The sequence below is a fragment of the Kitasatospora sp. NPDC004614 genome (assembly GCF_042873675.1).
In the GTDB taxonomy this organism is placed as follows: domain Bacteria; phylum Actinomycetota; class Actinomycetes; order Streptomycetales; family Streptomycetaceae; genus Kitasatospora.
Window position 1 is genome coordinate 298,003 of the sequence record NZ_JBIALR010000001.1, and the last position, 115,343, is coordinate 413,345.

Consider the following 115,343-nt stretch of genomic DNA (forward strand, 5'->3'; position numbering starts at 1 on the left):
CTTCGAGCGCCGGGGCGGGCCGGCAGGCGAGCAGTTCGAAGCGGTGGGTGGTGGTCATCGGGCGTCCGCCTGCGGCTGGTCGGTGAGGGCGAGGAAAGCGGCTTCGAGCGCCGGGGCGGGCCGGCAGGCGAGCAGTTCGAAGCGGTGGGTGGTGGTCATCGGGCGTCCGCCTGCGGCTGGTCGGTGAGGGCGAGGAAGGCGGCTTCCAGCGGCGACACCACCGGCGCGAGCTCGCGCACGGCGATGCCGGCCTGGACGAGTCGTGTCACCAGGGCGTCCAGCGCGGGTACGGCCGCGCGGATCACGAGGCGGTCGGTGGTGTCGTCGGTGAGGCGGACGCCCGCCGTTTCGGCGGCGACGCGGCGGGCTGCTGTCGGGTCGGAGGTGAGCAGCCGGTGGTCGAGTTCGCGGTTCCGGGCGGCCAGTTCGGTCAGCGGGCCGGAGAACACCACCCGTCCGGTGGCGAGGACGGTGACCTCGGAGCACAGGGCCTCCAGGTCGTCCATGCGGTGGCTGGAGAGCACGACGGCGCAGCCGTCCGCCGCGAGCCGCCGCAGTACGCCGTGCACCTGCCGCTTGCCGGCCGGGTCGAGACCGTTGGACGGCTCGTCCAGGACCAGCAGCCGGGGCCGGGTGAGCAGGGCGGCGGCGAGGCCGAGGCGCTGGCGCATGCCGAGCGAGAAGCCGTTCACCCGGTCGTCGGCGACATCGGTGAGGCCGACCTGGTCGAGTTCCTCCTCGACGCTCGCGGCGCGGCCCTGGAGTGCGGCCAGTGCGGTGAGGTTCTGCCGGGCGGTCAGGGCGGGGTAGAGGCCGGGCCCGTCCACGAACCCGGCCACCCCGTCCGGCGCGGCGAGCGCCCGCCCGACCGGCGTCCGCAGGATCTCCAGCCGGCCCCCGTCGGCGACGGCCAGCCCCAGCAGCAGCCCGAGCAGCGTCGTCTTCCCGGCGCCGTTCGGCCCCACCAGGCCGTGGATCTGCCCCTGCGTCACATCGAGGTCGACGCCGTCGAGGGCGATCACCTCGCCGAAGCGTTTGGTGATTCCCCGGGCCCGGACCGCGAGCAGTGTGTCCATGAGTGCCTTCCTCCGAAACCGTTGGAGACCCTAGGCACTTGACGCGACGCGATCAGGGCCCGGCCTCTGAACGTTCGTAGAACGGAAGGCGGAGATTGTGCAGCGCAGTTGACGTCCCGTCACCGGATTGGCTGACGAGTGCGGTAATCCTCCTATTTTTCGGCCGGGTGGCTGAGGAGTCGTACGGAACGCGGCTGCCCGGCCCGCTCGGGTGAGCGGGCCGGGCAGCGGTGGTGCGGGGGTCAGTGCTGGTTGTCGTCGTCGCCCTGGTTGTCGTCGTCGCTCAGCGAGCGCGGGTCGATCGACCAGATGCCGCGCCCGAAGGTGGCGGCGTACAGGCGCCCGTCCGGGCCGGTCTTGAGCTGCTGGACCGAGGTGGTGGGCAGGCCCTTGCCGAGCACCTTCCAGTTCTTCTCGCCGGGCGCGTGGTAGAACGCGGCGAGGTCGGTGCCGAGCACCAGCGCGCCGTCCGGCAGGATCTTCACCGAGGTGGCCGGGACGTCGGGCAGGTTGGCCGAGACGTCGGTCCAGGTGGCGCCGCCGTCACGGGTCTCGAAGAGGTGGCCGATGCCCGCGCCGGGGCCCTCGGTCCAGGTCCGGGAGAAGCCGTTGAAGGCGACGAAGACGTGCTGGGCGTCCTTCTGGTCCACCCCGAAGGAGCTGATGTAACGGTTCGGCAGGGTGCCGTCGACCGGCAGGTTCAGCTGGTGCCAGCCGGTGCCGTCGGTCTTGCCGACCGCTATGCCGCGGCTGAAGCCCTGGTTGTTGCAGGGGCCGCACCAGCCCGCGTACACGGTGCCGTCGACGGTGGCCACGGCGGTGGCGAGGTGCCCGGCGCCCAGGTCGTAGGCGTTGCTCCACTCGCTGCCGCTGCGGATCGCGTAGCCCTTGTTCTGCACCCAGACGTGCCGGCCGCCGGCGATCCAGGTGTTGACGTCCTTCGGGTCGCTGGTGATCGGCGCGATGAAGCGGGCGCCGGCGCCGCCGAGCTTCTTGTCGGGCGGGGCGACCTCGTAGGAGGTGGCCTTGCTCGGGTCGTCCAGGGCGGCGCCGTTGTTGACGGCGCAGTTCTGGGTGACCCACATGTCGAGGTAGACGTACTCCTCGGCGATGTTGCAGCCGTTGTTCGGATCGACCAGGGTGTCGGCGCCGTCGCCGCCGAAGTTGGAGCCCATCACCTTGTCGCCCGCGCGCAGGATGGACTCGCCGTTGTCCTGGAGGCCGCCGGAGACGATGACGCCCTTGCCGGAGCGGTCCGCCGGGTCCTTGCCGATGCCGACCGAGTAGTACTGGAGGGTGTCGATGGTGCCGTCCGCCAGCGACTTCCAGTCCGTGGCGTGCCCGGAGGCGTCGGCCGCGCCGGCGACCGGGCGGCTGTAGATGCCGCCGTCGTTGCCGACGTACACGCTGGGCTTGCCGTGGTACGAGCCGATGGCGACGGCGTGCTGGTCGGAGTGGGTGGTCGGCGAGCAGTCACCGGTCTGCTTGCTCGGGTCGATGCTCCAGCAGGAGAACGGGAAGTTCCAGTACGGGCCGGGGACGGTCCAGCTGGCGCCGCCGTTCTTGGTCTCCAGCACCTCCTCCAGACCCGCGTACACGTGGTCGGGGTCGACCGGGTCGACCTGGAGGAACTGGTTGTACCAGGACTGGATGCCCGGCTGGTAGCCCTCGTCCTGCAGCGCCGAACCGGAGTCCTTGAGCTTGTCCTTGTCCGCGATCTGCGTCCACGGGCCGTACGGGGAACCGGACTTGGAGACGTAGATGCCCTTGAGGCCGGAGTCCGGGTCGGTGCTGGTGAGCAGCGGCGACTGGTCGATCGCGTAGTAGCGCGAGCCGTCCGCCGAACGCGCGAAGGTCACGTTGCCGACGTTCGCCGCGTCCGTCGGCAGCTCGCCGAGCGAACCGACGCGCTGCCAACTGCCGTCCGCGGCCTTGCCGTAGAAGCCGTTGTAGGTGTCGCCGCCGCGCCAGCCGATCGCCAGGACGACCTTGGACGGGTCCTTGGGGTCGATCGCGATGTCGTTGGCGATGTTCTTGTACGGCGCGGCCGGGTCCTTGGCCTTCGAACCGCCCGGCAGGTAGTCCGGGTTGGGCGCGAACTCCAGAGTCCACGGGCCGGACAGGTCGGTGCTGGAGTGGCTCCACACACCGCGGCTGGTGGCCGCCCACACCTTGCCGCCGCCGAAGCGCAGCGCGTGGATGACGGTCGACTCCAGCTCGGAGCCACCGACCCGGTTGCCGGGCTCGAACCGGCCGTGCTGCGGGTCGGCGAGCAGGTACACGCCGGTGCCGACGTACGAGGTGGCGCCGGTGTTGGACTCGCCGGTGGCGTACCAGAGCCGCCCGCGCTCGTCGAGGTCCAGCGTGCCGGTCGACAGCGTGGGCAGCTTGTCGGCGATCGGCTCCCAGTTGCCGCCGCCCGTGCGGGAGCGGAACACGCCGCCGTTGGCGCCGCCCGCGTACACGTAGCCGTCGCTGTCGGCGGCGATGCCGGTGATCCGGCCCGTCACGTACCCAGAACCGCCACTGGAGTTGGAGTTGATGTCGCGGTAGCGCGGGTCGTCCGAGTTGTACGGCTTGTTGGTGACGTGGTTCCAGGAACCGCCGGTGTGCGGCAGCGACTGGAGCTGCGCCCAGGCCGCGCCGTACGCACCCGGGGCGATGACGCCCGGGGCGGTGCGGGCCTCGGTGTACTGGGCGACGCCCTCGGCGGAGTTCTCCGCCTCGTCCGCGCCGTCGTCCCCACCGGCCTCGGCCGCCGCGAACGCGGACCGGCCGGTGACCTTGCCCTGCACCTTCGCGGCATGCTGCTTGCCGGCCTTGGCCTGTTGCTGCGCCTGACGCGGGAGCTCCTTGGTCGGAGCCGGTGCCGCGAGCGCCTGCGAGGTGGTCAGGCCGAGCGCGGTCAGGGCGACGGCGGGCAGCAGCAGCCGTCGGCGTTGCCTCATGGGCACGATGGTGTCCTTCCCGGACGGGTGGGGGTGCGTGTACGCAGAGCGAAGCTTCGCGGTTCGGCGGGTCGCTGGGAAGGGACTGGAGGCAATGAATGGTTAAAACCCGAACCGCGTCCGGGAGTTGAGCGGGCGGCGGTCGGTTCGGGGCGCGGCGGTCCGCACTCCGCCCGGCCCGCGACCGGACGGCGCCGGATTCGGCCACGGAGCCCGAACCCCTGCGCCGGCGGGCGGCCGGGAGGGGCGGGTCGGGGGTGGTCCGGCGCTGCGAGCAGGGGGCTTGCCGCCGCCGGGAGCCGGGTGGCCGCGGATCCGAGGTCCTCGCGGGCTGTGACTGGTGGGACTGGTGTGACTTGCGAGGTGAATCGGAATCAAAACGTCCGATTGTGAGGGATCTTCACAACGGCTTGTTCTCGCGCTGTGGCGGTCCGGCACCGGCCACTAGCGTCGCTGCTCGAACACACCGGGGGAGAGGACAGACGGCATGACGACACCGACCACCAACGAGCAGGACCCGCTGGCCGGGGCGACGGACCTCTACGTCTTCGGCTACGCGCTGATCATGATGGAGCTGACCCGCCGGCTCCAGACCAACACCGAGCAGGTGAACGCGACCCAGGCGCCGGTCAACCAGTTCTGCCAGTACACCTCGCCGCCCACCCCGGAGATGAAGGACGTGGTCCGGCCCAACGTCGACACCCTCTACACCCAGGCGTGGATCGACCTGGCGGACGGGCCGATGGTGCTGACGGTGCCGCAGATGGACGACCGCTACTGGCTGATGCAGCTGATGGACGCCTGGTCCAACACCAGCGAGGACTCGCCCAGCAGCATCACGCCGCTCATCGGCACCAGCACCGACCCCGCGCAGGACATCCCGGTCTACGCCTACGCGCTGACCGGCCCCGGCTGGGAGGGCGAGATCCCCGCCGGCATCAAGCAGGTGACGTTCCCGACCGACACCCTCTGGCTGATCGGCCGCATCGAGCTGAACAACCTCAGCCCGGACGAGGTGCAGACCGTCGTCGGCTACCAGAACCAGATGCGACTGATGCCGCTGAGCGCCTGGACCGACGACGGCACCTGGGTGGCCCCGGACGGCCACTACGACCCGAACGTGCCCACCACCCCGCCGTCCGAGCTGATCACCCAGTTCAGCGGCACCGAGTTCTTCGCCGAGCTGTCCGCCCTGCTCGAGCACACCCCCCTGGACCCGCCGGACGACAAGACCTCCGCGCTGCTCGCCGACCTCGGCGTCCACCCGCGCGACGAGAGCCGGCTGCCCGACGCCGCCACCCTCGACGCCGCCAAGGACGCGGCGCTGCCGGCCATCACCAACCACCAGGGGGCCCCGTTCATCAACGGGTGGAAGTTCGCCAAGACCAACATCGGCACCTACGGCACCGACTACCTGCAGCGCGCCAACATCGCCATGTTCGGCCTCGGCGCCAACCTGCCGCAGGACGCCCTCTACCCCAGCACCTTCAACACCTCCACCGATGCCGACGGCGCGCCGATCGCCTACACCCTCACCTTCCCCGAGGGCCAGCTGCCGCCGGTGGACGCCTTCTGGTCGCTGACCGCCTACGACGCGTCGAGCTTCCTGGTCGACAACAACGAAAACATCTACGCGATCGGCCACTTCGCGCCCCCGCTGGCCAACGCCGACGGCTCGACCACCCTCTACGTGCAGGCCGAAGAGCCCGCCGACCCCGAGATGGCGACGGCCAACTGGCTGCCCATCCCGACCGCCGGCAACTTCTCCGTCACCCTGCGCCTGTACGCCCCCGTGACCGACGAGGTCCTCCCGGACTGGCCGCCGGCGCTCACCCCGGTGCAGTCGCAGGACTGACCCAGCCCTCCCCCAGCCGGTTCCCGCTTCCCCGAACCGGCACCCCCCGCCCGCCGTGCCCCCGCGCGGCGGGCACTCCCATGTCCTGATGGCTCGTCAATTCCCATGCCCTGTACCGGTTTTTAAGCGTCACTTAGGCGCATGCTCTTTACCCGGACGGTGTGAGCCGGAAAGCTGCGACTGGTTCCGCCGGGTGGCGCGATCGCGCGGCCCGGACCACTTCTGGGGAGGACACCGCATCGTGCCGAACGGGAAGAGACGACGGCTGCTGATGTGCGCCGTCACCATCACGGCGCTCGGACTGACCACCTCGCAGGCGATCGCAGCGCCCGCGGGGCCCAAGCCGCAGCCCTGGCCGGTCCGCCAGATGGCCGAACTCGGCCAGCAGCACGCGCAGCAGGTCAAGGCCCGGACGTCCGCCGCCCTCGCGGGCGGCGAGGACCCGGGCGACGAGGCGGAGAACTCCGCCGAGGCCACCGAGCAGTTCACCGAGGCCCGCACCGCGCCCGGCCTGGTCGCGCCGGGCGCGTACAGCGCGGCCTGGGCGCAGCTCCAGTCGCTGCCGCACACCGGCGGGTCCTGGGGCCACGTCACCGACAAGCCGTACAACTCCGACGACCCGCGCTACCGCGACATCGACTCCAACTCCGGTGCCGGGTCCGGTTTTGTCACCGGCCGGGTCACCGGCATCGCCGCCGACGACGACGGCTACGTGTACGCGGGCGGCGCCAACGGCGGCGTGTACCGTTCCCGGACGGGTGGCGGCCACTGGCAGGCGATCTCGGACAAGCTGCCGTCGCTGTCCACCGGCGCGCTGAGCCTCGACGGTTCCGGCCGGCTCTGGTACGCCACCGGTGAGGCGAACACCGGTGGCACCGCGTACGTGGGCACCGGCGTGTACGTCCTCGCGGACCCGAAGCGCGGCGAGTTCCAGCCCCGGGGCCGCATCGGCGGCACCGAGCTGGAGTCGACCGTCATCCACGCCCTGCGCTTCAACGGCGACAAGGTGTGGGCGGCCACCAGCCGGGGCGTGTGGACGCACTCCACCACCGACCTGTCCGGCCCGTGGAAGCTGGAGTTCGCGCCCAACCCGACGTTCCTGCCGGGCGGCGCCGACTCCAAGGTGCCCAACGCCCCGTACAAGAACATCGCCAACGACATCGCCTTCGACCCGAAGGACCCGTCGAAGGTGGTGCTGGCGTTCGGCTGGCGCAGCGGTGACGCCTACAACGGCTTCTACGGCAAGGCCGCGGACGGCAGTTGGCAGCGGCTGAGCTCGCTCGGCGATCTGCCGACCGATGCCGCGGACGTCGGCAACGTCACCTTCGAACGGTCCGAGGACGGCTCGCGCTACTACGCGATCGACGAGTCGCCGACCAAGCTGGCCGGCGACCCGGACACCAACCTGCAGGGCGTGTACGTCTCCAAGTCCGGTTCGCCGCTGGGCCCGTGGACCCTCGTCGCGGACTCGGACAAGCTCAAGGGCTCAGGCTCCGCGCAGCAGGACGACAACTACCACCCGGGCATCCAGTCCTGGTACAACCAGTTCCTCCAGGTCGACCCGAACGACGCCGACCACGTCTACCTGGGCCTCGAAGAGGTCTACGAGAGCCGCAACGGCGGCACCGACTGGACAACCCCCGGCCCGTACTGGAACTTCTACTTCCCGTGCTGGAACATGGACCCGGCCAAGCGGACCTGCTCGACGACCCCGCACTCCGACCAGCACGCCATCGCCCTCGGCAGCTACCGGGGCAGGACCACCGTGTATGTCGGCAACGACGGCGGCATCTACGGCCGCCCGCTGAACGGCAAGGCGGATTCGCTCGGCCACGCCACCGACTGGACGTCCCTCAACGACGGCTCCATGGACACCCTCCAGTACTACTCGGTGGGCATCGGCAAGGACCCGGCGGACCGCTCCGGCAAGGGCGTCGTCGTCTCCGGCGGCCTCCAGGACAACGGCCAGTCGATCCTGCGGGCCCGCGACAAGGCGATGGGCTCGAACTTCGGCGGCGACGGCGGCGACACCATCGTCGACCCGAACAACGGCTGCAACATCGTCGCGGAGTACGCGTACGCCGAGCTGCGGTCCACCCAGAACTGCGCCGTCAACGACGGCTCCTGGCAGGACGACCCGTCCAAGGCCACCACCTACGAGATCGCCCCGCCGGACCACGACACCCACGCCGCCCGGTTCATCGCGCCGATGACCACCGACGCGAAGAACCCCGACACCTGGGTGACCGGCGGTCGGCACGTCTGGGTGCAGAACAAGGGCTTCGCGATCCGCGGCGGCGAGGAGTGGAACAACGCCTACGACCTCGGCGCCGGGCACTACGCCACCGCCGTCGCCGCCTCCGGCGGCACCGTGTACGCCGGCTGGTGCGGCCCCTGCAACAACCAGGGCTTCACCCGCGGCATCGCGGTCGGCAACATCGACGGCACCGGCTGGCACCAGCTGAACCTGCCCGTGGACGGCACCCTGCCCAACCGGTACGTCTCCTCGTTCGCCGTCGACCCGGCGAACGCGAAGCACGTGCTGGTCGCGTTCAGCGGCTTCTCCCGGGCGTGGAGCGAGGGCCCCGGCGCGGGCTACGGCCACGTCTTCGACAGCCGTGACGGCGGCGCCACCTGGACGGACGTCTCGGCGAACCTGCCCGACGTCCCGACCAACTCGCTGCGCCTGCTGCCGAACGGCGGCCTCGCGCTCGGCACCGACCTGGCCGCGTTCTACCGCGCGCCCGGCGAGAAGAACTGGAAGGTGATCGGCGACGGCCTGCCCACCACCACGGTGATGCAGCTCAAGACCGGCCCCGACGGCCGGCTCTACGCCGCCACCCACGGCCGCGGCATCTGGTCCATCGACCCCGACCGCTTCGGCCGCGTCCACCGCGAGGACGACGACCGGCAGTGACCTCGGCACGCCGGTGCCCGGCCCCGCTCACCCGGGCGGACGCCGGGCACCGGCGTCTTGCGGTCCCCGGTCCGCTTCGGCGCTCCGGCGGCATGCGATCTAGCATGAACTGGAAGGTTCGGCTCGATGCCCCGCACCATTTCAGGTGAGGAGGCCGCATGGGACGGCCAGGCAGTACTGGCGGATTCGGAGACCTCGGCGGTTACCGGTACCTGCCGATCTCCGAACACGGACTGATCGGCGACCTGCGCACCGCCGCGCTGGTGGCGACGGACGGCACCATCGACTGGTACTGCTGTCCGCGCTTCGACGCCCCGAGCATGTTCGCGTCCGTGCTGGACGCGGACCGCGGCGGCCGCTTCGAACTGGCCGCGGACACGCCGGCCCGCACCCGGCAGTTCTACTTCCCCGACACCAACGTCCTGATCACGCGGTTCTTCGCGGCCGACGGGGTGGCGGAGATCCAGGACTTCATGCCCGTGGTGGACGAGTCCCGCGAGGCGGACCGGCACCGGCTGATCCGGCGGGTGATCTCCGTCCGCGGCACGCTGCCGTTCCGGGCGAAGGTCGCGCCGCGGTTCGGCTACGGGACGCAGGAGCACACCGTCGAGCTCGAGGCCGGCCACGCGGTGTTCCGCTCGCCCGATCTGGACATCGCGCTGACCGCCACCGTGCCGGTCGAGACCGACGGGCGGGACGTGTGGGCGCACTTCAAGCTGCTGGAGGGCGAGTCCGCGGTGTTCGCCCTCGACCGGGTCAGCGAGGAGATCGGCCCGCGCGCCTGCCCCAACCGGGAGGCCGAGCAGCAGTTCGAGGCCACCGTCCGGTTCTGGCGCAACTGGCTGTCCCGCTCGCGCTACCACGGCCGGTGGCGGGAGATGGTGCACCGCTCGGCGCTGCTGCTGAAACTGCTCACCTACGCGCCCACCGGCGCGATCATCGCCGCCCCGACCACCAGCCTGCCCGAGCAGATCGGCGGCGAACGCAACTGGGACTACCGCTACGTCTGGGTCCGCGACGCCGCGTTCTGCATCTACGCCATGCTCCGGCTGGGCTTCAGCTCGGAGGCCGAGGCGTTCATGGGCTTCATCTCCGAGTACGGCATCATGCGCGGCACCCGGGAGAGCGGCCCGCTCCAGATCATGTACGGCATCGACGGCCGCAGCGACCTGCCCGAGCAGGAACTGTCGCACCTGGAAGGCTACTTGGGCTCCGCGCCGGTCCGGGTCGGGAACGCGGCCACCGGGCAGCTCCAGCTGGACATCTACGGCGCGCTGATCGACTCCGTCTACCTGTACGACAAGTGGGGTCAGCCGATCAGCAGCGCGCACTGGGACGAAGTCGGCGCCGTGGTGGACTGGCTCTGCGACCACTGGGACCAGCCCGACGAGGGCGTCTGGGAGACCCGGGGCGGCCGGCGTGAATTCGTGTACTCGCGGCTGATGTGCTGGGTCGCCCTCGAACGGGCGATCCGGATGGCCAACCGGCGCGGCCTGCCCGCCGACCTGGCGCGCTGGCAACGGTCCCGCGACGCGATCTACCGGCAGATCATGACCCGCGGCTGGTCCGCCGAGCGCGGCGCGTTCGTCCAGGGCCTGGACGACAAGGTCCTCGACGCGTCGCTGCTGATGATGCCGATGGCCAAGTTCATCTCACCCACCGACCCCAAGTGGCTGTCCACCCTGGACGCGCTCACCGCCGACCTGGTCTCCGACTCCCTGGTGTACCGCTACGACCCGGAGTCCAGCCCCGACGGCCTGCGCGGCGCCGAAGGCACCTTCTCGATCTGCTCGTTCTGGTACGTCGAGGCACTGGCCCGGGCCGGCCGGCTGGAAGAGGCCCGGCTGGCGTTCGAGAAGATGCTCACCTACGCCAACCACGTCGGCCTGTTCGCCGAGGAGATCGGCCGCACCGGCGAGCAACTCGGCAACTTCCCACAGGCGTTCACCCACCTCTCGCTGATCAGCGCCGCCTTCAACCTGGACCGCGCGCTCGGCTGACCGCTCGTACCTCTTTCAGGAGTGCTGACATGGGCACCTACCGCGTCATGCAGGCCACCGCCCCCAACGGCCCGCTGGAGCCGGCCGAACGCGCGGTGCCACCGCCGGGCCCGGGCCACGTTCGCATCGCCGTCGAAGCGTGCGGGGTCTGCCACAGCGACGCGCTCTTCCTGAGCGGGGTGCTGCCGGGCGTGTCCTTCCCCGAAGTCCCCGGCCACGAAATCGCGGGCCGGATCGAGGAGTTGGGAGCGGGTGCCGACATCGCCGGCTGGCAGGTCGGCGAGCGAGTGGCGGTCGGCTGGTTCGGCGGCAGCTGCGGGCACTGCCGGCAGTGCCGCCAGGGCGACTTCATCGTCTGCCCCAACCTCAAGGTCCCCGGCTGGGCGTACGACGGCGGGTTCGCCGAGAAGGTGATCGCCCCCGTCGACGCCCTGGCCCGGATCCCCTCGAAGCTGGACGCGGCCGACGCGGCGCCCATGTCCTGCGCGGGCGTGACGGTCTTCAACGGCATGCGACGCAGCTCCGCCCGGGCCGGCGACCTGGTCGCCGTACTCGGCCTCGGCGGCCTCGGACACCTCGGCGTGCAGTACGCCGCCGCGATGGGCTTCGAGACCGTGGCGATCGCCCGCGGCCACGAGAAAGCCGCCTTCGCCGAACAGCTCGGCGCCCACCACTACCTCGACAGCACCTCCGACACCCCCGTCGCCACCGCCCTCCAAGCCCTCGGCGGCGCCAGAGTCGTCCTCGCCACCGCCGCCAACGCCGAAGCCATGACCGCCACCGCCGACGGCCTCGCCCCCCGCGGCGAACTCGTCGTCATCGGCGGCGACACCGCCCCCCTCGGCATCACCCCCGCCCAACTCCTGATGGCCGGCCGCGTCATCCGCGGCCACCCCTCCGGCACCGCCCAGGACGTGCAGGACACCATGGAGTTCAGCCTCCTGCACAACATCCGCCCCATGACCGAGACCGTCCCCCTCGACCAGGCCGAACAGGCCTACCAGAAGATGCTCGACGGCCGCGCCCGCTTCCGGATGGTCCTCACCACCGCCTGACAGTGCCGAGGGGCTCAAGTGCGGTGCGGGGCCTGCCGGATGGCGTCGATGACGCGGTGGGCCCAGTCCACCGGGCGGTCGTGGCCGAGGAGGCCGGAGAGGGCCGTCATGCGGGTGCGGCGGTCGGTGGGGGTGGTGGTGAGGGCGTGGGCCAGTTGGGTGACCAGGTCCTCGGGGGAGTGCGGGTCGGTGAGGAGGGCGGCGGGGGCGAACTCCTCGGCGGCGCCCGCGTGGTGGGAGAGGACCAGGACGCCCGGGCGGGGGAGGGCGGCCTGGGCGGCGATGAACTCCTTGGCCGTCAGGTTCATTCCGTCCTGGAGCGACGTCACCCAGAAGACGTCCGCCGCCAGGTATTCGTCGACCACCTCGGCGAACGGGAGGCTGTGCGGGTGGTAGTCGATGGGCTGCCAACTACCGTGCTGCCAGCGGGCGTTCACCTCGGCGATGCGGTGTTCGAGCTGGGTGCGGGTGGTGTCGTGGGCGGTGATGCCCGGTTCGGGCGGTGGGCAGATCAGGCGGAAGGTCAGTTGGCCGCGGAGCTGGGGGTGGGCGGTGAGCAGGCGGTCGAGGGCGTCGACCTTCTGGACGGGGGCCTTGGCGTAGTCGAGTCGTTCGACGGAGAGGACCAGTTGGCCGGTCGGTGGGCGGGGTGCGGGGGTGCGGGTGCGGGCGAGTGCCTCGATGGCGGGGCGGTCGACGCCGAGGGGGTGGACGCCGGTGCGCGGTGGGGAAGGAAGGGTGCGGCGGAAGCGGGACGCGAAGGTGGCGGTGTGGAAGCCGGCCCAGTCGAGGTGGGTGAGTGAGGCGCGCAGTTCGGCGGCGACGGGGAGGGTGGCGAAGACCTCGGGCGGCGGGAACGGCGTGTGGTGGAACAGTCCGATGCGCAGGTCGGGGCGGGCGGCGCGGAGGAGTCCGGGGACCAGCCAGAGGTTGTAGTCGTGCAGCCAGACCGTCGCACCGGGTGCGGCCAGAGCAGTGATGTGCTCGGCGAAGCGGGCGTTGACGGCGCGGTAGACGGCCCAGGCGTGAGGGTCGAAGACGGAGCGTTCCGGTTCGGACATCAGGACCGGCCAGAGGATCTCCTTGCACGCCCGGTGGACGAAGCCGCTCCACTGTTCGGGGCTCAGCGAGACCAGGAAAGGCTGATCGGGGGGTGGTGACGGAGCCGACGCGGCAGCAACCCAGATGCCCGGTAAGCCGTCGGCGAAGGCGCTGCTCAGGGTGGGCAGGATGCCGTTGGGGCTGGCCGGCGGCCGGTCCTGCGGGGGCGGACGGTGGTAGCCGACGACGAGCGCTTGGCGGCGCGGCGGCGAGGAGGGAGTCACCCAGCCGAGGGTCCGGAGGGCCGCCAGAATGCCCGCCGCGCCCGGCCGGTCGGGCCGGTGCACCAGCGGATCGTCTCCGACTGCCGCGTCGAGCGCGGCTTCGGCGCCGCCCACGATCACCCCGTGGGTGCCGAGCCGGAACAGCGACAGGTCGTTGAGCGAGTCCCCGGCCACCAGGATCGACTCGGCGGGCCAGTTCAGCTTCTCGGCCAGGGCCCGGACCGCGCCGCCCTTGGACGCCTCCGGTGGCAGGACGTCGAAGTAGCGGTCCCCGGAGTAGACCCAGGCCAGTCCCAACTCCTCGACAGCTGACAGGAGTTCGCCGGTGAGCCCGTCCGGCGTCAGGTAGTACGAGCAGCGGCCGTCCTGCGGTACCTCGCTCTGGTAATGGAGTGCGGGGAAGGCACTCAGCGCGGCGCGTACCCGGTGCGATCCCGGCCAGCCGGTGCGCAGTTGCTCCTGCAAGGGTTCGACGGGGGAGAAGTCGGTGCCGTCGAGGACGGTGGCGCCGACGTCGGCGACGATCCACCGCGGGCGGGGAACGAGCGGGTCGTGCAGGACGTCCCGGACCGATTCCGGCCCGCGGCCGGTGGCGAAGACCACCGTCACTTCGGGGTGGCGGGCGAGTGCCTCGCGCAGCCGGAGCCGGTCGTCGGCGTCGCCGCCGAGCAGGGTGCCGTCCAGATCCGTGACCAGAATCCTCGACATCTGACGGACGCTAACACGACGACCGGATGTGGTGAAGAGGTCACTTCGGGACACCGGGGCGACAACGGTGCGGTGATTGTCGGGGTGTCAGAGCTTCGGCAGCGGATTCTCGGCGCGGGAAAGCCAGGCCTCGGCCCGCTCCGTGTCCTCGCCGTTCTGCTGCCACTCGTCGATCAGGTGACGGGTCCAGGTTTGGAACGGCTCTGCCAGGTAGGGCCGGGGGACAGCCAGAACGCTGCTCTCCGTCGCGTAGGTGCTGCCCTCGATGATCACCTCGCCGTCCAGGGACATGGTGATCAGCCCGTCGCCCAGCGCGCCCACGATTCCGCCCTGGACCGGCCCCGCGAGGCTCCAGCTGTCGCCGAGGGAGACCCGCAGCCATCGCAGGTCGGAGTCCTCCCACTTGTCCGGCTCCAGGTTGGCCAGCAGGAGGAACTGCCCGTCGTCCGTGAGGAGCTGGAAGTCGGTGGCCTGGCGCAGCCACGCCTCGTCGACCTTCCTGGTGAAGTCGGGGTCGTCGCGCCGGATCCCGATGTCCACGCGGCCGTGCTCCGGCCCGCAGGCGGTGGCGGTCGATGCCGCGTCCGGCGGGCACGAGGTGCTCGGCTCGATCCCGTGGAACACGAGGCCGGCCCGTGCCAGCCCGTAGGCGACGTCACGCATCGCCGCTCCTCTCCGATGCAAGGGGGGTCGAAAACTCGATGATCCGCATCGTAGTTGTGCACCCTATTGGGCTCGGGGGAGCCGTTCCGGCCGGTTTTCGAGGTCGGCCGCGTGCAGGGCCGCGCTGGAGCCCGGGGCGGTGACGGCGGCGGTGCCGCAGGTGGTGGCGATGGTCAGGCAGGTGGGGAGGTCGTGGCCGGAGAGCAGGCCGTGGACGAGGCCCGCGTTGAAGCAGTCGCCGGCTGCGGTGGTGTCGACGGCGCGCACCGGTAGGGCGGGGGCGTCGTAGCGCTTGCCGGACCGGAGCGCGATGGCGCCGTCCGCGCCGCGCTTGACCACCAAGGTCGGTACCAGGGCGGCGAGTTCGGTGATCGCGTCGTCGAGGTCGGTGGCGCCGGTGAGGTGGAGGGCCTCGGTGGCGTTCGAGGTGAAGACGTCGACCTCGGCGAGGATGCGGCGCACCGCCGGGTCCGTCAGGGAGGCCGGGACGTCGTGGCAGTCCTGTACCACCAGTGTGCCGAGCTGTCGGGCGACCTCCAGGGCGGCCAATGTCGTTGAGTCCCAGTGGAGTTGGGGGAGCATCAGGACGCGGGGACGGTGCCGGCGCAGCAGCGGGACGAGCGGCGCCGGGGTCACAGGGTCCTGGTAGCTGACCATGGCCCGGTCGTCCGGGCCGGAGAGGGCGACGGTCAAGCTCCGTACGGGGGACGGGTGGTGGCGGAAGGCGCGTTCGTCCAGGCCCTCCGCGCGGGCCGCCGACAGGACCTCGGCGCTGAAGACGTCCGTCCCGAAGTCGACGCTCCACACCGCCGTGCGGCCGAGCCGGTGGACCGCCATGGCGAGGGTGTACGCGCCGCCGGGGACCAGGGCGAAGCCGTCGGCGAACACCTCGCCGCCCGGTTGGACCGGGCGTGGCAGACCGTGGAACACCAGATCGGCGAAGTAGGGCCCTGCGACCAGGACTTCACAGCTGCTGTCGCTCTCCATCGGGGGAGCATACGGGTGGCCGGGGAGCGGGCGGGTGGGTTTCGGCCGCCGATCGGGGCGTCTTCGTCGGCGCGTGGGCGGGTCCCCGTACAGGCGGCACGCCGCGCGGCAGCATCGCCATGTAGCCGAAAGCAGAGGGAGTGGACATGGCGGAGTGCATGGCGCTGGTGCTCGGGTCGTCCCGGGGGATCGGTGCGTCGACCGCGCGGGCGTTGAGCGCGCAGGGGCATCGGGTGGTGCTGCACGGCCGGGCGCCGAGTGCGGCGTTGGCGGGGCTGGGGAGTGAGCTGGGGGCGCCGACGGCGGCGTTCGATCTGGCGGACGGGGCGGCGGTGCGCCGGGGCGTGGCGGATCTGGTGGCGGAGCACGGGCTGCCGCAGGTGGTGGTGTACAGCGCGGGCGTGAACCGGGTGGTGCCGTTCGAGGACGCGTCGCGCGCGGATCTCGCGGAGGCGTTCGCCGTGAACGTGTGGGGCGCGGTGGGGGTGCTGCAGGAGGTGCTGCCGAAGATGGCCGCGCAGGGCGGCGGGGCGGTGGTGCTGGTGTCCTCGATCCGGGGTGTCGACGGCCTGGCCAGCGACCGCACGGTCTTCTACTCGATGGCGAAGGCCGCCCTGGGCAACCTGACGGTTTCGCTGGCCAAGCGTTTCGCTCCGGCGGTGCGGGTCAACGCGGTGGCGCCGGGGTTCACCGTCACCGACATGGTCGCGACCTGGGACGAGGGCACCTGGCGGCAGGCCCGGGGCAATCTGCTCGGCCGTCCCGCGGAGCCGGACGAGGTGGCGTCGGCGGTGGCGTTCCTGGCCTCGGACGCCGCGCGGCACATCACCGGCCAGACCCTGGTGGTCGACGGCGGGTATGGCCTGGCCGGTAAGTAGCGCGCAAGCGGTGTCACTCGAACGAGTGGCGGCGGGCCCAGCGGCGGGGGCGCCGTCGGGCCCGCGGAAGCACCGCGAAGGCCGGTCCGACGGCCGGGCACCGCCCCCTTGGGCCACCTGGCCCAAGCGCCGGACCGGCCCGCCCCGGCCGAACCTAGGCTCCTCGTAGCTCGGCGAACAGCCTTGCGACAGCTGCCAGGGAGGCAGGTGGGAGACATGGACACCGGCCCGACGATCACCGTGTACCTGGGTGCCCGCCCCAACACGCCCAAGGTCTGGACGCTTCAGCAGGCGGTCGGCAAGACGCACACGCCAGGCGCCGCCTGGACGTACGTGCACACCGGCCAGCACTTCGACCCACGCCTCGGGCAGGGACTCTGCGACGAGCTCGACCTGCACGTGGACCGGTGGCTGCGCTGCGGCGACGCCGCCAGTGACGCCGAGCAGATCGGCCGGCTGTGCGCCCTGGTCGAGCGCGACCTCGACGAGCACCCGGCGGAGGCCGTGGTGGTGGTCGGCGACGTGAACTCCACCGTCGCCGCCGCGCTGGTCGCCGCCCGCCGGGGCACTCCGGTGATCCACCTGGAGGCGGGCCTGCGCTCGCCCGACCGCACCCCCGAGGAGGCCAACCGCCGCATCGTCACCGCCTGCACCGACCACCACCTGGCCACCACCGCCGAGGCCGTGGACGCGCTGCACGGCGAGGGCATACCGGGCGGGTCCGTGCACTTCGTCGGCAACCCCATGGCGGAGTGCCACCTCGCCCACCACGACCCCGACCAGGACGCGGCGACCCTGAACCGGCTCGGCCTCACCCCGGGCACGTACGTGCTGGCCACGCTGCACAAGCCGGCCGCGCTCAGCCACCCCAAGCCGGTGCTGGACGTGCTGCGCGACCTGGCCGCGCACGGCCTGACGCCCGTCCTTCCGCTGCACCCCCGGGCCGCCGGGCACCTGGCCGAGAACGGCCTGCTCGACCGCAGCCTGAGCGAACGGGTGCTGCCGCCGCAGCCGTACCTGGCCTTCGGGGCGCTGCTGCGCAACTGCGCGTTCGTGGTGACGGACTCCGACGGCGTCCAGGAGGAGGCCGCCGCCGCGCAGGTCGCCTGCCTGGCCACGGTGCCCGGCAGTGCCCGCGAAGTCACCCGGGCCGTCGGCAGCACGCACTTCGCGGACAGCTGGCTGCACCTGCCCACCCGGGACATCCTCGCGCTGGCCGCCGGCCGGCCCACCCGGCGGCCGGAACGCTGGGACTCCCGGGTCAGCGACCGCATCGCCACCGCCCTCGACGGCATCCTGCCCGCGCTGCCGCACCGCGGCGTTCACCCGCGCGCGGAGCGCCTGGGCAGCCGGACGCCGCGCGAGCCGCGGCAGTCGCGGGAGTTGCGGGAGTCGCGGCAGTCGCGGGCCCGCACCCGGGCGCGTTCCGGGCGCTGAGCCGGACACACCGAAAGTCCCAGGAGGGCTGACCCATGAGCAGAGTCCTGCATGTGCCGTTCACCGGAGCCGATCGCGAATTCGACGACATCGGCCAGGAGATGATGGCGGCGATCGAGAAGGTGTTCCGCTCCGGGCAGGTGATGAACGGAGAGTCCGTGCCGCGCCTGGAGCAGTCGCTGGCCGAGCTCTCCGGCCGCCGCCACGCGCGCGTGGTCAACTCGGGCACCGACGCCGTGTACTTCGCCCTGGTGGCGGCCGGAATCGGGCCCGGCGACGAGGTGCTGCTCGGTGATGTCTCGTTCGTCGCGACCCTGCACGCGATCGTCCGGACCGGCGCCACACCGGTGTTCGTCGACGTGACCGACGAGGGCACCATCGACCTCGACCTGGCAGAGGAGGCTGTCGGGCCGCGCAGCAAGGCCCTGGTGATCGTGCAGCTGTACGGGCGGATGGCCGCGCCCGACCCGGTGGAGAAGTTCGCGCGGGCGCACGGCCTGGCGCTGGTCGAGGACGCGGCGCAGTCGCTGGGCGCCGAGGTGAACGGGCGGCGCAGCGGCACGCTGGGGCTGGCCAGTTGCCACAGTTTCGACGCGATGAAGGTCATTCCCGCACCGGGCACCGGCGGGGTGGTGCTGACGGACGATCCGGCGGTGGCCGAGAGCGTCGAGCAGCTCAGGCACTGGGGGTTCGCGGACGCCGAGAAGCGGCATGTGGTGCGGCTGGGGCACAACTCGCAGATGTCCTCGCTGACCGCCGCCGTCCTCGCGGTGAAACTCGCCCAGGAGGAACGGTGGTTGAAGCAACGCCGTGCTACCGCCTCGACCTACTCGGCGGGGTTCGGCGACCTCGGGTGCGGCCTGCCGGAGCACGGCTCGCTGCGCGAGAACATCTTCCACAAGTACGTGCTGCGCACCCCGAAGCGGGACGGACTGGCCGCAGCCCTGCGGGCCTCCGGCGTCGAGACGCTGGTGCACTACCCGTACGCGCTGCACACGCTGCCGTTCCTGGAGCGGCACCCGCACCGGGTGGTCGGCGACGGCCGGGCGAAGAAGCACGCCGCCGAGGTGATCTCGCTGCCGATCCACCCCTACCTCACCGACGAGGAGATCGCCCACGTCGTGACCAGCACCCGCGAAGCGCTGCTCGCGGGCTGAGCTACAGGCGGAGGAGACCATGACCACAACGGACTTCGACGGGCACGTCCGCTACCAGTTCGAGTACGAGAACCCGATCCGCTGCGCCTTCATCGGCGCGGGCGGGCACTCGTACCGGAACGTCTACCCGTCGTTCCAGTACGCGCCGGTCGACCTGCGGGCGATCTGCGATCTCGACGGCGACCGGGCGGCGAAGTACGCGCGGATCTTCGGCGCCGCCCACAGCTACACCGACCACCGGGAGATGCTGGAGCGGGAGCGGCCGGACGCGGTGTTCATCGTGACGGCGTACGACAAGGACGGGCGGCTCCAGGCGGTCGATCTGGCGCTCGACTGCCTGGCGGCGGGCGCGCACGTGTGGATGGAGAAGCCCACCGCGACGTCGAGCGCGGAGGTGGGGCTGCTCCAGGAGGCGGCGCGGCAGGCCGGCCGGGTGGTGGTGACCGGAATGAAGACGGTGTTCTCGCCGGCCATGACCCGGGTGAAGGAGATCGTCTCCGGGGCCGAGTTCGGCGGGCCGTCGTCGATCTCCGTCCGCTACCCGCTGTCGATGCCGGCGTTCGAACGGCGCGACAGCCTGGTGGAGATGAACTGGTTCCTCGACTGCATCTTTCATCCGGCCGCCGTGCTGCTGCACCTGATGGGCCCGCTGGACCGGATCAGCCACGAGTGGGAGGAGCGCACCGGCGCCAGCGTCACCGTGATGCGGTTCGAGTCGGGCGCGATCGGCACGCTGCACCTGACGGCGGGGGAGTCGCCCAGCAGCCCGTCCAGCCGGGTGGAGGTGATCGGCCACAACGCCAACGTGGTGGTGGAGAACGGCAATTCGGTCACCTACTACCGGCCGACGCCGCCCCGTGCGTACGGCCGCACCGGGTCGTACCTGGTGCCGACGGAGGACGCGCCGCTGCACTGGGAGCCCGAGTACTCGTACGGGCAGCTGTACAACAAGAACCTGTTCTTCCTGGGTTACGTGGACGAGATCAGGTACTTCTGCGACTGCGTGCTGAACGGCACGTCCCCCGAACTCGGTTCGCTGGAGCAGGCGTTCCACATCCTGCAGCTCTTCGAGGCCTACCGCCGGGCCGAGCCGGGGACGTGGACGACCGTCAAGGTGTAGCGCCCGCTGTTGCGTTCAGGCCCGCCCTGGCCGTTCGGGACGAGGAGAAGTCCCGGACGGCCGGAGCGGCCTTGGTGCGGCCGGCGGAAGGTCAGGCGAGGGTCACCGAGACCGGGAGCTTCTTGATGCCGTTGACGAAGTTGGAGCGGACCCGGGGAACGTCGCCGGCCAGCTTGATGGAGGCCAGGCGCGGGATCAGCTCCTCGAACATGATGCGGATCTCGGTGCGGGCGAGCAGGTTGCCCAGGCAGAGGTGGGGGCTGCCCTTGCCGAAGGTGATGTGGTCGTTGTCCTGGCGGGTGACGTCGAAGTCGTAGGGGTTGCCGAAGACTTCCTCGTCGCGGTTGCCGGAGGCGAACCACATGACGACCTTGTCGCCCTCCTTGATGTTCTTGCCGCCGAGCTCGACGTCGCGCGTCGCGGTGCGGCGGAAGTGGTAGACGGGGGAGGCCCAGCGCAGGAACTCCTCGACGGCGGCGGGGATCAGCGAGGGGTCTTCCTGGAGGCGGGCGAGCTGCTCGGGGTGCTGGAGCAGCGCCAGCATGGAGTGGCTGATGGTGTGCCGGGTGGTCTCGTTGCCGGCGACGACCAGTAGCAGGAAGTAGTTGTCGAAGTCCTGCGCGGTCAGCGGGACGCCGTCCTTCGGGGTCTCGTTGACCAGGCGGGAGATCAGGTCGGTGCCGTTGCCGCCGCGGCGCTGCGCGGCGAGTTCGCGGCCGTAGGCGAACACCTCGAGCGAGGCGGGGGAGCGGAACGGCAGGTCGCGGTACTTCTCGCTCTCCGCGCTGTGCAGCAGGACGTCGGCGTAGTCGGGGTCGGTGTTGCCGATGATCCGGTTGCCCCAGTCGATGAGCTGCTGGTTGTCCTCCGGCGGGACGTCCAGCAGCCGGGCCAGCACGTTGATCGGGAAGTCGGCGGAGACCTCCTTGACGAAGTCGAAGGTGCCCTTGGCGAGCGCGGCGTCCAGCGTGGTGGCGGTCAGGCCGCGCAGGAAGTCGGCGTAGCTGTTGATGACGCTCGCGCCGAACTGCCGCTGGAGCAGGCTGCGCAGGGCGCGGTGGCGGACGCCGTCGAGCTCCAGGATGGAGGCGCGCTTCTTGATCTGGTCGTCGTCGACCTCCTCCAGGTTGACGAACCGGGCGGAGGTGAAGGTCTCGGCGTCGCGGTCGACGCGGGCGATGTCGGCGTGCTTGGTGAGCGCCCAGAAGCCGGAGTTGGGCGCTTCCTCCTCCTGCCAGTGCACCGGGTCCTGGTGGCGCAGGGTGTGGAACATCCGGTACGGGGTCACACCGTCGGTGAAGTTGTCGAGATCGGCCAGGTTCACCTGGTCCAGCGGCATCGGCTCGGCGGCGGCGGACTGGGCGGGCGCGGTGGTCATGGGTTCGCTCCTCGGCTTACAGGTGGTAGGCGTACTCGGTGAACTCCCAGTCGGTGACGTGCCGATGGAAGCGGGCGACCTCGTCGCGCTTGTACGAGAGGTAGGCGGTGGTGAAGTCCTTGCCGAGCACCTCGGTCAGCGCGGTGTCGGCCTCCAGCGCGTCGAGCGCGTCGGGCAGGGACTGCGGCAGGACCGGGGACTTGGCGGGGTCGTAGCCGTAGCCCTCCAGCGGGGCGGGCGGCTCGTCGCCGGCGATCACGCCGAGCAGCGCGGCCGCGAGGGTGCCGGCGATCAGCAGGTAGGGGTTGGCGCTGGCGTCGCCGAGGCGCAGTTCGAAGCGGGAGCCGCCGCCGCGCTCCGGGGGGATGCGGACCATGGCGCTGCGGTTGTCGAGGCCCCAGTCGATCAGCCACGGGGCGAGGGTGTCGGGGCCGAAGCGCTTGTAGGAGTTGATCGTCGGGTTGGACAGCGCGGCGAGCGCGGGGGCGTGCGCGAGGATGCCCGCGACCGCGTGGCGGGCGGTGGTGCTCAGCCCGTACGGGGCGGACGGGTCGTCGAACAGGTTGCCGCCCTCGTCGTCCGTGCAGGACAGGTGCAGGTGGAAGCCGGAGCCGCCGGCGCCCATGAACGGCTTGGCCATGAAGGTGGCCAACCGGCCTTCGGTGCGGGCCAGTTCCTTGATGGCGGACTTGAAGCGGAAGGCCCGGTCGGCGGCCGACATGGCGTCCGAGTGGGTCAGGTTGATCTCGAACTGCGAGCCGTCGAACTCGTGGTTCCCGCTGGTGACGCCGATGTTCAGCTCGCGCAGCTGGCGCAGGGTGCGCAGCAGGTGGTTGTCGCCGTCGGCGCGCAGGCCCGCGGTGTAGACGACGCCGGAGGCGTCGCTGTAGCGGCGCCAGCCGCGGGCGGTGTCGGGGGCCGGGTCGCACAGGAAGTACTCGAGCTCCGGGCCGACGATCGGGTGCAGGCCGTATTCGCGGGCCCGTTCGACAACGGCGCGCAGCAGGTCGCGGGGCGACTCGGGGGCGGGGCGTCCGGTGGCGGGGTCGGTGACGTCGCCGAGGCAGGTGGCGACGCCGGGCTCCCACGGCAGCGGGGTGAGGGTGTCGAGGTCGGGGCGCACGCAGATGTCGGGGAGGCCCGCGTCCAGGCCGCCGGGGACGGCGACGACGTCGCCCTGCGGGCTGGTGTGGTAGACGGCGCGGCAGAACGCGAGGCCGTGGTCGCAGGCCGAGGGCAGGTGGTCCAGCAGCACGTCCCGGGCCCGTTCGGTGCCGATCAGGTCGGGATAGGTCACCCGGACCACGTCGATGCCCTGGGCGGCCAGCCGCTCCTGGTGGTGGCGGACGGGCGGGGTGTCGGATGCGCTCACCGGTGTCTCCTGTGGGGAAGTGTGGGGCGCCGCCCAGGACGCGCGGGGTGCGGGCACTCGCGGTGCTGGGGGGAGGGGAGCGGCAGGTTCGGACTGCGGTTGGGCGCAGGAACCGCTCGCTGTTGGTGGCCAACCGTAGAGACGCAGGTCACCGGCCCGCAAGGGGTCCGGCACATAAATTTATCCATCCGTATAGCTATTGACCCGGGGCTGGCTGCTTCCTATGTTGTTTGACGCCAAATGACTTTCCGGCGCCCCCTCAGCCCCACCCATCCCCAGGAGGACCGGCCATGCAGGTCGTCGTCGACATGAACAAGTGCCAGGACCACGGCCAGTGCGTCTTCGCCGCCCCCGACGTCTTCTCCTTCGACGAAGCCGGCCGTCTCGCGTACGTCGCCGACCCCGACGAGGCGCTGCGCGCCGACGTCGAGGAAGCCGCCGACGTCTGCCCGCTGCAGGCCATCCGGATCGAAGGCTGAGCCGGTGAACGCCGCACCCATCGTGGTGGCCGGCGCCTCCATGGCCGGCCTGCGCACCGCCGAACAGCTGCGCGCCGCCGGCTGGACCGGCCCGATCACCCTCGTCGGGGACGAACCCCACGCGCCGTACAACCGGCCCCCGCTGTCCAAGGAAGTGCTGGCCGGCAAGGCCACCTTCGAGTCGCTCGCCTTCCGCCCCCGGGCCGCCGTCGCCGACGTCGAGTGGCGCCTCGGGACCTCGGTGGTCCGCGCCGACCTCGCCCGGCAGATCGTCGAACTCTCCGACGGCGAGAGCCTGTCGTACGCCGCGCTGGTCGCCGCCACCGGCATGCGCTCGCGCCGCCTGCGCTGCCCCGGCCCCACCGCCGGGCGGCACACCGTCCGCACCCTGGACGACGCCCAGGAGCTGCGCGCCGCACTGACCGCGCCCGGCGCGCGGGTGGTGGTGGTCGGCGCGGGCTTCATCGGCTGCGAGGTCGCCGCCACCGCCGTGGCCCTCGGCGCCGCCGAGGTCACCGTGGTCGACCCGCTGCCGCTGCCGATGGCCGGACCGCTCGGCGAACTGCTCGGCGGTGCGCTGAAGCGCCGTCACGAACAGCGCGGCGTCCGCTTCGCACTCGGCTGCGGCGTGACCGGCTTCGAGGGCGAGGAGCACGTCACCGGCGTGGCGCTCGCCGACGGCCGGGTGCTGCCCGCCGACGTGGTGGTGGAGTCGGTCGGCTCGGTGGCCAACACCGAGTGGCTCGACGGCAACGGACTCGACCTCACCGACGGCGTGCTCACCGACCAGCACCTGCGGGTCGGCGGCCGGCCGGAGGTGGTCGCCGTCGGCGACGTCGCCCGCTTCCCCAACGCCCGCTACGACGGAGTGCCGCGCCGCGTCGAGCACTGGTCGATCCCCACCGACACCGCCAAGCACGCCGCCAAGGTGCTCCTCGCGCACCTCACCGGCACCGGGCACGGCCTCGACCCGTTCGCGCCGCTGCCGACCTTCTGGAGCGACCAGCACGACTTCCGCCTCCAGTCCTTCGGCGCCCCCGCCCTCGGCCGCGAGGACGTGCGCGTCCTGGACGGCGACCCGGACGGGGACGTCCTGGTCGGCTACCACCACGGCGAACGCCTGGTCGGCGTCGTCGCCCTCGGCGGCCAGCAGGCCGCGGCCGCCGCCGCCCGCTACCGCGCCGAGCTGCTCAAGCAGCCCGCCCCCACCGCGTAAGGAACCCAAGTGGCCGATGTCCGTGGATACTTCCACCCCAAGACCGCGACGGGCTCCTCGTCGCTGATCCCCTCGCCGCCGTGGCGCTACTCCGGCGACCTGCTCACCATCGAGTACCGCACCGACCCGGAGCGGGTGCGCGAACTGCTGCCCGAGCCGCTGGAACTCGCCGACGAGGACCCCGGCGCGGTCGCGCTGATCTGGGCCGACTGGCAGTCCTGCTCCGCCTCCGGCCGGGAACTGCTCGACCCGGTGCTCGCCCAGTACAAGGAAGCCTTCGCGGTCGTCCGCTGCAAGTTCCAGGGGCAGACGTACTCGCGCTGCGTGTACATCTGGGTCGACAAGGACTTCGCGATCGCCCGCGGCCTGCACCAGGGCTACCCGAAGAAGCTCGGCTCGATCCACCAGACCCGCCCGCACCCCTACGGCCCCGCGCCGCGGATCGAGGCCGGCGCCCGGTTCGGCGCCACCCTCGCCGCCGCCGACCGCCGCCTGGCCCAGGCCGTCGTCACGCTGCGCGAGCCGTCCGAGACCAACGGGTTCGTCAACGGCCACCCGATGGCCCACCACCGCTGGCTGCCCTCGATCGAGAAGGGCCAGGGCCTCGCCCTGGACGAGCTGGTCGCCTCCGGCGCCGCCTCCTTCGAAGCCGGACCGGCCTGGGTCGGCGACTTCGACCTGGACCTGTTCGAGTCGCCCACCGAGGAGCTCGCCCGGCTGGAGATCCGCGAGCCGATCGCCGCCTACTACCGCCAGGTCGGCGTGGTCTGGGACGGCGGCCGGCTGCTGGCCTCCAACACCACCACCGTCGCCGCCGAGTAACTCCCGTGCCCAGCAAGGAAATTGACGCAATGAGCGGACACCTCACCACCGTCGCCGGGGTCACCGTCGACACCCGGCACTGGATCGGCGGCGAACGCGTCGCCTCCGCCGCGACCTTCACCGACCACTCGCCGATCGACGGCACCGTCCTCGGCGAGATCGCCCGCGGCACCGCCACCGAGGCCGAGGCGGCCGTCGCCGCCGCCAAGGCCGCCTTCCCCGCCTGGGCCGCCACCTCCCGCGAGGAGCGCGCCCGCCTGCTGCACGCCATCGCGGACGGCGTCGAGCGGCGGCTGGAGGACCTGGCCGTCGTCGAGACCGCCGACAACGGCGCCCTGCTGCGCTCGCACCGGCGCGGCGTGATGCCCCGGGTCGCGCACAACTTCCGGTTCTTCGCCGACTGGCTGCTGACCCTCGGCCACGAGGACTTCGACACCCGCGGCCACACCAACCACGTCAGCTGGGACCCGGCCGGCCCCTGCGTGCTGATCACGCCGTGGAACGCGCCGCTGATGCTCGCGACCTGGAAGATCGCCCCCGCGCTGGCGGCCGGCAACACGGTCGTCCTCAAGCCCGCCGAGTGGACGCCGATGACGGCCTCGCTGCTCGCCGACATCGCCGCCGAGGCCGGGCTGCCGGCCGGCGTGTTCAACGTGGTGCAGGGCCTCGGTTCGGAGATCGGCGACGCGCTGACCTCGCACCCCGACGTGCGCCGGATCAGCTTCACCGGCTCGGTGCCGACCGCCAAGCACATCGCCGCCTCCGCCGCCGCCAACCTCACCCCGCTCAGCCTCGAACTCGGCGGCAAGTCACCGCTGTTGGTGTTCGCCGACGCCGACCTCGACCTCGCCGTCGACCTCGCCGTCGAGCAGTACGACAACGCCGGACAGGTCTGCCTGGCCGCCACCCGGCTGCTGGTCGAGGAGTCCGTCGCCGAGGAGTTCACCCGCCGCTTCGCCGAGAAGGCCGCCGAGCTGCGCCAGGGCGACCCGCGCGAGCTGCCGACCGACATCGGCCCGAACATCCACGTCCGCCAGCTGGAGAAGATCGACGGCTTCGTGCGGCGCGCCATCGAGGCCGGCGCCCGCGCCGTCATCGGCGGCGAGCGCCTGGCCGGCCAGTTCTACGCGCCGACCCTGCTCACCGACGTCGCGCAGGACTCGGAGATCGTCCAGGAGGAGGTGTTCGGCCCCGTCCTGACGCTCCAGACCTTCCGCGACGAGGAGGAGGCCGTCCGCCTCGCCAACGACACCCGGTTCGGCCTGGCCGCCACCCTCGCCACCGGCGACCAGGAGCGCGCCGCGCGGGTCACCGAGCAGCTGGTCGCGGGCACCGTCTGGGTCAACTGCTTCTTCGTCCGCGACCTCCAGGCCCCGTTCGGCGGCTCCCGGCACTCGGGCGTCGGCCGGGAGGGCGGCACCTGGAGCTTCGACTTCTACTGCGACGTCAAGAACACCGTCACCGCGCCGAAGGGTTGGAAGGACCATGGGTGAGATCGTCGGGGCCGGCCTGCTGGCCCACGTCCCCACCGTCGTGCTCCCCGAGGAGATCCGGCGGGAGCTGAACGAGGGCAAGGAGATCACCCTCGTCACCGGCCTCCAGCAACTGCGCGAGGAGGTGTTCGGGCGCGACGACTACGACACCGTGGTGGTGCTCGACTCGCACTGGGCGACCACCGTCGAATTCGTGGTCACCGCGCAGCAGCGCCGGGCCGGGCTGTTCACCTCCGAGGAACTGCCGCGCGGCATGTGCCGGATGCCCTACGACTACCTCGGCGACCCCGAACTCGCCCACAACATCGGGAAGTTCGCCGACAAGCACGGCACCTGGATCACCCCGATCGACGACCCGTACCTGCCGATCTTCTACGCCACCGTCAACCTGTGGAAGTACCTCGGCGAGGGCCTGCCCGACAAGCGCTGGGTGACCATCGGCGTCTGCCAGACCGGCGACGCGGAGGACCACCTGCGCCTCGGCCGCGCGCTGGCCGACGGCATCGCCGCCACCCCCGGCCGCCGGGTGATCGTGATCGCCTCCGGCGCGCTGTCGCACACCTTCTGGCCGCTGCGCGAGCTCCGGGCGCACGAGTCCAGCGACCCCTCGCACATCTTCACCCCCGAGGCGCGGGCCGCCGACGAGCAGCGGATCGAATGGTTCAAGGAAGGGCGGCACGACCAAGTGCTCGACACCATGGACGAGTTCGCCACCTACAAGCCCGAGGCCAGGTTCGCCCACTACCTGATGATGGCCGGCGCCCTCGGCGAGCGGGCGTGCACCGCGAAGGCCCGCCAGTACGGCGAGTACGAGAACTCCATCGGCACCGGCCAGGTCCACCTCTGGTTCGACCGCCCCGAGGACGGCTGGACCGGCACCGGCCTGCCCGCCCCGCGCAATCCCCACAGCCTCGTCTGAGAAAGGCCCCACCGTGCCCGAGTACCGCCGCATCCTCCTCGACGGCGCCGTCGTCGAGACCGTCCGCGACGGCGACGAGCTGGTCGCCGGTGACGGCCGCCGGGTCGCCATCGCCGACGCCCACCACCTGCCGCCCGTGGTGCCGTCCAAGGTGATCGCCGTCCACCTCAACCACCGCAGCCGGGTGGACGAGTTCCAGATCAACCTGACCGACACCCCCACCTACTTCCACAAGCCCACCTCCTCGCTGAACTCGCACGGCGGCGCCATCGTCCGCCCCGAGGGCTGCAAGTGGCTCAACTACGAGGGCGAGGTGGCCATCGTCATCGGGAAGACCGCGCGCAACATCTCCCCCGAGGAGGCGGGTGACTACATCGCGGGCTACACCGTCGCCAACGACTACGGTCTGCACGACTTCCGGGACACCGACGCCGGCTCGATGCTGCGCGTCAAGGGCGCCGACACGCTGTGCCCGCTCGGCCCCGGCCTGGTCACCGACTGGGACTTCCGCGGGAAGAAGCTGCGCACCTACGTCAACGGCGAGGTGGTGCAGGACGGCTCCACCGACGAGATGACCTGGGACATGCACTACCTGGTCGCCGACATCGCCCGCACCATCACCCTGTACCCCGGCGACGTGCTGCTCTCCGGCACCCCCGCCAATTCCCGCCCCGTCCAGCCGGGTGACGTCGTCGAGGTGGAGGTCGAGGGCCTCGGCAAGCTGACCAATCACATCGTCACCGGCCCGACGGCGATCCGCACCGACGTGGGCGCGCAGCCCACCGAGTCGGAGGAGGTGCTGTCCACCGCGCTGGGCGGGGACTGGGAGTTCCGCGGCATCCGGCCTCCGAAGCGCTGAACCGGTGCCTCCCGGTAGGGTCACGGCCATGAACGACCCCGACCAGCTGCCTTCCGCGAAGCCCGCCACCCGCAAGCGCGTGAAGAACTACGGGACGGGCCGCACCGCGCTGCTGGAGGCGGCGGTGCGGGTGGTGGCCCGGGGGGGCTTGCGCAACCTCACCTACCGGGCCGTCGCGGAGGAGGCCGGGGTCACCCATGGCCTGGTCGTGCACCACTTCGGCTCGCGCGACGCGCTGATCGAGGAGGCGGTGGCGCACGCCGTCCGCTCCTCGATCAGCAGCAGCGCCCTGGAGGCCGGCGCGGAGAGCCCCGCGGAGTTCGCCACCGGCCTGGCCGACATGGTCGAGGCCGGGCCCGAACTCCAGGTGTTCCAGTACGAGTTGCTGCTGGAGGCGCGCCGCCGTCCGGAGCTGCTGGCGCACCTGCGCGGGCTGTACGAGGAGTACTTCGAGGCCAGCCGGCGCGAGCTGGGCCGCCTGCTGCCCGAGCCGGTGAGCCCCGGCCTGTCCCGGCTGGTGTTCGCCGCGCTGGAGGGCCTGGTGCTGCATCAGCTGGTGTTCGGCGAGCGGGCGGCCACCGAGGACGCGCTGTCCGAACTCCGCGCCCTGCTGGAGGGCTTGGCGGACCGCTGACCTGCGCGGCCTGCTTCAAACCGTTACCGCGGGAGCGGTGCGAAACCCTTGCCAAACGGATCGCCTGCCTCCACGATGAGGCAACTCGTTTGACCTGAAACGATTCCCCCCACTTCGATCTGGCAGGTGATCCGTGTGGACAGTCAGACGGCTTCCCGTGAACGGACCGTGCGGCACGCCCCCACCAGTGCCACCCTCAAGCCCAACGCCCTCGGCGTCCTGGGCATCCTCTTCTTCGTCCTGTCCGGCCAGGCGCCGCTGACCGGCATCGCCGGCGCCGCCCCGATCTCCGTCGCCATCGGCAACGGCTCCGGCACCCCCGCCGCCTACGTGGTGGCCGGCGCCGTGGTCCTGCTGTTCTCCGTCGGCTTCATCGCGATGGGGCGGCACGTCGTGGACGCCGGCGCCTTCTACACCTATATCGGCACCGGCCTCGGCCGGACCGCCGGCGCGGGCGGCGCGAGTGTCGCGCTGTTCTCCTACTGCGTCATCCAGGCCGGCATGTACGGCCTGTACGGCTCCATCGTCAGCTCGCTGGTCGCCGACAACACCTCGGTCGACCTGCCCTGGTGGGTCTACACCCTGGTCACCATGGCGGTGGTGCAGGCACTCGGCGCCGCGGGCATCGAGATGGGCGCCAAGGTGCTCGCCGCGTTCGTGCTCGCCGAGTTCAGCATCCTGCTGGTGTTCAGCCTGGTCACGCTGTTCAAGGGCGGCGGCCCCGAAGGGCTCGGGCTGGCCGAGAGCTTCTCCCCGTCGGCTGCTCTCCAGGGCGCGCCCGGCATCGCCGTGATGTTCGCCCTGGCGTCCATGTTCGGCTTCGAGGCCACCGCCATCTACGGCGAGGAGGCCCGCGAGCCCAAGAAGACCGTGCCGCGCGCCACCTACCTCTCGGTGCTGGTGGTCACCGGATTCTTCGCTCTCACCTCCTGGTCGCTGATCTCCGCGCACGGCGCCTCCAAGGCCCCCGAGGCCGCCAACCAGGCCCTCGCCGGCGGCGACTCCGCCGGGTTCGTGTTCGCGCCCATCGCCGACCTGTTCGGCGGCTGGGTGAACGGCGTGCTGCCGGTGCTGCTCGCCACCTCGCTGTTCGCCGGCGTCCTCACCTTCCACAACTCCGCCAGCCGCTACCTGTTCTGCCTCGGTCGCGACGGCCAACTCCCCGCCGCGCTCTGCCGGTTGAACGGCAAGCACGCCCCCGCCGTCGCCGGCCGGGTGCAGACCGCCATCGCCGCGCTGCTGGTGGTGCCGTTCGCGATCGCCGGGCAGGACCCGGTGCTCACCCTGTTCTCCTGGTTCAGCGGCCTCGCCGTCCTCGCCATGATGCTGCTCTACCTGCTGACCTCGGTCTCCGTGGTGGTGTTCTTCCGCCGCAAGCAGGTCGACACCCGGCTGTGGAACACCCTGATCGCCCCGGTGCTGGGCGCACTCGGCATCGCCGGCGCCATCTGGCTGATCCTGGCCAACTTCACCACCCTGATCGGCGGCCAACTGAGCACCGCCCTCTGGCTGGTGCTGTCGGTGCCCGTGGTGCTCGCGGCCGGGGTGGTCAACCAGCGGATCCGGCAACGGCGTTCACTCACCTGATTCAACCTGCGGCGCGCACCCGGCAGTTGTCGGGTGCGCGCCCCCGCTCCTGGAGGACCGCATGACCCACGAGGACTGGCTGCGCCGGGCCGAGGCACTGCGCCCCGTCACCACGCACCTGATCGACGGCGCCGACGAGGCCGGCGGCGGCGGGACGTTCGCCGTGGTGTCGCCCCGCGACGGCCGGGTGCTCGCCCAGGTCGCCGACGCCGGTGAGGCCGAGGTGGACGCGGCCGTCGCCGCCGCCCGCCGGGCCTTCGACCGCGGCCCCTGGCCCCGGCTCTCCCCGACCGAGCGCGGACGGGTGCTGCTGCGCTTCGCCGACCTGCTGGAACAGCACCGGGTCGAACTCGCGCTCACCGTCAGCCTGGAGATGGGCAAGCCCGTCACCGACGCGCACGACATCGAACTGCGCGCCGCCATCAACACCTTCCGCTGGTACGGCGGACTCGCCGACAAGCTCACCGACGAGGCCCCGCACACCGCGTCCGACGCCCTGGCGCTCGTCACCCGCGAGCCCGCCGGTGTGGTCGGCGCCGTCGTCCCCTGGAACTTCCCGCTCACGCTGGCCGGTTGGAAGATCGCCCCCGCCCTGGCCGCCGGCTGCACCGTGGTGCTCAAGCCCTCCGAGAACTCGCCGCTGTCCGCGCTGCTGCTCGGCCGGATCGGCCTGGAGGCCGGACTGCCGCCGGGCGTGCTCAACATCGTCGCCGGAAACGGCCCGGTGGCCGGCCGGGCCCTCGGCCTGCACGCGGACGTCGACGTGCTCGCCTTCACCGGCTCCACCGCCGTCGGACGCCAATTCCTGCACTACTCCGCCGACTCCAACCTCAAGCGGGTCTGGCTGGAGCTCGGCGGCAAGTCGCCCAACATCATCCTCCCCGACGCCCCCGACCTCGACCGGGCCGCCGCCACCGCCGCCTGGGGCATCTTCTTCAACCAGGGCGAGATGTGCACCGCGCCTTCCCGGCTGCTGGTGCACCGCTCCATCGCCGAACAGGTCACCGAGGCCGTGGTGGCCCGCGCCCGCGCGCTGCGGGTCGGCGACCCGCTCGACCCCGCCACCGAGATGGGCGCCCTGGTCGGCGAGAGCCACCTCGGCCGGGTGCTCGACCACGTCGGCACCGCGCTCGCCGACGGCGCCCGGCTCCGTGCGGGCGGCGCCCGCACCCTGGCCTCCTCCGGCGGCTCGTACCTGGAGCCGACCGTCTTCGACCAGGTCGCCCCCGGCAGCCGCCTCGCCCGCGAGGAGGTCTTCGGCCCCGTCCTCTCCGTCCTCGCCTTCGACGACCTCGACGAGGCCGTCGCCCTCGCCAACGCCACCGAGTACGGCCTCGCGGCCGGCCTGTGGACCTCCGACCTGTCCACCGCCCACCTGGTCTCCCGCAGCCTCAAGGCCGGCACCGTCTGGGTCAACTGCTACGAGGAGGGCGACCTCACCGTGCCCTTCGGTGGCATGAAGCAGTCCGGCAACGGGCGCGACAAGTCCGCGCACGCGCTGGAGAAGTACACCGAACTCAAGACCACCTGGATCCAGCTTTGAGCCACCGCCCGCTGATCGCGATACCCGCCCGCTTCGCCGCCAGCACCTCCGCGCTGCGGTACGCCGCGGAGGTCAACGCCCGCGCCCTGATCGAGGCCGTCTGGCGGGCCGGCGGCGAACCCGCCACCCTGCACCCGCACGCGCCCGGCGGGGTCGCCGACCCGGCCGAGGTGCGGGAGCGGCTCGAGCGCTTCGACGGGCTGCTGCTGCCCGGCGGCGGGGACCTCGCGCCGCACCGCTACGGCTGCGCCGACGTGCACGAGGCCGTGTACGACGTGGACGACGAACAGGACGCCTTCGACCTGGAACTCGCCCGGGCCGCCATCGACTTGAGGCTGCCGGTGCTGGCGATCTGCCGCGGACTCCAGGTGGTCAACACCGCGCTCGGCGGCACCCTGCACCAGGACATGGGCGGCCCCGACCACGAACACCGCCACCTGCGCCACCCGGTCTCGCTCGCCCCCGGCTCCGCGCTCGCGAAGACCACCGGAGGCGCGGCCGTGATGGAGGCCTCCTGCTACCACCACCAGCACGTGGACAAGCCGGGGGAGGGCCTGACCGTCACCGCCCGGGCCGCCGACGGGACCATTGAGGCGCTCGAACTCGCCGGTCACGAAGGGTGGTTGGTGGCCGTGCAGTGGCACCCGGAGGACACCGCGCACCAAGACGCGGCGCAGCAGTCGATCTTCGACGCGCTGGTCCGGGAGGCCTGCTGAGTCGTCAGCCGCGAGGACGCCGGCCGCTGCGGCGCGGGGCCGGCTCCTCGCCGTTCAGCAGTGACCGGCGCCGGTCCTCGCCGTGCTCCTCGACCTGGAGCACCACCCGGCGCAGCCCGTCGGCCAGGCTGTGGCACTCCTCGTCGCTCAACTGCGCGGTGACGAACGACTCTTCCTCGTTGAACGCCGGGAACACCTCGCGCATGAACTCCTCACCCTCCGCCGTGAGCGCGAGCAGCACCAGCCTGCCGTCGGTGGGATGGTCGACCCGCCGCAGCAGGCCGCGCGACTCCAGCGTCCGCGACACCCCGGTCAGCGTGCCCTTGGAGATGCCCGCCTCCTCGGCGACCCGCCGCGTCTCGGACTCGCCCCACACCCACACCACCCAGAGCACCACGAACGCGGTCCAGGTCAGGTCCGAGCCGCGCAGCACCGAGTTCTCCAGGTGCTGCCGCACCGCGGACGCGGCCCGGTAGATGTTGGCCACCGCCGCCATCCGCTCCGCGCGGACGGGGATGCCGCCGAGTTTCGCCCCGACGAGCCGCTCCGCCTCGTTGATGGACCGTTGGCTGGGCACGGGTGCTCCCTCCGTCCGTTTCGTCATCGGAAGCCGCGGGCCGACCCGCGGCAGTTCGGTGTCGCATTGTACGGGCGCGCGGAACGCGGCCTCCGTCGGACGGCGGGATCAGGGGCCTGCCGACCTCCAACAACGGCGACCAGGTCTTCCTGGAGCGCCGCGCGCCGTTGCTGGAACGCTTCGTCCGCAAGAGTCGCGGGCGCATCGGGCCAAGGCAGCTCCGGTACCGGCCGCTGGATGTCCGAGTGTGATGCGGCGAACGGCGACGATGCCCGGTGCTGGGCTTCCGCTGGCTCTTCTGTCCAAGAGAGTGGTGATGACGGAATTGCTCGACCACCTCAGGGGGCTTTCGATGTCGGAGACGAATGGCGGAGCCGCTGGACTGTCGCCCGCTTCGGTGGAAGCGATACTCAGCATCCGGTCTGCAGCGGCATTGGTCGACCTGCAGCGCGCCGATGGGAAGGCTGCCACGCTCTGCGCGCTTGCCAGCGGCACCTTGGCTGCTGTGATGGCGGCCGCCCCGGCCTGGTCCGGCTGGTCGAAGCTGTTAAGTGCGGCGGTCTTGGTCGGTTGTGCGCTCCTGTTCGCTTCTGCGGCGGCCGCGCTTATCGCGATTCGGCCCGTGTTGCCACAGGGCAGGTTGTTGGCCGAGTTGGAGCCCTTCCGCTCCGGCGCGGCGACGGTGAGTGCGCATGCCGGTCCGATGACACTGGACGGGGAGACTCTGATCGACCTGGAGGTCCAGCGCCTGCGGCGACTGGCCGTGCTTGCAGAACGGAAGTACCTGGCCGTCAGGGTCTCGGTGGACCTGATCGCCTCGGCGGGCACGGTGACCGGAATTGGCCTGTTGTTGTCCTGCGCGGCTTGAGAGCATCGTGCCGCTGTTGCTGATTACTCTCAGGGGGGGCGCATGAGTCTTTGCCATGAATCTCTCATTGGTGACAAGTTGTGGTCGAAACTGCGCAGTCTTGCGCCGGAACGTACCCGTCCTGCCCGGTCCATGTTGCTTCGCCAGGGCGACCCGGGTGCACATGTCATCCTGCTCAGTTCGGGGTCGACCCTGGTGACAATGGCGGGCGCCAATGGCGAGCGGACGCTGTTGGCCGTGCGTGGTGCCGGCGAACTGCTGGGCGAACTCGCTGTCCTGGATACCGAGCCGCGCTCGGCCTCGGTGATCGCCGCAGAGCCGTGCCGCCTGCACCTCATCCCTGCGCCCGATTTCCTCACCTTCGTTCACGAACACGGGCTCATGACTGCTCTGTTGCGGCTGGCCATTGCGCGGGTCAGGGAGGCGGAGACCGCTCGGATGGAGATGGCGACAGCGCCAGTGCCAGTGCGGCTGGCGGCTGCGCTCGGTCGATTGGCGCGGGCGGCTTCCGCACACGACAGTGAGATTGTGGTGCGTTTGACTCAGACCGAGTTGTCGCAACTGATCGGGGCCTCTCGAAACGGCGTGGGTTGTGCAATCAGACCGTGGCGGGAGCAGGGCTGGGTCGGAACCGAGGCCGGTGGCGGACTGGTGATCCGGGACCTGGCGGCGATTCAGGCTGATGTGCTCACCTGAGTGACGCAGGCCACTCCGACGGTGCCCAGTGCTGTGCACCGCCGAGCCTTCTCGCCGAGCAGCATGGGGTCTCGTCAAACGCCCCGACTGCTGAAAGGCCGAACAGCCTTGACCTCCTTCGCCCTGGTACCGAATCACGACGCGCCGGGACACGACGTGCCGCCCGAGCAGGCTGTCGTGGTTGTCGACATGAAGGGCTACAGCCGGCTTCCCGAAGCGCAGATGGCGCCGGTCCGATCCTGTCTGGACAGGATCCTGGAGGCTGTCTTCACCCAGAGCGGACTGCCCGCGCCCCACACCCTGGAGGTCGGCCACAAGGATGCGGGTGACGGCGTCATCCTGGTTCTCCCGCCCAGGCACGCCGCGAGGCTGGTCGATCCGATGCTGGCCAACCTGAGCGCCGCACTCCAGCGGTACGAGGGCATCCGCACGGACTCGGAGCCAGTCATCCGCCTTCGTGCTGCCGTCAATGTCGGCCCGTTGAGCCTCCCCGGATACCGTGGCGACGCGATCAACAACGCCTGCCGACTGGTTAACAGCGACGCGGCCTACCAGGCAGTCGAGGCCGCGGTCGACAACGGCCTGTTCCTGGCCACTGTCCTGTCGGAGGCTGTCTACCAGCGCTCCGTGCAGGCCGGACGTACCAGCGCAGAACTGACGGATCGTCATTTCCTCTCGGCCACCGCCAAGGTGACAAACAAACCGGACTTCGAAGCACCGTGCCGACTCTTCGTTCCGGGCATGACCGCTAACTCCCTCCGCGGCTACCTTCCCGATCTCGGCGGGCCGGCTAAGCGCACCGACCCTCCGTGTCAGCTCAGCGAGCCGGGGCAGCCGGTCAGGACGACGGGCGCAGTGTTCAACTTTCATGCCCCGCTCAACGATTCGGTCGTCGCGAGTGACGTGCATACCCTCCACAACGGCCGCCGCATCCGCTGAATTGGCACCCACCCCATCTGTCTCGTTCTGTGCAAGGGAGAAGCCCATGTCCGACACCGTGTACCCACCGCATTCCGTCGGTGAGCCCGACGAGGAGGGTCACAGGAGCGAAGATCTGGGGTCGTTGCTGCCCAGTTGGGTGCAGCCCCAGCATGACCGTCGACCGGATCAGCCCGATCTCGCGACGGTCGCGGTCGGGGAGGCTCCGATCGAAGCGGCCCCGGCACAGCCCCCCACGCAGGAGGTGGCCCCGGGTCTCCACGCGGCTGAGGGCCAGGTGACGAACTTCCATGGCCAGGTCGGCGTCGTCGCCGGTTATATCGAGCGGCTGATCGTCGAGACCCGCAAACAGGACGTCCTCGAGGGCGAGGAGGTGGGGCGCACTGCTCTGCTCGGCCAGCCGTTTGTTCGCGGCTCCTGGAAGGAGGCATGGCAGGACGCGCTCGATCCGACGGGCTCCAGTCGGTTGCGGGATCCCATCCTGATCGTCGTCGCTCCTCGTGAGGTCGGCTCCACCACCTTCGCGCTGCGTCTGCTGGCCGAGCACACCGCGCACAGCACCACGGTGGTGAAGCTGCAGGCGGACTGGAAGTCGCCCAGTCGGACCAGGCTTCCATTGGAGCTGCAGCACGCCTTCCAGCTGGACCTCAAGGATCCGGAGACCGATCGCGTTTCGGCCGAGTTCCTTGCTTCGCTCGCGAAGCATGCCCAGAACCTTGCGGCTTGCGAGTCCCACCTGGTCCTGACTGTCGCGCAGGAACTGTGGGATGCCGGTCTGGTCTCTCCGCCCCGTGTGCGAGTACTGCGACTGGCGGAGGCCCCTGATGCCGGTCGGGTGGTAACCGCCCACCTTCGGGCCGGCGGATTTACCGAGCCTGCCACGGAGATCAGCGACTCCGAGCAGGCCTTGGCCCAACTGCGTGGCCTGAACGCCGTGGCAGCGGTGCGGGCAGTCGGCCGGATCGTTGCAGTCTGGAAGGAACACTGCCTGGACCAGCAGGCTCCTGCCCTCCTCCGGAACGGGGCGGCCCAGGGCGCTGCGAAGACGTTCGAGGAGCGGGTGCTCGGTGCTCTGTCGGACTGGCGCGAGGCATTGGACGAACTGTTCGGTGACCACACTCCCTCGCACGGTCGGACCGGCCAGTCGTTGGCCGTGGAAGACCGCTATCTGCTGCTCGCCCTGGCGGTGAGGCAATCCGCGCCGGTGTCCTTGGTGGCTGCGGATGCGAGGGAGTTGCAGCTAGCGGTGGAGTCGGCGAGCAGCGACTTGACGACAGGGGGCGCTGCGCGTGCAGCCTTCGCGGCGCGCGGGCTGCGGCGCCGTATCCAGGACGTCGGCGCCGCAGTCGACGGGCGCGACAGGGTGGTCTTCGACCGGCCCGCCTACGGGCGGGCGGTTCTCGAGTATGTCTGGGACAACTACGAGGTCCTGCGTGCACCGCTGCTCAGCTGGCTCGCGAAGCTGGCCGCCCGGCTCGACCCGCAGCACCCAGTGGTTGAGACGCTCGCGTCACTGGCGCTGCGCCACGGAACCAGAGAACATCTTAACAAGCTGGCCGAGTTGACCGAGCCGGGCCTGCTGGGCGCCATTCTCCGGACGGCGGTTCACGACGAACACGTCGGAAGCCTTGTTTGGGCCACCTTGTACCAGTGGGCTGATACGGGAAGCAACGCACCCACAGTGGTCTCCACCTGCCGCCTCGTCCTTGCCGATCCCGAAGTGAGCCCAGCTGCCGCGAAGATGGCTGTGGTCCGGCTGCGACGGGTTGCTCAGAAGGCCAGCGTCCAATCTCTCCGGCAGAGCGTACTCGCAGCGTTCGATGAACTCGCTCGCCGGACGTCCGGTCGCGCCAGGCTGGTCACCGAGGTGCAGTCATGGCAGCAGGCCAAGGGATCGCCCCAGAGCGGGACCCTTGCCTTCCTCGCCCTCATGTCGGTGGAAAGGACCGGGTTGCCGTGGCTGTTGTCGACCGAGGCGTCGGACATTGATGTCCAGCGGGCCCTGATGGAACTGCTCGGCAGCGCTGAGACCGCGATCGAGACAATTCCTCGAATCACGGAATGGATTCGCTCCTGCGCAGACGATTCTGGCAGTTACACGCAACTCCGCGACCAGTTGCTCGTCCCGCTCCGCGGCCATCGAATGTTCCAGGCGGGGATGGACCTGATGAAGGCGCTCACAGGTTCCGTCACGGCGCAGGGGGTGGACATCGCCGAGGACTTCTACCACCACCTGGTCGGTGCCCCGCTCCACGGTGTCTTCCCGTTTGACCGCACCGCCCGATGAGATGGCCGTGGGAACGGGCAAGGCGCACCACTGGGTGCCCTCGGCCGTGTCAGCTGCCAAGCGTAGAAGTCGGCGTGCCGTTCGAGGCCACCTTCACTGTCGTCTGGCAGCCCACTCTGAGACGCCGGGCCAATCTGGCGGAGCAGGTGCGTAGTGACCTTCGTCTTGCCGCCGGGAAGGTGACGGCGGACCTGATGCCGGACGACCTGCTCGGGGCCGAGGACACTCTCAACGCAGTGTTCGGCGCCCCCGAAGCCTGGAACAAGCCGTATTACCTTCTGCACTCCGCGAAGTTCGATCTCCGCCTGTCGCCAACCTCGCAGAACGCTCTGGCGGTACGGAGGGCCGACACTGAACGGATCCGGCGATTGGAGTTTCTCAAAGCATCGCTCTACGACCACCCAGACCTTGTGGTGCTTGACTACCTGGAGCGGTGCTCCGTGCTCCCGGACGACAGCAAGGTCGCCGATCTGGAGCGGCTCGCACGCGCGATCAGGTCTCACAACTCCTGGTGGCACCCCTTGCTCGAGCTGTGGGAATCGGTGGGTGCCGGCTTTAAAGACCGGGGAATCCAACACGAGGCGATGAAAGCACTGCTCCAGCGCTCCGTTGATGCCCTACAGGCGGTGGCAGCTCCACCGGACCCGGGCACCCCGGACAGGCGCCCCGGATGAGGTTGGTCCTCTGGAGAATCCTGCTCGCACCGTTCACGACTCTTCGGGCATTCCGTCTCCAACGGCTCAGCCGCTCTCCATTCGATCTAGACAGTGCATGGCGGCAGGCCCGAATGCATCACGCGCCCGACGAGGTTGAATATTTCCTCCGCCGATATGTCAGCGAGACGAGAGTCCGTAGGACCCGTTCCCAGTAGCGGTGTGGGGACCCCTGAGCGCGGGCCGGGGCCGGACGATTCCCCCAAGCCTCGCCTGCCGTTGTAGTTGTCGGCGGGGTTGCGGCACGCGGTGACGAGCGGGCCAGGAAAGGTTAGGTAGCCGAACACGGTGCCCGGGGGCGGTCGGGCGGCCGGTGTTCAACGCGAGTGCCCGATCACGTTAGGCGGTGGGCTGAGGGGCTCAGCACGTGCAGGGTTTATGGCGGGGGCGGCGATCAGGCGGCCCGCGACGGTGTGGATCCCCAGCGGCAGCTCCGCGCAGGAATGCAGGACGTCCCGCGTTACCTCCGGCTCGCTCTGCAGCCGCCCCTCGCCGCCCCGTCGACCGAGGAGGGCGAGCGCCTCGTCCGGCTCCATCACGTCCAGTGCGACGTGGTGAAAACGGTCTCAACTCCGCTCGGCGAGCGCCCAGTTCTTCACCCGCTCGATGACCTCGTCCGGGCGCGGGGCGCTCGAGTGGACGGTGAACTCGGCGTAGCCCGGGTGGTCGACGGGCAGCGGTGGGAGCGGGTGTTCGCGGAGGCGGGCGACCAGGTGGCCGGCGGCGAGCAGGTCGCGGGACTTGTCGGTGTCGAGGGCGGTCTTGTCGGCGTGCCAGTAGGCGCCGTCGTACTCGATGGCGAGGGTGCGGCCGTCGGGGAGGTCGACCGTGATGTCGACGGACCAGCTGTTGCGCCGGACGAAGGCGGCGTGACGTACGGTCCGGCCGGACGAGGCGGTGCCGAAGACCCGTTCCGCGGCCGCGTGGTGGCTCAGCTCCACCTGCGACTTGCCGTGCTCGCGGCACTCCGGGCAGCCGCTGCCGTTGGTGCGGGAGGCGAGCGGCGCCTGCCAGGTGTGCCCGCCCGGGCAGGTCCAGACGGGGACGAACACGGTCTGCGCGGTGGGGCGGACCTGCCAGGGGGAGAGCGGGTTGACGGGCGACCACTCGGCGGCGAGGTCCGGGAAGTGGAAGGCCAGCGAGTCGAGGATGGTGCGGCACTCGGGGCAGCGCAGTCGATGTCCCTTTTCGCGCTGCTCGGGCGTGTCCTGCCACTCGTGGCCGCAGACCGGGTCCTGCCACCAGACGGTGCGGCGCGACTTGGGCGAGATCTTGGCCAGGCTGGTGCGGCCGTTGCGGGTCGGGTGCCACTGGCCGGCGAGCTCCGGGCTCAGCCGGAACGGGGCCGCATCGAGGGCCTCGGCCTGCTTGCGGGCGGCGGCGGTCTTCATGCTCCGGCAGGACGGGCAGCCCGACTCCAGGTACCGCAGCGGGGTCACCCGGGGGTGGTGGCCCTGCGGGCAGCGGAAGCGGCGCAGCCAGTGGTCGCCGGCGACGCACACCGTGCGCGGGTCCTCCTCGTCGGCCCACGCTTCGAGGAGCTCGGGTATGTCGGCGACCGGTGTCACCTTCAGCCGGGCCAGCTCGGTGTCCCGTTCGGCCCGGCGCTTGGGTTCGCACGCCGGGCACCGCCGGCTGTGCAGCATGTCGCTGACCCGGGCCCGGAACCGCAGGTCGCAGTCGGGACAGTGCCAGGCCACCTCGCGCACGGCGGTGACGGTGACGGTCTCCCACTGCGCGGCGTCATTGGCCTCGTGGTCCCACCAGTCGAGCACGGGCAGCCCCGAGTCCTTGAGCAGGTCCCGCTTCTTCTCGCCCGGGGCGTTGGAAGTCTGCCGGGCCCGGCTCGGGTTGGTCCCGCACCGGCACCCGAACGCGATGTCGCCCATCCGCTCGGCGGCCTGCCGCCCGCAGTACCGGCAGCGGACGTGGTGGGGGTCGCCCTCCAGCGACGGTTCGGTCAGCGCGGCCAGGTGCTCGTAGCCGTGCTGCTCGGCGTGGGCGCGCGCCTGCTCGACCGGAACGGGCGTCAGGTCCGCGTACGGGCCCTGGTTGCGGCGGACGTCCAGCGCCCACTGCCGCCAGTAGCAGGCCCGGCAGGTCGCCTCGCCCTCCTTGTTCTTCTCCAGCGTGTACTCGAGGCGGTAGTGCGCCTCGCAGCCGCAGTTGAGGCACCTGGTCAGCCGCCAGGCCGTCGGCTTCGCGAAGGGTTCGAGCGGCTCCAGGCCGCCGGCGCGCAGGATTCCGGTGATGTGGTCGTCGCACCAGGCGTCGCGGGAGCGGGTGCGGTACGCGGTGGGCTGCGAACAGCCGGGGGCCGCGCAAAGCTGGACCGGCTTACTGGGCGTCGATATGGCACTCACCTGCGGATCTTCCCACAGAGGCGGTTCCGGACGCCTATTCGGTGTTGACGGAGTATTTACTCGCGCTTGCCACCCTCTGGGGTACCGCAACTGGAAACCCAGGGGGTCAAGTTGTCCAGACGATTCCTGGCCGCGGGCCGGTCGGTGGCTCTGCTGCTGACCGGCGTCGCCGCCGTCGCATCCGTTCTCGTCGCACCGGGCCGCGCGCAGGCGTCCCCGTTCTGCGACCAGCCCGATCCGCCGCCGATCTGCTTCGAGCAGCCGGACCCGCCGGAGCCCGACCGGGCCGCCGAGGGCTGGCTCGACGCGATGTACGGCGCCAACGGCGGCGTCGTGGTGGCGGGTTGGGCCGCCGACCCCGACACGACCGGACCGGTGCAGGTCAGGGTTCGCCGCAACGGCACGCTGGTTCAGACGTTCACCGCCAACACCTACCGCCCCGACGTCGGCGCCCACGGCTTCTCGCAGACGCTGCCGGCCGCCCCGGCGGGCCCGCAGACCATCTGCCTTGCCGCTGTCAACGTCTACGGCGGCGCACCGCGCCGGGCAGCCGAGACGTCCCTGGGGTGCCGCACCTTCACCGCCGGCCTCTACACCGTCGGCGCGGACCCCTACAGCAACGCCGACACCCAGCACTCGGCCGCCGTCGAGGCGGACAGCTTCGGCTGGGGCGGCACCGTCGTCAGCGCCTACCAGGTCGGCCGGGGCTACAGCGGCGGCTCGACCAACACCGGCTTCGCCGCCTCCCGCGACGGCGGACTCAACTGGACGTCCGGCGCCCTGCCCGGCCTCACCGTCGCCGCCGGCGGCACCCACGAACGCGCCAGCGACCCGGTGGTGGCGTACAGCGCCCGGCACGACACCTGGATGGTCGGCAGCCTGGTCTTCGACGGGGGCGACGGCCGCGGCATCATGGTCAACCGCTCCACCGACGCCGGCAGTCACTGGTCCGCCCCCACCTGGGCGATCGGCAACGACGGCGGCGCCTGGGACAAGGAGTGGATCGCCTGCGACAACTGGGCCTCCAGCCCCTCCTACGGCACCTGCTACCTGACCGTCACCAAGCTCGCCGGCTACCAGGTCGAACTCGCCAAGTCCGTTGACGGCGGCCTGAGTTGGACGCCGCTCAACGGCCCCCGACCGTCCGCCAACGGAAGCTTCCCGGTGGTCCGCCCGGACGGCACCCTGGTCGTCCTGTACGGGCTGGCCGGCCGCGTCAGCTCCTTCACGATGACCGGCGGCGGCACCGCCTGGACCAGCCCGGTACCGATCAGCAGCGGCAGCCAGTACGACGTCCCGGGCCTGCGCGACGTCTCCGTGGTCTCCGCCGACACCGACAGCACCGGCCGCATCAACGCCGTCTGGCACGGCTGCCGCACTGCGACCGGCTGCGCCTGGAACAACCTCGTCCAGGCCACCTCGACGGACGGCCAGAACTGGACGGTCACCGAGATCGACACCTGCCCCGACACCGCCCTGTGCGCCGCCAGCAACCAGTTCGCCCCGTCGATCACGGCCGACCCGCTCAACCCCGGCCGCTTCGCCATCGTCTACAACGACCTCTGGAACGGCGCCGTCTCGGTCAAGTACCTCTCCTCCACCGACGGCGGCCGCACCTGGAAGAAACGCACCACCCCACTCGCCGACGCCATGCCCCTCACCCGCATGCCCGACACCAACCAGGGCCGCATGCTAGGCGAATACCTCGGCATCGCACCCGCCAACGGCAGCGTGGTCACCACCTTCCCGGTCGCCGCCGCACCCGCCGACGGGCAGGCGTTCGCGCAGACGATGTCCACGTACACACCGCTGGGCTTCTAGGGCGCCGATCCCTTGCGGTACACCGCTGGTACACCAGCGGTGTACGCTCGTGGTATGGCTGATGCGACGATCAAGGTTTCCCCTGATACGCGTGACCGGCTGGCCGCTCTCGCGGCGGCCCGCGGTACCACGATCGGCGCCCAGGTGACGCTGCTGGTGGAGCAGCAGCCCACTGTGGAGCAGATCGCCGAGCGCGTGGCCGAGGGCCGCCGGCTACTTCGGGAGCACTTCGGGATGACCCTGACCGACGCGGAGCTGGACCAGGGGCCGGACCTGCTGCAGCGGGTCTATGGCATCGCCGCGGAGGACGCCCGTGCCAAGGTCACCCCGAGGCGCAGCGCGTGATCATTCTGGATTCCAGCGCCCTGGCCGCGCTGGCCGCCGGTCACCCGCGCCTGCACCGGGTGGTGGATGCCGCTCTGCACAGCCCGTTCCGGCATCTGGTGGTGCCAGTGCTGTGCCTGGTCGAGGCCGAGATCAAGGACGAGGGTGCCGCTCGCGCGGTCCTGGCGTTGCCCTCCTTGGAGTTCGAGCCGCTCGACGCGAGTACCGCCGTGCTGGTGGCGACGATGGTCCGTGACGGCTACGGGAGCCAGGGCCTGGCGCACGCGATCGCCGCGAGTCTGCCCACCCCGGCGCGCCCGCAACAGCACCTGATCCTGACGGCCGACCCGGAGCTCTACCCGCCCGGGGTTGTCACCGTCGACATCGACGATCCCCGGCTGGAGCCGTAGGCGCTGCGGCTCCTGTGCCGGCTCCGGCGACGGTCGCCCCGGCGCCGTCGGGGGAGTTGGCATGTCAAGGCGTCAGGTACCCCTGGGAGAAGCCTGCGGCCACGGCGGAGGCGCGATCGGTGGCGTGGAGCTTGGCGTACAGGTGGAGCAGGTGCGTCTTGACGGTGGCCTCGCTGATGAAGAGCTGTCGGGCGGCCTCGCGGTTGGTGGTGCCCTTGGCGATCAGTTCGAGGATTTCCAGTCAGCGGACTGCGGGCGCCGGGCAACTGGCTCGGCGCCACCGGGCAAATCGAATTCCCCTGACCCCGGCCGGAGTTCATGGCCTGGGAGTTCAGGGCTCGGCCGGCTCCTGAACCGGCGGGAGGTCAGGACTCGGTCGGTTCCTGGACGAAGGGGAGGCAGAGGTCGGCGGTGGCCTCCGCGTGGATGGTGAACTGTTTGCGGGCGCGGGACGGGTCGCGGGCCTCGATGGCGGCGGCGAGGGCGCGGTGGCGTTGGGAGGGGGTGCTGCGGGATTCGGTGCCGCCGGGGTGGCCGGCGAGGAGGCGGGTCAGTTCGTGCTGGATGCCCTGTTCGGCTTCCAGCAGGCGCCTGGAGCCGGAGAGTTCGGCGATGTACAGGTGGAGGCCGGCGTCGGCGGTGCGGTAGGCCTCGGAGTCGGCGACGACGGCGTCGGCGGCGTCCTCGAGTTCGCGCATCCGGGCCAGGCCGGCGTCGGAGGCGCGTAGTGCGGCGCGGGCGGAGGCTTCGCCGGAGATGGCGATCCGCCAGGCCGTCAGTTCTTCGATGTCGGCGCGGGTGTAGGGGTGGAGGGCGGTCAGTTCGCCGATCCGGGTGAGGATGTCGGGGACGACGAAGGTGCCGGCGCCGCGGCCGCGGCGGGTTTCGATCAGGCCGTCCTCGCGGAGGACCGCCATCGAGTGCCGGACGGTCATCACGGCGACGCCGAACAGTTCGGCCAGGGTCTTCTCGGGTGGCAGGCGGTCACCGCCGACCAGGATCCGTGCGCCGATCAGCTCGCCGAGCCGTCGAGCGATGGCCTCGGCCGCCCCTGCGGCGCGCACCGGCTCGATGTGTTGGGTCCACCCCTTGCCATCCATGAAATCTATCTTCTAGATTTCGGATCTCATCCGCAAGCTGTTCATGGAGAGCTTATGAGCGTCACCGATCATCCGGAACCCCTCATCGGGATACCCGTCCGTCTCAGCGACGGCGACGCTCCTGGCGCCGACGCGCGCATCGGCGAGGCCAACGCGATCTTCGAGCAGGTCGTGGACCTGATCCGGGCCGCCGGCGCGCGCCCGGTCCTGCTCCAGCCGGACGCCGAGGGCAACCCGTCGGGCGCCGAACTGGCCGAGTGCGCCGGCTTCGTGGTGCCCGGCGGCGGGGACGTCGACCCGGCGCTGTACGGCGAGGACGCGAACCACCCGTCGCTGTACGACGTCAACCCCGTGCAGGACCGGCTGGACGAGACCGTGCTGCGGTACGCGCTCGACAACGGCCGCCCGATGCTCGGCATCTGCCGCGGCATGCAGCTGCTCAACATCGTCCGCGGCGGCACCCTGCACGTGGACACGGCGCCGACCGACGTCACGCACAACCCGCCGGCCGGGGTCGAGTGGGCCACCCACGAGGTCTCGCTGGAGGCAGGCAGCGCGGTCGCCGAGGCGTTCGGCCGCGACCGGATCGACATCGCGTCCGGGCACCACCAGGCGGTCGACCGGGTCGGCGAGGGCCTGACGGTCTCGGCCCGGGCCGACGACGGCTGCGTGGAGGCCGTCGAGTTGACCGGCGACGCGGACGCGGCCTGGACGGTCGGCGTCCAGTGGCACCCGGAGGCGCTGGAGCCCGTGGAGGAGCTGCGGCTGCCGCTGTTCCGCGCGCTGCTGAACCAGGTGGAGGCCCGGCACGGAGTGGAGCTGCGGTCGTGAGCGAGGTAAGAGAGAACACCGAGGCGCAACTGCTCGAGGACGCCCACGACACGGCCGTCGCGGCCGGCGGGGCGCAGCTGTCGCGGAGCCTGCTCAGCCGCCACATGACCATGATCAGCATCGGCGGCGCGGTCGGCGCCGGGCTGTTCGTCGGCTCCGGCGTGAGCATCCAGCAGGCCGGTCCGGGCGTGCTGATCTCCTACGCACTGACCGCCGGCATCGTCATCGTGGTGATGCGGATGCTCGCCGAGATGTCGGTGACCCGCCCCGACACCGGCGCCTTCGCGGTGTACGGCCGCCTGGCGTTCGGCCGCTGGGCCGGCTTCGCCAGCGGCTGGATCTACTGGGTGGGCTGGCCGCTCGGCATGTGCATCGAGTCGATCGCCGCCGGGAAGATCGTGCACGGCTGGATCCCCGCCATGCCAGTCTGGCTGATCGCCGTGCTGATGCTGGTCGTGGTGACCGCCGTCAACCTCGGCTCCGTCCGCGCCTACGGCGAGATGGAGTTCTGGGTGGTCTGGGTGAAGGTCGCCGTGATCGCCCTGTTCATCGGCGTCGGCCTGGTCGCCGTGTCCGGCCTGCTGCCCGGCACGCCCGCCCCTGGCACCGACAACCTGCTCGGCCAGGGCGGCTTCCTGCCGATGGGCTTCAGCGGGATCGTCATCGCCACCTCCGGCGCGATGTTCTCCTTCTCCGGCACCGAGATCGTCACGATCGCCGCCGGTGAGGCCGAGGACGCCGCCGCCGCGATCCGCAAGAGCACCCGCACCATCATGTGGCGGGTCACCGTGTTCTACCTCGGCTCGCTGTCCGTCGTGGTGCTGCTGCTCCCGTGGAACAGCGCCGCCGTCGGCGACAGCCCGTTCGCCGCCACCCTGGACCACCTCGGCATGCCGGGCGCGTCCACCGTGCTGAACGTGGTGCTGTTCGCGGCGATGCTCTCCACCATGAACTCGCAGGTCTACGCGAGCTCCCGGATGCTGTTCGCGCTGGCCCGCGACAAGGACGCGCCGTCGCTGTTCGCCCGGATCTCCCGCCGCGGCGCCCCGCACACGGCGATCCTGTTCACCTCCGCGCTCGCCGCGGCCTGCCTGGTGCTCGAAGTGGTCCACCCCACGGACGCCTTCAGCCGACTCGTCGACATCACCGGCGACACCGTCTACGTCACCTGGATCGGCATCGCCGCCGCCCACCTGGTGCTCGGCCGCCACGACCGCGCCGACGGCCGCCGCCCCGCCGAGGGCACCGCCGTCTGGCTGTTCCCCGGCCTCACCTGGGCCGTCCTGCTCGCCCTGCTCGGCCTGTACGCGGTGATGATCGTCCTCGCCGAATCCCGGGCGGACGCCCTGCTGGCCCTGGCCCTCACCGTGGTCGTGTCGCTCGCGGGCTACTGGCTCCAGCGCAAGCAGGAACCCTCCCTGAAGTAAGGGCCTGACCGACGGCCGGTGGGGGGCCGGCCGGCGGTGCGGATGCGAACCGGCCGGGCCGGTGGCAGCGTGTTCCGAAGACGCGGCGACGTCCGGGCACGGGAGGGTGCGAGCAGGGCAGGACGGGGCGCCGCGCGGTTCGCGAACCGAAGGGGCCCCGATGTTCGACACCAGTTTTGCGTTCCCCCGCGCCCTGCTGACACCGACCGCCGGACCCGGCGGCCGAGTGGTCGTGATCGGCGCCGGCATCGCCGGCCTGGTGTGCGCGTACGAGCTCCAGCGGCGCGGATTCGACGTGACGGTGTACGAACGCGGCAACCGGCCCGGCGGACGGATCCGTACCCACCGGTTCTGGGACGGCACGCACGCCGACCTCGGCGCGATGCGGATCCCCGCCAACCACCACTGCGTGCTGCACTACGTGGAACGGTTCCGGCTGGCCACCCGGCCCTTCGTCAACACCAACCCGCAGGCCTACTACCACCTGCGCGGCAGCCGGGTCCGGGTCCGCGAAGTCGCCTCGCTGTTCCCCGCCTTCGCTCTCCGCCCCGAGGAACGCCACGCCCCGTCCGCCCTGCTGGAACGCGTCCTCGCCCCCGTCTGGCGGGCCCTCACCGTCGAACAGCAGCGCCGCGCACTGGACGGCCGCTGGGACGACCCGGCCCTGGAGCGCGCCGCCTCGCTCTCGCTGTGGCAGTTCGTCCACCAGCACCTCTCGCAGGACGCCTGGGACCTGTTCGGCCACGCCAGCGGCCTCGCCCACTACGAGCAGTCCTCGCTGCTGGAAGTCCTCGTCGACTACTTCGGCCTGTTCCACCGCGGCCAGGTCGAACTCATCGACGGCATGGACTCCCTGGCGCACGCCTTCGTCCGCTCGCTGCGCCCCGGCACCCTGCGGCTGTCCACCCGGATCGACGAACTCACGCTGCGCGCCGACGGCGTAAAGGTGCGCGGGCGGCGGATCGGCAGCCGGATCGACGACCGCGCCGACTTCGTGGTCTGCTGCATCCCCGCCCCCGCGCTCGACCAGATCACCGTCACCCCCGGCCTGCCGCACGCCCAGCGCCACGCGGTGCGCGGCATCAGCTACGCGTCCAGCGCCAAGACCGTGCTGCACGTGACCCGCCGCCGCTGGGAGATCGAGGACGGCATCCACGGCGGCGGCAGCTTCACCGACCTGCCGATCCAGCAGTGCTGGTACCCGTCCGACAACGCGGTGCGCACCGACGGCGGCGTCAACGGCTCCGGCACCCCCCGCTGGGGCGCCCTCGACCGGCTGCGCTCCGCCGAACCCGCCGCGCTGCTCGGCGCCTACCTGTGGGGGGCCAACGCGCGCCGGTTCGCCGCGCTCGAACAGGCCGACCGGGAGGCGCTGGTACTGGAGTGCCTGGAGAAACTGCACCCCGGCATCACCGGCGACGTCGACGACATCGTGCACTGCAACTGGGACGTACAGACCGGCATGGGCGGCGGCGCGTTCGCCCACCTCACCCCCGGCGAACACACCCGCTACCTGTCGGTGCTCGGCGCGCCGCACCCCGCGAACCGGCCGCGGATCTTCTTCGCCGGCGAGCACCTGTCCGGCGCGCACGCCTGGTGCCAGGGCGCCGCACAGTCCGCGCTCGGCGCCGTCGTCGCCCTGCTCGACCACGCCGAGCAGGCCCGCACGACCGCCCCGGTGAGCGCCCCGTGACGGACCGCTCCGTGATGGACCGGGCGCAGCTGCTCGCCCCGCTGGCGCCGCCCGCCGGCGCCACCGAGCAGGTCGGCGTCGAGGTCGAGTGCGGCCTGCTCGACCCCGTCACCGGCATCGGCGCCCGCTACTCCGGCCCGCGCGGAGTGCGGACCCTGCTGGAGGCGGTGCTCCAACACTGGGGCGGCGAACCGGAGTTGGACGGCGACTGCCTGACGGGCGTTCGGCTGCCCGACGGCAGCACCGTCACGCTCGAACACGGCGGGCAGATCGAGTACTCCTCCACCCCCGGGCCCGGCGTCGGCAAGACCATGGACGAAGTCCGCGCCGCGCTGGCCCGGCTCGCCGACCTCGCCGCCGGCTTCGGCCTGGCCCTCGTCCCCGGTGGCAACCTGCCCTTCGGTCGGCTCGCCGACGTCGAATGGGTACCGATGTCCCGCGGCGCCCTGATGCGCCAGTACTTCGCCGACCTCGGCCCCGGCGGGGCCCGCGCCCCGCACGTGATGGGGCTGTCGCTGTCCACCCAGGCCACCCTCGACTTCCTCGGCCCCGAGGACTTCACCCGGAAACTGCGGATGCAGACCGCCGTCGCCCCCGTGATCTCCGCCCTGTTCGTCAACTCGCCACTCCACGAAGGACGTCCGTGCGGACTGCTGTCCCACCGCTCCTGGGCCTGGCTGCGAATGGACCCCCGCCGGGCCGGCCTGCTGCCACCCGCGCTGCGGCCCGACGTCGCCGCCGACGACATCGTCGACTGGGCGCTCGGCATCCCGCTGATCCACTACCGCACCCCTGACGGCCACTACCACCGCGCCCCCGACGGGACCTTCGCCGACCTGCTCCGCCACGGCCTCGACGAGGCCCCCCGGCGCTGGGCCGCCCACCTCGACCAGCTCTGGACCGACACCCGCGTTCGCCACACCCTCGAGCTGCGCGGCGCCGACGGCCCGCCCCACCCCCACCTCGCCGCCCTGCCCGCACTCTGGACCGGCCTCACCTACCACCGCCAATCCTGCGACGCCGCCTGGGAGTTGACCGGCCACCACGGCGCCGCCGAACACCGTGCCGCCCGTAACCGACTCCCCGTCCACGGCCTCGACACCCGCCTCGGCGACACCCCCGTCCGCCCACTCGCCGCCGAACTGCTCCGCCTCGCCCGGGCCGGACTCGACGCCCGGGTCGCCGCCGGACTCGAACCCCCGCACGTGCCCGGCTACCTCGACCCGCTGGACGAGATCGTCGCCACCGGCCGGACCTTCGCCGCACAGGCCCTGGCGCGCTGGGACGGTGACCCGGCGCGGTATGTCGCCACCTATCGAATCTGACGCTACGTCAACCTCTCCGCGCAGGCGGCGATCAGGGCGTCGGTCACCTGAGTGACCCGCCCGCCCCAGCGGACGTTGGCGTTCACCTCGCACACGGTGAAGGTGCCGTCCTCCTCGAAGAGCAGATCGACGCCGGCCAGCACCAGACCGACCTCCTCGGCGGCCCGCACCGCGAGTTGCTCCGCCACCGGGTAGCGGCCCGGGCACGGCTCGACGGTGCCGCCGAGCGAAACGTTCGACTGCATCAGGCCGTTGGCGGACGTGCGCAACCCGACGGCCACCGGCCGGCCGTCCACCACGATCACCCGCAGGTCGCGGCCGTGCGAGTGCTCGACGTAGCGCTGGAACAGGAACGGCACGTCCCGGCGCAGGCAGCCCTGGACGTCCGCCACCATCGCGGCGTCCCGCGCCAGGAACACCTGGTGGCCGCCACTGCCACGTACCGCCTTCACCACGCACGGCTCCGGGATCCCGACCAGCGCCCGGTCCGGCCGGGTGTCGGTGTAGGTACGGGTGTCCGGTACGGGCAGACCGGCCTCGGCGAGCCGCTGGAGCTGCCAGAACTTGTTGACGCAGGTCAGGACGGCGTCGGGTGGGTTGATCAACTCGGTCCCCATCGCCTGGAGTTGACGCAGCAGGGTGATCTCCCGGTCACTGCTCAGCGAGGTCATCGCCAGCCGCACCACAGCCACCCGGGGCGGAGTCACCGGACGCCCCGTCAAGTCGTACAGGCTCAGCTTCCCGCCCGTCACGCCCAGCAGCAGGCTGTCGGTCGACACGACCGTGAACCGCGAACCGAACGCCTCGGCGAAATCCCGGCCCAGCCGCTTCGCCACCGGGGAGTCCTGGACGGCGCGGCCGAGCAGCAGCCACAACTCGGCCTCGGGAAGGGGCTCTTGGGCCACGGGGCGGTCTCCTCGGATCGGCGGTTGAACGGGCGCCCCCATCATCCGTGCAGAACCTGTCCCGGCGGGGGCGAAACGCAGGCGGGAGCGAGAACCGGGGGCGCGGGGGACGGCGTCGCCGACCGCTGGTGGGAGATTTTGAGCAGACACGGTCACGATTTGGGACAGACATTACGGACACTTCATGACCGGTCCGTACTGGACGGTCGCACGAGGTCTATTCGCGTAGACGCCTGATACCCCACCATGGTGCCGCTCCAGGAACCATCACGTCGGACCGACCCGGGTTCGGCGTCCATGGCTTGCCCGGGATCCCGGGCGGTCACCACAGGTGGAGGCTCCCCCATGTTCTCCCTGCACTCTGCACGGCGGTTCCGTGCGGTGTTGACCGGTCTGACGTTGACCGGTCTCGCCGTTACCGCAGCTCCGGGCCTGGCGTCCGCGGCCCCCGCCCCCCAGCGGCATGCGACGCGTGTCTCGGCCGTGGACGGCATCGAGGACGGTACGGCGCGGTCGCTCGCGCTGTCGCTCGGTGACAAGGCCTGGCAGCGCCAGGTCTCCGGCGCGCTCGCCCAGGGCAAGGCGGTGGGCCTGCGCGGGCTGACGGCCGGGTCGGCGACGGCCGGTGCGAACGGGTTCGGTGCGCACATCGCGAAGGCGGACCGGCAGGTCGCGGACGCGAAGGGTCTCGGCGCGGAGGTCGGTCCGCTGCTTCAGGCGCGGCTGGTCGGTGCGGCCGTCGACGGGATGGAGCCGCTGGTGGCTTCTTCGCCGTCGGACGACAACGCCACCGTGGTGGTCGCGTACGACAGCGCCGGCAAGACGTACAACCTGGCGGCGGACCACGCCCCGGACCGTCCGGTGATCCTGGTGGACGTGGACACCGACAAGGCCACCGAGGCCGGGATGAAGGTGCTGCAGCAGGAGCTGGCCGCGGCCGGTCTGCAGGCGCCGGTGAGTGCGCCGGCCGCCGCGGCTGCCACCGGTTTCTGGACCACCCGGGTCACCGCCGTCACCGTCAAGGACGTGAAGGAGCCCTGGTTCAAGGGCGCCGCGGAGATCTTCGACCTGGTGACGGGCTTCGGTCTGGACGGCAAGGTGCGGGTCGACACCGTGACCATGCCGTACCTGGACGACGCGAACAAGACGTACTACCCGAACCAGATCCTGGTGAACTGGTCGCTGTACAAGTACAACCTGGCCGACGTCGTGATGATGGAGGACGACGGCAACACCAACTACTCCTCGCTGGCCAAGGCGCTGGCGGCGGTGCTGCTGACGATCACCGACCAGGGCGCGTACATCCCGCTGGTCAACGCGATCATCGACGCGATGCCGTCGTCCTGGTGGACCGACGACCCGGACTACGTCGAGTCCTGGTACACCCTGGCCACCACCACGACCGGTACCCGCACCGGTGCCTCGGGCAACGGGACGATGACCTTCGACCGGTACTGGGTGTCCGCACTCTGACCGACCGACGGACGTGAGCCGGGCGCCGGCGGGAGGCACTGCTCCCGCCGGCGCTCCGGCGCGGGGCAGCCGCGAATTGGGCCGGGGCGTCCGGAGATGGTGTGATTTCGGGGTCGGCTCCCGACGGGCCGGCGTCGAACGAGAGGAACGTCCCGTGTCCGCCGAGCTCCCCACCGGACCGCTGTCCGCCGCCGAGCATGCGGAGATGTGGCACGCGGCGGTGGCCACCGCGTACGTGCCGATGGCCGTGGAGTTCCTGGAGGAGGAGCCGGCGCCGGGGACGATCTCCAGCCACCGGCTCGGCCCGATGCGGATCCTCCAGGTGCGGGCCGCGCCGCAGACGGCGACCCGCACCCGGCGGATGATCGAGCGGGACGAGTCCGCCGCACTGATCCTGACCCTCCAGCAGAGCGGCACCGCGCTCAAGGAGCAGGACGGGCGGGAGGCGTTGATCCGGCCCGGGTCGTTCTCGATCACCGACGCGTCCCGGACCTTCCGCAAGCGGGTGGCCGAGGACTTCGTGTTCACGTCGTTCCACTTCCCGCGCGCCGCACTCGACGTCGAGGAGCGGCATCTGCGCGCGCTGACCGCGACCGCGTTCGCCCCCGAGGGCAGCGCGGCCCTGGCGGCGACCTACCTGGCGGGGATGGCCCGCGAGGCGGCGACGCTGGACGAGGCGATCGGGCGGCGGGCCGCGGCGACCGCGCTCGACCTGCTGTCGCTGGTGGTCGAGGACCGGTGCGGGCGCGAGCGGCCCCCGCAGGCGCATGCCGCCGCCTCGCTGGCGCGGATCAAGGACCACATCCTGCGCAACCTCGGGGACCCGGACCTGTCGCCGTCCGGCATCGCGGAGGCCAACCACGTCTCGGTGCGGTTCCTGCACAAGCTGTTCCAGCAGGAGGGGGCGACCGTCGGGGCATGGATCCGGGCGCAGCGCCTGGAGCGGTGCGGCCGGGACCTGCGCCGGCCGATGGCCGAGCAGGCAGGTGTGGCGGGGATCGCCCGGCGCTGGGGTTTCGTCAACTCCAGTCATTTCAGCCGGGCGTTCCGGGCGACCTACGGGATGGCGCCGCGCGAGTGGCAGCTGCTCGGCCGGTCGGAGGGCTGACGGCCCGGGGCGACGGGCCCCGGGCGACGGGCCCCGCGCGATGGGGCCGCGCGGTGCGGGCCGGGTGTCGGGTTTGGGGGGTCAGCCGGTCAGGGTGTGCAGTTCGGTGTCCCAGTCGATCCGGGTGCCCTCGGTGCCGGGCGGGACGAGGGAGAAGGTGTCGCGGCGCAGCCAGCGGCGGATCTGGCGGGCCGGCAGGTCGAGCAGCACGCTGCCGTCGTCGCCCTGGAGCATGATCCGCAGCTCGGTGCGGCCGTGGCACGGGCAGGGCGGCCAGACGCGGACGTCGCCGAGGCCGGTGGGCTTCTGCAGGCCTTCCCAGAGCAGGTCGCGGGAGAACTGCCAGACGCCCGCCTCGGAGGCCTGGCCGAGGAACTCCAGGGCGACGGCGTACGGGTCGTCGGCGCAGTAGCCGAGGCGGACGGGTACGGCGATGGACTGGTGCTCGCCGAGGACGATCTGGGCGTCGAGCGCGAGGTCGGTGCTGATGGCCTCCGGCTGCGGGTCGGACAGCGGGTGGGGGGCGGACATGAAGTTCTCCTGAATCCGGTGGGGACGGGCGGGGCCGTCCGGTGTGCGCGCGGTGAAGGTGCGGCCGGTCGGTGGCGTGGCGGCCGGCGGCGGTGCGGTGCTCTCGCCCCGGTCCTGGGAGCTGCCGGCGGCCAGGGGGGGGAGGTGGAGCCTCCCGGCAGGTTACGTGGGCGCCGATCGGGCGGATGTTCCGGCGATGCACGGCGACGTGACGATCCGTGCACCGTTCGCCCGCCGCCGCGGCGGGGGCCGTCCGGTGCGGCGGGGTCGGGCGCGGTTGGGGGCTTTGGCCAACCTGCCTGATGTGCGGGGGAGTTCGGGCGATTGAGGCGGGTTTCGGGAGGGCGCCGCGGACCCGTCGGCGGGGCCGTTTTCGCGCTTTGTTGAACGTTTGGCTATCACGTTTCGCTTCTTGTATGAATGCGGCGGGAGGCTTGATCATGACGATGTTGATCCAGCGCGCTCGTCCTGGCGGCGAGGCGCTCCAGGCCCTGGTCGACGGGCTGGCCGAAGAACTCGGCCGTTCCGTCGTCCTGGACGACCCGCTGGTGCGGATGATCTGCACCAGCCGGCACTTCGGCGACGAGGACGGTGTGCGGGTGCGCACGCTGCTTCAGGGCATCGCGGACGACGAGGCCATCCGCTATGTGCTGTCGCAGGGCGTCGTCCAGTGGACCCGGCCGGGCGTGCTGCCCGCCCGGGACGACCTGGGGCTGCGGCCGCGCTACTGCGTACCGATCCGCGAACGCGGTTACCTGCTGGGCATCCTGATGGTGGTGGTCACGGACGCCGCGCTGACCGGCGAACAGATCGCCGCCATCGACCGGGCCGCCCGCGCGCTGGCCGCCGAGATGTACGCCCAGCGCCTGGCCTCGGACCTCGACGAGGAGGAGAGCCGCCAGCTGGTGTCCCGGCTGGTCGGCCACGACTCCGAGCAGCGCTGCGCGGCCCACCGGCGGCTGGTCGAGGACGGCCTGCTCCCGGAGGGACCGCACACGGTGGTGACCGCTGTGGCCGTCTCCCGGCAGCGCGACGCCCCCGGCCGGGTCGAGGTGGCGCTGTGCGCCGCCCTCGACCCGTTCCGCCGGACCAGGGCGGCGCTCGGGCTGCTCGCCGTCGAAGGGGACCGGGCGGTGCTGGTGCAGGTCTTCGAGCGCGAGCCGACCGAGGACGACCTGGATTTCCAATGCCGCACCGTGGCACGCTCGTTGAAGACCTTCCTGGAACCGGGCACGGCCGTCGTGATCGGCGTCGGCGGCCGCCGCGGCGCGCTCGCCGAGGCGTGGATCTCCCACGACCAGGCCCGGGTGGCGCTCCGTGCGGCCCGCCGGCTGCCCCGGCTGGAAGGCATCGCCGACTGGGAACGGCTCGGCGAGTACACCGTGCTGCTCCAGCTGCCCGAGGACGCGCTGAACAGTTCGCTGCTGCCGAAACCGCTGCGGAAACTTCTGGACGGCGGCGCCAACGCCAAGCTGGAGGAGACGCTGCGCTGCTTCCTGGAGAACGCCGGCTCGGTGCCCCGGACCGCGGAGACCCTGGAGGTCCACCGCACCTCGCTGTACTACCGCCTGCGGCAGATCCAGGAGATCACCGGCCTGGACCTGGACAACGGTGCGCACCGCCTGGTGCTGCACACGGGCCTGCGGCTGCTGGAACTGATCGGCAGCCGGACCGACCCGGCCGTTGCTACAGACCGATGACATGCCGGCCCTACAGAGGGAGAAAGGTTCGGCAGGCAATCCCTACGCCGGTCGGTGGTCAGCGCCCTGCCACCCCGACCAGAATCGACATCACGAGCTGCCACCGGGCCCACTCCTTCGGACCTGGACGTTTCCCGCATCCACAGCCGACCCGAACGGACCGGACACCGACACCATGAACGAAATGATCACCAAGGACGGAGTGCGCCTGAGCTACCGCGACAGCGGCGGCGACGGCGTCCCGCTGGTCATGCTCCATGGCTGGGGGCAGACCCAGGAGATGTTCCGTCACCAGCTCGCCGGACTGGCCCCGGGCCGGCGGGTGGTGACGGTGGACCTCCGCGGCCACGGCCGCTCGGAGAAGCCCCACCACGGCTACCGGATCGCCCGGCTGGCAAACGACGTCCGCGAACTGGCCGACCACCTCGGCCTGGACGCGTTCGACGCGCTGGGCTGGTCGATGGGCGCCTCGGTGTGGTGGAGCTTCGCCGACCAGTACGGCACCGGGCGGATTCGCCGCCTGGTGCTGGTCGACCAGCCCGCCGCCGTCGCCGCCGTGCCCTGGACGGCGACCGCCGAACAGCGCGAGTCCGGCGCCGTCTTCGACGTGGCCGGGCTGCTGGAACTGTGCGCCGCGCTGGCCGGGCCGGACGGCGCGCAGGTCCGCGAGGGCTTCGTCCGTTCGATGTTCAGCGGCGACACCGACCCCGGTGTGCTGGCCTTCGTCCTGGACGAGATCCGCGCCACCCCCGCGTACGCGGGCGTCCCGCTGCTGTTCGACCACTGCGCCCAGGACTGGCGCGACGTGCTCGGCCGGATCGACGTACCGGCACTGGTGCTCGGCTGCGAGGGCAGCCACATCGACCCCGCCTCGCAGCGCTACATCGCCGAACGGATCCCCGGAGCGCGGCTGCACGTGTTCCCGAAGTCCGTGGCGAGCTCGCACTTCCCGTTCCTGGAGAACCCCGACGAGTTCAACGCCGTCGTGGAGAAGTTCCTCTCCTAGATCTGGCTCCTGTCCCAAGTAATTCGCACCACCGCCCACAACCGGTCGGAGACTCCCGTGATCCCCTCGGGTTCCTCACCCATGCCCGAAAACGACTGCTCGCTGCTCGACCAGGCGCTCTACGCCGGCGTCATCGACGTCCTCTCGCCGCCGCCCGGCGCCGATCCCCTGGACTGCCTGTACGTCGCCCTGCACGTGCAGGGCGCGGCCTCGCTGCGGCAGGGCGAACACTGCACCGTGCTCGCCCCCGGCGACCTGCTGATCGGCACCACCCCGCACCCGGTGGGCCTGCTGCGCGACGCCGAGTGCCGGATGCTGCGGTTCCGCGTGCCGTGCTTCTACCTGGGCGTCCGGCAGGCCGACGTGCGGCGCACCGGTGGACTGCTGGCGCGCGGCGACGCGGGCGTCGGCGCGCTCGCCTCGCAGTTCCTGCACACCCTGGCCGGCCAGTCCCAGGCCCACCGGGCCCGGCCCGGCAACCATCTGGCGCGCAGCGTCTCCGACATCGTCGCCATCCTGGTGACCGAGCTGCTGGAGCGCGAGAGCGCCGAACAGCCCTCCGGCGCGGGCGAGATGCTCGCGCGGCTGCGCGAGCACATCGAGGAGAACCTCGCCGACCCGGACCTGTCGCCCGAGTCGATCGCCCGCTCGCAGCACATATCGGTGCGCTACCTGCACAAGCTCTTCCAGCAGGACGGCACGACGGTCGGCCAGTGGGTGCGGCACCGGCGCCTGGACGCCTGCCGCCGCGAACTGGAGCGCCCCGCGCGCCGCCAGACCAGCGTCTCCGCCGTCGCGCACCGCTGGGGCTTCGTCAGCCACTCGCACTTCTCCCGCGCGTTCCGCGAGACCTACGGCGTCTCGCCCCGCCAGTGGCAGGCCTACGCCGCCGCCCGCGTCGACGGCGTCCACCCCGCCTGACCGACCCACCCCCCGCGCCCGCAGGCCCGCCCGGCTGCGGGCAGCCTCCCGAAAGGCCGTTATGTCCGCCACCCGGCCCACCGTCGTGCTCGTCCACGACGGCTGCTCCGACGCCGCCACCTGGGTCGGCGTCGTCGCCGAACTCCACCGCCGCGGCCTGACCGTGTTCGCGGCCGCCAACCCGCTGCGCGGACTCGCCCACGACGCCGCCTACTTGGGTTCGCTGCTCGCGGGCGTCGACGGCCCCGTGGTGCTGGTCGGCCACGCCTACGGCGGGGCGGTGATCACCGAGGCCGGGGCGGCGCCCAATGTGGCCGCGCTGGTCTACATCGCCGCGTACCTGCCCGACGTGGGGGAGAGCTACGACGGCCTGGTGGCCCGCCACGCCCCCGGGCAGGGCGGGGCCCACCTGCTGCGCTCCGCCGTCCACACGCCCGGCGCGGGGCAGGCGACCGAACTGACCGTGCCCCGGGAGTGCTACCGGTCGCTGGTCGCCGCCGACCTCGACCCGGAGCTGGCGCAGGCTCTCGCCGCGCTCCAACGCCCGGTCGCCGAGCGGGTGTTCAGCGACGCTCCGACCGTCACGGCGTGGCGCGAGCTGCCCTCGTGGGCGCTGGTGACGGGCGCCGACCAGGCGCTGCCGCCGGAGGTGCAGCGCTTCACCGCCGAACGCGCCGGCGCCCGGGTGACGGAACTCGCCGAGGCCTCGCACGCCGTGGCCGTCTCCAGGCCGAGCGCCGTCGCCGAGCTCATCCACGAAGCGGCGCGCGGCATTTGACGCCGCGCCGGAAATGGTTCGCGCCCGGCATCCGCGGAGAGCGAATGCCGGGCGCGAGGCTGTCACGTCCGGTGCGGACTTACTTGGCCAGGAAGGCCAGCAGCGCGGAGTTGACCTCCGCGGCGTGGGTCCAGAGCAGGCCGTGCGGCGCGCCCTCGATCTCCACGTAGTCGGCGGTGGGCACCGCGCGGTGGAACGGGCGGGCGGTGTTCTCGATCGGCAGGATGCGGTCGCCGGTGCCGTGCAGGATCAGCGTCGGGACGTCGATCTTCGGCAGGTCGGCGCGGAAGTCGGTGTACCAGGTGGCCGGCGCGGCCGAGGCCGCGAAGGCGCCGCCGGAGGCAGCGGCGTTCCAGCTGTTGCGGACGGCCTCCTCGCTGATCCGGGAGCCGAGGTTCTCGTCCAGGTTGTAGAAGTTCTCGAAGAAGTCGGTGTAGTAGGCGTAGCGGTCGGCCTTCACCGCGGCGATGATGCCGTCGAAGAACTCCTTCGGGGCCGCGCCCTCCGGGTTGTCCTCGGTCAGCAGCAGGCACGGCTCGAGCGAGGCCAGGAAGGCGACCTTGGCGATCCGCTCGGTGCCGTAGGTCGACACGTAGCGGGCGACCTCGCCGGTGCCCATCGAGAAGCCGACCAGGACGGCGTCGCGCACGTCCAGGGTCTCCAGGACGGTGTTCAGGTCGGCCGCGAAGGTGTCGTAGTCGAAGCCGGTGGTGGTCTGCGAGGACTGGCCGAAGCCGCGGCGGTCGTAGGTGATGACCCGGTAGCCGGCGTCGAGCAGCGCGGCCTCCTGGAGCTCCCAGGAGTGGCCGTTGAGCGGGAAGCCGTGGATCAGGACGACCGTCTGGCCGGTGCCGTGGTCCTCGTAGTAGACCTCGATCGGGGTGGTGTTCTCCTGGCCAACGGTGATGAACGGCATGGCACTTCACTTTCGTTACGGGGCGGTCGGCCCGGCTGGCGGGCTGTTGACGAGTCACACGGTAGGAGTGGTGGGAGGCGGTCGATCGTCTGGGAGAGCACACGCGGTCGTCCCAGAGCGCCTTCCTGCTGACCTGCCGTCAACTGGCGTCGCCCGTGCGCTCACCGGCTGCGGATCGTGCGCGGTCAGGACAGGACGGGGGTCCGGCTGTTCCTACGCTGGTGCCGCCCGACCCCGAGATCACCAGGAGCACCATGTCCAGCCAGCCCCGCCTGCACCAGAGCGGCCCCGCCGTCCAGGAGTTCGGCACCGTCACGCAGCTGCCGATCGCGCTGTCGCACGACGCCCGCCTGTACTCGGCGCAGCGCCTCAACCGCATCCTCGCGGACAGCCAGTTCCTGTACGGGCTGTACAAGAAGTACCACTGGGGCATGCGCGGCCCGACGGCCTACCAGCTGCACCTGCTGTTCGACAAGCACGCCCAGGAGCAGCTGGAGCTGATCGACGCGCTCGCCGAGCGGGTGCAGACCCTCGGTGGCGTCGCGGTCGGCGACCTGCGGCACGCCGCCGAGTTCACCAGCGTGCCCCGCCCGCCGGACGGCCTCGAGGATGTCCGCTCGATGCTCTCGCGGCTGCTGGACGCCCACGAGCGCGTCATCACCGACGCCCGGGACGCCGCCAACCGCACCGCCGAGCTCGGCGACGACGGCACCCAGGACCTGCTGGTGTCGCAGATCATCCGCGGCGGCGAGACCCAGGTGTGGTTCCTCGCCGAGCACCTGGTCGCCACGCCGGAGCTGTAGGCCGGAGTTGTAGGCCGGAGCTGTAGGCACACACCAAAAGGGGCCGTCCTCGGACGGCCCCCTTTTTTGTGGCCTGTGCGTTCGGTCAGCAAGAGGGGCCGTCCTCGGACGGCCCCTCTTTGTTGCTCGTGCGGTCGGTCAGAGCGTGCGGCGGATGCCGGCCTGGCGCTCCAAGCCGTGCAGCTGATCGGCGAGTTCGGCGGTCATGGCGTGCTTGACGGGGCCGCTGCGGCCGATCGGCAGGACGTCCCGGCCGCGCAGTTCCTCCACCATCAGGGCGTACGCGGCGTACACCGCGACCAGCGCGAGCAGGACGCCGAGCACGCCGGCGATGTGGGTCAGCCACTCGAAGCCGGTGACGCCGCCCAGGCCGGCCACGAAGTAGCGCGGGGTGGCGACCAGCAGCACCGCCCACAGGGCCTTCTTCGGCCGGGCCACCGAGGCCATCAGGGCGGCGAACACGGTGAACGTCAGGTTCAGCACGCCCATCACGTGCCGGGCGCCGGGCGCGTCGAACGCGGTGACCAGGCCGAAGGACAGCCAGGCCCCGGCGAAGACGCCCATCAGGGTCGCCGCGATCACGTCCCGGGCGCCGAACGCCAGGATGGCGACCACCAGTTGGAGCAGGAAGGCGGAGAACACGGTGAGCGCCACGGCCTGCCGGTAGGCGCCGTCGATCAGGCCGAGCTGCAGGCTGCTGGTGACCGCCGAGGCGATCGCCACGGCGAAGAATCCGAGCGGCATCGGCGAGGCGATCGGCCGCAGGTGGATCCGGGTCATGGTGTGCAGCTCCGGCCGGGGCGCGGTGTCCGCCTGCTGGTGCTCTTCCATCGTCGCTGCCGTCATCTGTTCTGTTCCTTGCCTTGGGGATGTGGGGAGTTGATGGTGTGCAGAAGGGCTCGGGCCCCTGGAGCGAGTGCGTCCAGGGGCCCGAGCCCTTCTGCGGTGCTGCCCTACTTGCGGTGCAGGACGAACCGGGTGACCAGACCGCCACCGACACCGGCGACCAGCGCCGGCGCGAGGCACCACAGGGGCCAGTCGGCCAGGCCGAGCGCGCCGTCCACCGACCACTGGCCGGGGCCGGTGGCGGTGAGTGCGGCGGCCGTGACGATCAGCACGAGCGGGAACTCGTACCCGTCGTGCTGGACCCACAGGCCGTGCGGCCACTTGACCGTCAGGGCGACGGTCATGACGCCCATGACGCCCGCGCCCGCGAGCGGGGTGAGAAGACCGACCGCGAGCATCAGCCCGGCGCCGATCTGGGTACCGCCGGCAGCCAGGGCGGTGAGCATCCCGCCCCGGAAGCCATCACCCCGGAATTCGGCGGTACCGCCCGCCAGTCCGCTGCCGCCCAGGTGGTAGCTGACCTTCTGGACGCCGTGCCCGGCGATCAGCAGGCCGACGACCAGGCGGAGCAGGAGGAGACCGGTGTTCATGACGGTCAGCCCGCGGCGTGCGGGTTGATCATCGACTGGGCGTAGAAGACGCCCATGCCGTAGGCGCCGCCGTGCTCCTTGACCAGGTCGGTGACGGCGACGTAGGTCTCCGAGCGGGCCCAGTCGCGCTGGAGCTCGAGCAGCACCTGCACCCAGGTGACGGGCACGGCGCCGGCGGCGGTCATCCGCTGCAGGGCGTGCTCGTGGGCCAGCGGGCTGACGCCACCGGAGGCGTCCGCCACGACGTAGACCTCGTAGCCCTGGCCCAGCGCGGAGAGCGCCGGCAGGACCAGGCAGACCTCGGTCCACAGACCCGACAGGATGATCTTCTTACGGCCGGTGGCCTTGACGGCCTCGACCAGGGCCTCGTCCTCCCACGCGTTCATCGTGGTGCGGTCGATGACTTCCTGGTCCGGGAAGACCGCCTTGAGCTGCGGCAGGATCGGGCCGGAGAAGGACTCGGCGGCGACGGTCGACAGGACCACCGGCACGTCGAAGATCTTCGCGGCCTTGGCCAGACCCACGGTCGAGTTGATGATCGAGGTGCGGTCGCCGGAACCGGTGCCGAAGAACATCTGCGGCTGGTGGTCGACGAACAGCATCATCGAGTTCTCGGGGGTGAGCAGGTCCGGGCTGGGGGCAGCCTTGACGTTGGCGAAGTCGACCATGATGGTTCCTTCTTCTTTGACAATCGCGGGAATTGACGGAGCGTCAGACGCTCAGCCCGGCACTCAACCGGTTCTGCCGGGGTGCCACGTCAACCAAGCTAATCCCCGTTCGGCGCCAGGTTCTGCCCGCTGCGCGCCCGGCGCTGTTCCGACAACGCACACCGTCCGTGGCCTGCAACTTCAGTGCGCTCCGGGGCAATTGGTCATGCGCTGGAAAGGCCTTCGGCCGCCCGATCGGTGCCTACGGTCGAGGCGCGGCCCGATCGGGTCGTGCACAGCTTGTGAAAGGCGGTACCACCCCGTGCAGTTCGGGATATTCAGCGTCGGCGACGTGACGGTCGATCCGACCAATGGACGGATGCCCACCGAAGGGGAGCGGATCAAGGCGATCCTGGCGATCGCGCTCAAGGCCGAAGAGGTCGGCCTCGACGTCTTCGCCACCGGCGAGCACCACAACCCGCCGTTCGTGCCGTCCTCACCGACCACCATGCTCGGCTGGATCGCCGCGAAGACCGAGAAGCTGATCCTCTCCACCGCGACCACGCTGATCACCACCAACGACCCGGTGAAGATCGCCGAGGACTACGCGATGCTCCAGCACGTCGCGGACGGCCGCGTCGACCTGATGCTCGGCCGCGGCAACACCGGCCCGGTCTACCCGTGGTTCGGCCAGGACATCCGTCAGGGCATCGCGCTCGCCACCGAGAACTACGCGCTGCTGCGCCGCCTCTGGCGCGAGGACGTGGTCGACTGGGAGGGCCGCTTCCGCACCCCGCTGCAGGGCTTCACCGCCACCCCGCGCCCGCTCGACGGCACCGCGCCGTTCGTCTGGCACGGCTCGATCCGCAGCCCCGAGATCGCCGAGCAGGCCGCCTACTACGGCGACGGCTTCTTCCACAACAACATCTTCTGGCCGCAGGAACACACCCGCCGGATGATCCAGCTGTACCGCACCCGCTTCGCCCACCACGGCCACGGCACCCCCGAGCAGGCCATCGTCGGCCTCGGCGGCCAGGTCTTCATGCGGAAGAACTCGCAGGACGCGGTGCGCGAGTTCCGCCCCTACTTCGACAACGCCCCCGTCTACGGCCACGGCCCGTCGCTGGAGGAATTCACCGAGGCCACCCCGCTGACCGTCGGCAGCCCGCAGCAGGTCATCGAGCGCACCCTCTCCTTCCGCGACGCGGTCGGCGACTACCAGCGCCAGCTGTTCCTGATGGACCACGCCGGCCTGCCGCTGAAGACCGTCCTCGAGCAGCTCGACATCCTCGGCGAAGAGGTCGTCCCCGTGCTGCGCAAGGAGTTCGCGAAGAACCGCCCCGCCGGCGTGCCGGACGCCCCCACCCACGCCTCGCTGGTCGCGGCCGGACAGCAGACCGAGGCCGCCAAGTGAGCACCGTGAACCTGGCCGTGGTCTCCGGCGGACTCAGCGTCCCCTCCTCCACCCGGCTGCTCGCCGACCGCCTCGCCGAGGCCACCACCGCCGCGCTCGCCGCGAGCGGACGCGAAGTCAACGTCCAGCTGCACGAGCTGCGACCGCTGGCCGGCCCGATCTCCAACCACCTGGTCACCGGCTGGCCGGCGCCCGCGCTCGGCACCGCGCTGGAAGAGGTGAGCAACGCCGACGCGCTGATCGCCGTCTCGCCGGTCTTCTCGGCGTCCTTCAGCGGCCTGTTCAAGTCCTTCTTCGACCTGCTCGACCCCGGCGCGCTGGCCGGAAAGCCGGTCCTGGTCGGCGCGACCGGCGGCACCGCCCGGCACTCGCTGGCCCTCGACCACGCGCTGCGCCCGCTGTTCGCCTACCAGCGCGCCCTGGTCGCCCCGACCGCCGTCTTCGCGGCCTCCGAGGACTGGGGCGGCACCGGCGACTCGCACACCGACACCCTGCCCGCCCGGATCGAACGCGCCGGGCAGGAACTCGCCGCACTGGTGACTCTCGGCGGCATGCGCCCCGCCGACGGTTCGAGCCCGACCGCCCCCGTCCTCGGCTTCCACTGACCGTCACCCGCACCACCACTCGCACCGCCCCCCGCACCGCCCGGAAGGGACCCGCCATGTCCACCATGCCCGTCGCCGGAATACGCCCCGGCACCCCCGCCCCCGAACAGCCCGCCGACCTGGTCGTCCGCAACGCCAAGGTGTTCACCAACGACCCGCGCCGCCCGCAGGCCACCGCGGTCGCGATCCGCGACGGCGTGATCCGGGCGGTCGGCGAGGACGCCGACATCGTCCCGCTGGTCGGCCCCGGCACCCGGGTGGTCGACGCGCTCGGCCGCCGGGTCGTCCCCGGCCTCAACGACGCGCACCTGCACGTCATCCGCGGCGGCCTCAACTACGTGATGGAACTGCGCTGGGACGGCGTCCGCTCGCTGCGCCAGGCCCTCGCCATGCTGCGCGAGCAGGCCGAACGCACCCCCGCCGGCCAGTGGGTGCGCGTGGTCGGCGGCTGGTCCGCCGACCAGTTCGTCGAGCGCCGGCTGCCCACCCTGGCGGAGCTGAACGCCGCAGCCCCCGACACCCCCGTCTTCGTGCTGCACCTCTACCAGTCGGCGCTGCTCAACAAGGCCGCGCTGCGCGCCGCCGGCTTCACCCGGGACACCCCCGACCCGGCCGGCGGCCAGATCGTCCGCGGCCACGACGGCGAGCCCACCGGCCTGCTGATCGCCGCGCCCGGCGCGCTGCTGCTGTACTCCACCCTCGCCAAGGCGCCGATGCTCGACGAGGCCGACAAGCTCGACTCCACCAAGCACTTCCTGCGCGAGCTCAACCGCTTCGGCCTGACCTCCGCGATCGACGCCGCCGGCGGCTTCCAGGCGTTCCCCGAGAACTACGGCACCGTCATGGAACTCGCCCGGCGCGGCGAACTGACGCTCCGGATCGCCTACCACCTGTTCCCGCAGACCGCCGGACAGGAACTCGACGACCTCAAGCGCTGGATCGACACCGTCCGACCCGGCGACGGCGACGAGTGGCTGCGCCTCAACGGCGCCGGCGAGAACCTCACCTGGGCCGCCGCCGACTTCGAGAACTTCACCGAACCGCGACCGCAACTCGGCGCGTACGAGAGCGAGTTCGAGAAGGCCGTCCGGATGCTGATGGAGAACGGCTGGGGCTTCCGACTGCACGCCACCTACGACGAGACCATCCGCCGCGACCTCGCCGTCTTCGAGAAGCTCGCCGCCGAAGGCCTCTTCCCGCAGGGCAACCGCTGGCTGTTCGACCACGCCGAGACCGTCAGCGGCGAGAGCCTGGACCGGATCGCCAAGCTCGGCGGCTCGATCTCCGTGCAGAACCGGCTCTCCTTCCAGGGCGAGGCCTTCGTCAACCGCTACGGCGCCGCCGCCGCCGCCGAGGCCCCGCCGCTGCGCGCCATGCTCGACCGCGGCCTGACCGTCGCGGGCGGCACCGACGCCACCCGGGTGTCCTCCTACAACCCGTGGGTCGCGCTGCACTGGCTGGTCTCCGGCCGCGCCCTCTCCGGCCGCCGCCTCGCCGCCGAGCACAACCGCCTCGACCGCGCCCAGGCCCTGGAGCTGTTCACCCTCGGCGGCGCCCGCCTCACCGGCGAGCAGGACGTCAAGGGCCGCCTCGCCGTGGGCAGTTACGCCGACCTGGCGGTGCTGAGCGCCGACTACTTCACGGTCGAAGAGGCCGACATCGCGCACATCGAGTCCGTGCTCACCGTCGTCGGCGGCAAGATCGTGCACGCCGTCGCCGAGCACGAGGGCCTGATCGCCGACCTGCCCGCCATCAGCCCCGAGTGGAGCCCCGTCGCCCGCTTCGGCGGCTACCAGGCCAGCCCCGCGCCCGGCCTGGCCGGCGCCCAGCAGGCCGACCGGGTGCTGGAGGCCGCCGCGTCGTCCGACGAGCAGTACGCCTGGCGGGTGGCCCGCGGCCGCGCCCTCCCCGCCTCCGGGCAGCCGGTGCTGCCGCAGGACCCCTGCTTCTTCTGACGCCCACTTCCCTCCGGGGGCATCGCCGCGCATGCTGCGGCGGTGCCCCCGCACGCATCCCGCCCGCGTCCCGCCCGCGTCCCGCCCGCGTCCCGCCCGCGTCCCGCCCGCATCCCGTCCGCATCCCGTCCGCATCCCGCCCGCATCCCGCCCCCAGGAGGCGCCGCCGTGTCCACCCCCACACCGTCCGCACCGCCCGCACCACCCGCACCGCAGATCACCGACCGCCACCCGCTGGCGCTGGCCCTGTTCGGGCTCACCATGGCCAGCGGACTGATCGACGCCGTCAGCTACCTCGGCCTCGGCCACGTCTTCACCGCCAACATGACCGGCAACGTGGTCGTCATCGCGTTCGCCCTGGCCGGCGCACCCGGCTTCTCCGTCGCCGCCTCGGTGACCTCGCTCGGCGCGTTCCTGCTCGGCGCCGTCCTGGCCGGCCGGTTCACCACCGGCCGGCGCACCGGACGGCTGCGCACCGCACTGGCCCTGGAGGTCGCGCTGCACGCGGTGGCCGCCGCCGTGGCGTTCGCCTGGACCGTCGAGGGCTCCGCCGCCCGGTACGCGGTGATCACGCTCGGCGCGGTCGCGATGGGCATCCGCAATGGCACCGTCCGCGCCCTCGGCGTGCCCGACCTCACCACCACCGTGCTCACCCTCACCCTGACCGGCCTGGCCGCCGACTCCCGCCTCGCCGGCGGCACCGCCCCGCGCCAGCGCCGCCGCATCCTGTCCGTCGCTACCATGCTGGCCGGCGCGATCCCCGGCGCCGTCCTGGTCCTGCACGGCCAGCTCGCCTGGGCCCTGGTGGCCGGCGCGGCCCTGGCGGGCGTCACCGCGCTGCTCTACCGGGAGTGAAACCTTGGAGTGAAACCGGTCCGCTTTACCGCGAGTGAAACCGGCCCGCTTCACTGGGAGTGATCGCCGCAGGTCAGGGGCGCCGTTCCGGGCCGGGAGGGGTGGGGATAGCCTGGGGCGCGGGGCGACTGGCGATGGAATGAGGAACGGTGGACGGCGGGCGGCTTCCCGGCCTGATCGGCCGGCAGCGGGAGACCGAACTGCTGACGGCGGCACTGGTCCAGGCCGAGGACGGCGGGAGCGGCTCCACCGTGCTGCTGCGCGGCGACGCCGGGGTCGGCAAGAGCACCCTGCTGGCCTGGGTGGAGCGCAAGGCCCGCGAACGCGGCTTCACCGTGCTGCGCGCCGTCGGCACCGAGGCCGAGACCGACTACGCGTTCGGCGCCCTGCACCAGGTGTTCTGGTCGCTGCTCCAGGACTCGGAGGCCCTCACCGGCCACCAGCGGGAATCCCTGGAGAGCGCGTTCGGCGTCCGCTCCGGCACCCCGAGCGGCTTCGCCGTCGGCGCCGCCGCCCTGACCCTGCTGGACGAGGCGGCCCGTACCGCCCCCGTGCTGCTGGTCCTCGACGACCTGCACTGGCTCGACTCCTCCAGTGCCGGCGTCTTCGCCTTCCTGCAGCGCCGCGCCGCCCGGCTGCCGGTGGTGATCGCTACCGGCAGCCGCCCCGGCGGCCGCTCCACGCGGATCTGGTCCGCCGAGGCCGTCGACCTCGGCGCGCTCCCGCCCGCCGACGCCGCCGCACTGCTGGACAGCTACCGGCCCGAACTCGCCACCACCACCCGCGAGCGGGTGCTCGCCGAGGCGGCCGGCAACCCGCTCGCCCTGGTCGAGCTGCCCGGGCAGCTGGCCGCCGCCCAGCAGCGCGGCGTCGCCCCGCTGCCCGAGCTGCTGCCGCTCGGCGGCAGACTGGAACGGATCTTCGCCGAACGGCTCGGCGAACTGCCGCCCGAGGCCACCCGCCTGCTGCTGCTCGCGGCGCTCGCCAGCGGCCCCGGATCCGGCCCTCTCGTCCGGGGCGGCTGGCTGCGGGCCGACGACGGCCACACCCTGAACGAGGCGCTGGCCCGGCTCGACGCGGACGGCATCGCCCGGCTCGACGAGAGCGGGGAGCTGGTGTTCCGGCACCCGCTGGCCCGCACTGCCGTGGTCTCCGCCGCCTCCGAGGCCGCCCGCCGCCAGGCCCATCGCGACCTCGCCGAGGCGCTCGCCCCCGATGACCCGCGCCGCCTCGCCCACGAGGCCGCCGCCGCGCTGCTGCCCGACGACGCCCTCGCGCACCGCCTGGAGACCGCCGGCCGCGACCTCGCCGCGCGCGGCGGCGACGCGGAGGGCGCGCTGCTGCTGGAACGCGCCGCCGTCCTCAGCACCGACTCCCACGACCGCGCCCGCCGGACCGGCTGGGCCGCCGTGATGGCTGCCCGCAGCGGCCAGCTGCGGCACACCGCCGCGCTGGTACGGGAGTTGACGGCCGGCCCGGCACCCGCCGAACTCGCCCCGCTGCTCGCCTACGCGGTGGTCTACGCGGACCAGTGCCACCACGTCGACTTCGAGTCCTCCGCCGCGCTGCTGCCCGCCGCCCTCGACACGCTGACCGCGCCCGGCGCCGACACCTTCGGCGAGTTGCTCGAACAGATCTGGTTCAAGCTGCTGCTGGCCGCCGCCTACACCGACGACCCGTGGGCCTGGCGGGCCCTGCAACGGCACCGCGAACACGTCTCCGAGGCGGGCCGGCTCTGCCTGAAGCTCTGGACCGACCCCGGCCCCGGCACCGCCGACGCCCTGCTCGCGCTGGCCCGCGAGCTGCCGGCCGAGCGGGAGGTCGGGGTGGCCTGGCTGCTGCTGTGGACCGCCTGCGCGCTCGACTCCGCCGACGGCGAGGTGTGGCAGCGGTGCGCCGGCCTGCACGGCTACGCCACCCAGGGCTCGGTCGCCAAGGCCAAGGCCCACCAGGACTTCCTGCTCGGCCGCTGGGACCAGGCGGCGCTGTGCCAGCGCGAGGCCGAGATCGCCGACGAACTCGGCTACCACACCAACGCGTTGATGTTCCGCCAGTCCCTCGCGCACTTCCTGGCCGGACGCGGCGACGAGGCCGGCCTGCGGGAGATCGACGACGCGATCCGGCCGATCGCCACCCGGGCCCGGATGCGGTACGTGCTGGACCGGCTGACCCACCTGCGGGCCCTGGTCGCGTTCGCCCACCGCCGCCCCGACGAGGCGTACCTGCACCTGCGCGAACTCGCCCCGCCCGGGCAGCCGGTCGCCGGTCCGCCCTGGCGGCACGCGCTGCTCTTCGACCTGGTCGCCGCCGCGGTGCTCACCGGCCGCCGCGACGAGGCGCTGGCGCACCTCGCGGCGGCGCGCGCGGCCGGCACCGCGGCGATCTCCGACCGGCACGCCTTCCTGTTCGCCGCCGCCACCGCGCTGGCCGCCGACGACGAGCAGGCCGAGGACGCCTACCTGGCGGCGTTCGCCGTCCCCGGCGCCGAGCAGTGGGTGTTCGACCTGGCCCGGCTGCGGCTCGCGCACGGCGCGTGGCTGCGCCGCCGCCACCGGCCCGGCGCCCGGGAGGCGCTGCGCGCCGCGCACCTCGACTTCGGCCGCCTGCGGGCGCTGCCCTGGGCGCGCTGGTGCGAGGAGGAACTGCGGGCCGCGGGCGACCCGGTGGCGGTGCCCGCCGGCGCGCCGCCCGGGGACGCGACCGAGCTGACCTGGCAGGAGCTGCGGATCGCCCGGCTGGCCGCGACCGGCCTGACCAACAAGGCGATCGGATGCCAGCTGCAACTGTCGCCGCGCACCGTCGGGACGCACCTGTACAAGGTCTTCCCGAAGCTCGGCATCACCTCACGGGCCGCGCTGGCCCACGCGCTCGACCAGCGCTGACTGTTCTCTCCGTGCACGGAGACCGGGCTCACAGTGCACAGGCACACTCGGTCAGTCAGATGACTTAAGCCGTCGCCCGGGTCGCGGAGCAGGCTCGCAGCAGGACCTCGGTGGAAGGAGGCAGTCGGATGACAGGGTGGATGGCGAACGGGTGCGTGCCCGGCGCGACGTGGCCGTGGCCGCCGGCCGCGACGGACCCGGCGTTCGCCGGGGCGTCGCCGGGCGAGCGGGCGATGCTGTCCCGGCTCGGCTACCTGCGGGTCGCGACGCTGGAGACGGCCGTGGCGCTGCCGCCCCGCCTCGCGGGCCGGTACGCCTGGGGCGGGCAGGAGCCGATGGTCGGCATCGGGCTGCAACTGGCCGGCGAGTGCCTGATCACCCAGGACGGGCAGCGGACGGTGCTGGGCCAGTGCGAGTTCGTCCTGTACGACACCGCGCGGGCGTACGTCATCGAGTACCCGAAGCCGTCCCGCGCCCACCTGTTTCACCTGCCGCGCCGGCTGCTCGGCGTCCCCGAGAGCGAGCTGCGCCAGGTGACGGGCACCCCGGTGACCGCCGACGACGGGTTCGGGTCGGTGCTGCTGCCGTTCCTGCGGACGCTGGGCGACTCCGCGCCCTCCTACACCACGCCGGTCGCCGACCGGCTGGCCGGCAGCGTCGCCGACCTGGTGGGCACGATGGTCGCCCAACTGTCCGCGACGCGGGCCACCGACGACGCCCGCACCTCCAACGGACACCTGGTCCGGCGGATCCGCGAACACATCGCGCGCAACCTCGGCGACCCCGGCCTGTCGCCGGAGACGATCGCCCGGGCCCACCACATCTCGCTGCGCTACCTGCACCGACTGTTCGAGGGCGAGGGCGTGACGGTGAGCCGGCTCATCCTGCGGTCCCGGCTGGACGCCTCCGCCCGGGACCTCTCCCGCCCCGGGCCGCCGGTGGCGGCGGTCGCGCAGCGCTGGGGGTTCGTCAGCCCCGCGCACTTCAGCCGCGCCTTCCGGACGGCCTTCGGCGTCTCGCCCCGGGAGTGGCGCGCCCAGCGCGCCGGGGGCTGACCGGCCGGGCGGCATTAATCGGTTCGGCGTCGAACTCGGCTGCGGGTACGGTGAGTTGCGGCCGTTGTTTCCGGCCGGGACCACGCAGCTTCGGAGAGGACGCGTTCCCCGCATGACACCCGACCAACTCGCCATCCAGCTCGCCGACCCGATCCAGCGCCGGGTGTTCGCGGCGGTCGCCCTGGGCGCGACGACCTCCACCGAGATCCTCACCACCTCGGCCCTCACCGCCCCCGACGCCGCCCCGGCCATCGGCCGACTCGTCCGGGCCGGCCTGCTCGTCCAGGGCCGCGGCACCGTCGCCCTCAACGAGGACGCCCTCACCACCGCCGCGGACACCGCCACCCGCCGCCTCGCCGACGAGGCCGCGACCGACCAGCCCGACCCGAGGCTGCGCGGCCACATCCGCGGCGGCACCCTGATCGACCTCCCCGACGAGGACCACGAAGCCCGCCGCGCCGTCCTCGGACACCTCGCCGCGACCACCTTCGCGCCCGGCGACGAGTACGACGAGCGAACGGTCACCAACCGCCTCCAACCCTGGTGCGAGGACGGCCCCTTGGACGCCGTCTCGCTGCGCCGCGCCCTCGTCGACGACGGCCTGCTGACCCGCGAGTCCGGCCACTACCGGCTGACCGCCGGCTGAACGCTCCCGTCCGGGGCTGCTCGGTTCGGCTCGGATCAGCCGGTCCTGTGCTTCCCTTCGCGAAGCGTGGGGCGCCTTCGTAACTGCCGCAGCCGCCGGGCGCTTCGGCGAAGTCCGAGCCCGTACCGGCCGGCCCGGAGACCCCACTGCCCAGCCGGGCGGCGGGGTCTCGGCATGCTGCGGTCTATGCCTCCGTGCGACGGCGGTGGGCCAGCCAGGCTCCCAGCACCGCCAGGGTGGTTGCGGGCCAGGTTGTGATGCTCAGCGGGCCGGCGAGCAGGGGGTCGACGAGGCGGGCGGAGACCTCGTGGGTCAGGGGGAGGGCGAACTCGTTGAGGGAGATGTGTGTGGCGACGGCTGCCCAGACGGAGCCGGTGGAGAGGCGGACGGTGGCGATCACGGTGCCGAGCAGCATGGCGGTCACTACGGCGACGGGTATGCCGAGCAGGACGGAGTGGCCGGGGTAGCTGCCGCCGAGGGCGGTCATCGGGACGTGCCAGGCGCCCCAGATCGCGCCGCCGATCAGCAGGCCGCGCGTTCGGCCGTAACGGAGCAGGCGGGGCAACAGGTAGCCCTGCCAGCCGAGTTCCTCGCCGAAGTACAGGGGGACGGACACCAGGGCGCTCAGCGCGAGCGGTGTGATCGTGGCGGGGCCGGGCAGGTGGGCGGGGGAGTACCAGCCCGCGAGCGTCGACAGGGTCAGGCCGGCGGCGGTGAGGCCGAGGGGGATCGTCAACGCGACTGCCACGGAGCGGAGTTCGTGGCGCCATGGGGTGGCCCGGGCGAGTCCGAGGATTCGCGCGGCCGCGCGGGGGCCGTGGCGGCGGGCGGTGAGGCCGAAGGCGGTCAGGGCCGGGACCAGCATCATGAGGATCATGCACAGTGCCGCGAGCGGTGGCGTGCCCTGTGCGGCGTTCGTCCGGCGGAGACCGTCGAGCCAGAGCGGGACCATGGCGAGCCATGCCCCGGCGAAGCTGATGGCGAGAAAGGGAAGGAGGCCGGAGGGCGGGGTCGGTTTCATGGCGGCGACGCTACGAACCGCGTGGTGGCCGGGGCGATCGTGCAGGCTCGTCGATCGATGGTGTAGCAGGCACCACTGTGCCGGGAGGGTCGGACGGGAAGACTGGCCGCCGTGAACAAGTTGTCGAAAACGCTTGCGGTGGCCGGTCGTTCGGCGCGGGCCGCCGGGTACTGCGCGGCCAGCTTCGGCTGCGGGCTGGCGCTGATCGTGCTGGTGCCCGTGCTGATTTACTCGTCCGTGCTGTGCCTGGTCGGGCTGGGTCTGCTGGTCCTGCCGTACGAGTTGCGGCTGCTGCGCCGGCTGGCCGACGCCGAGCGTGACCGGCTGGGGCGGTGGGTGGCGCCGGTGGCGAGGGCCGGGGTGCACGGGCGGCGGCGGCTGATGGTGATGCTGTCGGATCCGGCGACCGGCCGGGATCTGCGCTGGGCACCCGGGACGATGGTGGCCGGGACGGTGCTCGGGCTGCTCGGGGTGGCGCTGTTCCTGTTTCCGGTGGCGGTGTTGGTGCTGGCCGGGCTGTGGTGGCTGTTCCCGGCGGGGGAGCCGATCAGGCTGATTCTGGATGCTCCGATCGACAGTTGGGGATCCGCGATCTGTGTCGGCGTGCCGCAGTTCCTGCTGGCCGTGCTGCTGGCGCTGTTCGGCCCGCCGCTGGTGGCGGGGGCGGCGGCGTCCGTGAGCCGGTGGCTGCTCGCCCCCTCGGCGGCCGAGGCTCTCGCCGAACGGGTGGCGACGCTGGACCGGACGCGTACCGGGGCGATCGACGCGCACGGCAGCGAGCTGCGCCGGATCGAGCGCGACCTGCACGACGGCACCCAGGCCCGGCTGGTGAACCTGGCCATGCAACTCGGGCTGGCGGAAAGGACGTTCGGCATCGACCCGGCTGCGGTGGGCCCGCTGCTGACCAGGGCGCGGGAGGGCGCGGAGGAGGCGATGGCCGAACTGCGCGACGTGCTGCGCTCCGTCTACCCGCCGATCCTCGCCGACCGGGGCCTGGCCGGCGCGGTCGCGGCGGTGGTCGCCCGTTGCCCCGTCCCCGCCACCCTCGACGTGGGCGAACTCGGCGACGTACCGGCGCGGATCGAGGTCGCCGTGTACTTCGCCGTCACCGAGGCGCTCACCAACGCGGCCAAGCACAGCCGGGCCGAGTCCGTGTCGGTCACCCTGACCAGAACGCGCGCGGCCGTCCGCGCGGAGGTCGTCGACGACGGCCGGGGCGGGGCCGCCGAGGGTGGCGGCACCGGGCTGCGCGGGATGCGGCAGCGGGTGGAGGCGGTGGACGGCGCGCTGCGGGTGCAGAGCCCGCCCGGCGGGCCGACCGTGATCACCGTGGAGTGCCCGTGCGCATCCTGATCGCCGAGGACAACGCGCTGCTGGCGCAAGGGCTTTCCGCGCTGCTGGGTGCCCTCGGCAACGAGGTGATCGGCACGGTCGGGGACGGCGAGTCCTTCGTCGCGGCCGCCGTCGCCCACCGGCCGGACGTGGCCGTGGTGGACGTCCGGCTCCCGCCGAGCTTCACCGACGAGGGCATCCGGGCCGCGCTGCGGGCCAGGGAACAGGTGCCGGGTCTGCCGATCCTGGTGCTCTCCCAGTACGTCGAGGACACCTACGCCCGGGAGTTGCTCGCCGACGGCACCGGCGTCGGCTACCTGCTCAAGGACCGGGTCGCCCGGGTGGACGACTTCCTGGAGGCGCTGCACCGGGTGGCCGCGGGCGGCACCGCGCTGGACCCGGACGTCGTCCGGCAACTGTTCGCGACACACGGCAACCCGCTGTCCCGCCTCACCGAACGCGAACGCGAGGTGCTCGCGATGATGGCCCAGGGGTACGGGAACTCCGAGATCGCCGACCGCCTGGTGGTCACCGAGCGGGCCGTGCACAAGCACGTCGGGAACGTCTTCGGGAAGCTGGACCTCCCGCCGGAGGACAGCGGAGACCGCCGCGTCCTCGCTGTTCTCACCTACCTCGGCGCCCCCCGGCGGCCGGGATAGGGCGTGGGTGGGCCGGACGGCGTGCGCTGGCGGAACAAGCGCGGCGGGCGCGGATTCCTAACCTGGGCCCTTCCCCTGTGGGGGACGTCAACTGCCAACCGATTCCGAGGACTTCGTCATGACCGAGAACACCACCCCTACCGTCGTGCTGGTGCACGGCGCCTTCGCGGACGCCTCGAGCTTCGCCCGGCTGATCCCCGAACTGCTCGCCGACGGCCTGAATGTGGTGGCACCCGCCGGGCCCAACCGCAGCCTGACCGGGGACGCCGCCTACCTGGCGTCCGTGGTGCGGCAGATCCCGGGGCCGGTGGTGCTGGTCGGGCACTCCTACGGTGGCGCGGTGATCACCGTCGCGGGGGCCGAGGAGAACGTCAAGGCGCTGGTGTACCTCGCGGGTTACGCGCTGGAGGAGGGCGAGAGCCTGGGTGAGCTGCAGGGCCGTTTCCCGGCCTCCGAGCTGGCCGAGGCACTGGTGTACACGCCGTTCCCGTTGGACGGCGGCGGCGAGGGCACCGATGTCTCGGTGCAGGTGGACCGGCTGCCTGAGATCTTCGCCGCGGACGTGGACCCGGCGCTGGCCCGGGTGCTCGCCGTCTCCCAACGGCCGCTGGCCGCCGCCGCGTTCGGCGAGAGTGCGCCGAACGCGGCGTGGCGGACCAAGCCGTCCTGGGGGATCGTCGCCGCCGCCGACCGGACCATCAACCCGGAGGTCGAACGGTTCGGCTACCGGCGGGCCGGGATGACCACCGTCGAGCTCGACACCTCGCACCTGATGATGCTCTCGCAGCCCGCGCAGGTCGCCGAGGTGATCCGCGAGGCCGTCCGGTCCGTCACCGGCTGACCGTGCGTCACAGCGCCGCCCGGGCGGTGACGGCGTGGGTCACCACCGGCTCGCCCGTCACCAGCGCCCGGGCGGTGCGTTCGAAGGCGTGGTCGACGCCGGTCCAGCGTTCGTGGTGCTGCGCGCGGTGCTCCGCCCAGGAGGCCACCGTGAACACCTCGACGAACTTGGTGGGTTCGGCCCCGTCCTGGTACAGGCCCCAACTGACCGCACCGGTTCGCCGCCGGGACGCCTCGACCTCGTCCATCGCCCGGACGAACGCCTCCGCGGCGCCGTCCGCCACCCGGTACTCGACGGAGACCAGCACCGGCCCGTCGGCCGCGGCGGGCTCGACCGTCAGCCGCGGCTCCGGCCAGCTGTCGGACAGCGACGGGTCCACCTCGGCGTCCAGCAGCGGGAGTTGACGCAGGGAGAGGGCGCCCAGGGCCAGCAGTGCGGCCGGGACGGTCAGCGCGATCAACAGGCCCGCGTACTGGGCGAGTTGGCCCCACACCAGGGCGCCCAGCGCGTTGCCGCCCTGGAAGACCAGCAGGTAGAAGGCGACGGCGCGGGCCCGCACCCAGTTCGGCAACTCCAGTTGCAGGGCGGCGCTCAGGGTGGACAGACCCCAGATCCAGGCCGCGCCCGCCCACACCAGCGCCAGGCTCACCAGCACGGTGTTCCCGGCCAGCGCCACCACCAGCAGCGCACCCGCCGTCAGCAGCCCCGACAGCGCCAGCACACCGTTGCCGCGCAGCCGGGCACTCAGCTGCGGCAGCACACCCGCACCCGCCACCGCACCCACCCCGACGGCCGCCAGCAGCAGGCCGTACCCGGACGAGCCGAGGCCGAGGCGCTGCACGGCCACCACCGGCAGCAGCGCCCACAGCGCCGCCGCGCCGGGCACGAACAGCGCGCAGCGCAGCAGGATCCGCCGCACCCCCGGCGCCCGCCGGACGTACCGCCCGCCGGCCCGCAGCGCCGCCAGCGCCTGCTCGCGCTGCCGCTCACGGACGGGCGCCTGCTCGTCCGGGAAGCGCCGCAGCAGGACCACCAGAATGCCCAGGAACGACAGCGCGTTGAGGGCGAACGTCCAGCCCACGCCGGCCGCCGCGACCAGCAGGCCGCCCAGCGCGGGGCCGACCGCGCGGGCCACGTTCATGTTCACCGCGCCCAGCGCCGACGCCTGCCGCAACTGCTCGCGCGGCACCAGACTGGGCTGCACCGCCTGCCAGGCCGGGCCGTTCAGCGCGGAGAGGCAGCCGAGCAGGAAGGTCAGCAGCAGCAACTGCCACGGCCCGAGCACCCCCAGCAGCGCCAACACCGCCAGGACGGTGGCGACCGCCGCCATCGCCGCCTGGCCCACCAGCAGCAGCCGGCGGCGGTCCACCAGGTCCGCGAGGGCGCCGGCCGGCAGCGCGAGCAGCAGCACCGGCAGGCCCGACGCGACCTGCACCAGCGACACCAACCCCGCGCCGTGCCCGACCAGCAGCCACTGCGCGCCGACGGTCTGCATCCAGCCGCCCACGTTCGAGACGAACTGGGCGATCCAGAGGGCGCGGAAAACCTTCTCCCCGAACGGCGCCCAGGCGGACTCCTCGCTCGTACTGCGTCTCATCTGCACCAGGCCCTCGGCTCGTCGGGTGGCGGGCGCGCCCGGCTCGGGGCGGCCCATGGAGCCGCCGAGGCTAGTTCGGGTGCTCGCGTCCGGCTGTCCGCTGCGTGCCCCGGCGGTGGTCCGAGACCGCACAGCCGCTGTTCAGCGCACAGCCGCTGTGTGGTCCGAGACTGCACAGCCGCTGTTCAGCGCACAGCCGCTGTGTGGTCCGAGACCGCACAGCCGCTGTGTGGTTCGAGACGGCGGGTCAACGCGGTGACGGCCAGGGCGGCGACGGCGGCCAGGCAGAGCCAGGCGAAGGTGTCGCCGATCCGGGCGTACACGGTGGTCACGCCGTGGACCGGGAGTTGGGCGACCACCGTCTGCTGATCGGAGCGGAACCAGTCGGCCGTGGCCAGGACGCGGCCCCGGCTGTCGAACGCGGTCGAGACGCCCGACTCGTCCTGGCGGACCAGGGCATAGCCGTTCTCGACCGCCCGCAGCGCGGCCTTCTTCGTGTGCGCGCCGCCGTACTCCCGCCAGTCGTGCGAGGGCACCAGCATCAGATCCGCGCGGACCCGCATCAGCGCCGGATAGTCGGCGTCGTAGCAGATCACATCGGCGATCCGCCCGTACGGGGTGTCGGCGACCGGCACCCGGCCGTCACCCGGCGCGAACCGCTCGGAGCCCGGGATGGGGTGCGCCTTCTGATACGTCCACAGCACCGCGCCGTTGGGGTCGATCAGCAGCGCCTCGTCCCGGTCGTGGGCGGAGCCGGCCGTGCCGTCCACCCGCAGCCCGAACTCCAGGTAGACGCCCCACTGCCGGGCCGCGTCCTGCGCGGCGGCGATCACCGCGTCCGCGTGCGCCTCCTGCGTCCGGACGGCCTCCTCGGGCCAGGCCACGATCTTCGCGCCCGCGGCGGCCTCCCGGCGGGTCGAGGCCAGCAGGTCGTTCTCGACGGCGTCCGTGACCGGCGTTGTTGCAGACGCGGGCGCTTCCCTGAACTGGACGTTCTCGCCCGCGAGTTGCTCGAGCGCGGCCTGCTGGGCCTCCGTCACCGCCCGGCTCGGACTCACCCCCGCCACCCGCACCGTCGCCCCGCCCACCGGGTCGGTCGCCAGCCGCGCGCCACCCGCCAGCAGCACCGCCACCAGCACCGACCCGCACACCACACCGCTGCGCCACGACGGCCACCGACGGACCCGCAGGACAGTGGACGCGAACCACCCGACCAGGAAACCGACCCCGTACGGGCCGGTCACCGAAACCACCTGCAACAACGGCAAGTTGTCGTACTGCGTGACCGCCAGCGAACCGTACGCCGTGCCGAACGGCGACAACACCGTGATCAGGAACTCGCCCGCCGCCAACCCGGCCGGAAACACCAACGCCGCCTGCCACGGCCGCAACCGCCCGACCAGCAGCCGGTCCGCCACGAACGGCACCGTCTGAATCGCCGCCAACCCCGCCGCCCCCGCCACCACCACCGGATTGAACCCGATCGCCGACTCCCACACCCAGAACACCGCCGCCCCGACATGCGCCAGCCACATCCACAACGCCCCCCACCACACCCCGGACCGCCGCGAGAACGCCAGCAACAACACCGGAAACACCCAGGCCAGCGCGGCAACGTCCCACCGCCCACCGACCGCGAACAGCATCGCCGCAGTACCGGACAGAAGAAGCGCGGGGCGGCTGCGCCACCACGAACGAACGGATATTTCAGAGGAGTTGGAGGTCATGGAAACGACGCTAGGCACCCGACCCACCCCGCCGCCTCGGCCCGAACGGCGAGACTGTGGGCCACCGCGCAACTATCGATGCACACCTGACGGAGGACCCCCGCAGGAAGCGCTGTATTTGTGTCCGCGCTGTCAACCGCCCGACGGCCCTATCTGCAGGCGCATTTCTTCGTAGGCTTCTCGGAGGTCCCGCGCATCGGAAATCCTGCGCACTTCTACTGCTCTGACGACTTCGAGGACGCGCCAGCGGCGCGCTCGTTGGCCGATGCCATCTGGCGTGGCTCGCCTTGAGCTCTATTGCGGTGTTGCGCTGTTCTGCGGCAAGGCTGCCGCGCGCCTGACGAACGTTTTCCGGTTAAATTAAGTCCCCGCCCCGTTCTCCGTCTCGGAGATCAGAGCGGGGGTTTTTATTCATCGAAAAATCGGAACGCCGCGTTCCCACAGCTCTTCTGCATGCTCAGCAAACCGATCGAAGATTCCGCCGTCCTGCGATCGGCGAAGGTGCATCATCGGAGAGTCATGCCCAACCACTCGTGCCAGATGTGGGGTTACGAGAGCGTCGCGATCGAAACGGAAGACCGAGAGGCTTACATGGTTGGGCCCGTCATCGGGTGCACTGAACCGCGCTTCGACACCATCAATACCGGAGAGCTTATCCAGGTGCTCAAGGGTGATTCGAATTCGGGTCGATACGGTCAGCGCCACACCTTCGATGCGTTCCCGCTGCCGCGTGGTCTCGGACTCGGGGTCGCCCAAGAGGAACCGGACGCGACACCCGGACTCGGCCTTGCGCCGCAGTGTTTGATGTAGCGCCGGCTGCTCCAGCCACACGAAGTAGTTCGTGTATCCGGCCAGGAAAATGTCGTCTACGGAATCCCCAATTAGTTGACTCCATACCGAAGTTGGGCAGGTTGACCGGTACGGATAGGCGGCGAACACCTCCCGGTCGTGGCCGGTCTTGATGTTCGCTCGGACCGTGTTGGGCCAGATCACTTGCTCATCAACCCCCAGGGCTGCACACACATCGTTGCGGTTCTTCTGGTGTGGTACTAACGCGGCGTTCGAGAGCCAGGGTTCCACGGTCTCAGGTGTGACACCTACGCGGGTCGCCAGTTGGCGCGGAGTGAGTTTCGCGTCTGCCATACCTTGCCGGAGAGCGATGTTCAAGGGCCATCCCCCAGACGTTTGGGCCGTCTTGGACGCTAGCGCGCAGACCGCCCTCATGTCTCGGATACGGGGGTGCTTTGGCCCATCTGAGCGCCAAGGATCGGTGGTGCACCGAGGAAGCCCGTTGGCCCGAGCGAAGGAACGGCCATGCCGAAGACGTACGACGAATACAGGGCCGAGCAGCGCAAGACGCTCACCACCGGCAACCCGCAGCCCGAGGGCCAGTTGACCCCGCTCCGCACGCCGGGAGTCGGCGAAGCCGTGGTCGATTTGGCGCGGGGCACGGTGGGCGCCTACCTGGAGTCGCAGGACGGCCGCTGGCAGCTCACCCCGCTTCACGGCGGGGTGCCGTGGTTGGCCGATCCGGTGTTCGTCCGTACGGCCACGGTGAACGAGTGTGTCCGCGACGGCATGTCCCGCGCGGAGATGGCGCAGCGGCAGCACGACCGGGAACGGCATCCGCCGTTCCCGCCGACAAGAGGAGGTAAGCACGTGAACAAGTCCGTGGAGTTCAACCCGGTGTCGCACCCGGGCCTGGAGTGGTCGGTGGCGTCGTACTCCCACCTGGACGACAAGGTGGAGTGCTTCGCGGTCGCCGACGCCGGTAACGGCCTGGTGGCGCTCGCCAACATCAACAATGACGGCGCCGTGATCACCGGCACCCCCGGCGAGCTGCGCAAGCTGCGCGACGCCTTCGCCGCCGGCCAGTACGACCACCTGATCGGCGCCTGACACGCCAGTAAGCGAGCGAGAGGCGACCGTCCCAACTCAACTGGGGCGGTCGCCCCTCTCGCCCCACACTACGAGAAGGGAGCGCCACCGTGCAGACTGCACTCTCAAGGCTGGTCACCGACCCGGACACCTTCCGCGCCGCCTGGCCCTCGGTGCCCACGGTGTACGACCGTGATGCGACGGACCTGCAACAGCTCGCCACCAGGCAGGCAGCCCGCGAGATCCTGGCCGACCCGGATATCCGTCCGGGCGGATTCGGCATGGTCCGTGACGGCGTGCTGACTGCCGAGCGGCCGTCCGCCGACCACCCGACCGACACCCTGGTTCTCAACGGCCTGCACCGGTCCTACCCGCCGATCATGCAGTTCTGCAAGGAACTGTCGTCCATGCTCGGCCACCCCGTGACGGGGAACTTCTACCTCACCCCGGCCGGGAAGGCGCAGGGGTTCGGGTGGCACTGGGACTGCCACCATGTCTTCATCGCGCAGGCCGAGGGCGCGAAGGACTGGCGGCTGTTCGCCCCGACGTTCGTCAACCCGCTGGAGCACCACAACTGGTCGAAGATCGGGTTCTCTCCGGAGGACAAGCTCCGCTTCGCGGCGAACGCCCCGGACTTCTCGGTCACTCTGCGGGCCGGGCAAGTGCTGTTCATCCCGCGCGGGTGGGTGCACGCCGGACAGAGCACCGAGGAGCACAGTCTTCACATCACCTTCGGCGTACAACTCCTGACGAAGCATTGGGCGTTGCGGATGCTCTGGGAGCTGGGCGAGGACAGCGAGGCGCTGCGCGACGCACTTCCGCCGAACCTCGGTGGGCAGGACTTCACGACGCTTGCCGGCGAACTGGTCGAGCTGTTCCGTGGTTCGCTCGCCGAGCTTCCGGCCGATACGGTCGCGCTGCGGCTCCGTTCGGGACAGCGGCTCTCGGTGCTCGGCCAGGAACCCAAGTAGAGAGGGCTGGGACAGCTCAGCATGGCGCGGAGACGGACGGCCGGGGGACGGCACCGCCGGATGTGCCAGTGGTCCGGTTGCCAGCGATACGCGAACCTTCGGGATCTGGATACGGGTAAGGACTTCTGTCTGACCTGCGCCGTTGCCATGCTGCACGCTGCGGACGACCCGATCACCAACTTCCGCGCGTTCGACGGCTCGACCGAGTACGCCGAGGCACTGCGGAACCGCCCGATCCTCGGACTGTTCGGTTGGCCCGGTACGGTCCCGCCGGACGACACCGGCGGATAGCCTCGTGGTGACGCCGAGCGAGAGGACCAGCCGTGCTCGAACCCGACGACGAACCCGTGTCCGACTGGTACGCCGCGCGTGCCGGTTGCACCCGCCCGCCGGGCACACGAGACGCGCTGATACTCGCTTCGGACGTACGACGGGGCCAGTTGTTCCAAGACACCCCGCGTCTGGTGGTCGAGTGGGACGGGCAGAAGTGGCAGCCGTTGGGGGTGGCTGACACTTATGCCGATGCGTACCCGGTCATTGTTCGCAGGGGTTCGGGGTTCGCCGCCCCGCAGGACGACACTCCGGTGCCGTTGCTTCGTAAGGGAAGCGGCCGACACCGCAAGCCGCATGACACGTAGGCCCGCAAGTCAGGGGCGTGGGCGCTGTGGCCGCGAGACGGCCGCCCGTCCCCGCGCCCCGGTGCCCCGCCTCGCTGATGAACTCCCCTGGGGCGGGGCACAATTCGTCGTGGCCGGCGCCGACGGAGTCGTGGCGGAAGGTCAGCTGGGGCTGAGGAGGCAGAACTCGTTGCCTTCGGGGTCGGCCAGAACTGTCCAGTGGATGGCGGACCGGTGGAAGTCGGGGTCGGTGGCGCCCAAGGCGCGCAGGCGGTCGGCTTCTGCTGCCGGGTCGTCGCCGGGGTAGGGGCGGACGTCGAGGTGGACGCGGTTCCAGACGGTCTTGGTGTCGGGTGTGCGGATGAATTCCAGGTAGGGGCCGACGCCTTGGGCGGATCGCAATGTCGCGTGGTCGTCGGTGACCTCGTGCAGCGTCCAGTCCATCGCCCGGCCCCAGAACCGGGCCATCTCGCGCGGGTCGGCGCAGTCGACCACCACCGCGGCGATCGGCCCGGTGCCCTGGTAGACCGGGCGGGGCTCCAGGACGCAGAACTCGTTGCCTTCCGGGTCGGCCATGACCGTCCAGGGGACGTCGCCCTGACCGACGTCGGCGAGGGTCGCGCCGAGAGCCTTCAAACGCTCGACCAACTCCGCCTGGTGGGCGGCCGAGGTGGTGGCCAGATCGATGTGCACCCGGTTCTTCACCGTCTTGGGTTCCGGGCGGGCGACGATGTCGATGCAGACGGCCGCGGGGTCGGGGTAGGCGAAACCGACGGGTTCGAGGTTGGTGACGCCTGGTCCCTCGCTGTCGATACCCCAGCCGAGTGCCTCCGCCCAGAACCGGCCGAGTGCGGCGTCGTCCTGGGCCTTCATGTTGATCTGCACGAGTCGTGTTGCCATGCGGCGGATCCTAGGAGCCAGCACCGGCCCTGGCCAGCGCGATTTTGCAGTCGCGCGTCCGGTGGGTTCGTCGTTTCTCTGTGGACGTACTACTGACGGCTGAACCCGGAGCCGAACCCGTGTTCCAGCGCGGATCGTCGTGTGCCGCCGGCTGTGCCTGCGGCGCGTGCCGCCGGCCGTGCCCGCGCAACTATCGATGCGCACCCGGGGGAGGATCCGCACCGCGCCGGTGCTCGTCTAGCCTGGCGGACCGATGGTTACCTGGACGACGACGGCCCTGCGCGCCGCACCCCGATGGATCGCCGACCGGCCGCGACTGACGGATGTCGCGCTCGGCGGCGGGCTGACCCTGTTCGACGCGGTCACTGTGCTGAACCACACGCCTGCGCCCGATGGTTGGGGCGTCGCGTTGTGGGCCGCGCAGACCGTCCCGCTGCTGTGGCGGCGGCGGTGGCCGCACGCCGTGCTCGCGGCGATGACCGCCCTCTACCTGCTGTTCCAAGTGCTCGACCCGATTCCGGGGAAGATCCCCGGCCCGTACCTGCTGATGCTCGGCGTGTACGCCGTGGCCCGCTACGGCCCGCGCCGGGCCGCCCTGCTCGCAACTTCCCTGTGTCTGACGGCCGTTACGGTGGGGGACGCGCTGACCGGGCACTGGCAGGTGCCGCAGCTCGGGTCGTTGGAGCCGATCAGTACCACCACGTTCGTGTTCTTCTTCGCGCTCGCCTGGATCCTCGGCTCCGGTCGGCGCCGGATTGGTGCCGACGCGGACCGGCTGCGTGAACTCAACCGGCGGCTGCGGGCCGAGCAGGAGCTCAACGCCCGGCAGGCGGTGGCCGGTGAGCGGGCCCGGATCGCCCGTGACCTGCACGATGTGGTCGCGCATCATGTCAGCGCGATCGCGGTGCAGGCCCGGGCCGCCGAGGACGTGCTGACGGACGATCCGGTGCTCGCCGTCCAAGGCGTCGGCCTGATCGCCCGGACCGCCGACACCGCGCTGATCGAGATGCGGCGCATCCTCGGCCTGCTGTCCACTCGTGAGCGCGACCTCGCGCCCGAACCGTCCCTCGCCCATCTCGATCGGCTCGCCGACGCCGCCCGCGCGGCCGGCTGCCGGGTCGCCATTACCGTGCAACTCCCGGAAACCGGCGTGCAGTTCGCGGGGCTCGAGGTCTCCGGGTACCGGATCGTCCAGGAGGCGCTGACCAACGTGCTCAAGCACGCCGGCCCGGTGGACGTCCGGGTCGCCGTCCGCGCCGACGCCGGGCAGGTGCTGATCGAGGTCGAGAACGACCCGCCCGCCCCCGGCCACCGGCCGGTCCCCGCCCCCGGCCACCGGCCGGTCCCCGCCCCCGGCCACCGGCCGGTCCCCGGCAGCGGGCGAGGGCTGATCGGCATGCGGGAACGGGCGGCGGCCTTCGACGGCACCCTGGACGCCGGGCCCCGGGACGACGGCGGGTGGCGGCTGCGCGCCACACTGGATGCGCGGGTGGTGGCGGCGTGAGCGTACGGGTGCTGGTCGTCGACGACCAGGAGATCGTCCGGACGGCGCTGCGGCTGGTCATCGACCGGCGCGAGGGGCTGACGGTGGTCGGCGAAGCCGCCGACGGGGGGCGGGCGTTCGCGCTCGCCGTCGAACTGCGGCCCGACGTCGTACTGATGGACATCCGGATGCCCGGCACCACCGGCATCGAGGCCACCCGCCGGATCACCACCGAGTGGCCCGGCCCGGAGCCGGCGCCGCGGGTCCTGCTGCTCACCACCTTCGACCTGGACGAGTACGTGCACGAGGCGCTGCGGGCCGGCGCGCACGGCTTCCTGCTGAAGAACAGCGCCCCCGAACAGCTGGCCCGGGCGATCCGGGCCACCGCCGCGGGCGAGTCCGTGCTCGCGCCGAGCGTCACCCGCCGCCTGATCGACACCCTCACCGCGCTGCCGCCCGCCCTATTGCCAACACTTGACGATGCGTTGGTAAAAACTCCGTCCGTCGAGCTGCTCACCGAACGGGAGCTCCAGGTGCTGGTGCTGGTTGCCCGCGGCCTGTCCAACGCCCGGATCGGTGACGCGCTCGGCCTGAGCGAGGCGAACGTGAAGAGCCGCGTCAACCGGATCCTCAGCCGCCTCGGACTGGAGAACCGCGTTCAGGCCGCGCTCTTCGCCCACAAGGCCGGACTGAGCTGACGGAGCATCAGCGCAACAGTCCAGGTGAGGATTCGGTGTGCGCGGCTGCCGCACCCAGCCCGCAGACCGTATGGTTCGTCCCGCGCACCCGACGGGGGAAGGGAAGGGCAGGTGCAGCCACTCGACGGGATGGATCCGCGGCAGGTCGGGCCGTACACGCTGGTGGGCCGACTCGGGGCCGGCGGCATGGGTGCGGTGTACCTGGGGCGGTCGGCCGGCGGGCGGGCCGTCGCCGTCAAGGTGGTTCGGCCGGAGCTCGCCGAGGACACCGAGTTCCGGCAGCGCTTCCGGCAGGAGGTGGCCGCCGCGCGGCGGGTCTCCGGCGCGTTCACCGCGGCCGTGGTGGACGCCGACACCGAGGCCGCGCTGCCGTGGATGGCCACCGCCTTCGTCCCCGGACTGTCGCTGCGGCAGGTCGTCGAACGGCACGGCCCGCTGCCCGTCGCCACCGTCCGCACACTGGCCGCCGGGCTCGCCGAGGCGCTCGGCGAGGTGCACCGCGCCGGGCTGATCCACCGCGACCTGAAGCCCGGCAACGTGCTGCTCGCCCTCGACGGGCCGCACGTCATCGACTTCGGCATCTCCCGGGCCGCCGACGCCGGCGGGCTGACCACCACCGGCTCCGTCATCGGCTCCGCGCCGTACATGTCCCCCGAACAGGCCCTCGGCGAGCCGCTCACGCCCGCCGGCGACGTGTTCTCGCTCGGCTCCACCCTGGCGTACGCGGCCCTCGGCCGGAACCTGTTCGGCGAGGGCGCCGGCGCGGCCGTGCTGTTCCGGATCGTCAACACCGAACCCGACCTCGGCGAACTACCCGCCGAACTGCGCCCGTTGGTCGCCGCCTGCCTCGCCAAGACCCCCGCGCACCGGCCGACGCCCCGCCAACTCGTCGCCCACGTCGCCCAGTCCGGGCACCCCACCGACCCGGACGGCTGGCTGCCACCCGCCGTCGCCACCGAGGTGCGCGCCGTCCGCGCCGTGCTCACCGCGCCGCCCGCACCACCTCCGATGCCCCCGCCCGCCCCCTCGGACGCACCCATCGACCAGCCACCACCGGCTCGCCGGATCGGCCGTCGCACGCTGCTCGGCCTCGGCGGCGCCGTGCTGGTCGCCGGCGGGGCGGGCACGGCGGCCGCGCTGATCAACCGCGACCGCGACCGCGGCTCCTCGACCGGCAAACAGACCGCCGCCCCGCCGGTACGGCCGAGCGCGGACGTCCCGGAAGCCGTCCCGCTCTGGCAGAACCGGGACGCCAACCTGCCGTGCGTCCAGCTGCTGTCACTGGACGGCGTGGTGGTCGGCATCACGCCCCGGCAGATGTGGGCGGTCGGCGGCGACGGCAAGCCCAAGTGGACGCTGGACGCCGGTACGACGGGCGTCAGCTTCGCCCTCGGCTCGGGCGTGCCCACGCCCGTCGCCGGGTTCGACGGCCACCGCATCCACCTGGCCGGCCTGGGCAGCACGGGTGTCCCGGGCAGCATGGCGACCCTCCTGCTCGCGATCGACCCGGCCGAGGGCAAGACCGACGGGAAGGTGACGCTCGACCAGCCGCATGCGGCCGGGGTGCTCCGCTTCGCCGGGATCCGCAGCGGCACCGCGTACGTGATCGGCCTGGGCCAGGGCCAGCACCAGGACGGCAGCAACATGTGGGCGATCGACCTGGCCGGGCGGCGCACCGCCTGGTTCCACGGCGACGACGCGCTACTGGTGGAAGCGGCCCTGCTGCCCGGGAGCGACCGGGTCCTGGTCTCCACCGCCGACCGCCTCAAGGCCATCGACGGCTCGGGCACCGTCACCTGGCAGGCCGGCATCCAATCCTTCGGCATCGCCGCCGGTGGCGGCTGGTTCCTCACCCCCGACAAGGAGGGCACTCTCACCGCCCTCGACCCTGCCACCGGCAAAGCCGCCTGGAACGTTCGCGGCATCACCACCCCCCGCCTGGGCGGCAGCGCCTACGCGCACGGCCCCGACGACAGCCTGCTCCACTGCCAGTGGACCGACGCCGACGGCGAGTTCTCCATCGGCGCCGTCGACCTGAAGAGCGGCGCCCCGCGCTGGAAGACCCCCCTCCCGCCCGACGGCAACGGCATCGGCAACGGCGCCTACGGCGCCGACCTGCTCCACGCCGACGACACCCTCTACCGGATCGGCCGTGACTCGGTCGTCTGGGCCCTCGACCCCGCCACCGGCAAGCCCCGCTGGAAGTACTCCGGCTACAAGGGCACCGACCCCGCGACGCTGACCTGGACGGCCGGCGCGGGACGGCTGTGCGTCTCCGCGCCGAAACCGTCGATCCTCACCGCTCTGCCCGCGAAGGCGAGTTGACGACAGTGAATCCGCCCGGCCCGACCGGTCCCGGCGCGACGAACCGGACGGCCGGTGCGCGCCGCCGGTGCCTAGCCGTCCCGTGTCCCTCCACCCTCACCATCCTGCCCGCGAAGGCGAGTTGACGACAGTGAATCCGCTCGGCCCGACCGGTCCCGGCGCGGCGAACCGGACGGCCAGTGCGCGCCGCCGGTGCCTCGCCGTCCCGTGTCCCTCCACCCTCACCATCCTGCCCTCGAAAGCGAGTTGACGACGATGCACCCGCTCGCCCCGACCGACCCCGCGCAGGTCGGCCCCTACCTGCTGCTCGGCCGGCTCGGCGCGGGCGGCATGGGCGCCGTCTACCTCGGCCGGTCGGCCGGCGGCCGGACCGTCGCGATCAAGCTGATCCGGCCCGAACTCGCCGACGACCAGCGGTTCCGGGCCCGCTTCCGGCGCGAGGTCTCGGCCGCCCGCACCGCGTCCTCCGCGTTCACCGCCCCCGTCGTGGACGCCGACCCGGACGCGCCGCTGCCCTGGCTCGCCACCGCGTACATCCCCGGCATCCCGCTCGACGAGGCGGTCCGGCTGGTCGGGCCGTTCCCCGAACCGGTGCTGCGCATCCTCGCCGCCGGCATCGCCGAGGAACTCGCCGCGATCCACGCCGCCGGACTCGTCCACCGCGACATCAAGCCCAGCAACGTGCTGCTCGCCCTCGACGGCCCGCACGTCATCGACTTCGGCATCGCCCGCGCCGCCGACGACAGCGTGCTCACCGCCGAGGGCGCCATCCTCGGCACCCCCTCCTACCTGTCGCCGGAACAGGCCCTCGCCCGGCCGATCGGCCCCGCCGCCGACGTCTTCTCGCTCGGCTCGACCCTGGTGCACGCCGCCACCGGCGCGGGCCCGTTCGGCGGGGGCCTGCCCATCGAGGTGGTCCGCCGGGTCGCCGCCGAGGAACCCGACCTCAGCGGCGTCCCCACCGGGCTGCGCCTGCTGGTCGCCGCCTGCCTCGCCAAGGACCCGGCCGACCGGCCCACACCGCGCCAACTCGTCGACTCCCAGCGGCTCGAACCTCAGCCCCCCGGCACCTGGCTGCACCCCGCGCTGGTCGCCGCCGTCGAACGCTCGGCGGCCGTCCTCGCGCCGACGCTGCCCCCACCGCTCCTGCCCACGATGGAACTGCCGCCGCCCGAGCCCGAGTTGAAGCGACCCACGCGGCGGACCCTGCTGTACGGGCTGGCCGGCGGAGCGGTCGCGCTGGCGGGCGGCGGGACGGCGCTGTACCTGACGACAGGCCGGACCACCGACAAGTCGGCTACGGTGAAAGGCAGTTCGTCACCGGCGCGTGACCTCACCGACCCGGAACGCTCGCTGGACACCACCAACATCGCCACCGCACTGTGGACGGTGCCCGTGCCCGAACCGCTCACCCAGATCGTCGGCGACGGCGAGAGCATCCTCACCGTCGACGCCAAGACCATTCGCGGCTTCGACCGCGACGGCAAGCCCCGCTGGGAGCCGAAGACCGCCCAGGGCAACATGCCGGTACTGACGCTCGGGCAAGTCGTCGCCGCCAACGGCAAGGGCTACTACCTCACCCGGGAGCAGAGCGCCCCGCCGAACTTCAGCATTCGCACCTTCCTCAAGGCGATCGACCTGGCCTCCGGCGAAATCGCGTGGACGTACACCAGCGCCGCGCTGAACGCCACCTCCGGCGCGGTCTGCGGTGTGCTGGACGGTGTCGTCTACGTCCAGGGCTCCGGCTCGGCCGCCGGGGTCGCCGGCCAGACGATGTTCCTGTGGGCGATGGACACCGCCACCCACGAGAAACGCTGGGAGCAGCGATTCCCGGACGCCGGCCTCGGCACCGGCCGGCTAACCGTCCCCACCACCGGCACCCGCCTGCTCTGGCAGCGGAGCGACATGTCCAACGGCACCTCCACCCTGTCCGGCCTCGACACCCAGGACGCCGGCATCTCCGCCTGGCACCAGAGCCCGCCCGGCACCACCCTCGGCGCGGGACCCCTCGTCCAGCCCTTCACCGACGGCCCGCACAGCTCCGGCGGTGGCCACCTCCTCTACCTCGCCGACCGGGTCTACGCCCTCAACCCGGCCGACGGGACGGTGGCGTGGAAGAGCGAGGCCACCATGACCTACCAGGCGGTGGTGGCGAACGCCGACGGCTCGACCGTCTTCGCCGCGGGCATCGACTACAAGACCCTCGCCGTCAAGGTCCAGGCCCTGAACGCGACCGACGGCACCGTCCGCTGGGCCGGCACCCTTCCCGCCGGCGCCCTCATCACCAACCTCGGCGCCCAGTTCGCCGACGACACCCTCTACCTCTGGCTCCACGGCAAGACCTGGGCCCTCGACCCCACCACCGGCAATGCCCGCTGGACCTACGGGTTCCAAGCCACCACCACCGCCCTCACCGTCCCCCTCTGGGCCGGAGGCGGCCGCGTCTACGGCCCCGCCGAAGGCGGCCTGACGGCCGTCGCCGCCACCGGCAAGGCCTGACCGGCCCGCCGATGGGCATCGGTGCTGGTCACGGGCGCGGTCGGGCGGGTGTGTGGCCCGGTAGCCTGGGCGGGTGGATGCGATTTTGGTGAGTGCTTGTCTGCGTGGGGTGCCGTGTCGGTTCGACGGGCGGGACAAGGCGTCGGAGGCGCTCGCGGGGGCGTTGGACGGGCGGCGGGTGGTGGCGTTCTGCCCGGAGGTGGCGGGCGGGCTGGAGACGCCGCGGCGGCCGGCGGAGCTGGTCGGGGGTGACGGGCACGACGTGCTGGACGGGACGGCGCGGGTGGTGGACGACGGCGGGCGGGACGTGACGGCGGAGTTCGTGGCGGGGGCCGAGAGGGCGCTGGTCGCGGCGCAGCGGGCGGGGTGCACGGAGGCGGTGCTGATGCCGCGGAGCCCGTCGTGCGGCCGGGGCAAGGTCTACGACGGCTCGTTCGCGGGCGCGCTGGTGCCGGGCGACGGCGTGACGGCGGCGCTGCTGGAGCGCAACGGGATCACCGTCCGGCCGGCGCCCGGGGTCTGAGTCGGGGCGGCTCTGCCCGTGGCGAATCTGCGGCGGGCAGAGAAGCGTCTGCGAGGGGTCGTTCGGGGTGAACAGTGGAGTGGAAGACGCGCTCCGGCCCCGAGGAGGAAACCCCGATGAGTCCGTTCCCATCCCGTGCGGAGGACGGCGACACTCCGCCCAGTCGCTTCGACGACCACCTCGCGGCGCAGCTCCTCGCGCAGCGGATCGTTCTGCTCGGCACCCAGGTCGACGAGGTGTCGGCGAACCGGGTGTGCGCGCAGCTGCTGCTGCTCTCCGCGGAGGACCCGCGCACCGACATCAGCCTGTACATCAACAGCCCGGGCGGGTCGGTGACGGGGGGCCTGGCGATCTACGACACCATGCGGCTGATCCCGAACGACGTCTCGACGCTGGCGATGGGTTTCGCCGCCAGCATGGGGCAGTTCCTGCTGACGGTGGGCGCCGCCGGCAAGCGGTTCGCGCTGCCGAACGCGCGGATCATGATGCACCAGCCGTCGGCGGGCATCGGCGGCACCGCCTCGGACATCGAGATCCAGGCGGAGAACCTCGAGTACACCAAGAAGGCGATCGAGCGGATCACGGCCGCGCACACCGGCCAGAGCGAGGACACCATCGCCCGGGACGGCGACCGCGACCGCTGGTTCACGGCCGAACAGGCCCGGGAGTACGGGATGGTGGACCAGGTGGTGGAGTCGCTGGCGGACATCCGTCCGGCCGCGAACCGTCGACGGATGGGGTTGTGACATGGGCTCGTACACGGTTCCTTACGTCATCGAGAAGACGGCTCAGGGCGAGCGGTCCTACGACGTGTTCAGCCGGCTGCTGAACGAGCGGATCATCTTCCTCGGCACCGAGATCGACGACGGCGTCGCCAACGTGGTGATCGCGCAGCTGCTGCACCTGGAGTCGGCGAGCCCGGGGGAGGAGATCGCGATCTACCTCAACTCGCCCGGCGGATCGTTCACTTCACTGATGGCGATCTACGACACCATGACCTTCGTGCAGTCGCCGATCTCGACGTTCTGCGTCGGCCAGGCGGCGTCCACGGCGGCCGTCCTGCTGGCGGGCGGCGACCCCGGGCGGCGGTTCGTGCTCCAGCACTCGCGGGTGCTGCTCGGCCAGCCGGCCAGCGGCGGCCGGCAGGGGACGGTCTCGGATCTGAGCCTGGCGGCGAAGGAGATGCTGCGGATCCGCTCGCAGGTCGAGGAGGTACTCGCCCGGCACACCCACCACGACCCGGCGACGCTGCGCGCGGACATGGACCGCGACAAGGTGTTCACCGCCGAGGAGGCCGTCGCCTACGGCCTGGCCGACGAGGTGCTGAACCGGCGCCTGGTCCTGGCCTGACGCACCGAGAACCGGCCGGTGCGGCGGCCAACTGCCGCCGTACCGGCCGGCGTTGCTCAGGCGGCCAACCGCCGCCGTGCCGACCGGCGTTGCTCAGGCGGCCAATCGCCGCCGTAGCGGCCGTTGTTCAGGCGGCCAGGCAGAGCCCGTTGTACGGCGCGGCGGGCGCGGCGCGGCGGATCTGCGAGTAGCGGACCAGGTCGTCCTGGGCGAGCGACAGCAGATCGCCGAGCCCCAGCCCGAGCGCGCGCGCGGCGGCCGCGAGCACCTCCGAGGAGGCCTCCTTGCGGCCGCGCTCCAGCTCCGACAGGTACGGCATGGAGATCCGCGCCGCCTCCGAGACGTCCTTCAACGTCCGCTGCTGGGCGAGCCGTTCACGCCGCAGCACACCACCGACCACATCACGCCACAGCGGCTCCTTCACCGCCGGCGGCTGCTTGACCGCCGGCGGCTGCTTGGCCGCCCCGCCCTGCGGGCGCAGCGGGATGACGCGGGCTTCGTTCTGGCCTTGAGTGCTCACCACTTCAGCGTAGACATCCCGCGCGCGAGCGGAAGGGAGCGGCGTTCTGCTGTGGGTGAAGTGCGGAAGCGGAAGGGTAGTTGACGGATATTCAGTGCGGGTCGCCCAGGAGGTAGCTGACGTAGTGCAGGACGGTGAACCAGCAAGACTCGGGATTCTCCATCGCGAGGGGATCGACCCGGCGCATCGTCCGCAGCAGCCTTGCCTCGGCGCCCGCGGGGTCGAGCTCGTCCGTACCGGCGTCGGGGTCGTAGGCCGGTCGTTCCTCCTCCAGGGCGTGCAGGAAGAAGGCGAGGGCGTCGACCGTGCTGTTGAGCAGGTGCGGAGTGCCACCCTCCGGGATGCAGTAGACGATGCCGGTGGTGACGTCGACCATCACGTCGTCCAGCCGGATACTGCCGAGAGTCAGCCAGACCGACATGTCGAACGGGCAGCTCGGGTACCGGCCGGCGACGCGCTGCCAGGCCTCGCCGCCGATCCGCAGGTCGCCGTCGACCATCAGCTGGTCGGTCTCGAACCAGCCCGTCCGGTCCGGCAGTCCGATCTCGCCCAGGAACTCCCGGGTCGCCCGGTGCGTGATGCCGTCGAGCAGGTGGTCGGCCGGAGTGATCAGTTCCTCCGCGCCGAAGACCGACTCCATCGCCTTCCGGTCGATCAAGGGGCTCATGGAACTCCGCACTTCCGCCGGGCCTCGGGTTGGCCAAATGGTCCGACGGGCAGTTTAGTTGGCGTTGTTTGCAGGTCGGACTGCGGAGCGGACGGACGAGTACCCATGGTTGATCTCTATGAGCCGATGCACCCCTACGACACCGGTTTCCTGGACACCGGAGACGGCAACCGCATCTACTACGAGCAGCTCGGCAACCCCGAGGGCAAGCCCGCGCTGTACGTGCACGGCGGGCCCGGGGCGGGGTTCCCGAAGCGGCCGACCCGGGCGTGGGACCCGGATTCGTACCGGGTGATCCGGTACGACCAGCGCAACTGCGGGCTCAGCACGCCGCATGCCAGTGATCCGGCGGCGGACATGGCGCTGAACACCACGCAGCACCTGATCGACGACATCGAGCGGCTGCGCGAACACCTCGGTGTGGAGCGGTGGTTGCTGGACGGCGCGTCCTGGGGGTCGACGCTGATCCTGGCGTACGCGCAGCAGCACCCGGAGCGGGTCAGTGAGATCGTCATCCAGGCGGTCACCACCACCCGCCGGGCCGAGACCGACTGGCTGTACCGGGGCGTCGGCGGGTTCCGGCCCGAGGCGTGGGACCGGTTCCGGGACGGCGTCCCGGAGGGCGAACGGGGCGGTGACGTCTACCAGTTGCTGGCGGCGTACGCGCGGCTGATGGAGCACCCGGACCGGGCGGTGCGGGAGAAGGCCGCCAACGAGTGGCTGGCGTGGGAGGACGCGGTCATCGAGGGCGAGCCGAACGGCATCCCCGGGATGTACAGCAACCGCGAGATGGACGACCGGATCGCCTTCGTCCGGATCTGCTCGCACTTCTTCAGCAACGGCGCCTGGCTGGAGGAGGACCAACTGCTGCGGGAAGCCGACAAGTTGGCGGGCATCCCGGGCGTGCTGGTGCACGGCCGGTACGACATGGGCTGCCCGGTGCAGACCGCGTGGGAGCTGGCGAAGGCCTGGCCGGACGCGAAGCTGCACATCTTCGACGACTCCGGGCACGTGGGGAGCCAGGACATGGCCGCGACCGTCCGGCAGGCGCTGGAGGACTTCAAGCATCGCAGGTAGCAGGCGCGTTGACGCCCCGCCAGGCAGGGCATGGCGGGGCATCGGCGGTGCTACTTCTGCCAGCCGACCGAGGTGATCACGGTGTCGGCGAGGCTGCCGGCGCCGTAGTTGGCCAGGCCCTTGCGGACGGCGACGATGCTGGGGCGCTGGTAGAGCTCGACGGTGTGGGCGAGCTCCCAGATCTTCACGTCGGCCTGGTTGTAGAGCTCGTCGGCCTTCGCGGGGTCGAGGGTGGCGGCGGCGGTGCGCAGCAGGTTGTCGATCTCGGGGGTGCTCAGCTTGGAGTAGTTGCCGAACACGTTGTCGCCCTGCGGGGCACGGTAGAGCGGCACCGTCTTGGAGAGCGGGAAGGAGTTCGTGTTGCGCCAGCTGGCCAGGTCGAACTTGCCCTGGTCGATGTACTTGGAGAAGTACTCCTTGCTGGGCACCTTGTCGACGGTGACCTTGACGCCGACCTGCTGGAGCATGTTCTGGGTGGCGGCCGCCAGGTCGATCTGGGCCTGGTTGGAGGCGTCGTTCAGCACGTAGTGGAGCTCCAACGGCTGTCCGTCCTTGCTGCGGGTGCCGCCGGAGTCCTTCCAACCCGCCTCGTCCAGCCACTTCTTGGCGGTCGTCGGGTCGTACGTCACCCAGTCGCCGGCGTTGGCCTTGTACCCGTTCTGGTTGGTCATGAACAGGTGGCTGTCGAGCGGCTTGAACTCCACCGGGACGCCCTTGTTGGCGACCTTGATCAGCGCGGTGCGGTCCAGTGCCTTGCCGAGCGCCTGACGGACCTTCTGGTCGGCGAGCACGCCGTTGCCGCCGAAGGAGATGTGCACCTCGTCCCACGGAGTGCCGGTCCGGATCACCGAGTCCTTGGCGTCCTTGAGCTGGCCGTAGGAGGCGGCGGCGCCCGCGGACGCGAAGTCGATCTCGTTGTTGAGGTAGGCCTGGGTGATCGCGGCGGCGTCGAGGACCCGGAAGGTGATCCGGTCGAGCTTCGGCTTCGGACCCCACCAGCGGGGGTTGGGGGTCAGCGTGATGGTCTGCGCGGTCTTGTCGGCGTTGGCGAGCACGAACGGGCCGCCGAAGACCGGGACCTTCTCGATCCAGCCCTCGTTGAAGGCCTGCGGGGTGGAGAGCCCGGAGGCGGGCAGCAGCGGGCTGAACAGGCTCTGCCAGTCGGCGTACGGCTGCGAGAAGGTCACCTTGACCTCGCTCGCGTCGGCACCCTGCTCGACGCCGGAGATCTGCTCGTAGCCGGAGGAGTCGGCCAGGTTGTACGCCTGGTCCTTGCCGTTGGAGGCCTTCCAGACCGCCTCGAAGTCCTTGTAGCTCAGAGCCGTTCCGTCGGACCAGACCGCCTTCGGGTTGAGCTTGTACGTCACCACCTGCGGCGAGGTGGAGGTGACCTGCGCGGAGACCAGGTACTCGGGGACGGGGTGGTAGACGCCCTTGGCGTCGGATCGGAAGAGCTTGGCCTCCACGTAGCCCATGATCTCCACCGCGTCGCCGTAGTTGCCGTCGACCTGGTACGGGTTCCACTGGGTGATCCACTGCTGGAGCGGTTCGCGCAGCTCGCCGCCGTCTCTGACGTTCTCCAGCGGCTGCGGGTTGTTGTCCTCGGCGTCCACGGTCGGTGCCACGGTCTTGGCGACGTCGCCCCCCGAGCCGCTCTGGCTGCTGCAGGCGCTCGCGGCCAGGAGCGCGGCGAGGGCGGCGGCGACGGCGCGGCCGATTCGGCGGGTGACGGGCGATGTGTCCATCGGCGGAGTCCTCGGGGTCTCGGAGGCGTGCGGAGGGGTTCTACGAGTCTTCGGGCGTCGTCAGGTGTGGCGATGCTTGATCGTGGGCAGCCAACTCGATGCCGGCGGGCCGAACGTAACAGCCCATCAGCCGCCCCCACCAGGGTGATGCGCGGAACTGATCGAAACGAAACGGAGCGAAACACCGCCGCAACACCCCGTCCGTACCCGTCTGATCAGCTGTGACCAGCGGGTTCGCCGGAGCGGGCGAACCGCCGACACGATCGACCCTGGACGGGCCGGTCGCGCGTGGCGTACAACTGCTGCGCGAATGTGCGCCAAAGTCCGTACTAGCGAAGGCAAATGACCATGTTCAGCAGGTGTGCGAACCAGGCCGGAGGTGCGCCGTGACGGGCTACCTGGCCAGGCGGCTCGGCTACTACGTCGTCCTGCTGACCGCCGCGGTGTTCCTGGCCTACGCGCTGACCGGCACCGCGCTCGGCCCGCGCGCCTACTTCGAGGCCAAGCAACCGCGCCCCTCCGCCGCCTCCGTCGACCGGCAGCTGACCGCGCTCAACCTCAACGACCACACCCCCGTGGTCGAACGCTTCGCCACCTGGGCGGACGGCGTCCTGCTGCACGCCGACCTCGGCCGCACCATCCACGACACCTCCGTCAACGACGAGTTCGGCCGCCGGATCTGGGTCTCACTGCGGCTGCTGCTCGTCGGCAGCGTCCTCGGCATGTTGCTCGGCGTGGCCGCCGGCGCATGGAGCGCGGTCCGGCAGTACCGGCTCTCCGACCGGGCACTCACCGTGCTGTCCTTCGTGCTGCTCTCCACCCCGGTGTTCCTGCTCGCCCTGCTGCTCAAGAACGGCGCCATCGCCGCCAAGAACGCGGCCGGCCACGACGTCATCCCGTTCACCGGCTACGAGACACCCAACCTCTCCGGCGGCCTCGGCACCCACCTCGCCGACTGGGGCCTGCACCTGCTGCTGCCCACCCTCTCGCTCGCCCTCGGCGGCCTCGCCACCTACAGCCGCTACCAGCGCTCCACCATGCTCGACGTCCTCGGCGCCGACTACCTGCGCACCGCCGAAGCCAAGGGACTCACCCGCACCCGCGCCCTGCTCAAGCACGGCCTGCGCACCGCGATCATCCCGATGACCACGATGTTCGCCTACGCCTTCCTCGGCCTGTTCACCGGCGCCGCCTTCACCGAAACCATCTTCGGCTGGCACGGCATGGGCGAGTGGTTCATCCAGGCCGTCAACGAACAGGACGTCAACTCCGTCGTCGCCGTCAACCTCTTCGCCGCCGTCGTCGTCCTCGCCGCCGGCTTCCTCGCCGATGCGCTGCACGCTGCGCTCGACCCCCGAGTGAGGACGGCATGAGCGGGATGCGAAACCAGAGGGAGCACAACCAGGGGCGCTGGGGGTACCCCCAGCGAAGCGAGGTGGCGGAACTGCGCGACGCGGGCTGGTGGCTCACCCATGGCCACACGACGCAGAAGGCTGCGCCCTGCGGGCGTGTCCGAGGGAGGGCCGCATGAGCGCCGAGCTGGTGGAACAGACTGTCGCGGCGCAGACCGATCAGCGGGTGCCCGCAGGCCGCCTCCGGCTTGCCACCCGGCGACTGGCAGGCTCCCGCGGAGCGGTTCTCGGCCTGGTGGTCATGGTGCTGCTCTTCCTGCTGGCCTTCCTCGGCCCGTACCTCACCCCCTGGGACTACTCCACCCCCGACTACACCGCGCTGCGCCAACCCCCGTCCCCGCAGCACTGGTTCGGGACGAACGGTCTCGGCCAGGACGTGTTCGCGCAGACCGTCCGCGGGCTCCAGAAGTCGCTGGTGATCGGCCTGCTGGTGGCTGTGCTCTCCACCGGCCTGGCCTCGCTCGTCGGCGCCTGCGCGGGGTACTTCGGCGGCTGGACGGACCGGCTGCTGACCTTCCTGGTCGATCTGATGCTGATCTTCCCGGCGTTCCTGGTGATCGCGGTGATCTCGCCCCGACTGCGCGGCAGCGGCTGGATCGCGTTCGTGCTGCTGCTCGCGGTCTTCAACTGGATGATCACCGCCCGGGTGATCCGTTCGATGACGCGGTCCCTGCGGGAGCGCGAATTCGTGGTCGCCGCACGGTTCATGGGCGTCGGGCCGTTCCGGATCATCTGGCGGCACATCCTGCCGAACGTCTCCTCGTTCCTGATCATCGACGCCACGATCACCGTCGGCGGCGCCGTGATGAGCGAGGCCGCGCTCTCCTACTTCGGGTTCGGTGTGCGCCCGCCCGACGTCTCGCTCGGCACCCTGCTGGCGGCCGGTGCCAGTGACGCCCCCGTCTTCCCCTGGCTGTTCTACTTCGCGGCCGGCCTGCTGGTGCTGTTCGTGCTCGCCGTCAACCTGGTCGGCGACGGCCTGCGCGACGCCCTCGACCCCACCGCCGCGGCCGGACGCAGGCCCTCCCGCCGTGCACAGGGCCGAAAGAACCGAAAGACCGCCACCCCCTCGCGTCGGAGCACCCCTTGACCACCCCGCTGCTCGCCGTCCGCAACCTCACCGTCGACTTCGGGGACCACCCGGCGGTCCGCGGCGTCGATCTCGACCTGCGTCGCGGGGAGACTCTCGGCCTGGTCGGCGAGTCCGGCTCCGGCAAGTCCGTCACCGCGCTCGCCGTGCTCGGCCTGCTGCCGGGCACCGCCCGGATCGGCGGATCGGTCCAGCTCGACGGCCGCGAACTGGTCGGCCTGCCCGCCCGGCAGCTGGCGGAGATTCGCGGCCGGCGGATCGCCATGGTCTTCCAGGACCCGCTGTCCGCGTTCACCCCGGTCTACCGGATCGGCGACCAGATCGCCGAGGCGGTCAGGGTGCACCAGGCCGTCGGCAAGGCCGCCGCCCGCAAGCGCGCCGCCGACCTGCTCGACCTGGTCGGCATCCCCGACCCGGCCCGCGCCCTGGACGCCTTCCCGCACGAGTTCTCCGGCGGCATGCGGCAGCGCGCGATGATCGCCATGGCGGTCGCCAACGACCCGGACATCCTGCTCGCCGACGAACCCACCACCGCCCTCGACGTCACCATCCAGGCCCAGGTGCTGGACGTGCTGCGCACCGCTCAGCGGGAGACCGGCGCCGCCCTCGTCCTGGTCAGCCACGACCTGGGCGTGATCGCGGGCAGCGCCGACCGGGTCGCCGTCATGTACGCCGGACGGATCGTCGAAACCGCCCCCGTGGACGAGCTGTTCACCGCCCCCCGGCACCCCTACACGCTCGGCCTGATCGGCGCCGTCCCCCGCCTCGACGGTCGCGGCGGACCGCTGGTGCCGATCCCCGGCCGCCCACCCGCCGCCGGTGAACTGCGCGGCGCCGGCTGCCCGTTCGCCGACCGCTGCCCGCTGGTCGAGGACCGCTGCCGCACCGCCGAACCGCAACTCGTCGACGACACAGGCCACTTGGCCGGCGGACGTCCGGCCGGTGGCAGCGCGCACCCGGCTGCCGAGACGCAACCTGCCGGTGCCGATGGCCGTGAGGCCGTCGAACCCGCACCGGCCGTCGAACCGGCACCGGCCGTCGAACCGGCACCGGCCGACGACGGCCGGGTGGCATCCGAGCCGCAACCCGCCGACTTCGGCGCGCATTTGGCCGCGTGCGTGCGCGCAGCGCATCTCGCCGCCACCCGGCCCGCCCCCGCCGAGGTCTACCCCGTCCCCGCGGTGCCCGCCGCCGAGGCCCGGCCGCGCGAGGAACGCGAGAGCGTGCTGGCCGTCACCGGCCTCACCCGGAGCTTCCCCCGCTACCGCGGCAGCCTGCTGCGCCGCCGGATCGGCGAGACCTTCGCCGTGGACGGCGTCGACCTCGACATCCGGCGCGGCGAAACCCTCGGCCTGGTCGGCGAGTCCGGCTCCGGCAAGTCCACCACCCTGTACGAGGTCCTCAAGCTGGCCGCCCCGCAGGGCGGGCGGATCGAGCTGCTCGGCCAGGACACCGCCCAGCTCGACCGGGCCGCCGCGCACCGGCTGCGCTCCCGTGTCCAGATCGTCTTCCAGGACCCGGCGGCCTCCCTCGACCCGCGGATGCCGGTCGGCGACGTGATCGCCGAACCGCTGCTCGCCCAGCGCACCCCCGCCGGGGACGCTCGCCGCCGGATCCCCGAACTGCTGCGCCAGGTCGGCCTGGACCCGGCACACGCCGACCGCTACCCGCACGAGTTCTCCGGCGGCCAGCGCCAGCGGATCTCCATCGCCCGCGCCCTCGCCGTCCGCCCCGACCTGCTGGTCCTCGACGAGCCGGTCTCCGCGCTCGACGTCTCCGTGCAGGCCGGAGTGCTCAACCTGCTCCAGCAGCTGAAGGCCGAACTCGGCCTCGCCTACCTGTTCGTCTCCCACGACCTGTCCGTGGTGCGGCACTTGGCCGACCGGGTCAGCGTCATGTACCTCGGCCGCACGGTGGAGACCGGCACCGTGGAGCGGGTCTTCGCCGCGCCCCGCCACCCCTACACCCGCGCCCTGCTCGCCGCCGTCCCGCTGCCCGACCCGGCCGCCGAACGCGCCCGCCCCCGGCTGCTGCTGGCCGGCGACCCGCCGTCGCCCGCCGAACGCCACCTCGGCTGCCCGTTCCGCGCCCGCTGCCCCGTCCACGCCGCGCTCGCCCCCGAGCAGCGCACCCGCTGCGCCACCGAGCAGCCGGTCGCCGTCCCCGCCGCCCCCGGCGTGGACCACGCAGCCGCCTGCCACTTCCCGGACGGCGCCTGGCAGGACGGGGCCTGACGGGCCGACGCCTGACAGCACGGGGCCTGACGGGCCGACGCCTGTCGGGCCGACGCCTGACGGGTCGGGCCTGACAGCTCGTCGGTCGGTGAATTCCGCCGAGTCGAATTGGCGGATTCGGCTTTCGAGAATGCTTGCGGCACTCGGGGCCCGGATCATAGGCTGTTCGACACCGACGCCATTTCGTTGAAAAGGGGTGTTCCCGTGTCCGACCGGCACGAGCTCTTCCAGTTCCTCACGGCCGACAGCAAGGTGAACGGGGTTCCGGCGACGAACTACCTCTCGACCACCTATTTCCTGGCGAAACTCGCCTCCGAGTGCGACCCGTCGGACGTGGAGCACGACATTTCGCACAAGGTGCCGGGCGTCCGGGTGGTGGACACCCGCAGTGCCGAGTCCTACCGGGAGGCGCACATCCCGGGCGCGCTGAACCTGCCGCACCGGGACCTCGGGCCGGAGCACGTGACCGGCCTGGACCGCGAAGTCACCTACGTGACCTACGGGTTCGGGCCGGACTGCAACGCCGGGACGAAGGGCGCGGCGAAGCTCGCGGTGCTCGGGTTCAAGGTCAAGGAGATGATCGGCGGCTTCGAGTACTGGAAGCGCGACGGGTTCCCGGTGGAGTCCGGGAACCCGTCGGACAGCTGAACCGCAATTAATTCTGGAGCCTCGTTCACCGGGAAGGTGTGCGGGGCTCCACGCCTTCCAGGAAATCGGCCCGGAATTTCGCCGCCCGGGAAATGTCCTCGGTGAGGAAATAGGCGCGCAGTCGGCGGTCGTCGGCGGGCAGTTCGGGCGGATATCCGAGAATCAGTCCGGGGTCGTTCAGGGCGGAGAAATTCAGTACCAGGTCGGCCTCGTCGCAGCCGGTCGGGTCGCCGAAGTCCTGCGAGGGCACCGCCCGGAAGCCCATCTTCACCTTGAAGGCGAACAGCCCGACCTGGGTGAGGTGCCCGTACAGGTTGGGCTCGTCGCCGAGGGTGGCGTAACGGAGGCCCTTGGCCCTGGCGGTGCGCATCGCGGTGAAGTAGAGGGCGCGCGACAGGCTCGCCTCCCGGCGCCAGTACTCGGTGACGGCGGAGAACCGGACCCGGATCGCCGAGACGTCCGGGCACTCGGCGACCAGGCAGCCGCCGACCAGTTCCTCGCCCTCGAAGGCGAACACCCCGAAGTACTTCTGCGGGCCGTGCAGCACGGCCTCCCGATGGCGCTTGGCGTACGGCACGCCGAACTGCATCTGGGAGACCCGCTGCTCGTAGAGGGCGAGGAAGCGGTCCAGGGTGTCGGCGTCGACCTGGTCCTGGACCTCCTCGCGCAGGACGGCGGCGCGGCGGCGGGCGCGCAGGATGTCGCGGCGGGGGTTGGCCTCCAGCCGGGCCAGGAAGTGGTCCTCGTCGGGGCCGAGTTCGGCGAGCCAGGTCAGCATCTCGGGCTTGACCACGAAGCCGGCCGCCCGCAGGGCGTGGATCCGGTCGGCGGGCGGCCGGAGCATCCGGACCACGTCGATGTGGCGATCGCTCGATGTCCAGGGCCGGGCGTCGAGTTCGTCGGGGTCGATCAGGGCGACGGACAGTCCGTGCTCGTCAATGAGCTTCATGCGGCGTCTTCTTCCACCACTCCTGGCCCTCCGGCGGAAGGCTCGGGATCGGGTCGTAGTAGGGGTGGGCACGGCCGCCGGCCGCCGGGTCGGCGGCTTCCAGCGGGGTGAGGTAGTTCTTCGTCCAGTAGGAGATGCCGCGTTGGCGGTCGTAGGAGTCGACCTGGTCGACCCAGCGCTTGCCGACGAACGGGACGTCGCAGACGATCCGCGGGGTGGCGAAGCCGGGGAGGTAGCCCATCATGCCGCGCTGGAGCGCCTGCGCCTCCCACAGCGCGACCCGCCAGTGCTCGCTGTTGGGGATCATGTCGCAGAGGTAGAAGTAGTACGGCATGATGCCGGCGCCGTCGAGCAGCCCGAAGCTGAGGTCGAGCAGCGCCTCCACCGAGTCGTTGACGCCGCGCATCAGCACGCCCTGGTTGCGGACGTCGCGCACCCCGGCCTCGAACAGCGCGGTGGTGGCGCGGGCGACCGAAGTCGTCACCGACTGGGCGGCGTTGGCGTGGGTGTGCACGGCGATCTGCACGCCCTGCCGGCGGGCGCGGGCGCAGACCGTGGCGAGGCCGTCCAGGACCTCCTTCTGCAGCCAGTGCTGGGGGAGGCCGACCAGGCCCTTGGTGGCGAGCCGGATGTCGCGGATGTTGGGGATGTCGAGCAGCGCGGTGAGGAAGGACTCCAGGCGCGGCCAGGGCAGGTTGGCGAGGTCGCCGCCGGAGACCACCACGTCGCGGATGCTGGGGTGGGTGCGCAGGAATTCCAGCATCCGGCCGAGCCGGTCGGCGGGGCGCAGGTCGAAGCGGTGCTTGGTGAACTGCGGGGTCGGGTTGCCGACCAGGTCCATCCGGGTGCAGTGGCCGCAGTACTGCGGGCAGGTGGGTACCAGCTCGGCCAGTACCTTGGTGGGGTAGCGGTGCGTCAATCCTTCGACCGCCCACATCTCGCTCTCGTGCAGCGAGTCCCGGGTGGCGAACGGGTGGGAGGGCCAGCGCGGGTCGCGGTCGGAGAATACCGGGATCATGTAGCGCCGCACCGGGTCGGCGTACAGCGCGTCCAGGAAGCCGGCCTCGCCGGGCGCGAGGTGCGGCACCATCGTGTTCAGCAGCTGCGGGGTGACCAGCATCGACATGGTGGCGCGCTGCTGCTGGTCGCGCACCAGGTCGGCGAGAAAGGAATCGCCGATTCCGGGTCCGAGGACGGCGCCCAGTTGGCGCGCGCTTTTGACGCAGTTGGCGCGTTGCCACTGCGCGGAATCCCATTCGTCGGCGGTGACCTGCGACCAGCCGGGGAATCTCCTCCATTCCGGCTCGACCGGCTCGCGGAATCGGTAGGAATACGGCTGGACGGGTGTTGTCGCCGGGTTGTTGGTCGATGGGCCTGCATTGAGATGGATCGTCATACCGCCCCCGCTTTCAGTCGCCCCGGGGCCATGGTCCTGCGACGGAAAAGGTCGCAGAAATACGCCTCCGGCCATGCCGGGTCGAGTGAGGAGAAAAACAGAGAAGACTGCGGAAAGGAGTGTCGGAACGCCTGTGGAGGGTGATCGCGGCGCCGGGCCGGCCGCTCGGTGCCGTCGCCCCGGCACACACCCGCCAACTGTTCTAACCCAGGTCGGGGCGCCGATCAAGGACCTTCGCGGCACTGTTCCGGTATGGGTGGAGCTTTCACTGTTGGGCCGCCTGGGGCGGCTACCGACCGATCGGTCGGGAGTGTCCGTTTTTGCCCGGTAGGGATTCGGTAAAAACCGCAGGTCAGTTTACTGGGCGCAACATCAACGCAACAATATTACCTTTGAACGCTTGACAGTGGACACGCCGAGCGGGGTAGGTTCATGATCGTGGCAGGGGGAGCCATGGCACGAATCCGCTGCCCTCCAGCCACTTCCGCCAAAAGCGCAAGGATTGGGTCCTACGTTGGCAGTTAAGTGGGCAGACCAGCACGACTTCCAGGCGCTTCTCAAGCGCTCCGAGATCGAGGACAAGCCGGTCCTCCTGGACCTCCACTCACCCGACTGTTCCGGCTGCGGAAATCATGACCGCAGCATTTACTCCGACCCGGAAATCGCCCGGGACATCATGGAGTACACGCTCCCCGTCCGGGTGGTCACCACCGACCCGGACCGGGCCAGCACCGACATCATCAACAACCACATCTTCATCTGGTCGCCGACCGTGCAGCTGCTCGCGCCGGACCAGACCCGCTACCACGAGTGGAACGGCGCCCCGCGCCGCACCCGCCTGTCGGTCGGCTACCAGACGGTGTTCCACGACACCCCGGGGCACCTGACCGCCGACAGCTTCAAGGCCCAGCTGCTGGTCGGCCGGGCCAAGGCCGCGCTGCGCAAGCAGAAGTACGGCGAGGCGATCCGGCTGTTCGACGAGGCCACCGCCCGCTTCCCGCAGGACAAGGTCACCGTCGAGGAGGCCGCCCGCTGGCGCAAGGTCGCGCAGAGCGGCGGCACCATCGAGACCTCCTGGTCCCGCCACAACCAGGTCACCACCTCGCCGCTGGCGGCCGCCGTCGAGCGCTTCGCGCAGACCGTCGCGGTGCTGCCCGACAGCGTCCTGATGAAGGACTGGATCGGCAAGCCCGGCCCCGGCGACTGGCAGTGGTACTCCGACTGCCTGCGCGAGGTCGTCCTGCAGGCCTACCAGGAGCTGTGCGACTTCGCGGTCGTCGCGGAGCGCGAACGTGCCAAGAACGGGCCGGAGTTCAACGACACCCACCGGCTGCTCGGCCAGCACCGCTTCGCCTACCGCGAGTTCCAGTCGCTGTTCGTCGGCGTCCCGGACGCGCTGCTCGACACCACCCCGCTGCGCTCCGAGCGCTCCATCCGCGAAAACCTCGCCCACGTGGTGATGGCCGAGTGGTGGGCCTACCGGCCGCAGATCCTGCACGCGCTGGACCGCGGCCGCAACGGCCTGCCGCCGGAGGTGGTGCCGGCCACCGACACCGTCGCCGAGCACGGCGAGCCGCTCGGCAGCCACGAGAGCCTGCACGAGCTGCTCGCGCTCTACGAGCGCCTGCACCTGCGCAACACGCAGGACTACTCGGAGATCACCGAGAAGGAGCTCGGCATCCGCTCCGCCTGGTGGGAGCTCGGCCCGGTCGAGCTGCGGTTCCGCCTCAAGCGGTACATCTGGCACCCGCGTGACCACGCCGTCTCGATCGACAAGATCCTCGACGCGGCCGGCCACCGGCACACCGCCAACCACCGCTTCGCGTCCCGGCTGTTCAGCGGCCTGGGCACCGCCGAGGCCGCGCTGATCGGCGCCGACGGCTTCATGGCCGACCGGGTCGCCACCCTCGCGGCCACCATCAACGAGCGGGCCGACGAAGCGGCGCGCCTGCTCGGCCAGGTCTCCTGACCTCTCGCACCACCCAGGGCCGGTTCCGCGCCCCCGCCGGGCGCGGGGCCGGCCCCCCGACCGTGCCGCCACCGAGGAAGGACCGACAACCGTGACCGTGGCAGACGTTGACGTGGAGATCCTCGGCATCGGGGCCGGCCCGGCCAACCTGGCGCTGGCCGTCGCCCTCGAGGAACTCGCCCCCGACCTCGCCCGCCGCACCCTGCTGGTCGAGCAGAACAGCCACACCGTGTGGCAGAGCGGCCTGCTCATCCCCTGGGCACAGAGCCAGGTCTCCTTCCTCAAGGACCTCGCCACCCTGCGCAACCCGCGCTCCCGCTACACCTTCGTCAACTACCTGCACCAGAGCGGCCGGCTGGACGACTTCATGAGCCTCGGCTCGTTCACGCCCTACCGCAGCGAGATCTCCGACTACCTGCGCTGGGTCGCCGAGGGCCTGGAGCACGTCGCCGTCCACCACCACCGCCGCGCCGTCCGCATCGACCCCGTCCGCGACCCGCAGGGCGCCCTGCGGCGCTGGGACGTGGCGTTCGCCGACGGCAGCACCGTGCGGGCCCGGCACCTGGTGCTGGCCGGCGGCCGCGACCCGCGGATCCCCGAGGTGTTCCGCGACCTGCCCGCCGAACGCGTGGTGCACAGCAGCGTCTACTCCGAGCGGATCGCCGCCCTGCCGCGCGACGTCCCGCAGCGGATCGCGGTGATCGGCGGCGCGCAGAGCGCCGTCGAAATGGTGCAGGCCGTCCGGGACGACCTGCCGGGCTGCACCCCGGTGCTGGTGGTCCGCGGCCTCGCCCTCACCCCGTACGTCACCTCCAAGTTCACCAGCCGCTTCTACTCGCCCGCCGCGTCCCGCGAGTTCCACGACCTCGACGAGCCGGCCCGCGCCCTGGTGCTCGCCGAGATGACCCGCAGCAACTACGCGGGCGTCACCCCCGAACTGCTCGACAGCCTCTACCACCAGCAGTACCGCGACCGGCTGGAGGGCAAGGACGGACTGCGCATCCTCACCGCCACCGAAGTGGTCGCGGCCACCGCCGACCAGGACGGCGTGGTCCTGACCCTGCACGACCGGCTCACCGGCGAGAACACCGAACTCGCCTGCGACCGCGTCCTGCTGGGCACCGGCTACGAACCAGGCATGCCCGCCGCCGTACGTGGGGTAGGAGAAGCGCTGGGGCTGCCCGAACTCACGGTGCAGCGCCGCTACCGGGTCCGCACGGCGGAGGGCGACCACGCCCGCCTCTACCTGCAGGGTGTCAACGAAGCCACCCACGGGATCGCCGACTCGCTGCTCAGCACCATGGCGAACCGGGCCGGCGACATCGTCGCCGACCTTCAGGACGAAGGGGTCTGACCACCCCCGCCCGAAAGGGAGTTGGCACCATGGACATCACGCACCTGCGGGCACGGACGCCCGGCTGCACCGAAACCGCCTTCTTCGACAACGCGGGCGCCGCGCTGCGCACCGAACACGTCACCAACACCGTCATCGACCACCTGACGCTGGAGAGCCGCCTCGGCGGCTACGCCGCGGCCGAGCAGGAGGACGACCGGGTCGAGGCGGTGTACACCTCGGTGGCCCGGCTGCTGAACGCCCGGCCCGAGGAGATCGCCCTGGTGGACAGCGCCACCCGGGCCTGGGACATGGCGTTCTACTCCATCGCGTTCCGCCCCGGCGACCGCATCCTCACCTCGCGCAGCGAATACCCGTCCAACGGCCTGGGGTACCTGCAGGCCAAGCAGCGCTTCGGCGTCTCCGTCGAACCGATCCCCGACGACAAGCACGGCCAGGTCGACCTCGACGCGCTCGCCGAGATGCTCGACCAGGGCGGCGTCCGGCTGGTCGCCGTCAACCACGTGCCGACCTACAACGGCCTGGTCCAGCCCGCCGCCGAGATCGGCGCACTGGCCCGCCGGGCCGGCGCGCTCTACCTGCTGGACGCCTGCCAGTCCGCCGGCCAACTCCCGCTCGACGTACGGGAGATCGGCTGCCACCTGCTGTCCGCCGCCGGCCGCAAGTACCTGCGCGGCCCGCGCGGCACCGGCTTCCTGTACGTCGACCGCGAGGTGGTCACCACCCTGGAGCCGCCGGTGCTCGACCTGCGCGCCGCCACCTGGACCGGCCCCGACCGCTACCAGATCCGCCCCGACGCCCGCCGCTTCGAGAGCTGGGAACGCGGCGTCGCCGACCTGCTCGGCCTCGGCGCGGCCGTGGACGAGGCCCTCGAGCTCGGCATCGGTCCGATCCGCGAACGCATCGACACCCTCGCGGAACAGCTGCGCGCCGGGCTCTCCGCCCTCGACGGCGTCCGGGTGCACGACCGCGGGCAGGTCCGCAGCGGCCTCGTCACCTTCACCAAGGACGGCCGCGACACCCAGCACCTGGTCGACGGCCTGCGCGCCGCCGGAGTGATCACCCTGCTCTCCCGGCCGTCCGCCGCCAAGTTCGACACCCACCCGGAGAAGCCCACCGAGGTGGTCCGCGCCTCCGTGCACTACTACAACACCGACGCCGAAATCGGCCGCCTGCTCGACGGCGTCGCGCAGCTGTGACACCAGGAACCGACCGCGGCACCGGCGCACCACTTGGCGCACCACCCGGCGACCGCACGCGCACCCGCACCGAGGCCAGGAAGCAAGGCATGACGTACCGGTTCTTCACCGTCGACGACACCCGCTCCGGCGAAGGCCCGGCAGCGGCCTCGCTGCTCACCAGCACCGCGATCGGCGTGTTCCGCACCGACCCGAGGCGGCTGATGGAACGGCACTTCGACATCCACCTCGCCGCCTCGCCCTGGGGCACCCGGGAGGTGATCTTCCGGCTGCCCGGGGGCGGCGTCCCACCGGACCTCGCCCAGCAGTACGGCGCCGAGGCGTGGACGGTCGGCGAACACTGCCTGGTCGCGTTCCGCACCGACTTCGCCGGCCGCGGCGCCAGGGCCGACCACCCGCTGGAGCGGCTGGCCGGCGTCCGGGCGGGCCTGGCGGCCGGCGACCGCCGGGCGCTGTACCTCGGCTGGCTCGCCCTGCTGGGCAACCCCGAGCAGTACGGGCCGGACGAACTGCGGGAACTGGCCGAGGAGTTCGAGCCGCCCGTGCCCGCCCGGCTGGCGGAGCCCGACGCCGGACTGCGGCTGCTCGCCGAGATCCTCTGCGTGGACACCCGGCTGCTGCGCGCCGCCACCCGCCCGGCCCCCGGCCCGACCCGCCCCGGCGCCGTCCGCGCCCGCACGGTCGCGGCGCTGCTGCGCGCCGCCGCCGCCCAGGGCCTCGCCCGCCGGGAGGCCGGCTGACCGCGACGCGCCCAGACACCACGCCCCATCCCCGGCCGGGCGCCCGCCACTCGCGGCAGCGCCCGGCCACCGCACGAGAAGGGATTCGCGGATGCCCCCGGCCGGCCTCTTCGAACGCTCCGTCATACCCACCGGGCGGTCCGCCCGGTGAAATCGTTCTGGCTCCTCACCGGCGCCTCCGCGGTCTCGACGATGGGGAACACCTTCCTCTACGTCGCCGTCCCGCTGGCGCTGCTCCAGTCCACCGGCTCCCCGCTGCTCGCGGTGCTGAGCGTCGCCGCGCAGAACCTCCCGTATCTGCTGGCGCCGCTGCTCGGCCCGTTCATCGACCGCTACGACCGGCGGGTGCTGTTCGCCCTCGGCGAGGTCGTCCAGGGCCTCGCGGTCGCCGCCATCCCGCTGGCGCTGTGGCACTCGCTGACCTGGGCGGTGTTCCTGGCGCTGTTCGTGATCGGCCTGGCCAACGTGGTCTCCGACGTGGCCGGCGACTACGGCCTGATCCCGCTGCTGGTGCCCGCCGAGCGGCTCGACCGCGCGTCCGCCCAGTTCACCGCCCTGCTGCTGGCCGCCCGCTTCGTCGGCCCCGCGCTGGCCGGCCTGATCATCGCCGGCCTCGGCTCCACCTGGGCGCTCGAACTCGACGCCGTCACCTTCCTGTTGACGGCGCTCACCACCCTCGGCATGCCCTACGCCCGGCAGGAGCCCACCGAGTCCTCGCTGGTCGCCATGCTCCGCGAGGGCGTCGCGTTCTTCCGCTCGCGTGCCGACCTGCGCCGGCTGACACTCGTCACCGCGCTGTACAACGTCGGCGCCGGCGCCCTCGAATCGACACTGATCACCGTCGGCCGCAGCGACTGGGAATGGTCGGCGCGCACCCTCGGCATCGCCATGTCGATCGCCGCGGTGGCCGCCGCGATCGGCGCCTGGCTCGCCCCGCGGGTGCTGATCGGCGACGACCGCAAACGCCAACTCGCGATCTGCCTCGGCGTGTGCGGCATCGGCACCCTCGGCCTGCTCACCCCGTGGCCGGTCGTGATGGTCGGCGGGTTCGCGGTGCTCTGCCTCGGCGAGGGCGGCATCAACGCCGCCGTCATGGGCTACCGGCAGCAGGCCATCCCCGACCACCTGTCCGGCCGCGTCAACGCGGTGATCCGCACCTTCGTCACCGGAGCCGTCCCGGCGTCCTCGCTGGTACTCGGCCTCACCATCTCGCTCGGCAGCTCCGCCCTGGTGTTCGCCCCCGTCACCCTCGCCGTCGGCGCCGCCTTCCTGCTCTGGACGACGATGCGCCAACCCGGGCCGCCCGAACCGACTTTGACGCCCGTCATCGAAGAGAGGATCGCACAGTGAAGAGGGTTCTCCTCGTCAACACCAGCGGCGACGTCGCGGCCCGCCGGCTCCAGGACCGCACCGACCTCCAGCTGTCCGTCATCACCAGCCCCAACTACCGCGGCTTCTACCGCGAGGACACCGACGTCACCTACGTCGACAACGTCGAGGACCTCACCCAGGTCCGGCTGGCCGCACTGGAGATCCGCCGCCGCAACGCCTTCGAGCACGTGGTCTCGCCGTCCGAGTACAGCCTGCAGGCCGCCGGGTACGTCCGCTCCTACTTCGGCATCCCCGGCGTCGGCTACGAGACCGCCAACGCCTTCTCCAACAAGTACGTGATGAAGCAGCGCCTGCACGCCGCCGGCCTGCCCGTCGCCCGGTTCCGGCTGCTCGGCTCGTTCGACGACGCCGCCGAAGCCGCCCGTGAACTCGGCTGGCCCGTCGTGGTCAAGCCCGCCCTCGGCGGCGGCAGCGAGGACATCTTCGCCGTCCACAGCGCCGAACACCTCGCCGAACTGGCCACCTCCGAACGGACGTTGTCGCTGCGCACCTCGCCCTACCCCATGATCGCCGAGGAGTTCGTCGACATCGCCACCGAATACCACTGCGACGGCATGGTGGTGGACGGCGAGGTCCGGTTCGCCTCCGTCGCCAAGTACTTCACCCCGCTGCTCCAGGCCGTCGGCGACCTGGTCGGCTCCTACACGGTGCCCGTCGACGACCCCGTCGCCAAGGAGATTCGCGACCTGCACGACGCGGCCGTCGCCGCCCTCGGCCTCACCGGCGGCGTCACCCACCTCGAGGTGTTCCAGACCTCCACCGGCTTCCTGATCGGCGAGGTCTCCTGCCGCCCGGGCGGCGGCGGCATCGCCGACCTGGTCGCCCACCACCACGGCATCGACCCGTGGCACGTCCTGATCGAAACCGCCCTCGGCGAATCCCCGGCCGTCGACGCCCACACCATGGACGGCTGCTCCGCCGTCTACTTCCTGCCCCGCCCCCAGGGCACCATCGTCGAACTGTCCACCGAGGCCGACCTCCGCGCCCTCCCCGGCGTCACCCACGTCGAAATCCGCGCCCGAATCGGCGAGCTCGAGACCGGCGCCATGCACTCCGCCACCCAGACCGGCTTCGTCCTGCTGAACGCCCCCACCGAGACGGAGGTCGCCGAACACGTAGCCGCCCTGACCCGCGCCTACCGGATCCGCACCGAATAGACGACTGCTGAGCGGATTGTCGGTGGGCCGGGCAAGAATCGCCGGCGGCTCGACGAATCGTCACACCCCGCCCTGCCGTCGGCAGCGCGGGGGCTCAGGATCGGATGTCCACAGTGCACCTCAGCATGCCCGCCGCCGCGCGGCGCTCCCCTGCGGCACCGGCAGGGAGCGGCCGGCCGTGATTCTGGAGATCTGGTACGACCGAGAGGCCAGGCGCCCTGCCGACGCGGAGGAGACCGAGACCATGGTCGCCGAGGCCCTCCGCGCGGCAGCCGGGAGCCAGGCAGCGTTCTGCTTCCGCGAACCGGGAGCCGAGCACCGCAGCGCCGAGCTCTGTGTGACGGTCGACGAAGCAGGCGAATACGGAGCCCTGTCGTGGCTGAACGTCGGCCACAAGGGCGGAATCCACGACTGGCTCTGGCTCTCCGACAACCCCCACCCCTCGGGCGCCGAGCCGGCGTTGGTCGCGGACGACCACACCGGCGCGCAATTCGATCCCGCCAGCGTCCTGCCGATGCCGCTGATCGCCGCGGCGGTCCACGAGTACTGCCGCGGGGGCACCGGCGAACGCCCGACCTCCGTCGACTGGGTCACCGGCGAGTACAACGGATACCGCAACGACGACGGCAAGGGCGGCATCCCCGAGGACTGAACCGCCCCCGTCCCCGGTCTGCTCTCAGCCCGCTCCGGCCGCCCGTTCGGCGATCGCCGGGGCGGGCCAGGCGTACTCGTAGCCGGGGAGCCGGAAGCCGGGGAAGTCCACCTCGCGGTGGGCGACGGGCGTGCCGCCGTGGCGTTCGTAGAAGGCGATGGCCCGGGTGTTGTCGGCCAGTACCTCCAGGTAGAGGCTCTGGCCCGGGTGCCGGTGCAGCATTCGGTCGAAGACGTGGGTGAGCAGGCGGTGTCCGACCCCGGAGCCGATCAGTCCGGCCCGGACGTGCAGGTTGTCGAGCAGGACCCGGCCGTCCGGCTCCGGTACCAGGTAGGCGAAACCGGCGAGCACCGGCCCGTCCTCCGCCAGCGCCAAGTGGCCGTCTTCGCCACTCAATCTCCGTTCCCAGAGGGCGAGTTGCTCGGCGGCCAGCGGCCCGGCCAGGTATTCGGCGGGCATCAGTGCCGCGTACGCGTGCTGCCAGCTCGACGTGTGGAGCCGGGCGATCTCGCCGGCGTCCCGGGCGCCCCCGGCGCGAATCCTCATCGTCCGGATCATACCGACGGCGCCCGATGCGGACCGGGTGGTCAGCCGCGCGGCTGGACCTCGGCCATCTGGGACCAGCCGTTGCCGGGGACCTTCATGTTGACGATCTCGGGGATGGTGGCGACCGCGCCGGACATCTTGTCCATGGCGTCCTTGAAGTGCGCGGAGTTGACGTGCTGCGAGCCGGCCTCGTCGTCGGCGAAGGCCTCGAGCAGGACGAACTGGTGCGGGTTGTCGACGCTGCGCGACCACTCGAAGAACAGGTTGCCGGGTTCGTTGCGGGTGGCGGCCGTGAAGTCGGCGACCAGGTCCAGCCACTTGTCGCTCTGCTCGGGGCGGACGGTGAACTTCACCGCGATGAAGATCATGAGGGTCTCCTTCGTTCGTTTTCGGATTCCAGGAACGGGCCCCGGAAAATCGTTCGTGCGAACTCCAACGATCCCCCACCTGCGGTGTCACGCGCGCACCGGGGTCAACCCCAGGGTTGCCGTGCCGCTGTCGGCGGGCCTGTGGCTGGCGGCGGGGTTCGCGGCCAGGGTGAGCGTCGAGGTGGCGCCGGCGCAGCCGCTGATCGGGACGGGCGCGGTGTGGCTGTTCGCCAACCGCGTGATCTCCGAACTCGGCCTCGCCAGCCGCGCCCAGGCCATCGTGGTGGCCTACGAGAGCGGGCTGGTGACCCCCGGCGCCTGAGCGGGCGGCGTCAGCCGGGGATCGGTGCTGCGCCGGTCGCGGCGAGGGAGAGTTCCCACAGGCGGGCGGCCGCAGCGGGGTCGATGGCGTGGGTGTGGACGCCGCCGTCGTCCATCGGCGTTCCGGGGGAGACGGCGACGGCGACCTCGCAGTCCTCCAGGTACAGGCCGCCGTGCCCGGCGAGGAGTGGGGAGGTGGCGGCCCACAGGCCGGTGGCGGCGCCCTGCGAGGGTGTCTTGAATCCGGCGCCGATCACCGTGCCCTGCTCGTCGATCCAGCCGCGGTCGATCTGCTCGCGGAGCGTCATCTCCCGCTGCAGGCCGGTGATGATCTTTCCCGGGTGGAGCGCGAAGGCCCGGACGCCGTCCCCGCGTCCGAGCGCGTCGAGGTGCACGGCGAACAGCGCGTTGGCGGTCTTGGCCTGGCCGTACGCCAGCCACTTGTCGTAGCCGGTGCCGAAGTGCGGGTCCCGCCAACGGAATTCGGTCAGGGCGTGGCCCGCCGAACTGTTCACCACCACGCGCGCGCCGCCCGGCGCGGCGAGTCGGGGGTAGAGCGCGCAGGCCAGCGCGAAGTGCCCGAAGTGGTTGACGGCCAACTGGCTCTCCCAGCCGGGCCCGACCCGCCGCTCGGGCGTGGCCATCACCCCGGCGACGGCCATCAGCAGGTCGATCCGCGGCAGCAGACCGGCGATCCGGGAAGCGGCGGCCCGCACGCTGCCGAGGTCGGCCAGGTCCATCGGGACCACCTCGCAGCCCGCCACCCCCGCGAGCGCGGCGCGGGCGATCCCGGGGCGGCGAGCGGGGACGACGACCCGGGCCCCGGCGGCGGCCAGCGCCCGCGCGGTCTCCAGGCCGAGCCCGGAGGAGCCGCCGGTGACGACGGCGTTCGTGCCGGACAGGTCGAGTCCGGCCAGCACGTCCCGGGCGGTACTGGCGGCGGAGAAGGGCGAGCCGACCAGCCGCTGATCGGCGACGGGCACAGCAGTTCGGGTGGTGTCGGAGCTGGTCATGGCGAGGACGCTACGAGCTGGAGCGCGGTCCAGCTCAAGTCCTACGCTGTGGTCCATGACAGCCACCGGGACCCCCGCAGAGCCGCTGGGCATCGGCGAGGTCGCCGAACGGACCGGGCTCAGCATCGACACGCTGCGCTTCTACGAGCGCGAACACCTGCTGGTCGGACCGGTCGGACGCACCGCCGGTGGCCGGCGGAGGTACAGCACGTTCGACGTCGAGTGGCTGCTGATCTGCGTCAAACTCCGGGAATCCGGAATGCCGTTGGCCGAACTCAGGCGCTTCGCCGAGCTGGTGCGCTCCGGCCCCGGCAACGAA

General features: G+C 71.7%; 101 protein-coding genes and 1 pseudogene (1 of these 102 running past the window's edge). 72 read left to right on the plus strand and 30 right to left on the minus strand.

Translation table 11 applies throughout. The features are described 5' to 3' along the window. Positions 1–155: 155 nt before the first annotated feature. Positions 156–1,076, minus strand: coding sequence for an ABC transporter ATP-binding protein (locus ACFYST_RS01225; RefSeq protein ID WP_387859035.1), 921 nt, complete (start codon positions 1,074–1,076; stop codon positions 156–158). A 242-nt stretch (positions 1,077–1,318) separates the two neighbouring features. Further along, entirely contained in the window at positions 1,319–4,024 is a 2,706-nt protein-coding gene (locus ACFYST_RS01230; RefSeq protein ID WP_387859037.1) for a glycosyl hydrolase, read from the minus strand. Between the two features lie 487 nt (positions 4,025–4,511). On the opposite strand from ACFYST_RS01230, the gene ACFYST_RS01235 reads away from it, so the two are divergent. The 4 genes from ACFYST_RS01235 (at position 4,512) to ACFYST_RS01250 (ending at position 11,851) form a co-directional block, all read left to right on the plus strand. Further along, the gene (locus ACFYST_RS01235; protein WP_387859038.1) at positions 4,512–5,879 is read left to right on the plus strand and encodes a DUF1254 domain-containing protein; all 1,368 of its coding nucleotides are present in this window, start codon (positions 4,512–4,514) and stop codon (positions 5,877–5,879) included. 271 nt (positions 5,880–6,150) lie between these two features. Beyond that, positions 6,151–8,796: a glycosyl hydrolase gene (locus ACFYST_RS01240; RefSeq protein WP_387860044.1), complete on the plus strand. Its 2,646-nt coding sequence runs from the start codon at positions 6,151–6,153 to the stop codon at positions 8,794–8,796. A gap of 158 nt (positions 8,797–8,954) precedes the next feature. Beyond that, positions 8,955–10,796, plus strand: coding sequence for a glycoside hydrolase family 15 protein (locus ACFYST_RS01245; RefSeq protein WP_387859040.1), 1,842 nt, complete (start codon positions 8,955–8,957; stop codon positions 10,794–10,796). A 29-nt stretch (positions 10,797–10,825) separates the two neighbouring features. Continuing rightward, positions 10,826–11,851: an alcohol dehydrogenase catalytic domain-containing protein gene (locus tag ACFYST_RS01250; protein ID WP_387859042.1), complete on the plus strand. Its 1,026-nt coding sequence runs from the start codon at positions 10,826–10,828 to the stop codon at positions 11,849–11,851. Positions 11,852–11,865: 14 nt separating this feature from the next. On the opposite strand, the gene ACFYST_RS01255 is transcribed toward ACFYST_RS01250, so the two are convergent. The 3 genes from ACFYST_RS01255 to ACFYST_RS01265 all read right to left on the minus strand — a co-directional run bounded on the left by ACFYST_RS01255 (position 11,866) and on the right by ACFYST_RS01265 (position 15,534). After that, on the minus strand, positions 11,866–13,884 hold the full coding sequence (locus ACFYST_RS01255; protein ID WP_387859044.1) for an HAD-IIB family hydrolase: 2,019 nt from the start codon (positions 13,882–13,884) through the stop codon (positions 11,866–11,868). Between the two features lie 87 nt (positions 13,885–13,971). Next, complete coding sequence (locus ACFYST_RS01260) at positions 13,972–14,547, minus strand: hypothetical protein (protein WP_387859046.1); 576 nt, start codon at positions 14,545–14,547, stop codon at positions 13,972–13,974. Positions 14,548–14,610: 63 nt separating this feature from the next. After that, entirely contained in the window at positions 14,611–15,534 is a 924-nt protein-coding gene (locus tag ACFYST_RS01265; protein WP_387859048.1) for a carbohydrate kinase family protein, read from the minus strand. 146 nt (positions 15,535–15,680) lie between these two features. Between ACFYST_RS01265 and ACFYST_RS01270 the strand changes: the two genes are divergently transcribed. From ACFYST_RS01270 to ACFYST_RS01285, 4 genes are all read left to right on the plus strand, one after another. After that, entirely contained in the window at positions 15,681–16,412 is a 732-nt protein-coding gene (locus ACFYST_RS01270) for an SDR family NAD(P)-dependent oxidoreductase (RefSeq protein ID WP_387636047.1), read from the plus strand. Positions 16,413–16,628: 216 nt separating this feature from the next. Then, positions 16,629–17,849: a UDP-N-acetylglucosamine 2-epimerase gene (locus ACFYST_RS01275; protein ID WP_387859049.1), complete on the plus strand. Its 1,221-nt coding sequence runs from the start codon at positions 16,629–16,631 to the stop codon at positions 17,847–17,849. Between the two features lie 35 nt (positions 17,850–17,884). Continuing rightward, complete coding sequence (locus ACFYST_RS01280; RefSeq protein WP_387859050.1) at positions 17,885–19,006, plus strand: DegT/DnrJ/EryC1/StrS family aminotransferase; 1,122 nt, start codon at positions 17,885–17,887, stop codon at positions 19,004–19,006. Positions 19,007–19,025: 19 nt separating this feature from the next. Beyond that, the gene (locus tag ACFYST_RS01285; RefSeq protein ID WP_387859051.1) at positions 19,026–20,126 is read left to right on the plus strand and encodes a Gfo/Idh/MocA family oxidoreductase; all 1,101 of its coding nucleotides are present in this window, start codon (positions 19,026–19,028) and stop codon (positions 20,124–20,126) included. Between the two features lie 91 nt (positions 20,127–20,217). On the opposite strand, the gene ACFYST_RS01290 is transcribed toward ACFYST_RS01285, so the two are convergent. Continuing rightward, the gene (locus ACFYST_RS01290; RefSeq protein WP_387636035.1) at positions 20,218–21,504 is read right to left on the minus strand and encodes a cytochrome P450; all 1,287 of its coding nucleotides are present in this window, start codon (positions 21,502–21,504) and stop codon (positions 20,218–20,220) included. Positions 21,505–21,520: 16 nt separating this feature from the next. Further along, positions 21,521–22,876 carry a glutamine synthetase family protein gene (locus ACFYST_RS01295; protein ID WP_387859052.1) on the minus strand — a complete coding sequence of 452 codons (1,356 nt, stop codon included), beginning with the start codon at positions 22,874–22,876 and terminating at the stop codon, positions 21,521–21,523. 290 nt (positions 22,877–23,166) lie between these two features. Here ACFYST_RS01295 and ACFYST_RS01300 point away from each other — a divergent pair, with 290 nt between their 5' ends. The 10 genes from ACFYST_RS01300 to ACFYST_RS01345 all read left to right on the plus strand — a co-directional run bounded on the left by ACFYST_RS01300 (position 23,167) and on the right by ACFYST_RS01345 (position 33,144). Then, on the plus strand, positions 23,167–23,355 hold the full coding sequence (locus ACFYST_RS01300) for a ferredoxin (RefSeq protein WP_387636030.1): 189 nt from the start codon (positions 23,167–23,169) through the stop codon (positions 23,353–23,355). 19 nt (positions 23,356–23,374) lie between these two features. Continuing rightward, a complete protein-coding gene (locus ACFYST_RS01305) occupies positions 23,375–24,571 on the plus strand; it encodes an NAD(P)/FAD-dependent oxidoreductase (protein WP_387860047.1) in 1,197 nt (398 codons plus the stop codon). Between the two features lie 9 nt (positions 24,572–24,580). Beyond that, entirely contained in the window at positions 24,581–25,393 is an 813-nt protein-coding gene (locus ACFYST_RS01310; protein ID WP_387636028.1) for an acetoacetate decarboxylase family protein, read from the plus strand. Between the two features lie 29 nt (positions 25,394–25,422). Next, the gene (locus tag ACFYST_RS01315) at positions 25,423–26,886 is read left to right on the plus strand and encodes an aldehyde dehydrogenase (protein ID WP_387636026.1); all 1,464 of its coding nucleotides are present in this window, start codon (positions 25,423–25,425) and stop codon (positions 26,884–26,886) included. Next, positions 26,879–27,805 (plus strand): 3,4-dihydroxyphenylacetate 2,3-dioxygenase, encoded by a 927-nt coding sequence (locus ACFYST_RS01320; RefSeq protein ID WP_387859053.1) that lies wholly within the window; start codon positions 26,879–26,881, stop codon positions 27,803–27,805. The genes ACFYST_RS01315 and ACFYST_RS01320 overlap by 8 nt, the downstream gene beginning before the upstream one ends. A 13-nt stretch (positions 27,806–27,818) precedes the next feature. Then, on the plus strand, positions 27,819–28,664 hold the full coding sequence (locus ACFYST_RS01325) for a fumarylacetoacetate hydrolase family protein (RefSeq protein WP_387859054.1): 846 nt from the start codon (positions 27,819–27,821) through the stop codon (positions 28,662–28,664). 28 nt (positions 28,665–28,692) lie between these two features. Then, a complete protein-coding gene (locus ACFYST_RS01330; RefSeq protein WP_387859056.1) occupies positions 28,693–29,298 on the plus strand; it encodes a TetR/AcrR family transcriptional regulator in 606 nt (201 codons plus the stop codon). Positions 29,299–29,433: 135 nt separating this feature from the next. Further along, on the plus strand, positions 29,434–30,885 hold the full coding sequence (locus ACFYST_RS01335) for an APC family permease (RefSeq protein ID WP_387859058.1): 1,452 nt from the start codon (positions 29,434–29,436) through the stop codon (positions 30,883–30,885). Positions 30,886–30,946: 61 nt separating this feature from the next. Further along, positions 30,947–32,428 (plus strand): aldehyde dehydrogenase, encoded by a 1,482-nt coding sequence (locus ACFYST_RS01340; RefSeq protein WP_387859059.1) that lies wholly within the window; start codon positions 30,947–30,949, stop codon positions 32,426–32,428. Next, positions 32,425–33,144 (plus strand): gamma-glutamyl-gamma-aminobutyrate hydrolase family protein, encoded by a 720-nt coding sequence (locus ACFYST_RS01345; RefSeq protein WP_387859061.1) that lies wholly within the window; start codon positions 32,425–32,427, stop codon positions 33,142–33,144. The genes ACFYST_RS01340 and ACFYST_RS01345 overlap by 4 nt, the downstream gene beginning before the upstream one ends. 4 nt (positions 33,145–33,148) lie before the next feature. Here ACFYST_RS01345 and ACFYST_RS01350 read toward each other — a convergent pair whose 3' ends face one another. After that, positions 33,149–33,721, minus strand: a complete 573-nt coding sequence (locus ACFYST_RS01350) for a MarR family winged helix-turn-helix transcriptional regulator (RefSeq protein ID WP_387636010.1) — start codon at positions 33,719–33,721, stop codon at positions 33,149–33,151. A gap of 316 nt (positions 33,722–34,037) precedes the next feature. Between ACFYST_RS01350 and ACFYST_RS01355 the strand changes: the two genes are divergently transcribed. The 5 genes from ACFYST_RS01355 (at position 34,038) to ACFYST_RS01375 (ending at position 39,185) form a co-directional block, all read left to right on the plus strand. Next, positions 34,038–34,589, plus strand: coding sequence for a Pycsar system effector family protein (locus ACFYST_RS01355; protein WP_387859063.1), 552 nt, complete (start codon positions 34,038–34,040; stop codon positions 34,587–34,589). 42 nt (positions 34,590–34,631) lie between these two features. After that, entirely contained in the window at positions 34,632–35,285 is a 654-nt protein-coding gene (locus ACFYST_RS01360) for a Crp/Fnr family transcriptional regulator (protein WP_387859065.1), read from the plus strand. Between the two features lie 108 nt (positions 35,286–35,393). Continuing rightward, positions 35,394–36,224, plus strand: coding sequence for a hypothetical protein (locus ACFYST_RS01365; RefSeq protein WP_387859066.1), 831 nt, complete (start codon positions 35,394–35,396; stop codon positions 36,222–36,224). A 46-nt stretch (positions 36,225–36,270) separates the two neighbouring features. Further along, positions 36,271–38,511, plus strand: a complete 2,241-nt coding sequence (locus ACFYST_RS01370; RefSeq protein ID WP_387859068.1) for a hypothetical protein — start codon at positions 36,271–36,273, stop codon at positions 38,509–38,511. A gap of 74 nt (positions 38,512–38,585) precedes the next feature. Then, the gene (locus ACFYST_RS01375) at positions 38,586–39,185 is read left to right on the plus strand and encodes a hypothetical protein (RefSeq protein ID WP_387859070.1); all 600 of its coding nucleotides are present in this window, start codon (positions 38,586–38,588) and stop codon (positions 39,183–39,185) included. Positions 39,186–39,790: 605 nt separating this feature from the next. Here the strand turns inward: ACFYST_RS01375 and ACFYST_RS01380 are convergent. Next, entirely contained in the window at positions 39,791–41,587 is a 1,797-nt protein-coding gene (locus ACFYST_RS01380; protein ID WP_387859072.1) for a zinc-ribbon domain-containing protein, read from the minus strand. 111 nt (positions 41,588–41,698) lie between these two features. Between ACFYST_RS01380 and ACFYST_RS01385 the strand changes: the two genes are divergently transcribed. Genes ACFYST_RS01385 through ACFYST_RS01395 form a run of 3 tightly spaced genes read left to right on the plus strand, consistent with a single transcriptional unit; the run spans position 41,699 to position 44,142 of the window. Continuing rightward, the gene (locus tag ACFYST_RS01385) at positions 41,699–43,408 is read left to right on the plus strand and encodes a sialidase family protein (protein WP_387859074.1); all 1,710 of its coding nucleotides are present in this window, start codon (positions 41,699–41,701) and stop codon (positions 43,406–43,408) included. 54 nt (positions 43,409–43,462) lie between these two features. Continuing rightward, the gene (locus ACFYST_RS01390) at positions 43,463–43,753 is read left to right on the plus strand and encodes a hypothetical protein (protein ID WP_387859076.1); all 291 of its coding nucleotides are present in this window, start codon (positions 43,463–43,465) and stop codon (positions 43,751–43,753) included. Next, positions 43,750–44,142, plus strand: a complete 393-nt coding sequence (locus tag ACFYST_RS01395; RefSeq protein ID WP_387859077.1) for a hypothetical protein — start codon at positions 43,750–43,752, stop codon at positions 44,140–44,142. The genes ACFYST_RS01390 and ACFYST_RS01395 overlap by 4 nt, the downstream gene beginning before the upstream one ends. Positions 44,143–44,206: 64 nt before the next feature. On the opposite strand, the pseudogene ACFYST_RS01400 reads toward ACFYST_RS01395, so the two are convergent. Both ACFYST_RS01400 and ACFYST_RS01405 read right to left on the minus strand, forming a co-directional pair. After that, positions 44,207–44,380 (minus strand): annotated as a pseudogene (locus ACFYST_RS01400) (response regulator transcription factor); the annotation flags it as partial. Positions 44,381–44,507: 127 nt separating this feature from the next. After that, positions 44,508–45,242, minus strand: coding sequence for a FadR/GntR family transcriptional regulator (locus ACFYST_RS01405; RefSeq protein WP_387859079.1), 735 nt, complete (start codon positions 45,240–45,242; stop codon positions 44,508–44,510). A gap of 54 nt (positions 45,243–45,296) precedes the next feature. Between ACFYST_RS01405 and ACFYST_RS01410 the strand changes: the two genes are divergently transcribed. From ACFYST_RS01410 to ACFYST_RS01425, 4 genes are all read left to right on the plus strand, one after another. Beyond that, a complete protein-coding gene (locus ACFYST_RS01410; protein WP_387859081.1) occupies positions 45,297–46,073 on the plus strand; it encodes a gamma-glutamyl-gamma-aminobutyrate hydrolase family protein in 777 nt (258 codons plus the stop codon). Further along, the gene (locus ACFYST_RS01415) at positions 46,070–47,500 is read left to right on the plus strand and encodes an amino acid permease (RefSeq protein WP_387859083.1); all 1,431 of its coding nucleotides are present in this window, start codon (positions 46,070–46,072) and stop codon (positions 47,498–47,500) included. The genes ACFYST_RS01410 and ACFYST_RS01415 overlap by 4 nt, the downstream gene beginning before the upstream one ends. Before the next feature lie 160 nt (positions 47,501–47,660). Further along, positions 47,661–49,193 (plus strand): flavin monoamine oxidase family protein, encoded by a 1,533-nt coding sequence (locus ACFYST_RS01420; RefSeq protein WP_387859084.1) that lies wholly within the window; start codon positions 47,661–47,663, stop codon positions 49,191–49,193. Further along, positions 49,190–50,518, plus strand: a complete 1,329-nt coding sequence (locus ACFYST_RS01425) for a glutamate-cysteine ligase family protein (protein WP_387859086.1) — start codon at positions 49,190–49,192, stop codon at positions 50,516–50,518. The genes ACFYST_RS01420 and ACFYST_RS01425 overlap by 4 nt, the downstream gene beginning before the upstream one ends. Before the next feature lie 2 nt (positions 50,519–50,520). Here ACFYST_RS01425 and ACFYST_RS01430 read toward each other — a convergent pair whose 3' ends face one another. Next, positions 50,521–51,423, minus strand: coding sequence for a RimK family alpha-L-glutamate ligase (locus tag ACFYST_RS01430; protein WP_387859088.1), 903 nt, complete (start codon positions 51,421–51,423; stop codon positions 50,521–50,523). Positions 51,424–51,804: 381 nt separating this feature from the next. Here ACFYST_RS01430 and ACFYST_RS01435 point away from each other — a divergent pair, with 381 nt between their 5' ends. Together ACFYST_RS01435 and ACFYST_RS01440 are read left to right on the plus strand one after the other, a co-directional pair. After that, the gene (locus ACFYST_RS01435; protein ID WP_387860050.1) at positions 51,805–52,896 is read left to right on the plus strand and encodes a DUF3103 family protein; all 1,092 of its coding nucleotides are present in this window, start codon (positions 51,805–51,807) and stop codon (positions 52,894–52,896) included. Positions 52,897–53,050: 154 nt separating this feature from the next. Continuing rightward, complete coding sequence (locus ACFYST_RS01440; RefSeq protein ID WP_387859090.1) at positions 53,051–54,004, plus strand: helix-turn-helix domain-containing protein; 954 nt, start codon at positions 53,051–53,053, stop codon at positions 54,002–54,004. A gap of 81 nt (positions 54,005–54,085) precedes the next feature. On the opposite strand, the gene ACFYST_RS01445 is transcribed toward ACFYST_RS01440, so the two are convergent. Next, a complete protein-coding gene (locus tag ACFYST_RS01445; RefSeq protein WP_387859092.1) occupies positions 54,086–54,535 on the minus strand; it encodes an SsgA family sporulation/cell division regulator in 450 nt (149 codons plus the stop codon). Between the two features lie 440 nt (positions 54,536–54,975). On the opposite strand from ACFYST_RS01445, the gene ACFYST_RS01450 reads away from it, so the two are divergent. The 4 genes from ACFYST_RS01450 to ACFYST_RS01465 all read left to right on the plus strand — a co-directional run bounded on the left by ACFYST_RS01450 (position 54,976) and on the right by ACFYST_RS01465 (position 58,940). Beyond that, on the plus strand, positions 54,976–56,235 hold the full coding sequence (locus tag ACFYST_RS01450) for a PucR family transcriptional regulator (RefSeq protein ID WP_387859093.1): 1,260 nt from the start codon (positions 54,976–54,978) through the stop codon (positions 56,233–56,235). A gap of 184 nt (positions 56,236–56,419) precedes the next feature. Further along, positions 56,420–57,241 (plus strand): alpha/beta fold hydrolase, encoded by an 822-nt coding sequence (locus ACFYST_RS01455; RefSeq protein WP_387859095.1) that lies wholly within the window; start codon positions 56,420–56,422, stop codon positions 57,239–57,241. A gap of 81 nt (positions 57,242–57,322) precedes the next feature. Further along, the gene (locus ACFYST_RS01460; RefSeq protein WP_387859097.1) at positions 57,323–58,162 is read left to right on the plus strand and encodes a helix-turn-helix domain-containing protein; all 840 of its coding nucleotides are present in this window, start codon (positions 57,323–57,325) and stop codon (positions 58,160–58,162) included. Between the two features lie 61 nt (positions 58,163–58,223). Beyond that, positions 58,224–58,940: an alpha/beta fold hydrolase gene (locus tag ACFYST_RS01465; protein WP_387859099.1), complete on the plus strand. Its 717-nt coding sequence runs from the start codon at positions 58,224–58,226 to the stop codon at positions 58,938–58,940. Between the two features lie 79 nt (positions 58,941–59,019). Here ACFYST_RS01465 and ACFYST_RS01470 read toward each other — a convergent pair whose 3' ends face one another. After that, positions 59,020–59,856: an alpha/beta fold hydrolase gene (locus ACFYST_RS01470; RefSeq protein ID WP_387635963.1), complete on the minus strand. Its 837-nt coding sequence runs from the start codon at positions 59,854–59,856 to the stop codon at positions 59,020–59,022. Positions 59,857–60,110: 254 nt separating this feature from the next. On the opposite strand from ACFYST_RS01470, the gene ACFYST_RS01475 reads away from it, so the two are divergent. Beyond that, a complete protein-coding gene (locus ACFYST_RS01475; protein WP_387635960.1) occupies positions 60,111–60,659 on the plus strand; it encodes a Dps family protein in 549 nt (182 codons plus the stop codon). Positions 60,660–60,797: 138 nt separating this feature from the next. Here ACFYST_RS01475 and ACFYST_RS01480 read toward each other — a convergent pair whose 3' ends face one another. The 3 genes from ACFYST_RS01480 to ACFYST_RS01490 form a co-directional block, all read right to left on the minus strand. Next, a complete protein-coding gene (locus ACFYST_RS01480) occupies positions 60,798–61,505 on the minus strand; it encodes a GPR1/FUN34/YaaH family transporter (RefSeq protein ID WP_387635958.1) in 708 nt (235 codons plus the stop codon). Between the two features lie 107 nt (positions 61,506–61,612). Next, a complete protein-coding gene (locus ACFYST_RS01485) occupies positions 61,613–62,095 on the minus strand; it encodes a DoxX family protein (protein WP_387859100.1) in 483 nt (160 codons plus the stop codon). Between the two features lie 5 nt (positions 62,096–62,100). Further along, positions 62,101–62,763: a hydrolase gene (locus tag ACFYST_RS01490; RefSeq protein WP_387859102.1), complete on the minus strand. Its 663-nt coding sequence runs from the start codon at positions 62,761–62,763 to the stop codon at positions 62,101–62,103. 301 nt (positions 62,764–63,064) lie between these two features. On the opposite strand from ACFYST_RS01490, the gene ACFYST_RS01495 reads away from it, so the two are divergent. The 7 genes from ACFYST_RS01495 (at position 63,065) to ACFYST_RS01525 (ending at position 72,154) form a co-directional block, all read left to right on the plus strand. Then, positions 63,065–64,156, plus strand: a complete 1,092-nt coding sequence (locus ACFYST_RS01495) for an LLM class flavin-dependent oxidoreductase (RefSeq protein ID WP_387635950.1) — start codon at positions 63,065–63,067, stop codon at positions 64,154–64,156. Further along, positions 64,153–64,761, plus strand: coding sequence for an FMN reductase (locus ACFYST_RS01500; protein WP_387859104.1), 609 nt, complete (start codon positions 64,153–64,155; stop codon positions 64,759–64,761). Before ACFYST_RS01495 ends, ACFYST_RS01500 begins: the two co-directional genes overlap by 4 nt. 56 nt (positions 64,762–64,817) lie before the next feature. Next, positions 64,818–66,716, plus strand: coding sequence for an amidohydrolase (locus ACFYST_RS01505; protein ID WP_387859105.1), 1,899 nt, complete (start codon positions 64,818–64,820; stop codon positions 66,714–66,716). A 168-nt stretch (positions 66,717–66,884) separates the two neighbouring features. Then, the gene (locus ACFYST_RS01510) at positions 66,885–67,571 is read left to right on the plus strand and encodes a YoaK family protein (RefSeq protein WP_387859107.1); all 687 of its coding nucleotides are present in this window, start codon (positions 66,885–66,887) and stop codon (positions 67,569–67,571) included. Positions 67,572–67,720: 149 nt separating this feature from the next. Then, positions 67,721–70,453, plus strand: a complete 2,733-nt coding sequence (locus ACFYST_RS01515) for an AAA family ATPase (RefSeq protein WP_387859109.1) — start codon at positions 67,721–67,723, stop codon at positions 70,451–70,453. Positions 70,454–70,581: 128 nt separating this feature from the next. Beyond that, a complete protein-coding gene (locus ACFYST_RS01520) occupies positions 70,582–71,508 on the plus strand; it encodes a helix-turn-helix domain-containing protein (RefSeq protein WP_387859111.1) in 927 nt (308 codons plus the stop codon). Positions 71,509–71,620: 112 nt separating this feature from the next. Next, on the plus strand, positions 71,621–72,154 hold the full coding sequence (locus ACFYST_RS01525; protein WP_387859113.1) for a DUF2087 domain-containing protein: 534 nt from the start codon (positions 71,621–71,623) through the stop codon (positions 72,152–72,154). A 184-nt stretch (positions 72,155–72,338) separates the two neighbouring features. Here the strand turns inward: ACFYST_RS01525 and ACFYST_RS01530 are convergent, their stop codons facing one another. Next, complete coding sequence (locus ACFYST_RS01530; RefSeq protein ID WP_387859114.1) at positions 72,339–73,175, minus strand: CPBP family intramembrane glutamic endopeptidase; 837 nt, start codon at positions 73,173–73,175, stop codon at positions 72,339–72,341. 111 nt (positions 73,176–73,286) lie between these two features. Here ACFYST_RS01530 and ACFYST_RS01535 point away from each other — a divergent pair, with 111 nt between their 5' ends. The 3 genes from ACFYST_RS01535 (at position 73,287) to ACFYST_RS01545 (ending at position 76,007) form a co-directional block, all read left to right on the plus strand. Next, on the plus strand, positions 73,287–74,528 hold the full coding sequence (locus tag ACFYST_RS01535) for a histidine kinase (protein ID WP_387859115.1): 1,242 nt from the start codon (positions 73,287–73,289) through the stop codon (positions 74,526–74,528). Further along, on the plus strand, positions 74,516–75,166 hold the full coding sequence (locus tag ACFYST_RS01540; protein ID WP_387859117.1) for a LuxR C-terminal-related transcriptional regulator: 651 nt from the start codon (positions 74,516–74,518) through the stop codon (positions 75,164–75,166). Before ACFYST_RS01535 ends, ACFYST_RS01540 begins: the two co-directional genes overlap by 13 nt. A gap of 118 nt (positions 75,167–75,284) precedes the next feature. Next, positions 75,285–76,007 (plus strand): alpha/beta fold hydrolase, encoded by a 723-nt coding sequence (locus tag ACFYST_RS01545; RefSeq protein ID WP_387635922.1) that lies wholly within the window; start codon positions 75,285–75,287, stop codon positions 76,005–76,007. 7 nt (positions 76,008–76,014) lie between these two features. Here ACFYST_RS01545 and ACFYST_RS01550 read toward each other — a convergent pair whose 3' ends face one another. The 3 genes from ACFYST_RS01550 to ACFYST_RS01560 form a co-directional block, all read right to left on the minus strand. Continuing rightward, complete coding sequence (locus ACFYST_RS01550) at positions 76,015–77,661, minus strand: MFS transporter (RefSeq protein ID WP_387859119.1); 1,647 nt, start codon at positions 77,659–77,661, stop codon at positions 76,015–76,017. Between the two features lie 128 nt (positions 77,662–77,789). Continuing rightward, entirely contained in the window at positions 77,790–79,331 is a 1,542-nt protein-coding gene (locus ACFYST_RS01555) for a nitrilase-related carbon-nitrogen hydrolase (protein WP_387859120.1), read from the minus strand. 411 nt (positions 79,332–79,742) lie between these two features. After that, positions 79,743–80,498 (minus strand): DUF5919 domain-containing protein, encoded by a 756-nt coding sequence (locus ACFYST_RS01560; protein WP_387859122.1) that lies wholly within the window; start codon positions 80,496–80,498, stop codon positions 79,743–79,745. Positions 80,499–80,645: 147 nt separating this feature from the next. On the opposite strand from ACFYST_RS01560, the gene ACFYST_RS01565 reads away from it, so the two are divergent. From ACFYST_RS01565 to ACFYST_RS01580, 4 genes are all read left to right on the plus strand, one after another. Beyond that, a complete protein-coding gene (locus ACFYST_RS01565) occupies positions 80,646–81,230 on the plus strand; it encodes a hypothetical protein (RefSeq protein ID WP_387859123.1) in 585 nt (194 codons plus the stop codon). An 89-nt stretch (positions 81,231–81,319) separates the two neighbouring features. Continuing rightward, complete coding sequence (locus ACFYST_RS01570) at positions 81,320–82,180, plus strand: JmjC domain-containing protein (RefSeq protein WP_387859125.1); 861 nt, start codon at positions 81,320–81,322, stop codon at positions 82,178–82,180. A 147-nt stretch (positions 82,181–82,327) separates the two neighbouring features. Beyond that, positions 82,328–82,471, plus strand: coding sequence for a hypothetical protein (locus tag ACFYST_RS01575; RefSeq protein ID WP_387859126.1), 144 nt, complete (start codon positions 82,328–82,330; stop codon positions 82,469–82,471). Positions 82,472–82,503: 32 nt separating this feature from the next. After that, on the plus strand, positions 82,504–82,818 hold the full coding sequence (locus ACFYST_RS01580; protein ID WP_387859127.1) for a DUF6087 family protein: 315 nt from the start codon (positions 82,504–82,506) through the stop codon (positions 82,816–82,818). Positions 82,819–82,959: 141 nt separating this feature from the next. Here ACFYST_RS01580 and ACFYST_RS01585 read toward each other — a convergent pair whose 3' ends face one another. Then, positions 82,960–83,697: a VOC family protein gene (locus ACFYST_RS01585; protein ID WP_387859129.1), complete on the minus strand. Its 738-nt coding sequence runs from the start codon at positions 83,695–83,697 to the stop codon at positions 82,960–82,962. A 253-nt stretch (positions 83,698–83,950) separates the two neighbouring features. Between ACFYST_RS01585 and ACFYST_RS01590 the strand changes: the two genes are divergently transcribed. The 7 genes from ACFYST_RS01590 (at position 83,951) to ACFYST_RS01620 (ending at position 92,575) form a co-directional block, all read left to right on the plus strand. Then, positions 83,951–85,201: a sensor histidine kinase gene (locus tag ACFYST_RS01590; protein WP_387859132.1), complete on the plus strand. Its 1,251-nt coding sequence runs from the start codon at positions 83,951–83,953 to the stop codon at positions 85,199–85,201. Further along, complete coding sequence (locus tag ACFYST_RS01595) at positions 85,198–85,878, plus strand: response regulator (protein ID WP_387635902.1); 681 nt, start codon at positions 85,198–85,200, stop codon at positions 85,876–85,878. The genes ACFYST_RS01590 and ACFYST_RS01595 overlap by 4 nt, the downstream gene beginning before the upstream one ends. A gap of 111 nt (positions 85,879–85,989) precedes the next feature. Continuing rightward, positions 85,990–88,203 (plus strand): protein kinase, encoded by a 2,214-nt coding sequence (locus ACFYST_RS01600; RefSeq protein ID WP_387859133.1) that lies wholly within the window; start codon positions 85,990–85,992, stop codon positions 88,201–88,203. Positions 88,204–88,458: 255 nt separating this feature from the next. Further along, positions 88,459–90,702: a PQQ-binding-like beta-propeller repeat protein gene (locus ACFYST_RS01605; RefSeq protein WP_387860053.1), complete on the plus strand. Its 2,244-nt coding sequence runs from the start codon at positions 88,459–88,461 to the stop codon at positions 90,700–90,702. 73 nt (positions 90,703–90,775) lie between these two features. Beyond that, positions 90,776–91,225, plus strand: a complete 450-nt coding sequence (locus tag ACFYST_RS01610) for a DUF523 domain-containing protein (RefSeq protein WP_387859134.1) — start codon at positions 90,776–90,778, stop codon at positions 91,223–91,225. A 116-nt stretch (positions 91,226–91,341) separates the two neighbouring features. Further along, positions 91,342–91,971: a ClpP family protease gene (locus tag ACFYST_RS01615; protein ID WP_387859136.1), complete on the plus strand. Its 630-nt coding sequence runs from the start codon at positions 91,342–91,344 to the stop codon at positions 91,969–91,971. Position 91,972: 1 nt separating this feature from the next. Next, positions 91,973–92,575, plus strand: a complete 603-nt coding sequence (locus ACFYST_RS01620; RefSeq protein WP_387635890.1) for a ClpP family protease — start codon at positions 91,973–91,975, stop codon at positions 92,573–92,575. Positions 92,576–92,702: 127 nt separating this feature from the next. Here ACFYST_RS01620 and ACFYST_RS01625 read toward each other — a convergent pair whose 3' ends face one another. Further along, positions 92,703–93,095 carry a helix-turn-helix domain-containing protein gene (locus ACFYST_RS01625; protein ID WP_387859138.1) on the minus strand — a complete coding sequence of 131 codons (393 nt, stop codon included), beginning with the start codon at positions 93,093–93,095 and terminating at the stop codon, positions 92,703–92,705. A 91-nt stretch (positions 93,096–93,186) separates the two neighbouring features. Then, positions 93,187–93,762 carry an SUKH-4 family immunity protein gene (locus ACFYST_RS01630; RefSeq protein WP_387859139.1) on the minus strand — a complete coding sequence of 192 codons (576 nt, stop codon included), beginning with the start codon at positions 93,760–93,762 and terminating at the stop codon, positions 93,187–93,189. Positions 93,763–93,867: 105 nt separating this feature from the next. On the opposite strand from ACFYST_RS01630, the gene pip reads away from it, so the two are divergent. Beyond that, positions 93,868–94,839: a prolyl aminopeptidase gene (gene pip, locus ACFYST_RS01635; protein ID WP_387859141.1), complete on the plus strand. Its 972-nt coding sequence runs from the start codon at positions 93,868–93,870 to the stop codon at positions 94,837–94,839. 50 nt (positions 94,840–94,889) lie between these two features. Here pip and ACFYST_RS01640 read toward each other — a convergent pair whose 3' ends face one another. Continuing rightward, positions 94,890–96,584 (minus strand): ABC transporter family substrate-binding protein, encoded by a 1,695-nt coding sequence (locus tag ACFYST_RS01640; RefSeq protein WP_387859143.1) that lies wholly within the window; start codon positions 96,582–96,584, stop codon positions 94,890–94,892. 386 nt (positions 96,585–96,970) lie between these two features. Between ACFYST_RS01640 and ACFYST_RS01645 the strand changes: the two genes are divergently transcribed. The 4 genes from ACFYST_RS01645 to ACFYST_RS01660 all read left to right on the plus strand — a co-directional run bounded on the left by ACFYST_RS01645 (position 96,971) and on the right by ACFYST_RS01660 (position 101,968). After that, a complete protein-coding gene (locus tag ACFYST_RS01645; protein ID WP_387635877.1) occupies positions 96,971–97,957 on the plus strand; it encodes an ABC transporter permease in 987 nt (328 codons plus the stop codon). 154 nt (positions 97,958–98,111) lie between these two features. Then, a complete protein-coding gene (locus tag ACFYST_RS01650) occupies positions 98,112–99,086 on the plus strand; it encodes an ABC transporter permease (RefSeq protein WP_387635874.1) in 975 nt (324 codons plus the stop codon). Beyond that, positions 99,083–101,320: a dipeptide ABC transporter ATP-binding protein gene (locus ACFYST_RS01655; protein ID WP_387859145.1), complete on the plus strand. Its 2,238-nt coding sequence runs from the start codon at positions 99,083–99,085 to the stop codon at positions 101,318–101,320. Before ACFYST_RS01650 ends, ACFYST_RS01655 begins: the two co-directional genes overlap by 4 nt. A 204-nt stretch (positions 101,321–101,524) precedes the next feature. Next, the gene (locus ACFYST_RS01660) at positions 101,525–101,968 is read left to right on the plus strand and encodes a rhodanese-like domain-containing protein (protein ID WP_387859147.1); all 444 of its coding nucleotides are present in this window, start codon (positions 101,525–101,527) and stop codon (positions 101,966–101,968) included. Positions 101,969–101,993: 25 nt separating this feature from the next. Here ACFYST_RS01660 and ACFYST_RS01665 read toward each other — a convergent pair whose 3' ends face one another. Further along, positions 101,994–102,917: a GNAT family N-acetyltransferase gene (locus ACFYST_RS01665; protein WP_387859149.1), complete on the minus strand. Its 924-nt coding sequence runs from the start codon at positions 102,915–102,917 to the stop codon at positions 101,994–101,996. After that, complete coding sequence (locus ACFYST_RS01670) at positions 102,904–104,313, minus strand: KamA family radical SAM protein (protein ID WP_387859151.1); 1,410 nt, start codon at positions 104,311–104,313, stop codon at positions 102,904–102,906. Before ACFYST_RS01670 ends, ACFYST_RS01665 begins: the two co-directional genes overlap by 14 nt. Before the next feature lie 514 nt (positions 104,314–104,827). Between ACFYST_RS01670 and ACFYST_RS01675 the strand changes: the two genes are divergently transcribed. The 7 genes from ACFYST_RS01675 (at position 104,828) to ACFYST_RS01705 (ending at position 112,776) form a co-directional block, all read left to right on the plus strand. After that, positions 104,828–106,282, plus strand: a complete 1,455-nt coding sequence (locus tag ACFYST_RS01675) for a DinB family protein (RefSeq protein WP_387859153.1) — start codon at positions 104,828–104,830, stop codon at positions 106,280–106,282. Between the two features lie 91 nt (positions 106,283–106,373). Next, entirely contained in the window at positions 106,374–107,636 is a 1,263-nt protein-coding gene (locus tag ACFYST_RS01680) for a SidA/IucD/PvdA family monooxygenase (protein ID WP_387859155.1), read from the plus strand. A gap of 29 nt (positions 107,637–107,665) precedes the next feature. Next, entirely contained in the window at positions 107,666–108,835 is a 1,170-nt protein-coding gene (locus tag ACFYST_RS01685) for an aminotransferase class V-fold PLP-dependent enzyme (protein WP_387859156.1), read from the plus strand. 89 nt (positions 108,836–108,924) lie between these two features. Continuing rightward, complete coding sequence (locus tag ACFYST_RS01690; protein ID WP_387859158.1) at positions 108,925–109,575, plus strand: hypothetical protein; 651 nt, start codon at positions 108,925–108,927, stop codon at positions 109,573–109,575. Between the two features lie 147 nt (positions 109,576–109,722). Continuing rightward, a complete protein-coding gene (locus ACFYST_RS01695; RefSeq protein WP_387635852.1) occupies positions 109,723–110,925 on the plus strand; it encodes an MFS transporter in 1,203 nt (400 codons plus the stop codon). Then, positions 110,922–112,124 (plus strand): ATP-grasp domain-containing protein, encoded by a 1,203-nt coding sequence (locus tag ACFYST_RS01700; RefSeq protein WP_387859160.1) that lies wholly within the window; start codon positions 110,922–110,924, stop codon positions 112,122–112,124. Before ACFYST_RS01695 ends, ACFYST_RS01700 begins: the two co-directional genes overlap by 4 nt. A gap of 178 nt (positions 112,125–112,302) precedes the next feature. Then, the gene (locus tag ACFYST_RS01705) at positions 112,303–112,776 is read left to right on the plus strand and encodes an Imm1 family immunity protein (protein ID WP_387859162.1); all 474 of its coding nucleotides are present in this window, start codon (positions 112,303–112,305) and stop codon (positions 112,774–112,776) included. Positions 112,777–112,800: 24 nt separating this feature from the next. On the opposite strand, the gene ACFYST_RS01710 is transcribed toward ACFYST_RS01705, so the two are convergent. Continuing rightward, positions 112,801–113,322 (minus strand): GNAT family N-acetyltransferase, encoded by a 522-nt coding sequence (locus ACFYST_RS01710; protein ID WP_387859164.1) that lies wholly within the window; start codon positions 113,320–113,322, stop codon positions 112,801–112,803. 41 nt (positions 113,323–113,363) lie between these two features. Then, on the minus strand, positions 113,364–113,690 hold the full coding sequence (locus ACFYST_RS01715) for a putative quinol monooxygenase (RefSeq protein ID WP_387635843.1): 327 nt from the start codon (positions 113,688–113,690) through the stop codon (positions 113,364–113,366). A gap of 121 nt (positions 113,691–113,811) precedes the next feature. Here ACFYST_RS01715 and ACFYST_RS01720 point away from each other — a divergent pair, with 121 nt between their 5' ends. After that, positions 113,812–114,012 carry a hypothetical protein gene (locus tag ACFYST_RS01720; RefSeq protein WP_387859166.1) on the plus strand — a complete coding sequence of 67 codons (201 nt, stop codon included), beginning with the start codon at positions 113,812–113,814 and terminating at the stop codon, positions 114,010–114,012. A gap of 10 nt (positions 114,013–114,022) precedes the next feature. Here the strand turns inward: ACFYST_RS01720 and ACFYST_RS01725 are convergent, their stop codons facing one another. Next, positions 114,023–115,024 (minus strand): oxidoreductase, encoded by a 1,002-nt coding sequence (locus ACFYST_RS01725; RefSeq protein ID WP_387859168.1) that lies wholly within the window; start codon positions 115,022–115,024, stop codon positions 114,023–114,025. Between the two features lie 55 nt (positions 115,025–115,079). Between ACFYST_RS01725 and ACFYST_RS01730 the strand changes: the two genes are divergently transcribed. Beyond that, positions 115,080–115,343, plus strand: the 5' portion of a protein-coding gene (locus ACFYST_RS01730) for a MerR family transcriptional regulator (protein ID WP_387859169.1). Its footprint extends 159 nt past the window's final position; only the first 264 of its 423 coding nucleotides appear in the window; its start codon is at positions 115,080–115,082; its stop codon lies off the right edge, out of view.

What these genes read in the sequence shown, in the direction of transcription:
- ACFYST_RS01355 (WP_387859063.1), top strand. Translation starts at nt 34,038, where the DNA reads ATGACGGAATTGCTCGACCACCTCAGGGGGCTTTCGATGTCGGAGACG.
- ACFYST_RS01230 (WP_387859037.1), bottom strand. Translation starts at nt 4,024, where the DNA reads ATGAGGCAACGCCGACGGCTGCTGCTGCCCGCCGTCGCCCTGACCGCG.
- ACFYST_RS01475 (WP_387635960.1), top strand. Translation starts at nt 60,111, where the DNA reads ATGTCCAGCCAGCCCCGCCTGCACCAGAGCGGCCCCGCCGTCCAGGAG.
- ACFYST_RS01480 (WP_387635958.1), bottom strand. Translation starts at nt 61,505, where the DNA reads ATGACGGCAGCGACGATGGAAGAGCACCAGCAGGCGGACACCGCGCCC.
- ACFYST_RS01265 (WP_387859048.1), bottom strand. Translation starts at nt 15,534, where the DNA reads ATGGAGAGCGACAGCAGCTGTGAAGTCCTGGTCGCAGGGCCCTACTTC.
- ACFYST_RS01450 (WP_387859093.1), top strand. Translation starts at nt 54,976, where the DNA reads ATGACGATGTTGATCCAGCGCGCTCGTCCTGGCGGCGAGGCGCTCCAG.
- ACFYST_RS01665 (WP_387859149.1), bottom strand. Translation starts at nt 102,917, where the DNA reads ATGAAGCTCATTGACGAGCACGGACTGTCCGTCGCCCTGATCGACCCC.
- ACFYST_RS01615 (WP_387859136.1), top strand. Translation starts at nt 91,342, where the DNA reads ATGAGTCCGTTCCCATCCCGTGCGGAGGACGGCGACACTCCGCCCAGT.
- ACFYST_RS01420 (WP_387859084.1), top strand. Translation starts at nt 47,661, where the DNA reads ATGTTCGACACCAGTTTTGCGTTCCCCCGCGCCCTGCTGACACCGACC.
- ACFYST_RS01650 (WP_387635874.1), top strand. Translation starts at nt 98,112, where the DNA reads ATGAGCGCCGAGCTGGTGGAACAGACTGTCGCGGCGCAGACCGATCAG.
- ACFYST_RS01330 (WP_387859056.1), top strand. Translation starts at nt 28,693, where the DNA reads ATGAACGACCCCGACCAGCTGCCTTCCGCGAAGCCCGCCACCCGCAAG.
- ACFYST_RS01405 (WP_387859079.1), bottom strand. Translation starts at nt 45,242, where the DNA reads ATGGATGGCAAGGGGTGGACCCAACACATCGAGCCGGTGCGCGCCGCA.
- ACFYST_RS01320 (WP_387859053.1), top strand. Translation starts at nt 26,879, where the DNA reads ATGGGTGAGATCGTCGGGGCCGGCCTGCTGGCCCACGTCCCCACCGTC.
- ACFYST_RS01455 (WP_387859095.1), top strand. Translation starts at nt 56,420, where the DNA reads ATGATCACCAAGGACGGAGTGCGCCTGAGCTACCGCGACAGCGGCGGC.
- ACFYST_RS01620 (WP_387635890.1), top strand. Translation starts at nt 91,973, where the DNA reads ATGGGCTCGTACACGGTTCCTTACGTCATCGAGAAGACGGCTCAGGGC.
- ACFYST_RS01390 (WP_387859076.1), top strand. Translation starts at nt 43,463, where the DNA reads ATGGCTGATGCGACGATCAAGGTTTCCCCTGATACGCGTGACCGGCTG.
- ACFYST_RS01585 (WP_387859129.1), bottom strand. Translation starts at nt 83,697, where the DNA reads ATGGCAACACGACTCGTGCAGATCAACATGAAGGCCCAGGACGACGCC.
- ACFYST_RS01465 (WP_387859099.1), top strand. Translation starts at nt 58,224, where the DNA reads ATGTCCGCCACCCGGCCCACCGTCGTGCTCGTCCACGACGGCTGCTCC.
- ACFYST_RS01505 (WP_387859105.1), top strand. Translation starts at nt 64,818, where the DNA reads ATGTCCACCATGCCCGTCGCCGGAATACGCCCCGGCACCCCCGCCCCC.
- ACFYST_RS01670 (WP_387859151.1), bottom strand. Translation starts at nt 104,313, where the DNA reads ATGACGATCCATCTCAATGCAGGCCCATCGACCAACAACCCGGCGACA.
- pip (WP_387859141.1), top strand. Translation starts at nt 93,868, where the DNA reads ATGGTTGATCTCTATGAGCCGATGCACCCCTACGACACCGGTTTCCTG.
- ACFYST_RS01360 (WP_387859065.1), top strand. Translation starts at nt 34,632, where the DNA reads ATGAGTCTTTGCCATGAATCTCTCATTGGTGACAAGTTGTGGTCGAAA.
- ACFYST_RS01490 (WP_387859102.1), bottom strand. Translation starts at nt 62,763, where the DNA reads ATGGTCGACTTCGCCAACGTCAAGGCTGCCCCCAGCCCGGACCTGCTC.
- ACFYST_RS01590 (WP_387859132.1), top strand. Translation starts at nt 83,951, where the DNA reads ATGGTTACCTGGACGACGACGGCCCTGCGCGCCGCACCCCGATGGATC.
- ACFYST_RS01470 (WP_387635963.1), bottom strand. Translation starts at nt 59,856, where the DNA reads ATGCCGTTCATCACCGTTGGCCAGGAGAACACCACCCCGATCGAGGTC.
- ACFYST_RS01300 (WP_387636030.1), top strand. Translation starts at nt 23,167, where the DNA reads ATGCAGGTCGTCGTCGACATGAACAAGTGCCAGGACCACGGCCAGTGC.
- ACFYST_RS01485 (WP_387859100.1), bottom strand. Translation starts at nt 62,095, where the DNA reads ATGAACACCGGTCTCCTCCTGCTCCGCCTGGTCGTCGGCCTGCTGATC.
- ACFYST_RS01520 (WP_387859111.1), top strand. Translation starts at nt 70,582, where the DNA reads ATGACAGGGTGGATGGCGAACGGGTGCGTGCCCGGCGCGACGTGGCCG.
- ACFYST_RS01240 (WP_387860044.1), top strand. Translation starts at nt 6,151, where the DNA reads ATGTGCGCCGTCACCATCACGGCGCTCGGACTGACCACCTCGCAGGCG.
- ACFYST_RS01235 (WP_387859038.1), top strand. Translation starts at nt 4,512, where the DNA reads ATGACGACACCGACCACCAACGAGCAGGACCCGCTGGCCGGGGCGACG.
- ACFYST_RS01545 (WP_387635922.1), top strand. Translation starts at nt 75,285, where the DNA reads ATGACCGAGAACACCACCCCTACCGTCGTGCTGGTGCACGGCGCCTTC.
- ACFYST_RS01370 (WP_387859068.1), top strand. Translation starts at nt 36,271, where the DNA reads ATGTCCGACACCGTGTACCCACCGCATTCCGTCGGTGAGCCCGACGAG.
- ACFYST_RS01290 (WP_387636035.1), bottom strand. Translation starts at nt 21,504, where the DNA reads ATGACCACCGCGCCCGCCCAGTCCGCCGCCGCCGAGCCGATGCCGCTG.
- ACFYST_RS01260 (WP_387859046.1), bottom strand. Translation starts at nt 14,547, where the DNA reads ATGCGTGACGTCGCCTACGGGCTGGCACGGGCCGGCCTCGTGTTCCAC.
- ACFYST_RS01725 (WP_387859168.1), bottom strand. Translation starts at nt 115,024, where the DNA reads ATGACCAGCTCCGACACCACCCGAACTGCTGTGCCCGTCGCCGATCAG.
- ACFYST_RS01575 (WP_387859126.1), top strand. Translation starts at nt 82,328, where the DNA reads ATGCTGCACGCTGCGGACGACCCGATCACCAACTTCCGCGCGTTCGAC.
- ACFYST_RS01275 (WP_387859049.1), top strand. Translation starts at nt 16,629, where the DNA reads ATGGACACCGGCCCGACGATCACCGTGTACCTGGGTGCCCGCCCCAAC.
- ACFYST_RS01565 (WP_387859123.1), top strand. Translation starts at nt 80,646, where the DNA reads ATGCCGAAGACGTACGACGAATACAGGGCCGAGCAGCGCAAGACGCTC.
- ACFYST_RS01255 (WP_387859044.1), bottom strand. Translation starts at nt 13,884, where the DNA reads ATGTCGAGGATTCTGGTCACGGATCTGGACGGCACCCTGCTCGGCGGC.
- ACFYST_RS01715 (WP_387635843.1), bottom strand. Translation starts at nt 113,690, where the DNA reads ATGATCTTCATCGCGGTGAAGTTCACCGTCCGCCCCGAGCAGAGCGAC.
- ACFYST_RS01685 (WP_387859156.1), top strand. Translation starts at nt 107,666, where the DNA reads ATGGACATCACGCACCTGCGGGCACGGACGCCCGGCTGCACCGAAACC.
- ACFYST_RS01410 (WP_387859081.1), top strand. Translation starts at nt 45,297, where the DNA reads ATGAGCGTCACCGATCATCCGGAACCCCTCATCGGGATACCCGTCCGT.
- ACFYST_RS01245 (WP_387859040.1), top strand. Translation starts at nt 8,955, where the DNA reads ATGGGACGGCCAGGCAGTACTGGCGGATTCGGAGACCTCGGCGGTTAC.
- ACFYST_RS01525 (WP_387859113.1), top strand. Translation starts at nt 71,621, where the DNA reads ATGACACCCGACCAACTCGCCATCCAGCTCGCCGACCCGATCCAGCGC.
- ACFYST_RS01270 (WP_387636047.1), top strand. Translation starts at nt 15,681, where the DNA reads ATGGCGGAGTGCATGGCGCTGGTGCTCGGGTCGTCCCGGGGGATCGGT.
- ACFYST_RS01445 (WP_387859092.1), bottom strand. Translation starts at nt 54,535, where the DNA reads ATGTCCGCCCCCCACCCGCTGTCCGACCCGCAGCCGGAGGCCATCAGC.
- ACFYST_RS01250 (WP_387859042.1), top strand. Translation starts at nt 10,826, where the DNA reads ATGGGCACCTACCGCGTCATGCAGGCCACCGCCCCCAACGGCCCGCTG.
- ACFYST_RS01640 (WP_387859143.1), bottom strand. Translation starts at nt 96,584, where the DNA reads ATGGACACATCGCCCGTCACCCGCCGAATCGGCCGCGCCGTCGCCGCC.
- ACFYST_RS01555 (WP_387859120.1), bottom strand. Translation starts at nt 79,331, where the DNA reads ATGACCTCCAACTCCTCTGAAATATCCGTTCGTTCGTGGTGGCGCAGC.
- ACFYST_RS01630 (WP_387859139.1), bottom strand. Translation starts at nt 93,762, where the DNA reads ATGAGCCCCTTGATCGACCGGAAGGCGATGGAGTCGGTCTTCGGCGCG.
- ACFYST_RS01315 (WP_387636026.1), top strand. Translation starts at nt 25,423, where the DNA reads ATGAGCGGACACCTCACCACCGTCGCCGGGGTCACCGTCGACACCCGG.
- ACFYST_RS01605 (WP_387860053.1), top strand. Translation starts at nt 88,459, where the DNA reads ATGCACCCGCTCGCCCCGACCGACCCCGCGCAGGTCGGCCCCTACCTG.
- ACFYST_RS01550 (WP_387859119.1), bottom strand. Translation starts at nt 77,661, where the DNA reads ATGGGCCGCCCCGAGCCGGGCGCGCCCGCCACCCGACGAGCCGAGGGC.
- ACFYST_RS01280 (WP_387859050.1), top strand. Translation starts at nt 17,885, where the DNA reads ATGAGCAGAGTCCTGCATGTGCCGTTCACCGGAGCCGATCGCGAATTC.
- ACFYST_RS01225 (WP_387859035.1), bottom strand. Translation starts at nt 1,076, where the DNA reads ATGGACACACTGCTCGCGGTCCGGGCCCGGGGAATCACCAAACGCTTC.
- ACFYST_RS01710 (WP_387859164.1), bottom strand. Translation starts at nt 113,322, where the DNA reads ATGAGGATTCGCGCCGGGGGCGCCCGGGACGCCGGCGAGATCGCCCGG.
- ACFYST_RS01285 (WP_387859051.1), top strand. Translation starts at nt 19,026, where the DNA reads ATGACCACAACGGACTTCGACGGGCACGTCCGCTACCAGTTCGAGTAC.
- ACFYST_RS01690 (WP_387859158.1), top strand. Translation starts at nt 108,925, where the DNA reads ATGACGTACCGGTTCTTCACCGTCGACGACACCCGCTCCGGCGAAGGC.
- ACFYST_RS01460 (WP_387859097.1), top strand. Translation starts at nt 57,323, where the DNA reads ATGCCCGAAAACGACTGCTCGCTGCTCGACCAGGCGCTCTACGCCGGC.
- ACFYST_RS01530 (WP_387859114.1), bottom strand. Translation starts at nt 73,175, where the DNA reads ATGAAACCGACCCCGCCCTCCGGCCTCCTTCCCTTTCTCGCCATCAGC.
- ACFYST_RS01340 (WP_387859059.1), top strand. Translation starts at nt 30,947, where the DNA reads ATGACCCACGAGGACTGGCTGCGCCGGGCCGAGGCACTGCGCCCCGTC.